General features: G+C 37.6%; 95 protein-coding genes, 1 tRNA gene and 1 pseudogene (2 of these 97 only partly in view). 57 read left to right on the top strand and 40 right to left on the bottom strand.

Features of this window, described 5'->3' with window-relative positions; all coding sequences use genetic code 11:
- The 3 genes from LT090_RS15500 to galK all read left to right on the top strand — a co-directional run.
- On the top strand, positions 1-1,542 hold the 3' portion of the coding sequence (locus LT090_RS15500; RefSeq protein ID WP_068544447.1) for a TonB-dependent receptor. The gene continues 1,254 nt to the left of window position 1, outside the view; the window shows 1,542 of its 2,796 coding nt (coding positions 1,255-2,796); its start codon lies beyond the left edge, outside the window; it ends in the stop codon at positions 1,540-1,542.
- A 75-nt stretch (positions 1,543-1,617) separates the two neighbouring features.
- Positions 1,618-3,510, top strand: coding sequence for a CocE/NonD family hydrolase (locus LT090_RS15495; protein ID WP_068544446.1), 1,893 nt, complete (start codon positions 1,618-1,620; stop codon positions 3,508-3,510).
- Between the two features lie 234 nt (positions 3,511-3,744).
- Positions 3,745-4,890 carry a galactokinase gene (gene galK / locus LT090_RS15490; protein WP_068544564.1) on the top strand — a complete coding sequence of 382 codons (1,146 nt, stop codon included), beginning with the start codon at positions 3,745-3,747 and terminating at the stop codon, positions 4,888-4,890.
- Positions 4,891-4,959: 69 nt separating this feature from the next.
- On the opposite strand, the gene gcvA is transcribed toward galK, so the two are convergent.
- On the bottom strand, positions 4,960-5,895 hold the full coding sequence (gene gcvA / locus LT090_RS15485) for a transcriptional regulator GcvA (protein ID WP_068544445.1): 936 nt from the start codon (positions 5,893-5,895) through the stop codon (positions 4,960-4,962).
- A 123-nt stretch (positions 5,896-6,018) separates the two neighbouring features.
- Between gcvA and LT090_RS15480 the strand changes: the two genes are divergently transcribed.
- The 10 genes and pseudogenes from LT090_RS15480 to LT090_RS15435 all read left to right on the top strand — a co-directional run bounded on the left by LT090_RS15480 (position 6,019) and on the right by LT090_RS15435 (position 18,881).
- Complete coding sequence (locus LT090_RS15480) at positions 6,019-8,010, top strand: tetratricopeptide repeat-containing sulfotransferase family protein (protein WP_068544444.1); 1,992 nt, start codon at positions 6,019-6,021, stop codon at positions 8,008-8,010.
- A gap of 305 nt (positions 8,011-8,315) precedes the next feature.
- Entirely contained in the window at positions 8,316-10,745 is a 2,430-nt protein-coding gene (locus LT090_RS15475; RefSeq protein ID WP_068544443.1) for a TonB-dependent receptor, read from the top strand.
- Between the two features lie 82 nt (positions 10,746-10,827).
- On the top strand, positions 10,828-11,625 hold the full coding sequence (locus tag LT090_RS15470) for an SDR family oxidoreductase (protein WP_068544442.1): 798 nt from the start codon (positions 10,828-10,830) through the stop codon (positions 11,623-11,625).
- Between the two features lie 77 nt (positions 11,626-11,702).
- On the top strand, positions 11,703-12,692 hold the full coding sequence (locus tag LT090_RS15465) for an NADPH:quinone reductase (RefSeq protein WP_068544441.1): 990 nt from the start codon (positions 11,703-11,705) through the stop codon (positions 12,690-12,692).
- Positions 12,693-12,976: 284 nt separating this feature from the next.
- Positions 12,977-14,512 carry a BCCT family transporter gene (locus tag LT090_RS15460; RefSeq protein ID WP_068544440.1) on the top strand — a complete coding sequence of 512 codons (1,536 nt, stop codon included), beginning with the start codon at positions 12,977-12,979 and terminating at the stop codon, positions 14,510-14,512.
- A gap of 13 nt (positions 14,513-14,525) precedes the next feature.
- Positions 14,526-15,230 carry a CoA transferase subunit A gene (locus tag LT090_RS15455; protein WP_068544439.1) on the top strand — a complete coding sequence of 235 codons (705 nt, stop codon included), beginning with the start codon at positions 14,526-14,528 and terminating at the stop codon, positions 15,228-15,230.
- A gap of 10 nt (positions 15,231-15,240) precedes the next feature.
- Positions 15,241-15,897: a 3-oxoacid CoA-transferase subunit B gene (locus LT090_RS15450; RefSeq protein WP_068544438.1), complete on the top strand. Its 657-nt coding sequence runs from the start codon at positions 15,241-15,243 to the stop codon at positions 15,895-15,897.
- A gap of 82 nt (positions 15,898-15,979) precedes the next feature.
- Positions 15,980-16,660: pseudogene (gene galT / locus LT090_RS15445) on the top strand (galactose-1-phosphate uridylyltransferase); the annotation flags it as partial.
- 216 nt (positions 16,661-16,876) lie between these two features.
- Entirely contained in the window at positions 16,877-17,896 is a 1,020-nt protein-coding gene (galE, locus tag LT090_RS15440) for a UDP-glucose 4-epimerase GalE (RefSeq protein ID WP_068544437.1), read from the top strand.
- Position 17,897: 1 nt separating this feature from the next.
- Positions 17,898-18,881 (top strand): aldose epimerase family protein, encoded by a 984-nt coding sequence (locus LT090_RS15435; protein ID WP_157726576.1) that lies wholly within the window; start codon positions 17,898-17,900, stop codon positions 18,879-18,881.
- A gap of 15 nt (positions 18,882-18,896) precedes the next feature.
- Here LT090_RS15435 and LT090_RS15430 read toward each other — a convergent pair.
- Positions 18,897-18,973, bottom strand: a tRNA-Arg gene (locus LT090_RS15430).
- Positions 18,974-19,183: 210 nt separating this feature from the next.
- Here LT090_RS15430 and prsK point away from each other — a divergent pair.
- Together prsK and prsR are read left to right on the top strand one after the other, a co-directional pair.
- Positions 19,184-21,211 (top strand): XrtA/PEP-CTERM system histidine kinase PrsK, encoded by a 2,028-nt coding sequence (gene prsK, locus LT090_RS15425; RefSeq protein WP_068544436.1) that lies wholly within the window; start codon positions 19,184-19,186, stop codon positions 21,209-21,211.
- A 20-nt stretch (positions 21,212-21,231) separates the two neighbouring features.
- Entirely contained in the window at positions 21,232-22,578 is a 1,347-nt protein-coding gene (gene prsR, locus LT090_RS15420; protein WP_068544435.1) for a PEP-CTERM-box response regulator transcription factor, read from the top strand.
- 28 nt (positions 22,579-22,606) lie between these two features.
- On the opposite strand, the gene LT090_RS15415 is transcribed toward prsR, so the two are convergent.
- Genes LT090_RS15415 through LT090_RS15395 form a run of 5 tightly spaced genes read right to left on the bottom strand, consistent with a single transcriptional unit; the run spans position 22,607 to position 28,520 of the window.
- On the bottom strand, positions 22,607-23,671 hold the full coding sequence (locus LT090_RS15415; protein WP_068544434.1) for an XrtA/PEP-CTERM system-associated ATPase: 1,065 nt from the start codon (positions 23,669-23,671) through the stop codon (positions 22,607-22,609).
- Between the two features lies 1 nt (position 23,672).
- A complete protein-coding gene (locus LT090_RS15410) occupies positions 23,673-25,286 on the bottom strand; it encodes a TIGR03016 family PEP-CTERM system-associated outer membrane protein (protein WP_068544433.1) in 1,614 nt (537 codons plus the stop codon).
- Positions 25,246-26,259 carry an XrtA-associated tyrosine autokinase gene (locus tag LT090_RS15405; protein WP_068544432.1) on the bottom strand — a complete coding sequence of 338 codons (1,014 nt, stop codon included), beginning with the start codon at positions 26,257-26,259 and terminating at the stop codon, positions 25,246-25,248. Before LT090_RS15405 ends, LT090_RS15410 begins: the two co-directional genes overlap by 41 nt.
- 1 nt (position 26,260) lies before the next feature.
- Positions 26,261-27,847 carry an XrtA system polysaccharide chain length determinant gene (locus LT090_RS15400; RefSeq protein WP_068544431.1) on the bottom strand — a complete coding sequence of 529 codons (1,587 nt, stop codon included), beginning with the start codon at positions 27,845-27,847 and terminating at the stop codon, positions 26,261-26,263.
- Between the two features lie 55 nt (positions 27,848-27,902).
- Positions 27,903-28,520, bottom strand: a complete 618-nt coding sequence (locus LT090_RS15395; RefSeq protein WP_226996495.1) for an XrtA/PEP-CTERM system exopolysaccharide export protein — start codon at positions 28,518-28,520, stop codon at positions 27,903-27,905.
- Positions 28,521-28,838: 318 nt separating this feature from the next.
- Between LT090_RS15395 and LT090_RS15390 the strand changes: the two genes are divergently transcribed.
- Positions 28,839-30,188 carry a TIGR03013 family XrtA/PEP-CTERM system glycosyltransferase gene (locus tag LT090_RS15390; RefSeq protein ID WP_068544560.1) on the top strand — a complete coding sequence of 450 codons (1,350 nt, stop codon included), beginning with the start codon at positions 28,839-28,841 and terminating at the stop codon, positions 30,186-30,188.
- On the opposite strand, the gene LT090_RS15385 is transcribed toward LT090_RS15390, so the two are convergent.
- From LT090_RS15385 to LT090_RS15365, 5 genes are read right to left on the bottom strand one after another with little or no spacing between them, the layout of a single operon-like run.
- Positions 30,168-31,190, bottom strand: a complete 1,023-nt coding sequence (locus LT090_RS15385) for a polysaccharide deacetylase family protein (RefSeq protein WP_068544429.1) — start codon at positions 31,188-31,190, stop codon at positions 30,168-30,170. The genes LT090_RS15390 and LT090_RS15385 overlap by 21 nt on opposite strands.
- A 4-nt stretch (positions 31,191-31,194) precedes the next feature.
- On the bottom strand, positions 31,195-32,382 hold the full coding sequence (locus LT090_RS15380; protein ID WP_193408708.1) for a hypothetical protein: 1,188 nt from the start codon (positions 32,380-32,382) through the stop codon (positions 31,195-31,197).
- The gene (locus LT090_RS15375; RefSeq protein ID WP_068544428.1) at positions 32,379-33,539 is read right to left on the bottom strand and encodes a glycosyltransferase family 2 protein; all 1,161 of its coding nucleotides are present in this window, start codon (positions 33,537-33,539) and stop codon (positions 32,379-32,381) included. Before LT090_RS15375 ends, LT090_RS15380 begins: the two co-directional genes overlap by 4 nt.
- Before the next feature lies 1 nt (position 33,540).
- Positions 33,541-34,071 (bottom strand): serine O-acetyltransferase, encoded by a 531-nt coding sequence (locus tag LT090_RS15370; protein ID WP_068544427.1) that lies wholly within the window; start codon positions 34,069-34,071, stop codon positions 33,541-33,543.
- The gene (locus LT090_RS15365) at positions 34,052-35,245 is read right to left on the bottom strand and encodes a glycosyltransferase family 4 protein (protein ID WP_068544426.1); all 1,194 of its coding nucleotides are present in this window, start codon (positions 35,243-35,245) and stop codon (positions 34,052-34,054) included. Before LT090_RS15365 ends, LT090_RS15370 begins: the two co-directional genes overlap by 20 nt.
- A gap of 258 nt (positions 35,246-35,503) precedes the next feature.
- Here LT090_RS15365 and LT090_RS15360 point away from each other — a divergent pair, with 258 nt between their 5' ends.
- From LT090_RS15360 to LT090_RS15345, 4 genes are read left to right on the top strand one after another with little or no spacing between them, the layout of a single operon-like run.
- Positions 35,504-36,649 (top strand): GNAT family N-acetyltransferase, encoded by a 1,146-nt coding sequence (locus tag LT090_RS15360; protein WP_068544425.1) that lies wholly within the window; start codon positions 35,504-35,506, stop codon positions 36,647-36,649.
- A gap of 1 nt (position 36,650) precedes the next feature.
- Positions 36,651-38,084, top strand: a complete 1,434-nt coding sequence (locus tag LT090_RS15355) for a lipopolysaccharide biosynthesis protein (RefSeq protein WP_068544424.1) — start codon at positions 36,651-36,653, stop codon at positions 38,082-38,084.
- Positions 38,085-38,094: 10 nt separating this feature from the next.
- Positions 38,095-39,426 (top strand): O-antigen ligase family protein, encoded by a 1,332-nt coding sequence (locus tag LT090_RS15350; protein WP_068544423.1) that lies wholly within the window; start codon positions 38,095-38,097, stop codon positions 39,424-39,426.
- 14 nt (positions 39,427-39,440) lie between these two features.
- Entirely contained in the window at positions 39,441-40,505 is a 1,065-nt protein-coding gene (locus LT090_RS15345) for an acyltransferase family protein (protein WP_068544422.1), read from the top strand.
- A 16-nt stretch (positions 40,506-40,521) separates the two neighbouring features.
- Here the strand turns inward: LT090_RS15345 and LT090_RS15340 are convergent, their stop codons facing one another.
- The 7 genes from LT090_RS15340 to LT090_RS15310 form a co-directional block, all read right to left on the bottom strand.
- Positions 40,522-41,718 carry a polysaccharide pyruvyl transferase family protein gene (locus tag LT090_RS15340; RefSeq protein ID WP_068544421.1) on the bottom strand — a complete coding sequence of 399 codons (1,197 nt, stop codon included), beginning with the start codon at positions 41,716-41,718 and terminating at the stop codon, positions 40,522-40,524.
- A gap of 44 nt (positions 41,719-41,762) precedes the next feature.
- On the bottom strand, positions 41,763-42,689 hold the full coding sequence (locus LT090_RS15335) for a glycosyltransferase family 2 protein (protein WP_068544420.1): 927 nt from the start codon (positions 42,687-42,689) through the stop codon (positions 41,763-41,765).
- Between the two features lie 402 nt (positions 42,690-43,091).
- Positions 43,092-43,709, bottom strand: coding sequence for a polysaccharide deacetylase family protein (locus LT090_RS15330; protein ID WP_068544419.1), 618 nt, complete (start codon positions 43,707-43,709; stop codon positions 43,092-43,094).
- Positions 43,709-44,845, bottom strand: coding sequence for a glycosyltransferase family 4 protein (locus LT090_RS15325; RefSeq protein ID WP_068544418.1), 1,137 nt, complete (start codon positions 44,843-44,845; stop codon positions 43,709-43,711). Before LT090_RS15325 ends, LT090_RS15330 begins: the two co-directional genes overlap by 1 nt.
- An 11-nt stretch (positions 44,846-44,856) precedes the next feature.
- Positions 44,857-45,627 (bottom strand): endonuclease/exonuclease/phosphatase family protein, encoded by a 771-nt coding sequence (locus tag LT090_RS15320; RefSeq protein WP_157726575.1) that lies wholly within the window; start codon positions 45,625-45,627, stop codon positions 44,857-44,859.
- Positions 45,628-45,838: 211 nt separating this feature from the next.
- Entirely contained in the window at positions 45,839-47,194 is a 1,356-nt protein-coding gene (locus LT090_RS15315; protein WP_089152973.1) for a phenylacetate--CoA ligase family protein, read from the bottom strand.
- A 313-nt stretch (positions 47,195-47,507) separates the two neighbouring features.
- Positions 47,508-48,605, bottom strand: coding sequence for a GNAT family N-acetyltransferase (locus LT090_RS15310; RefSeq protein WP_070796010.1), 1,098 nt, complete (start codon positions 48,603-48,605; stop codon positions 47,508-47,510).
- A gap of 121 nt (positions 48,606-48,726) precedes the next feature.
- Between LT090_RS15310 and LT090_RS15305 the strand changes: the two genes are divergently transcribed.
- Positions 48,727-50,199, top strand: coding sequence for a hypothetical protein (locus LT090_RS15305; protein WP_068544415.1), 1,473 nt, complete (start codon positions 48,727-48,729; stop codon positions 50,197-50,199).
- Here the strand turns inward: LT090_RS15305 and LT090_RS15300 are convergent.
- Entirely contained in the window at positions 50,187-51,257 is a 1,071-nt protein-coding gene (locus LT090_RS15300) for a glycosyltransferase family 4 protein (protein WP_068544414.1), read from the bottom strand. The genes LT090_RS15305 and LT090_RS15300 overlap by 13 nt on opposite strands.
- Positions 51,258-51,352: 95 nt before the next feature.
- On the opposite strand from LT090_RS15300, the gene LT090_RS15295 reads away from it, so the two are divergent.
- Genes LT090_RS15295 through LT090_RS15285 form a run of 3 tightly spaced genes read left to right on the top strand, consistent with a single transcriptional unit; the run spans position 51,353 to position 54,277 of the window.
- On the top strand, positions 51,353-52,456 hold the full coding sequence (locus tag LT090_RS15295; RefSeq protein ID WP_068544413.1) for a glycosyltransferase family 4 protein: 1,104 nt from the start codon (positions 51,353-51,355) through the stop codon (positions 52,454-52,456).
- Entirely contained in the window at positions 52,435-53,445 is a 1,011-nt protein-coding gene (locus tag LT090_RS15290) for a glycosyltransferase family 2 protein (RefSeq protein WP_068544412.1), read from the top strand. The genes LT090_RS15295 and LT090_RS15290 overlap by 22 nt, the downstream gene beginning before the upstream one ends.
- A gap of 1 nt (position 53,446) precedes the next feature.
- Positions 53,447-54,277: a glycosyltransferase family 2 protein gene (locus LT090_RS15285; RefSeq protein ID WP_068544411.1), complete on the top strand. Its 831-nt coding sequence runs from the start codon at positions 53,447-53,449 to the stop codon at positions 54,275-54,277.
- A 17-nt stretch (positions 54,278-54,294) separates the two neighbouring features.
- Here LT090_RS15285 and xrt read toward each other — a convergent pair whose 3' ends face one another.
- Positions 54,295-55,632: an exosortase gene (gene xrt / locus LT090_RS15280; RefSeq protein ID WP_068544410.1), complete on the bottom strand. Its 1,338-nt coding sequence runs from the start codon at positions 55,630-55,632 to the stop codon at positions 54,295-54,297.
- Positions 55,633-55,954: 322 nt separating this feature from the next.
- Here xrt and prsT point away from each other — a divergent pair, with 322 nt between their 5' ends.
- From prsT to LT090_RS15265, 3 genes are all read left to right on the top strand, one after another.
- The gene (gene prsT, locus LT090_RS15275; RefSeq protein WP_068544409.1) at positions 55,955-58,696 is read left to right on the top strand and encodes an XrtA/PEP-CTERM system TPR-repeat protein PrsT; all 2,742 of its coding nucleotides are present in this window, start codon (positions 55,955-55,957) and stop codon (positions 58,694-58,696) included.
- Positions 58,689-59,489, top strand: a complete 801-nt coding sequence (locus LT090_RS15270; protein WP_068544408.1) for a S1 family peptidase — start codon at positions 58,689-58,691, stop codon at positions 59,487-59,489. Before prsT ends, LT090_RS15270 begins: the two co-directional genes overlap by 8 nt.
- 138 nt (positions 59,490-59,627) lie before the next feature.
- A complete protein-coding gene (locus tag LT090_RS15265; RefSeq protein WP_068544407.1) occupies positions 59,628-60,290 on the top strand; it encodes a PEP-CTERM sorting domain-containing protein in 663 nt (220 codons plus the stop codon).
- Positions 60,291-60,605: 315 nt separating this feature from the next.
- Here LT090_RS15265 and LT090_RS15260 read toward each other — a convergent pair whose 3' ends face one another.
- Positions 60,606-61,391 (bottom strand): divergent polysaccharide deacetylase family protein, encoded by a 786-nt coding sequence (locus LT090_RS15260; protein ID WP_068544406.1) that lies wholly within the window; start codon positions 61,389-61,391, stop codon positions 60,606-60,608.
- A gap of 250 nt (positions 61,392-61,641) precedes the next feature.
- On the opposite strand from LT090_RS15260, the gene LT090_RS15255 reads away from it, so the two are divergent.
- Complete coding sequence (locus LT090_RS15255; protein WP_068544405.1) at positions 61,642-62,205, top strand: RDD family protein; 564 nt, start codon at positions 61,642-61,644, stop codon at positions 62,203-62,205.
- 139 nt (positions 62,206-62,344) lie between these two features.
- Here the strand turns inward: LT090_RS15255 and LT090_RS15250 are convergent, their stop codons facing one another.
- A complete protein-coding gene (locus tag LT090_RS15250) occupies positions 62,345-63,475 on the bottom strand; it encodes a murein hydrolase activator EnvC family protein (RefSeq protein WP_068544404.1) in 1,131 nt (376 codons plus the stop codon).
- A gap of 40 nt (positions 63,476-63,515) precedes the next feature.
- Positions 63,516-65,060 carry a 2,3-bisphosphoglycerate-independent phosphoglycerate mutase gene (gpmI, locus tag LT090_RS15245; protein WP_068544403.1) on the bottom strand — a complete coding sequence of 515 codons (1,545 nt, stop codon included), beginning with the start codon at positions 65,058-65,060 and terminating at the stop codon, positions 63,516-63,518.
- A 263-nt stretch (positions 65,061-65,323) separates the two neighbouring features.
- Here gpmI and LT090_RS15240 point away from each other — a divergent pair, with 263 nt between their 5' ends.
- The 4 genes from LT090_RS15240 to gpsA are packed head-to-tail and all read left to right on the top strand — an operon-like array spanning position 65,324 to position 67,587.
- Positions 65,324-65,749, top strand: a complete 426-nt coding sequence (locus LT090_RS15240) for a rhodanese-like domain-containing protein (RefSeq protein WP_068544402.1) — start codon at positions 65,324-65,326, stop codon at positions 65,747-65,749.
- Between the two features lie 24 nt (positions 65,750-65,773).
- Positions 65,774-66,031: a glutaredoxin 3 gene (gene grxC / locus LT090_RS15235; RefSeq protein ID WP_068544401.1), complete on the top strand. Its 258-nt coding sequence runs from the start codon at positions 65,774-65,776 to the stop codon at positions 66,029-66,031.
- 53 nt (positions 66,032-66,084) lie between these two features.
- The gene (gene secB / locus LT090_RS15230; RefSeq protein WP_068544400.1) at positions 66,085-66,579 is read left to right on the top strand and encodes a protein-export chaperone SecB; all 495 of its coding nucleotides are present in this window, start codon (positions 66,085-66,087) and stop codon (positions 66,577-66,579) included.
- Between the two features lie 3 nt (positions 66,580-66,582).
- Complete coding sequence (gene gpsA / locus LT090_RS15225; protein WP_068544399.1) at positions 66,583-67,587, top strand: NAD(P)H-dependent glycerol-3-phosphate dehydrogenase; 1,005 nt, start codon at positions 66,583-66,585, stop codon at positions 67,585-67,587.
- 106 nt (positions 67,588-67,693) lie between these two features.
- On the opposite strand, the gene trmL is transcribed toward gpsA, so the two are convergent.
- Complete coding sequence (trmL, locus tag LT090_RS15220; protein WP_068544398.1) at positions 67,694-68,158, bottom strand: tRNA (uridine(34)/cytosine(34)/5-carboxymethylaminomethyluridine(34)-2'-O)-methyltransferase TrmL; 465 nt, start codon at positions 68,156-68,158, stop codon at positions 67,694-67,696.
- 148 nt (positions 68,159-68,306) lie between these two features.
- Here trmL and LT090_RS15215 point away from each other — a divergent pair, with 148 nt between their 5' ends.
- Positions 68,307-69,221: a cation diffusion facilitator family transporter gene (locus tag LT090_RS15215; protein WP_082897009.1), complete on the top strand. Its 915-nt coding sequence runs from the start codon at positions 68,307-68,309 to the stop codon at positions 69,219-69,221.
- A 2-nt stretch (positions 69,222-69,223) separates the two neighbouring features.
- Here LT090_RS15215 and LT090_RS15210 read toward each other — a convergent pair whose 3' ends face one another.
- From LT090_RS15210 to LT090_RS15200, 3 genes are all read right to left on the bottom strand, one after another.
- The gene (locus tag LT090_RS15210) at positions 69,224-70,225 is read right to left on the bottom strand and encodes an alpha/beta fold hydrolase (protein ID WP_068544397.1); all 1,002 of its coding nucleotides are present in this window, start codon (positions 70,223-70,225) and stop codon (positions 69,224-69,226) included.
- Positions 70,226-70,351: 126 nt separating this feature from the next.
- Complete coding sequence (locus LT090_RS15205) at positions 70,352-71,758, bottom strand: ATP-binding protein (RefSeq protein ID WP_068544396.1); 1,407 nt, start codon at positions 71,756-71,758, stop codon at positions 70,352-70,354.
- Positions 71,758-72,450 (bottom strand): response regulator transcription factor, encoded by a 693-nt coding sequence (locus LT090_RS15200; protein WP_068544395.1) that lies wholly within the window; start codon positions 72,448-72,450, stop codon positions 71,758-71,760. Before LT090_RS15200 ends, LT090_RS15205 begins: the two co-directional genes overlap by 1 nt.
- A 166-nt stretch (positions 72,451-72,616) precedes the next feature.
- Between LT090_RS15200 and LT090_RS15195 the strand changes: the two genes are divergently transcribed.
- Positions 72,617-73,084, top strand: a complete 468-nt coding sequence (locus LT090_RS15195; RefSeq protein ID WP_068544394.1) for a Spy/CpxP family protein refolding chaperone — start codon at positions 72,617-72,619, stop codon at positions 73,082-73,084.
- 92 nt (positions 73,085-73,176) lie between these two features.
- On the opposite strand, the gene queG is transcribed toward LT090_RS15195, so the two are convergent.
- Positions 73,177-74,325, bottom strand: coding sequence for a tRNA epoxyqueuosine(34) reductase QueG (gene queG, locus LT090_RS15190; RefSeq protein ID WP_068544393.1), 1,149 nt, complete (start codon positions 74,323-74,325; stop codon positions 73,177-73,179).
- Positions 74,326-74,431: 106 nt separating this feature from the next.
- Here queG and LT090_RS15185 point away from each other — a divergent pair, with 106 nt between their 5' ends.
- The 11 genes from LT090_RS15185 to LT090_RS15135 all read left to right on the top strand — a co-directional run bounded on the left by LT090_RS15185 (position 74,432) and on the right by LT090_RS15135 (position 86,387).
- Positions 74,432-75,964 (top strand): NAD(P)H-hydrate dehydratase, encoded by a 1,533-nt coding sequence (locus tag LT090_RS15185; protein WP_162272308.1) that lies wholly within the window; start codon positions 74,432-74,434, stop codon positions 75,962-75,964.
- Entirely contained in the window at positions 75,965-76,432 is a 468-nt protein-coding gene (gene tsaE, locus LT090_RS15180; RefSeq protein WP_068544391.1) for a tRNA (adenosine(37)-N6)-threonylcarbamoyltransferase complex ATPase subunit type 1 TsaE, read from the top strand. It begins immediately after the preceding gene.
- Positions 76,433-76,476: 44 nt separating this feature from the next.
- Positions 76,477-77,778: an N-acetylmuramoyl-L-alanine amidase gene (locus LT090_RS15175; RefSeq protein WP_068544390.1), complete on the top strand. Its 1,302-nt coding sequence runs from the start codon at positions 76,477-76,479 to the stop codon at positions 77,776-77,778.
- Positions 77,779-77,805: 27 nt separating this feature from the next.
- Positions 77,806-79,713: a DNA mismatch repair endonuclease MutL gene (gene mutL, locus LT090_RS15170; RefSeq protein WP_068544389.1), complete on the top strand. Its 1,908-nt coding sequence runs from the start codon at positions 77,806-77,808 to the stop codon at positions 79,711-79,713.
- Between the two features lie 9 nt (positions 79,714-79,722).
- A complete protein-coding gene (gene miaA, locus LT090_RS15165; protein WP_068544388.1) occupies positions 79,723-80,667 on the top strand; it encodes a tRNA (adenosine(37)-N6)-dimethylallyltransferase MiaA in 945 nt (314 codons plus the stop codon).
- 271 nt (positions 80,668-80,938) lie between these two features.
- Positions 80,939-81,181 (top strand): RNA chaperone Hfq, encoded by a 243-nt coding sequence (gene hfq, locus LT090_RS15160; RefSeq protein ID WP_068544387.1) that lies wholly within the window; start codon positions 80,939-80,941, stop codon positions 81,179-81,181.
- Between the two features lie 31 nt (positions 81,182-81,212).
- Complete coding sequence (gene hflX, locus LT090_RS15155) at positions 81,213-82,499, top strand: ribosome rescue GTPase HflX (protein ID WP_068544386.1); 1,287 nt, start codon at positions 81,213-81,215, stop codon at positions 82,497-82,499.
- A gap of 65 nt (positions 82,500-82,564) precedes the next feature.
- Positions 82,565-83,719: an FtsH protease activity modulator HflK gene (gene hflK / locus LT090_RS15150; protein ID WP_068544385.1), complete on the top strand. Its 1,155-nt coding sequence runs from the start codon at positions 82,565-82,567 to the stop codon at positions 83,717-83,719.
- 2 nt (positions 83,720-83,721) lie between these two features.
- A complete protein-coding gene (hflC, locus tag LT090_RS15145; RefSeq protein WP_068544384.1) occupies positions 83,722-84,603 on the top strand; it encodes a protease modulator HflC in 882 nt (293 codons plus the stop codon).
- Positions 84,604-84,678: 75 nt separating this feature from the next.
- Entirely contained in the window at positions 84,679-84,867 is a 189-nt protein-coding gene (locus LT090_RS15140; protein WP_068544383.1) for a DUF2065 domain-containing protein, read from the top strand.
- A 221-nt stretch (positions 84,868-85,088) separates the two neighbouring features.
- Positions 85,089-86,387: an adenylosuccinate synthase gene (locus LT090_RS15135; RefSeq protein WP_068544382.1), complete on the top strand. Its 1,299-nt coding sequence runs from the start codon at positions 85,089-85,091 to the stop codon at positions 86,385-86,387.
- 208 nt (positions 86,388-86,595) lie between these two features.
- Here LT090_RS15135 and LT090_RS15130 read toward each other — a convergent pair whose 3' ends face one another.
- Positions 86,596-87,471, bottom strand: coding sequence for a LysR family transcriptional regulator (locus LT090_RS15130; protein ID WP_068544381.1), 876 nt, complete (start codon positions 87,469-87,471; stop codon positions 86,596-86,598).
- A 109-nt stretch (positions 87,472-87,580) separates the two neighbouring features.
- Between LT090_RS15130 and LT090_RS15125 the strand changes: the two genes are divergently transcribed.
- Positions 87,581-88,654, top strand: a complete 1,074-nt coding sequence (locus tag LT090_RS15125) for a DUF1254 domain-containing protein (RefSeq protein WP_068544380.1) — start codon at positions 87,581-87,583, stop codon at positions 88,652-88,654.
- Positions 88,655-88,714: 60 nt separating this feature from the next.
- On the opposite strand, the gene LT090_RS15120 is transcribed toward LT090_RS15125, so the two are convergent.
- Positions 88,715-89,125, bottom strand: coding sequence for a hypothetical protein (locus LT090_RS15120; protein WP_068544379.1), 411 nt, complete (start codon positions 89,123-89,125; stop codon positions 88,715-88,717).
- 40 nt (positions 89,126-89,165) lie between these two features.
- Positions 89,166-89,492 carry a met regulon transcriptional regulator MetJ gene (gene metJ, locus LT090_RS15115; protein WP_068544378.1) on the bottom strand — a complete coding sequence of 109 codons (327 nt, stop codon included), beginning with the start codon at positions 89,490-89,492 and terminating at the stop codon, positions 89,166-89,168.
- Between the two features lie 205 nt (positions 89,493-89,697).
- Between metJ and metB the strand changes: the two genes are divergently transcribed.
- From metB to metF, 3 genes are read left to right on the top strand one after another with little or no spacing between them, the layout of a single operon-like run.
- Complete coding sequence (gene metB / locus LT090_RS15110) at positions 89,698-90,861, top strand: cystathionine gamma-synthase (protein ID WP_068544377.1); 1,164 nt, start codon at positions 89,698-89,700, stop codon at positions 90,859-90,861.
- Positions 90,862-90,875: 14 nt separating this feature from the next.
- Positions 90,876-93,290, top strand: a complete 2,415-nt coding sequence (gene metL, locus LT090_RS15105) for a bifunctional aspartate kinase/homoserine dehydrogenase II (protein ID WP_068544376.1) — start codon at positions 90,876-90,878, stop codon at positions 93,288-93,290.
- Positions 93,290-94,171, top strand: a complete 882-nt coding sequence (metF, locus tag LT090_RS15100; RefSeq protein WP_068544375.1) for a methylenetetrahydrofolate reductase — start codon at positions 93,290-93,292, stop codon at positions 94,169-94,171. The genes metL and metF overlap by 1 nt, the downstream gene beginning before the upstream one ends.
- 90 nt (positions 94,172-94,261) lie before the next feature.
- On the opposite strand, the gene LT090_RS15095 is transcribed toward metF, so the two are convergent.
- Together LT090_RS15095 and argE are read right to left on the bottom strand one after the other, a co-directional pair.
- Complete coding sequence (locus LT090_RS15095) at positions 94,262-94,891, bottom strand: glutathione S-transferase family protein (RefSeq protein WP_068544374.1); 630 nt, start codon at positions 94,889-94,891, stop codon at positions 94,262-94,264.
- A gap of 87 nt (positions 94,892-94,978) precedes the next feature.
- Positions 94,979-96,124, bottom strand: coding sequence for an acetylornithine deacetylase (gene argE / locus LT090_RS15090; protein ID WP_068544373.1), 1,146 nt, complete (start codon positions 96,122-96,124; stop codon positions 94,979-94,981).
- A gap of 231 nt (positions 96,125-96,355) precedes the next feature.
- Between argE and argC the strand changes: the two genes are divergently transcribed.
- The 5 genes from argC (at position 96,356) to argH (ending at position 102,348) form a co-directional block, all read left to right on the top strand.
- Positions 96,356-97,393, top strand: coding sequence for an N-acetyl-gamma-glutamyl-phosphate reductase (argC, locus tag LT090_RS15085; protein WP_068544372.1), 1,038 nt, complete (start codon positions 96,356-96,358; stop codon positions 97,391-97,393).
- A complete protein-coding gene (gene argB, locus LT090_RS15080) occupies positions 97,362-98,201 on the top strand; it encodes an acetylglutamate kinase (protein WP_226996492.1) in 840 nt (279 codons plus the stop codon). Before argC ends, argB begins: the two co-directional genes overlap by 32 nt.
- A 51-nt stretch (positions 98,202-98,252) precedes the next feature.
- On the top strand, positions 98,253-99,170 hold the full coding sequence (locus LT090_RS15075) for an ornithine carbamoyltransferase (protein ID WP_068544370.1): 918 nt from the start codon (positions 98,253-98,255) through the stop codon (positions 99,168-99,170).
- A 63-nt stretch (positions 99,171-99,233) separates the two neighbouring features.
- Complete coding sequence (locus LT090_RS15070) at positions 99,234-100,457, top strand: argininosuccinate synthase (RefSeq protein WP_068544369.1); 1,224 nt, start codon at positions 99,234-99,236, stop codon at positions 100,455-100,457.
- A gap of 1 nt (position 100,458) precedes the next feature.
- The gene (gene argH, locus LT090_RS15065) at positions 100,459-102,348 is read left to right on the top strand and encodes an argininosuccinate lyase (protein WP_068544368.1); all 1,890 of its coding nucleotides are present in this window, start codon (positions 100,459-100,461) and stop codon (positions 102,346-102,348) included.
- Between the two features lie 107 nt (positions 102,349-102,455).
- Here the strand turns inward: argH and lexA are convergent, their stop codons facing one another.
- From lexA to LT090_RS15040, 5 genes are all read right to left on the bottom strand, one after another.
- Complete coding sequence (gene lexA, locus LT090_RS15060; RefSeq protein ID WP_068544367.1) at positions 102,456-103,070, bottom strand: transcriptional repressor LexA; 615 nt, start codon at positions 103,068-103,070, stop codon at positions 102,456-102,458.
- Positions 103,071-103,178: 108 nt separating this feature from the next.
- Entirely contained in the window at positions 103,179-104,162 is a 984-nt protein-coding gene (locus LT090_RS15055) for a helix-turn-helix domain-containing protein (RefSeq protein WP_068544366.1), read from the bottom strand.
- A gap of 171 nt (positions 104,163-104,333) precedes the next feature.
- The gene (locus LT090_RS15050; protein ID WP_068544365.1) at positions 104,334-106,367 is read right to left on the bottom strand and encodes a beta-propeller domain-containing protein; all 2,034 of its coding nucleotides are present in this window, start codon (positions 106,365-106,367) and stop codon (positions 104,334-104,336) included.
- A gap of 86 nt (positions 106,368-106,453) precedes the next feature.
- A complete protein-coding gene (locus LT090_RS15045; protein ID WP_068544364.1) occupies positions 106,454-106,948 on the bottom strand; it encodes a GFA family protein in 495 nt (164 codons plus the stop codon).
- Positions 106,949-107,000: 52 nt separating this feature from the next.
- A complete protein-coding gene (locus LT090_RS15040; RefSeq protein WP_068544363.1) occupies positions 107,001-108,323 on the bottom strand; it encodes an amidohydrolase in 1,323 nt (440 codons plus the stop codon).
- Between the two features lie 232 nt (positions 108,324-108,555).
- Here LT090_RS15040 and plsB point away from each other — a divergent pair, with 232 nt between their 5' ends.
- On the top strand, positions 108,556-110,982 hold the full coding sequence (gene plsB, locus LT090_RS15035; protein WP_068544362.1) for a glycerol-3-phosphate 1-O-acyltransferase PlsB: 2,427 nt from the start codon (positions 108,556-108,558) through the stop codon (positions 110,980-110,982).
- A 1,014-nt stretch (positions 110,983-111,996) separates the two neighbouring features.
- Here the strand turns inward: plsB and LT090_RS15030 are convergent.
- Positions 111,997-113,184 carry a DUF3471 domain-containing protein gene (locus LT090_RS15030; RefSeq protein ID WP_112424268.1) on the bottom strand — a complete coding sequence of 396 codons (1,188 nt, stop codon included), beginning with the start codon at positions 113,182-113,184 and terminating at the stop codon, positions 111,997-111,999.
- A gap of 728 nt (positions 113,185-113,912) precedes the next feature.
- On the opposite strand from LT090_RS15030, the gene LT090_RS15025 reads away from it, so the two are divergent.
- Positions 113,913-114,986, top strand: a complete 1,074-nt coding sequence (locus tag LT090_RS15025; RefSeq protein WP_082897008.1) for a helix-turn-helix domain-containing protein — start codon at positions 113,913-113,915, stop codon at positions 114,984-114,986.
- A gap of 108 nt (positions 114,987-115,094) precedes the next feature.
- Positions 115,095-115,343: the start of a tetratricopeptide repeat protein gene (locus tag LT090_RS15020; protein WP_068544360.1), read on the top strand. Its footprint extends 1,515 nt past the window's final position; only the first 249 of its 1,764 coding nucleotides appear in the window; its start codon is at positions 115,095-115,097; the stop codon falls past the right edge of the window.

Below are 115,343 nucleotides of genomic sequence, written 5' to 3'. Positions count from 1 at the left end.
GTGCTTGATGAAGAAACTGGGCTATATACAGGTGAATATCAATCAAACCCGGCAGCATTAACTGACCCAACGTTATTGGCTAATCATTTTATGGTAGTTGAAGGTGATGATAATGAAGACACTATTAAAGATTTAAAACTTGATTGGACCAAGTCACTCGATTTTGGCGTAATATCTAGTGTAAAAGTTGGCGCTTTTTATCACGAGCGAGAATTTCAACGTACGAGATTAAGAAGTGCTGATGAAGTCAATAATGGCACATCAACAGGCTTTGGTGATGATATCCCTGACAATATAGGTATCTTAGTTAACCCAAGTGACTTTTTATCTGGTGCCAATGGCTCATTTCCCACCGCTTGGTTAGAAACCGATAATGATGCTTTACGTGCATACTATGAGTCTGACGACTTTATTAAAAATGGCGAATATTATAATCAACGAGTGGACGATAATGGCGATCCAATCCCTAATCTTGACTATACTCCACAAGTTGAATTAGCCAACAGCCCTGGGGTAAAAGAAGAAAATATCGGACTTTACGTTCAGCTTGGTTTAGAGGGAGAAATCGCTTCCATGCCTTGGTCTGGTAATATTGGTGTAAGAGTTGTTGAAACTGAGCAAACTTCAACTGGCTGGGGGGAAGAAATAATAAGTATTACACCTAACCCAGATGATCCAACGGTAAGCATATTAGAAACTACAGAAGCTAAACCTCTAGAAGTCGTTAATGAATACGAAGAAGTATTACCGTCGATGAATTTAAAGCTAGAAGTTAGAGAAGATGTTGATGTGCGATTGTCGTTATCAAAAACCATTACTCGTCCAGAGTTAAATAAAATTGGTGTTGACGTAGGATATAATACTAGACCAACCCAAGGAGGTTTCTTTGGTGCATCTGGTGGTAATCCATACTTAGAGCCTTATACAGCCACCAACTTCGATATCGCAGCCAACTGGTATGTCAATGAGTCATCTTATTTAGGTATCACTTACATGCACAAAGATATCGAAGACTTTATTGTTACCGCAGAGAAAGAAACTGTTATTTCAGGTTATGACTTTCTTGAAACGAGGCCATTTAACCTAGATGATGCTTCAATTTCGTCTGTCGAGGTAGCCACTAATATAGTATTCGACTTTCTCCCCGGCGCTTTTAGTGGTTTAGGTGTGCAGATGAATTACACCTTTGTTGATGATGATGATGCGTTTGTTGAGACAGATTCATATAGTTTTGGTATTGACGGATTGTCAGATACAGGTAACTTCATTCTCTTTTATGAATACCAAGCTGTACAAGTTCGTGCCTCATATAATTGGCGTGAAAAATACCTTTGGGGATTTGAGTATGAAGAATATACAACGGACTACGGCCAATGGGATGCCAGTGCAAGCTATGACATCAATGATAACTTTACAATTTTTGCCGAAGGGGTCAACTTAACGGAAGAGTCAGTCAGTAATTATCAGGGCTCAGAAAATCGAATCATTGATTATACTTATTATGGCAGAAGATTCTCGCTTGGTGTAAGAGCTTCATTCTAATAGAACATTGATGTAAAGCGCACCATTTTATTAATGGCGCGCTTTTTGTTTTTATAAAAGTGATAATTAATCAATATGTTATATAGTAATAAAGGTCTAGCTTTAAAGGTTGATTTACGAGTGCCATTGGTTTCAAGTTGTTTAATATTTCTGCCTATTTTTGCTCTGTTAGTTATTTTATTTCCATTGCCATCTCAGGCTGAGAGATTAAGTAGCCAAATGGTAAAAATGCGAGACGGTATTCATTTATCTACTGATATTTATTTCACGGGCCAGTTAAATAAGCCCCGTCCAACGATCTTAATTCGTACTGTATATAATAAAAACAATACTTTTAGCTGGAACCCAGTTTGGCAACAATTAGTCGATCAAGATTACGCAGTAGTTATTCAAGATATTCGAGGGCGTTATGAATCTGAAGGTAACTATAATATCGGAAGGGGAAGGAGGGAGGATGGTATTGACACCCTAGATTGGATCACTAAACAGCCTTGGTCAAATGGTAAAGTAGGGTTAAGTGGATGTTCATATTTAGGGGAAGCTCAAGTTGTACTTGAAGCGACTAATCATCCTGCGTTAGTCGTTGGTCAACCACAATCTGCTGCTTCTGGTTATTACCGTCCAGGAAGAGCATGGCAGTCATTCAGTGGCGGAGCTTTTGAACTGGGTCAAACAGCAGGGTGGTTTGCTAGCAATGGTTCGAAAGTATTTCATGGACCAAATCTAACAGGAGAAGAACGTAGTCAATGGTTCAATTCTCGTCAATCTAAAAAATTTGACATGTTGCCAGAATTTGATTTTAAACAATATCTAAAAAATTTAATGACGCTTCCAACGATTAACATACTTGAACGCAGTGGTGCATATCCAAGTGATTATAAAAAATGGATAAGTGCAAACCCAGATGACAACTATTTTCAAACAATGGATTTGGTTAAAAGCAATGACTCAGTCTCTGTCCCCAATCTATTTTTTGATACTTGGTATGATTATGGTGCTCGAGAAACCCTAATGATGGCTGAACAATTTAGAAAATATGGAAAAACTGAACTTGCTAAAGCGCATCAATATGTTGTTATAGGTCCAGGTACTCATTGTAATTTTCCAACACAAGATGAAGAGTTAAGCGCAGGACAGCGTCCTCTTAAAAATACCACTCAATCATTTGAAAAAATTCAAATTGACTGGTTTAACTACTGGCTTAAAGGCGAAAACAATAGCGCAATTAAACGACCGTTTCTGACTTATTATGTTTTAGGTGAAAATAGGTGGCGATCAGCGGAACAATGGCCCTTGCCTAATACTAATTACCAAAAGTGGTATCTATCAAAAATAAGTAAAGCCAATTCTCGACTAGGTGGCGGACAGTTAAGTAGATCTAAACCTAGTGCTGCTGTTTTATCAGATAGTTTTATATATGATCCTGCTAACCCTATACCTTCATTAGGTGGTCATACATGCTGTACTGGCTCTGATAAAGAAGCTGGTGCTTATGATCAATCTACTATCGAGTTAAGGAATGATGTTCTTGTTTATACATCAGCCGCACTTAAGCAAGGGATTGAAGTTACTGGATTAATTAAGGCTCATTTGTTTGTCAGTTCGTCTGCAAAAGATACAGATTTTACCGTTAAGTTAGTTGATGTTTATCCTGATGGTAAAGCATATAACGTACAGGAAGGTGTATTACGTATGCGCTATCGAGATTCATTAGAAAGTCCTACCTTAATGAAACCTGATAAAGTCTATGAGATTGAGGTAGACCTTAATGCAACGAGTAATTATTTTTCCAAGGGACATCAAATAAGAGTGGAGATAAGCAGCTCAAATTTCCCAAGAATAGAGCGTAATCTAAATACCGGCGAATCAAATCATCTAGGTACTTATTTTATTGAAGCTAAGAACACAGTGTGGCTTAGTGATGAAAAAGCATCATATATTGAATTGCCTGTAATTATTCGAGATTAGAATAGTTACTAATTTTTAAACAGTATTAATGTTAAAACTGTCAATTATTATGTACTTTTAATAAGTGATATTTATTCAAATAGAGTTGAGAAATGATCACTGTAATTTTATTGTGAGATTTTTTAAAGTATAGATATATCAATCAAATTCAGCATGTTTAAAGGTTGTGAAATGCAATTATCCGAGTCATTTAAAAACTTCAATATCGAAAGCATAAAGAATGTAGAGAGTAATATGCATACAACCAAGGTGGTAAATGCTTTTAAAAGCTATTTTGGTGACAAGCCAGATCATTTAGTCAAAGCTCCTGGAAGGGTAAATTTAATTGGTGAACATACCGATTATAATAATGGCTTTGTTTTTCCATGTGCAATTGAGTTTTATACCTATGTAGGAATTAGCCGAAGGGAAGATCTCTGTGTGGAAATAATTGCGCTAGATTTGAATGATCAGGATACCTTTAGCTTAGAAGAACATTTAACGCCTCACCCAACAAAAACATGGGTTAATTATATTAAAGGGGTCATTAATGAATTAACTAAGTTAGGGAAAAATTTATCAGGCTTTAATCTTGTTATTTGTGGTGATATCCCTCAAGGGGCAGGTTTAAGTTCGTCAGCTTCTTTAGAAGTTGCAGTTGCGAAGGCAATATCGAAACTTCACAGTTATAAGCTTAATAGAATAAAGTTAGCTCAAATTGCTCAGGCAGCAGAAAATAATTTTGTCGGTTGCAATTGTGGAATAATGGATCAACTGATATCTGCCTGTGGTATTAGAGATAATGCAATTGCTATTGATTGTAATAGCTATACATTAACTAAAGTTACGTTCCCGAAAGACCTTGCAATTATGATTGTAGATTCTTCTGTGAAAAGAGGCCTAGTTGAAAGCGAATATAATCTCAGACGTGAACAGTGTGAACAAGTTGCAGATTACTTTAGTGTTAAAAGCTTAAGACAAGTGCCTCTTGATGTATTTAATTCTGAAAAAGCTCGTATAAACCCTACATTAGTTAAAAGAGCACAGCATGTATTAGAGGAGAATCAGCGAGTACTTGCCATGATAGGCGCACTAAATATTCATGATCTTCCATCTATAAGTCGTTTGATGGCTGAAAGTCATCAATCATTAAAAACTTTATTTGAAGTGACGGTCCCTGAAGTTGATTACTTAGTAAAAATTATTTCAGAAGAACTTGGTTCAGAATGTGGTGTACGAATGACTGGTGGGGGATTTGGTGGTTGCATTGTAGTTATACTTCCACAATCGAGAGTTGATGCGCTAATTCCAATAATCAAAGATAAATATAAGCAAGAAATGGGATTAGATGCCTCAATTTACCTAAGTACACCTGCCCAAGGTGTAAAAGCTCTTTTTTAATGTTGCGATAGTCAAAAACACTTAAGGTTTAAGCCTTAGGCGATAAATGCCTAATTTGACTATGTTGAATTAGCCGGTTTCTTCGATATTTACTCGCGATTTAGCAAGCTCTGAGTCTGATTTTATTTGTTCAATTAGCCAACTTTCGAACAGTTGAATTTTTTTCTGTTCAAATTTTTCTTGCCTATAGACAAAGTACCATTCGTTGTGATGCTTAACTCTCATATTTGGGAATGGTTCGATAAGCATACCTGAAGATAGTTCTTTTTCTACATAGGGTTGCATACCAAGCGCAATGCCCATCCCTTGCAAAGCCGTTGAGATGGAATGATCGTAACTGTCAAATTGTAACCCTGACTCAGGATCAACACTAGTGCATCCCATTTCGTCTAACCAAATATACCAATCTCTATCTGATGGGTAGACTTGTAAAATGGTAAAGTCGCTAAGTTGTTCAGGCTGCTCTAATCGCTCTTTGTCTTTAAGTAAGTTTGGGCTACATACTGGAAATACCTCACACGAAAATAAATAGGTGTAATGTAAACCATTGGCTGTTTTGTTGCCTATCATTACGCAAGCATCAACATCACTTTGGTCAAAATCAACATCAAGCTGAGATGTATTTAGTCTAACGCTGATGTGAGGATATTTATTTTGAAAATCAGGTAATCTAGGAATTAACCAACGTATTGCTAAGGTTGAATAGAGTTGTATGGTCAGTACGTCTGATCGGGTAGGCTTTAAAATAAGATCTGTACCATCCGCAATTTTATCAAATGCTTCCCTTAATATCGGATAATACTGTTTGCCAATTTTAGTGAGCTCAACTGCACGAGTCTTGCGTGTAAATAGTTCAATGTTTAGCGTGTGTTCAAGCTGTTTTATTTGATGACTAATAGCTGAAACCGATACACATAATTCATCTGCCGCATCCCTAAATGAACCATGTCTTGCAGCTGCTTCAAAGCTTCTTAATGAATTTAATGGTGGTATTTTTTTACGCAAATTATACTCCCTTTAGCTTTATACTTTATTGTTATTATTGAGAAATATTCAAGTATGCATAAGTAAAATTAGTTTGTCAGAGGACTTTGGGTATGTCAATGTAATGTTAAATATGGAGGGTGCATGGAACAAAATTTTCAAATGACTGACAATATAAGAATAGCGGTACAGCATGCCCATGAGATGTTGTTACACAAAGCTTTTGAACCTGCGGTACAGCAAGGATATGAGATCTTAAAGAGATACCCTAATGAAGCTAATGGACTATTTATAATAGCTTCTGCCTATAGAGGATTAGGTCAGTTAGATAAAGCTAAAGGTATATTACAAAAATTAGTAAATAAGACTGATAATTTTGCTTTGGCGCACCAAGAACTTGCTTTTACATTAGCTGAGCAGAAGCAAATTAAGCCAGCTATAGCCGCTTTAACTAGTGCTGTAAATATTGAATCAAACTTACCACTAAGTTGGAAGTTATTATCAGAGTTATTGCAATCATTAGGTGAAAATAAACAAGCTGAAAAAGCTTATAATAATTACTTACGTTTCTCAGCTAAATATCCTAAATTTGGTAATGCACTACAAGCATTTATAGAAAATAAATTAGCTGTCAGTGAGGGCTTTTGTAGAGAACACTTAAAACAGCACCCAACAGATGTAAATGCGATCAGGTTATTGGCAGAAATAGCGATAAAGCTTGGTATATTTGAAGATGCCGAACATTTATTAGTTCGTTGCCTAGAATTAGCCCCTGATTATCAATTAGCTCGCCTCAATTACGCTCATGTATTGAACAAACGAGAAAAAAGTCAGCAAGCGTTAGCTGAAATTGAAAAATTAGAGCAAAAAGAAAATGTTCCCCCTCAGCAAATATTAAAGGCCGCGATTTTAGTAAGATTAGGCAAGTTTGATGTTGCATTAGAGCTCTACAATAAATTAATTAAAATTTTACCTGAGCACGCAGGTCTTTTTACTAGCAGAGGACATGTTCTTAAAACTATTGGTAAACAAGAAGCCGCCATCTCATCTTACAGGCAAGCCATTGAATGTTCGCCAAGTCATGGTGAAGCTTATTGGAGTTTAGCTAACTTAAAAACTTTTCGTTTTGAGCAAATGGATATAGAACAAATGCAACAGGTATTGCTAAGTAAGCATTTATCACCGTTAGAACGTGTAAATATCTGTTTTGCTTTAGGAAAAGCATTTGAAGATAAAGGGGACTTTAGGCAATCGTTTAGTTGTTACCAGCAAGGCAACGCATTGAAGCAGAAAATTGAACGATATGATGCAGATGAAACGACTCATTTGATAGACAGGACTATTGCCACGTGTATTCCTGAAATGTTTTCAAATATAAATAACGAGGGATGTAAAAAACCAGATCCTATTTTTATTGTTGGGCTGCCACGTTCGGGGTCTACTCTATTGGAACAAATTTTGGCAAGTCACTCAATGGTAGATGGTACGAAAGAATTGCCTAATATAACGGCTATGGTAAGACGTTTAAGTGAAAGAAAAAAGCGTGATGATGTTTCTAAATATCCAGAAGTTATTGCAACATTATCACCTGAACAATTAGAGTGCTTAGGACAAGAATACATAAACAATACCCAAATACATCGAAGTGACGCTCCTTATTTTATCGATAAAATGCCTAATAATTTTGCTCATATAGGGTTAATCAAACGCATATTGCCGAATGCAAAAATTATAGATGCTAGACGTAACCCAATGTCTGCATGCTTTAGTGGCTACAAACAATTATTTTCATCAGGTCAAGCATTTAGTTATGGGTTAGAAAATATAGGTAGATATTATCTTGATTACATTAAGTTAATGGATCATTGGCAGAAAGTGTTGCCCGGTCAAATACACACGGTTTGTTACGAAGATGTAGTTAAGGATTTCGAAACGCAAGTCCGCTCTTTACTCGATTTTTGTGATTTACCTTTTGAGGAAAACTGTCTTGAATTTTATAAAAATGCGCGCGCTGTAAATACAGCCAGTTCAGAGCAAGTAAGACAACCTATTTATCAAAGTGGCTTAAACGCATGGACTAAATTTGACCCCTACTTAGATCCGTTAAAAAACGTGTTATCTCCCATGATTACGTGATAACTATTATTTCCATTGTTCTCTTAAAAATGTCATAGCCTGATTAGGCCAAAGTTTAATTTATTTAAACAGCTAAAGTCGTTATCTACCTGATAAGGCTGAGTTTAATTGCCGTAAAAGCGGCTCTATAGTTTAGATTTTTTCAACTGTTATTGCGAAATACTCGTTTGTTCAGTATTGATTTTCGTTGTTAATATAACCTTGTTGTTATGAAGAAGTTAACAATCAGATGTGATGTTGTAAATTATTTCTCTTAGTCAAAGAGCATTAGTTTACCTGCTATAAATATAATAAAGGAACACACAATGACTGGTAGAAATCTTAATACCGTAATCAGCTCTAAAGTAAAGCCTCTGATCGCCGCGATACGTAATTCGTTAAAAGAGCAAGGTCTACAGCGAATTGCCTTATCGACTGTGGTTATCGGTGGATTGTCGGTAATGACAAATGCAAGTGCAGAAGAGTCTGTTGATGCGAATGCAACTAATGTTGATAGTACAAATAATGGTATAGAAACGATAGTTGTTACTTCTCGTAAGCGCGTAGAAAACATTCAAGAAACACCTGTCAGTATAACTGCATTTGGCACTGAAAAACTTGAAGAACTTGGTATTGAAAATTTTGATGACTATGCATTAATGCTGCCGAGTTTATCCTACCAGTCATCAGGCCCTGGCTTGTCTCAGGTTTATATGCGTGGTGCTTCTGATGGTGGTGATGGGAACGCCTCTGGCTCACAACCGGGTGTTGCTATTTATTTAGACGAGCAGCCTGTAACTGCAATTGGGCGTAATCTCGATTTACATATTTATGATATTGAACGGGTTGAGGCGCTTGCTGGTCCACAAAGTACTCTATTTGGTGCTAGCTCTCAGTCAGGTACTTTAAGAATTATTACAAACAAGCCTGATGTTGATGCATTTGAAGGTGGTTTTGATGTTAGTTATGGAACAACTGAAGGTGGCGATACAAGTAATTCAGTCGAAGGGTTTGTAAACGTCCCTATTAATGATGATGCCGCCATTAGGTTAGTCGGATGGACTAAAAAAGATGGTGGTTATATCGATAACGTTGCAGGCACACGAACTTATGCCTTATTTACCGACGGTGGTAATTTATCAACAGTAGAAGAAACCAATGCTCACTTGGTTAAAGAAGACTTTAATGAATTAACTAATAGTGGTGCAAGAATGGCACTGAAAGTTAATTTAAACGAAAATTGGATTGCTACGGCAAGCCATTTATTCCAAAAACAAGAAACTGAAGGCGTTTGGTTTCATGATCCTGACAACCCTAGTGGGGAGATTGGTGATCTAGAAGTTCAACGCTTCTTTGCCGATAAAATGGATGATGAATTTAATCAATCTGCACTCACCATCGAAGGCGACCTTGGTAACATGAGTCTAGTTTATGCTGGATCATTTATGGATAGAGACGTTGAATATTTTAACGATTATTCCGATTATGCAGATTATTTTTCTACCAGTTGGATCCAATACTATGGCTGTGAATATTACGGCACTGCCGATGTCGATTGTTCAAGCATGGCTATTTATTATCAAGATGATAATAAATATAAACGCGATACCCATGAGCTTCGTTTGCAATCAACAGATGATGATCCATTGCAATTTATTGTCGGCTTATATTATGAAGATGCTAGTCATGATTACCGCCAAGAATGGCAGATGAATGGGATGGCACAAGGTGAAGACTTTAGACTATTTGGCGAACCTAACCTATGGTATTTAACCGATCAAAAAAGAACCGATGAGCAATCAGCCTTATTTGGTGAGGTAAGTTATGCCTTTACAGATCAATTTACTACTACTCTTGGGGCGCGAATATTTACAAATGATAGTACGTTAGAAGGTGTTTCCGGTTATGGCTTGATTGCTCCAGGGTTCCCTATTATCAATGTTGACAGTAAAACGGATGATAGTGATAGCATCTTTAAATTTAACGCTACGTATAAATTTAATGACGATAAAATGGCTTATTTTACTTGGTCTGAAGGCTACCGCCCTGGTGGTATTAACCGAGATGAAACCGATTTAGTAGCTCGTACCTATAAATCTGATTTTGTTACTAATACTGAGCTAGGTTGGAAAACAATGTGGTTAGAAGATAACCTGCGTTGGAATGGCGCAATTTACCACATGAGCTGGGATGATATGCAATTTACTCGTTATGATTCCTCTTATGGTTCTCCCGTAGGTTTAACTGTTAACGCGAGTGAAGCAAAAATTGTTGGTCTAGAATCAGACCTTACTTACTTACTTACGCAAGACTGGACTGTTAGTGCAGCATTTAATTTTAATAATGCTGAACTCAATGAAGATTTATTAGTGGGTAGTAATTTATCCCCTGATGGCACCGAACTTCCTAACGTACCAGAGTTTAAAGGGAATATTACTAGTAGATATAACTTTACTATTGCTGATTACGCAAGCTTCGCTCAAGTTGTCTATTCCTATGTGGGTGAGTCTTATAGTGATATTTATAAATATAACACCAGTGATTTAACCGATGATAGGCGAGATATTAATAAGAGCTATAGCATTGTTAATTTATCGGCAGGCTTAGATATGGATGGCTGGGGGGTTAGTTTGTATGTTAATAATTTGACCGATGAGCGTGCACAGTTATCAAGAGGGAGTGCTGACTGGGACACAAGTATTACAACAAATAGGCCACGTCATATTGGTATAAGGTATCACATGACTTTTGAGTAATTTAGTTTTAAAGCAGGTGAATCATAATTCACCTGCTCATTCTCGAATGAATAAAGTTTAGGTTAATAAATAAGGACAAACGATGACTGTTGATAATAACGGTTTAGGCCCTGACAAAGTTGTACTTGTTACTGCTGGAGCTAGTGGTATTGGACGCACAATAGCAGAAAAATTTCTTAGCTATGGATGTAAAGTTCATATATGTGATGTTGATAAAACTGTAATCTCAGAGTTTTTAGAAGCAAACCCAAGCGCAACAGCATCTGTTGCCGATGTTTCAAATGTTGATGAAGTAAAGCAAATGTTTAATGAACTAGTTGAATTATACACTCGCTTAGACTTTCTCGTTAATAATGCTGGAATTGCTGGACCAACAGCTCCTGTTGAAGATATTGAAATTAATGAATGGCAGCAAACAATTAATGTTGATTTAAATGGACAATTTTATTGTACTAAATATGCAGTTCCATTACTTAAAGCCAATGGTTCAGGAGGAATAATAAACATTTCTTCAAATGCTGCCTTTTTTGGTTTTCCTTTGCGCTCACCTTACACGGCGTCTAAATGGGCGCTTGTTGGGTTAACTAAAACGTGGGCAATGGAACTCGGGCCACATAATATTCGTGTTAACGCGCTTTGCCCTGGCAGTGTTAGTGGTGATCGTATTGAAGGTGTGATAAATCGCGATGCGCAACAACGAGGTGTATCACCACAGGAAATTAAAAATATTTATGCGGAGCAAAGTTCTATGCGTTTATTTGTTAGCCCTGAAGATGTTGCCAATATGGCAATATATTTAAGCTCAGCGCTTGGTTCGAGCCTTTCAGGGCAGGTGATTGGTATTGACGGCCACACAGAAAATTTATCTTGTAAATTTTAAAAAGTAATGACTATTTGCGCTTATCTTTTAGCGAATATAAGAATAATGAGGCCAAAACCTCAACAATGGAGAACACAATGAAAGCAGCTTGGTTTGAAAAATTTGGAAGTGCCGCCGAGACAATTATTATTGGTGAACAGCCTAAGCCTGAAGTTAACGATGGTGAAGTATTAATAAGGTTAAAGGCCACAGGTGTTAATCCTTCAGATGTAAAGAAAAGAATGGGAGCATTTCCAAACCTTTTAGATACGGGGCATGTTATTCCACATAGTGATGGGGCTGGGATTATTGAAGCTGTTGGTAAAGGAGTTTCTGAGAGTCGAATTGGTGAAAGAGTATGGGTGTACCAAGCACAATATGCACGTATGCTTGGTACTGCTGCAGAATATGTCAGCATTGATGCTTCTCGTGCAGCCACATTACCCGATAATACGTCATTCGAGATTGGTGCATGCTTAGGTATTCCAGCAATGACTGCACATCGAGTTGTTATGTCGGATGGTGACCTTACTGATCAAACTGTATTAATCACAGGCGGAGCTGGTCGAGTAGGATTCTATGCAATTCAGTGGGCAAAAATTGCTGGTGCTAAAGTAATCGCTACTGCGAGTAATCCTGCCGATGAATCAGCCTGCCTGGAAGCAGGGGCTGATCTAGTTGTTAATCATCGTGAAAGTAATTGGGGAGATTCCGTACAGGAGATTAATGATGGTGAAAAAGTCGACCGTGTTATTGATGTTGAGTTTGGCTTTAACTTACCTGAAGTTCTTAAATGTATTCGAATTGGAGGAGTGATTGCAACTTATGGTAACACTCAAGTTAAAGAACCTAAGTTACCATTTTTTCAAATGATGTTTATGGATTTAACTATCAAAATGACCATAGTATATGCTATGCCAGAGGCCGCTAAACAACACGCAATCAAAGATATTTATAATGCCTTGTCTGCAAACAAATTGAAACATCGTGTAACTCATTTACTTTCATTTGAACAAATGGCTACAAGCCATGAGTTAATTGAACAAAACAACGTTCGTGGTTGTGTAATTGTTAATATAGATAGTTAACAATGCAACTTTAAATTTGAGTTCATGAAAGGTAAAAATATACGTTTTAGCTCTTATATACGAGTAGCTTGTGTCGGTCATCTTGTTTGTTAACATGTAATTTCAAGATGGCCAGATGTAAGTTGATTGGTTCGTAGTAATCAAGATGAATAACGGAAGTTTTTAAATGCTTTGTATAACCACTTCAGCAAGTAATGTTTGGTACATCAAATGTACCTATAACTTATAACCTGTTAATGAATTTGCCATTCTAAAATAACAAAAAATAATAATGGAGTTATGCAGTGAAGCAACGTATAGATAAAATGGGATTTATAGCAACGATCGTAATTATCCTTTTAATGACAATACCTTTGATTATTGACCCTAAAGCTTCTGCTGATTATATGCAAATAGCATATGCTTATATAGCTAATAACTTTGGTTTTTTATACATTTTTATGGCTTCATCCATATTGATTTTATTATTGTGGCTTGCATTTAGTAAATATGGAAACATTAAACTAGGCGACAGTACTGATACACCTCAGTACAGTAATTTCTCGTGGAGTGGCATGCTATTTTGTGCTGGTGTGGGGGCTGGACTTTTATACTGGTGCACAATTGAATGGGCTTTTTATTACCAATCACCACCTTTTGGTGTCGAAGCTATGTCAACAGAAGCTGCAAAATGGGCGTCTTCCTACGGAATATTTCACTGGGGAGTTAGTGCTTGGGCTTTTTATTGTTTGCCAACATTGGCAATAGCATACCCGTACTATGTTAAAAAGGTTCCGATGCTTAAATTTAGTATAAGTTGTCATCATGTGCTTAAGGGGAAAGAAAATTCACCCTTGGGGAGATTCATTGACTTCTTATTTCGAGTCGCCCTTATTGGAGGTGCAGGTTCTTCTCTTGGTTTTTCAACCCCGCTTATTGCTGAAGGAATTTCACTATTACTAGGCATAGAATCCAGCTTTAAATTGGAGGTTTTTGTTGTTTTGGTTTGTGTAGGCATATTTGCTACGAGTGTTTATTTCGGCCTAGAAAAAGGTATGAAACGTTTAAGCCAAGCCAATGTTTGGTTATCGTTTTTGTTATTAGGTTTTATATTACTTGCGGGGCCCACGGTTTTTATATTAAAAACAGGCATCAATAGTATCGGCACCGTTATTCAAAACTTTGTTCAAATGAATACATGGACGGATCCATTTACAGAATCTAGCTTTGTGGAAAGTTGGACTGTTTTCTATTGGGCTTGGTGGGTGGCATTTGGACCATTCGTTGGTATTTTTGTAACCCGTATTTCGAAGGGAAGAACTATTAAAGAAGTTATACTTGGAATGTTAACTTTTGGCTCTATTGGAGGAGCTATTTTTTATATAGTTATTGGAAATTATTCTTTATATCAACAACTTACAAATGCTGTCGATGTGATAAGTTTAATGAACAGTTATGGCGCTCCTACAGCTATTATTACTGTATTTGAACAATTACCATTAGCTAAGCTAGTTATCGGAATTTTTTGTCTGGTTTGTATCATATTTGTAGCAACAACTTACGATGCTGCGTCTTATACCTTAGCTAGTAGCGCAACTGAACAGTTACCAGTTGGAGAAGATCCACACAGACTTCATCGTACATTTTGGGCTATTACATTGGCATTGTTGCCCATTTGTTTAATGTACGTAGGAGGTTTTAAGGTGGCTCAAACCGCTGTTTTAGTTGTTTCATTACCCCTTTTATTTATATATATGCTAATGACTTATTCTTTTATGGCTTCACTAAAATTTGATTCAAATCAGCCAAGCTCAAATGAAAAAACTTTAATAAATATTTAGAGGGAAAATTATAATGCCGGGTTTTAATAAGGTAGTTTCTTGCTATAGCGAAGCAATGGCAGGCTTGCAAGATGGAATGAGTATTGTTTCTGGTGGCTTTGGACTATGTGGCATTCCTGAGAACCTAATCAAACAAATTAAAAAAATGGCTACTAAGGACTTGACCATAATTTCAAATAATTGTGGAACTACCAACCATGGTTTGGGGATTTTACTGTTTGATCGACAAGTAAGAAAAATGATCGCATCGTATGTTGGTGAAAATGAGAATTTTGAAGCGCAAATGATGGCTGGAGAATTAGAGGTCGAACTAACACCTCAAGGTACTCTTGCCGAAAAAATACGCGCAGGTGGAGCCGGTATTCCTGCCTTTTATACTGCAACTGGCTATGGTACTCCGGTTGCCGAAGGTAAAGAGGTTAAAGAGTTTAATGGTAGACATTACATTCTTGAGCAGGCATTAACTGCAGATTTTGCCATCATAAAAGCTTGGAAGGCTGATACGATGGGTAACTTAGTTTACCGAAAAACTGCACGTAACTTTAATCCTATGGCAGCCACTGCAGGTAAAATAACAGTAGTAGAGGTTGAAGAAATAGTGCAAGCCGGCTCCCTAGATCCTGATGAAATACATACGCCTGGTATTTATGTTGATCGCTTAATTCAGGGGACGTTTGATAAAACAATTGAACAACGAACGATACTAACAGCATCATAAGGATTATAAAATGTCACTTACAAGGCAGCAATTAGCAAAGCGTGTAGCGCAAGAACTTAAAGATGGTTATTACGTAAATTTAGGCATCGGCATTCCAACATTAGTTGCAAATTACGTACCTGAAGGTATGGCAGTTATGCTTCAGTCTGAAAATGGCTTGCTAGGTATGGGACAATTTCCTACAGAAAACGAGCTAGATGCTGATTTAATTAATGCAGGTAAACAAACGGTTACTATGATAAAAGGCGCATCATTATTTGATAGTGCCGAGTCGTTTGCGATGATACGCGGTGGTCACGTTGACTTAACTGTTCTTGGAGCCTTTGAAGTAGACGTTAAAGGTAATATAGCGTCTTATATGATCCCTGGAAAGTTGATAAAAGGTATGGGGGGGGCAATGGATTTAGTTGCAGGTGCAGATAATATTATTGTTACCATGACCCATGCATCTAAACATGGTATTTCAAAGCTTCTAAATAACTGCACATTACCTTTGACGGGAAAAGGTTGTATTAAAAAAGTACTAACAGACTTAGCCTTTATTGAGATAAAAGATGGCAAATTCCATTTGTTAGAACGAGCTCCAGGAGTTTCAGTAGAAGAAATTATAAGATTAACAGAAGGCCAATTAGCGGTGCCTGAACATGTACCTGAAATGAGCTTTTAAGCTAAGGACTATTTATATATCTGTTGCTCAAGGGGTGCGTTTACCTTTGTTTATAGTTAAAATTATCATGAATAAGAATATTATGAATACTGCATTTGATCCAACTGAACATCCACATCGCAGATATAATCCATTAATAGATGAATGGATCTTAGTTTCGCCACATCGCGCTAAACGACCTTGGCAAGGTCAGGTTGAAAAACTTGATGAAGAAGAAAAACCCGCTTACGACAAAGACTGTTTCTTATGTGCTGGTAATACCCGTGTTAATGGTGAAATTAATGATGATTACAAAGAAACTTTTGTTTTTACTAATGATTTTTCAGCAATAAAACAAGATACACCAAACATTAGTATTGATGATCCTCTTTTTAAAATGGAGACCGAAAAAGGTGAAAGCCGTGTTATTTGTTTCTCTCCAGATCATAGTAAAACTTTGCCTCAGCTAAGCGAAAAGGAAATCACTAACATTGTTAATACTTGGCAGAGTCAATGTGAAGAGTTAGGTAAAAAACACCTCTGGGTGCAAATTTTTGAAAATAAAGGCAGTGTTATGGGCTGCTCTAATCCACATCCTCATGGTCAAATTTGGGCACAGCAAAAAGTACCCACTTTAGTGATGAAAAAACAAAAAGCCCAACAAGCCTACTTTGCTCAATACCATAGTAGCTTATTACAAGACTATGTCGCCAGAGAACTTGAGAAGAAAGAGCGCATTGTTGTATCCAATGAAGATTGGCTTGTTGTCGTGCCATATTGGGCAAAGCCAATACAACAGATATCAATAATAGCAGTGTTAGTTTAGAGCAAGTGAGTTTTGCTACGACTAAGTCCTTTAATGTTGCAGCAGTAGGTGTTGTACTGATTCTGTGTGCTTTATACACTGCATGGTGGTAAAGAGATGGCTGGGTAAAATCCTATAAAAATATAGACTAATAAAAGGCTAATAGAATGGCCTTTTAACTCTGTAAGGTAAGAAATGAAGGTATTAGTCACAGGCGGCGCAGGATATATTGGCTCACATACTGTATTAACTTTATTGGCTGAAAATCATTCTGTGGTCGTGTTTGATAATCTATGTAATTCAAGTATTGAAGCAATTAAGCGTGTTGAGCGTTTAAGCGGTAAATCTGTAACCTTTATTCAAGGTGATGTGTGTGATAAAGCGCAACTAAACGAGTTGTTTATTGGTCATGATATCGATGCTGTTATCCATTTTGCTGCGCTTAAGGCGGTTGGGCAATCAACCCAAATGCCACTCGAATATTATCAAAACAATGTTTATGGTTCATTGTGTTTACTTGAAGTAATGCAGCTGCATCAAGTAAACAATTTTGTATTTAGCTCTTCAGCGACGGTTTATGGTGAAGAGGCACAACCGCCTTACTTAGAAACAATTAAACTTGGTACAACAGCAAGTCCATATGGCGCGACCAAGGTAATGGTCGAACGCATTATTGAAGATTTTGTTAAAGCTAATAACGCGTTTAGAGCGGTATCATTGCGTTACTTTAATCCAATTGGCGCTCATGAAAGCGGTGAAATTGGCGAAGACCCGCTTGGCATACCAAATAATTTATTGCCTTATATTGCACAAGTGGCGGTAGGTAAACGTGACAAACTTAGTATTTTTGGCAACGACTACGACACAGAAGATGGCACTTGTAAACGTGATTATTTGCATGTGATGGATTTAGCACAAGGGCATGTGGCGGCGCTTGATTGGTTAGAGAATAATCCTAATTTTAATGGTGCTGAAGTATTTAATTTGGGCACAGGAAATGCCGTGTCAGTATTGGAAATTGTTGCCGCGTTCGAGCAAGCTTATGGCAAAACGTTAGCTTATGAATTTGCCCCACGTAGAAGCGGTGATTTACCAGCTTTTTGGGCGGATGCGAGTAAAGCTAATAGTCAACTTAACTGGCAAGCGAAAAGAAGCTTATTGCAAATGATGACTGACACCTGGCGCTGGCAGTCAAACAACCCAAATGGCTATTGATATGAGTATTAAGCAACAGATATTAACCAATAGTAATAGCATGCAAGTAACGGTAGCTAACTTTGGTGCCCGTATTGTATCGATTAAAATTCCCGTCGATGGCTCTTTAGAGGAAATGTTAGTAACTCATCAGGAAGCCGATAATTTTATTGATGATGAATACTACCTAGGGGCTACTTGTGGAAGAGTCAGTAACCGAATTAGTGGAGCCAAATTTTCATTAGATAACACTTGTTATCACCTACAAAAAAATGACGGAGATAATTGTTCACACAGTGGTTTTGATAGTATTTCTAATCGCTTTTGGCAAGTTGATAATGAAAATACTCAAAACAATGTGGTTAAGTACTCACTAACTTGTCCTGACATGAAAATAGGTTTTCCTGGCGATTTAAGCATCATTGTTGAGTACGTATTATTTGATGATAATCGCTTACAAATTAACTATCTAGCTACGACCACCAGGGCGACGCCAATTAACCTTACCAACCATGCTTATTTTAGTTTAGGTGCTCAAAGTGCACATGAATTAAATGTAAAAATTAATGCTGATAACTATTTACCTAAAACCTCAGATAATTTACCTACGGGTGAGATTAAATCGGTAAGTAATTCGGACTTTGATTTAAGAGAGCTACAAAATATTGGTACACTTGAAGCGAGTGCCAATGACGTTACTCTTGCTAACGGATTAGGTTACGACCATTGTTTTATCGTTAATGATAATACTAAACCTGTAGCGACCTTAATTAATCCTCAAAATAATATGAGTCTACAAGTATCATCCGACCAAGCCGCGATACAGCTCTATACTGGCAAGTATTTACAAGGCAGCTTTACCCCATTTCAAGGAGCATGCCTTGAGGCTCAGGGGTATGTGAATGCGATAAATCAAAGTAACTTTCCTAGCTCGGTATTAGAGCCGGGAGATACTTACAAGAAAACAATTGAATATTTGTTTTTTAACTTTAAAAAACAAATTTAAATGATTTCTGAGAAATGGCCCACCCGGCAGGAGTCGAACCTGCGGCCTCGCCCTCCGGAGGGGCGCGCTCTATCCAGCTGAGCTACGGGTGGTATATATTAGATAAGTTATAGGACATCGTCATTCTAACGAGCAGGTTGCCAGTGTCAACCAATCGATTATAGGTTGCCATTCGTTTGCTGAAATTATGTGCAGATCGAATGCTAATTTAATTTAGTTTTGCTTATGCAAAGTTTTGATTTTGAACTAAAATTAGGTATTGTTAATAAAAATAAAATAGATACTTAAGTATCAGGTTAAAAATGGAATTATTAGGGTTGGTAGGTTATGGCGTTGCCGCTATAGTCTGGGGTTTGTTTACGGTGTTACTAATTAGTGCGCGAAAGTATTCGTTTGCGCGTAACTTTTTGGTGGCTAGCATTGGTGTTACTTTCCTGTCTTTATTGCTGTCTGCAATTCAGGTTTATCAATCTTTTTCATTATTATATGTGTTTATTGTTGAGTTTTTTAAACTGTTAGTTTGGTCGTTATTTTTACTCAATTTAAGATACTCAATTCAATCGTTTTCTCAGTTTTGGCAAAGCCCTGAAATTCGAAAATTTTTAATTGTTGCAGTAATTGCTATCGCTGTGTCGGTGTATAGCATCCAAACTATCAATCAATTTAGTTGGTTCTTTACGGTTTTACTTGCGCTTACGTTGTACCCTTTAGTGCTAGTCGAGCAACTTTATCGCAATGGTTCAGAAACTCAAAGATGGGCTTTCTGGCCATTACTTATTGGCTTAGGTGCGATGCTGGTTTACGATTTTATTATGTATGCACAAGGCGCATTGCTTAATCGATTAGATTTTAATTTCTGGTATGCTCGCGGTTTTGTATTGACCTTTTCAATGCCATTTATTTTGCTCACCAGCAAGCGCATAAAAGATTGGTCGAATTCTTTGTTTGTATCTAGGGATGTGGTGTTTTATAGCACCATGTTAGTTATCGGCGGCAGCTATTTATTATTGTTGTCATTTGCCGGTTACATTATTCGTTTTATCGAGGGGCAATGGAGTGGCGCTCTTGCGGTAGGGTTTCTAGCTCTTGGCTTGATTGTTTTCGCACCAATTGTATTGATGCAAAGCTTTCGCAATAAAGTTAAAGTGTTTATTACTAAACACTTTTTTGCTAATAAATATGATTATCGCAATGAGTGGTTAAAATTGACTAATGCCATTGAAACTGCGAATGCAAACGATATTTATCAAGATGCATGCGTAGCGTTTAAGCAAGTTTTACCAATGAAGATTTGTGGCTACGTTAAAATTAATAATATGAATATTTGTGAGCCCAAGTTTGTTTCAGATTTCAACTTTACCGATGAAAGTTTGCTGCAAATGCGGAAAATTGCGGATTTTTGTCAACAAAAGTCTTGGATTATTGATGTGCGAGAATATCAACATAATCATGATAAATATAAAAGTTTAGATATTGATGAACAACCTCTATTAACACAGCACATTGATGTTTTAGCGCCAGTCGTCCATCAACAAAAACTATTAGGTTTTTTTGTGTTTTCGCATGTTCAAGACAAGCCAACGTTGAATTTTGAAGACCGAGATTTTATATTTGCGGTGAGTAATCAACTTGGTAATTATATTTTCTTACAGCAGGCTCAGCAACAAATTAGTCAGTCACAGCAGTTCAATGTTTTTAGTAGGATGTCTGCATTTGTACTACACGATCTTAAAAATATTCAAGCTCAGCTTTCTTTGATTAACGCTAATGCTGAACGTCATCGAGACAACCCTGAGTTTGTCGATGATGTCTTTGATACGGTTAATTCAGCTGCTAGTCGCTTAGAAAAAGTAGTAAAACAATTAGCAAATAAAAATATTGATAAAATGGTCGATCAGAAACAAGTCGATATTGCTAGTTTGTTAGAAGAAGTATTGGTTGTACGCAATCAACAAAAACCCTACGTAACTTTGGCGGTTGAAAATGATTGCTCGTTAAATATTGATAAAGATGGTTTACTATCAATCATTAGTCACCTCATTCAGAATGCCCAGGAGGCTTGCAGCGCTGATGGAGACGTAACTGTTAAGGCTAATGTACACACTGAAAGTCTGCAGATCGAAATTAGCGATACAGGCGAAGGCATGAGTAAGGAATTTATAAGGCAACAGCTGTTTAAGCCGTTTGAAACTACAAAAGGGAATTCGGGTATGGGCATTGGTGCCTATGAAGCTCGGCATTTTATAGAACAAAATGGTGGCGTTTTAAATGTAGTATCCGTACCAGAGCAAGGTAGTACGTTTACTATAAAACTGCCATTAAGCCACTAGAAAGTGGATGAGGGGATGACATGAGTAAATTATTAATAGTCGATGATGACAAAGGCATTCAAAAACAATTGAAATGGAGTTTGTCCGAATATGACGTGGTATTTGCCGATAATCGTGAACAGGCGATTAGCGCGGTTAGATTACATGAGCCGAAAGTGGTGTTACTTGATTTAGGGTTGCCACCAGATGAAGATAACGCCAGTGAAGGTTTAAAAGCTTTACAGCAAATATTGTCTATAGCACCGTTTACTAAAATCGTGGTGATCACAGGAAATGATGACCACCAAGTTGCACTAGATGCAATCGCTCAAGGCGCATACGATTTTTATCAAAAGCCACTAGATGCTGATGTTGTTAATATCATAGTGCAACGAGCGATGGCTGTGTCAGCGATCGAAAGCGAAAATCGCGATATTCGCGAACTAGGCGGTGTTGACTCCGGCATTATCGGCAATAGTGAGATCATGGATAGATTGCGCACCATGATCAAACGTATAGCGCCGACAGAAATTACTGCTTTATTGCTCGGTGAGAGTGGCACTGGTAAAGAAGTCGTTGCCAATGCGATACATCAACAGAGTAATAGAGCGCAAAAGCCATTTATTGCGATTAACTGTGCGTCAATCCCTGAAAATCTGCTTGAGAGTGAGTTATTTGGTTTCGAAAAAGGCGCTTTTACCGGGGCTCATAAAACGACTAAAGGTAAGATTGAAAATGCCGCTGGCGGCACGTTATTTCTTGATGAAATAGGTGATATGCCGTTTAACTTGCAAGCTAAGTTATTACGCTTTCTACAAGAGCGAGTCATCGAGCGTATCGGTGGACGTCAAGAAATAGCCGTTGACGTTCGTGTTGTTTGTGCGACAAACCAAAACCTCGAGCAAATGGTAGCGAACAAAGAATTTAGAGAAGATTTATATTACCGAATTAGTGAGATGGTGTTGTCAATACCCGCACTAAAAGATCGTGATTATGATGTCTTGATCCTAGCGCAATACTTCTTGTTGCAGTATTCAAAGGATTACAACATGAAAGTAAAAGGATTTTCCGATGAAGCGGCTAATGCGCTCAAGGCTCACCCATGGCCAGGTAATATCCGAGAATTACAAAACAAAATAAAATCGTCAGTAATCATGGCTAATGGTGCTCAAATAACCGATGTTGATTTGGGCTTTATCAACAATGCAAACGAACTGTCTGTGGACTTAAACTTAAGAACCGTGCGAGAGAAAGCGGAATCAAAAGCCGTTGAACAAGCATTTGTTTTAAGTGAAGGGAATATGAGTAAAACCGCAGAAATGCTCGGTGTTACACGCCCAACGCTTTATGGTTTAGTCGAAAAATATGGCTTGCAATTAAGCGTTTGAGTGGGGATAAGTTAAATGGACTTACGAACTAGTCCATTTCCCCCAAATCATGTTTGCTAATGGCAATGTTTTTTTGCTTAATGAGCTTGTCTAAATAGCGATTTAGCTTTACTTTAGCATCGATGTTTTCTTGCAAAAATTCAGCAACGTCGGCTAAGTTGCGGGCAACTTCTACAAAACCATGCTCTATACCAGAATATGACTGTGAACTATCAAGATTTGTTTCGGTTAGTGTTTCAGTTTGAGTTTCGAGGCCAACTTCAGATTGAGTTAACGATGCACTCATTTCGTCACTCATTTCGGAAACCACTGATTCTATGTCTGATTTGGAGAATTTCTGCAAGTCATTTAAGTAGCCGAACAGTAATACCCTATCCATCAGTTGATTTATCTTTCTAGGAATACCGCCAGTAATTGTATTAATTACTGCAAAGCAGTCAGCACTGAACATCTCTTTTTGTTCGCTGCCAGCCAGTGATAGGCGATGATTGATATATTGTTTTGTTTCTTGTTCATTAAAAGGCTTTAAGTGACAAGAAGCGATGATTCTTTGTCGAAACTGTTCCATTTTGGGGCTTTGGATTATCTCTTTAAGCTCTTCCTGTCCTAGTAAAAAACTTTGAATAAGTGGTTTGTCGTAGAGCTGGAAATTCGACAGCATACGCAATTCTTCAACGCTTTCTATTGGTAAATTTTGTGCTTCATCGACTAGCAACAACACTCTTTTGTCGTTATTAAATTGATAGATTAAGTGTTGTTCAATAGACCTCAACATTTCTGCTTTACTTGAATCTTTTGCACTAAGACCGAGTTTTTGCAAGATAACACCAAGTAAGTCGTCCGGACTTAAGTTACTGGTTACAATTTCTATGGCTTGAATATTAGACCCATCAATTGTTTGAACTAAGTTTTTAGCAATCGTCGTTTTGCCGCAGCCTATAGGGCCGGTGATAACAATAAAACCTTCACCTTGTTCAAGTCCATACTGTAAATAAGAAAGTGCTTGTTGGTGCTTGTTGGAGGCAAAGAAAAAACGTGGATCAGGACTTAACTGAAACGGTTTGTTTGATAAATGAAAATGTTCTTCGTACATACTAAAAATTTTTGACCAAGGATAATGAAAGGCGATTTTCTTCGTAATTATAATCTAATCTATTGGAATTTCGATTCAAGTGCAGCAATGAATAGGTAATGACTAAACTTCGATTCAAATTTTGTTCAAAACTAGCACCATAACTGTGGTAATAGTCAATTTGTGAAATTGATTGTGGATTACCATTGCCTAGGTTGTTTTTGTTTATCGCTGCGTAAATTGATAATTCGCTGACTTTACTTGTTTTACGACTAATATTAAACCGTGCCGATTCATACTCATCGTAACTTTCCAGATCTAGATTTTCACGCTTCTGTTTGCCAAAGGATATTGAGTAATCAGTTCTTTTTAGTGCCAATGTACTGGTAAAATTGAATTGTTTATTCAATACAAAATAATCCGCTTGCTCCGGTGTTAAAACTTCTACTTCGCCAACAAGTAAATAGTCATCTAAATTAGTGTTTTCGCCAGGTGCTAACAAACATTGGTCAATATTGGTTATATCATCAGCCAAACACCAAACCTCTTGTAGTTCAGAAGGTACTAATTCGAATCGATCGAACACGTCTAAAGATTCGTTGTATGTAGCTGTACTAGTAATTCGTTTACTACCATGAGTGGCATTGAGTTGATATGCCTCACCAAAAAAACGTTGGTAATAACGGGCATCTAAACTTGAACGAGAAGAGGGTTGCCATTTGACGCTCGCACTATAATAATCTTCTTGTTTGGCTGATACATCGCCAATCGCTTCTGACTCTTCATCAACGGCATTATAGGCTACCTCTAACTGTAAATGCTTTGATGCTAACCAGCGCACCCCAGCACCAATAGATGAAGTACCTTGTATATTTTGGGTTTGAAGATTACCACTGGTGTCTTCATCATAATAGCGAATAAAAGGGTTTATTTTATATGACGTAATCCAACCTACAATGGCTTCAGCAGTATAAAACCGACCTGTATTTTGGTCACTTTCATAATCGCTATAATTACCATTGATATCCCAAAATATTACGTCTGCGCTTCTACCGTTTTGACTCTTTAAGTTGGCGACATAGCCTTCACGGTTACCAATACCGTCATCAGCACTACTTTTACTGTAAGCGATTGTGGAATCAATAATAAATGCGCTTGAGCGGGTGTTGTATGCGAGTCCGGTATTCACCGACTTAAATTCTACGGTATCACCACTAACTATGTCTGCAATGGAGTTTCGAGCAGTGTTTCGACTGACATTTCTAATTGAACCCTGAGCAAAAATTGATAAACCTTTTGGCTTTAACTCCAAGCTTGATGACATGGCTAATTCATTAAAGTGATTATCTAAATCATGATCGTGGCTGTAATAAGCTTTACTGTATTCGTAATCGAGCTCAAGATTAGCTCTTGCACCGACAAATGTTAGGTTAATACCAGGCTTAACCATTGAAACTAGCGATGATTCTTTATCGTTTTCGGCTAAGGTAACATTGTCAGTGTGTATTGCTTCAATTCCAACACGTGGCGTTATTACTAACTCACTGGCGCTGCTTGACCAACAAGTGAGTATTAGTGCGCAACAAGCGAGACGACTACTCAGCTTTAATACCATAGCCGTAACCGTAATAACCATAAGTTTCTTTTTGTGAATTTAGCGACTTATTAAGCACTAAGCCTGTTGCTAATTCTTCGTGCAATAATGACGCCGCGGATTCTACATGCTGTAGAGATGTTTTATTTTCTTCAACGGCAATGAGTGCTTGTCCCATTAGGCGCGCTAAAACAGGGGTTTCGGTAACGCCAAGAATCGGTGGCGAGTCGAAAATGACTATACGATCAGGGTATCGGGTTGACAATTCCTTGGCGAGTGTTGCCATTCGCTCACTTGCTAATAGTTCATTTGATAAATGATGCGGTTTTCCGGCAGGAATAATTTTGAGTTTATCGATATTTGTTTGATAAATGATATCCCCGGCATTGTCTATTCCACCAAGTAAGTACTCAATTAAACCTGGCTTTGAAGTTAAGCCACACTCTCTAAGAATACTAGGCTTTAGGATGTCTGCATCAACCAATAAAACCGTTTTATCCTGCTCTAACGCAATACTCAGTGCTAAATTGATTGAAATAAATGTCTTTCCTTCATTTGGTAAAGCACTAGTGACCATGATTAAATTAGGAAAATCGAGGGTTTTTGATACCGGGCCAAACGCATTATTAATCAACTTTCGTTTGATTTGTCTAAATTCTTCATTCAATTTATTACGCTTGTTTGACACCTCAGGAACAATAAATTGTTTCCTTTCTAGTTCAGCAAGATCAATATCCAAGAACTTTTTATCATTGTTGGTCGAAGTATCTTCAGCCGTGTTTTCTACTTTTGTATTTTCTACTGTAGCACTCTCCGTCACAATATCGTCAGCTTTTCCTTCTGAATTTCTGTGTTCTGTGTAGATATCATCTGAATTATTGGCGTCGGACGCGTCAACGTCAGCAGGATCAGGTGAGGTGTCCACTGATTCCTCTATCTTTTTCTCTGGCTCAATGGCATCTACTTTCTTTTCACCAGCTCGTTTTTTTGCTAATGCCTGTTCTATAGTCGACATTTTAAAAAATCCTTTTCAGTGGCGCTTGAATTAAATCTGGCGCAATAAAATATGCAATCAGCATCATTAATAACAATAGTAAGGCGGTATTAGAAATAATAAACCAACGAGTGCTTTTCCTATTTTTTTGCTCTAGGCCAAGAGTTGGCGACGCACCTACTATTCCGAAAATAGGTATTTGTGTGGTTCTTGCAAGTTGACTTGCCGACAAGACAATAGGATTAATTTGAATGCTCAAGATGGCAGCGCCTATTCCTATGCCGATAGCCGCTATTAGTACCGCAAAGAAAAATAGAATACGTTTAGGTCCTGCTGGTGTAATTGGTGCTCGCGGCGGATCTATGACTCTAAATTGAATTTTATCTGAAGTTGCATCAGCTTGTTTTGCTAGTGATGCCGTTTCTCTGCGAGAAAGCAATTCTTCAAATTTCTGTTTGTTAATTTCATAATCGCGGTTTAAGCCTGATAATTCGGCTTCTACTTCTGGCAATACATGAATTTTATCATTTAGCAGGTTAACTTCCGTTTGATAATCGTTGACTCTCACCTGTAATGATGCGACTTCATTTTCTAGCTGATTTACTTGAATTCTCATTGCCTGATAAACAGGGTTTTGATTGGTTGAATTAGCGTTTTCCGAATCATTAGAATCAATGCTGTAATAATTATTCAGTTCTTCTCTACGCAGTTTTTTCAATTCTCCTAAACGACGAGTTAACTCTTTTACATCAGGGTGACGCTCGGTGTAACTAATCAATAGATCGTCAAGCTGTGCTTGCATTTTCAATATGCTTTCATCATAAGTTGTCGTAATAGAGTTTTCTTCGATGACATTATCAGACACTGATTTTCCGCTCGAGCCTTCTCTATTTAGCTGTGCTTTGGCAGAGGCAAGTCTCGTTTGAGTTTCCAATAATTGTAAATTCGTTGCTTTTAGCAAGCGCTTGGCATTATCTAAAGCCGCGTAGAAACTGTTTGAGTCGCTTGGCATAATACCAGAGTATTTTTGCTTGAACTGAGTCAGCCTTTGCTCAGCAAGTTGAAGCTTTGTTTCATAATCTTCAATTTGTTGCTTCAGAAATTTTTGTGCTGTATCTGTGTCATTTCTAGTTTCACCTAAAGTATTTTCAATAAATACTGTTAATGCCGCTTGCACGATATTTTTGGCAAGTTGCGGGCTCTTTTCTTGAATGGTTAAAGTAAAAATATTCTCTTTTCGAGCACTTGAGATCTTTATATCGTTTTTTAGGTCTTGTACCATATCGTCGAATTCATCTACATCTTTTGCCATCAGATCTAAATCGTTCATACGAGCGATACGTTCAAGATTAGGCCTCGACAATAAGGTTTTCACCATTAAACGAATTTGTGTATTTGGATCTGTTTCGACCATCAGACCTTTCATTAAAGGTCGAAGTAAAGATTGGGTATCGACATAAACTCTGGCTTCGGCTTCATATTGGTCAGGTAGTGAAGAAACGAAAAACCAACCTATCGGGCAAATTAACCAAGTAGAGATGATAATGAAATGCTTCTTGGCCCAGACACCAAGTAGCATTTCCTTTAATTTTTCAATTTGTTCATGCATAAAAGGACTTCTTTATTTTTATTCTTATTTACTTACTTATGAAATGATTGCTTGTTTAAAACCAAGCTTCTGGGATTACAATAATATCGCCTGGTAAAACATCAACGTTTGCTGAGATATCGCCGGCGTTTATAAGATCTTCAATTAATAATTGATATTGGCGTTGTTTGCCATTTTCGATTCGAACTAATACAGCATCGTTACCATCAGCAAATTCCGTTAAACCGCCAACAGCAATAATAACATCCAACAGCGTCATATTTTTACCGTAGGAAACCGCCATAGGCTGTGCAGCTTCACCAATAACCCGAATTTGTTCACTGTAAGGACCAACAAAATTATTTACTGTCACAGTTACAATAGGCTCTCTTAGGTAAGTCGATAATCTTTCCTCAATCGCTCTAGCCAATTGCGTCGGAGTTTTACCTGATGCAGGAATATCTTCCACCAATGATGTTGTGATTTTGCCATCCGGGCGCACAATGAAGCTGCCAGATACATCTTGATTGCGCCATACGAAGATGTTTACTGTGTCACCTGGACCGATTAAGTAGTTATATGAAGCTGCGGTATCTGTTTTTGCTGGATAAATAGTTGCAGAAGGAAGTGTATGGCCACTTGAACATGCAAATAACATACTGCTAAAAATACCGGTAACTAGACCTGCTTTCATCAATGAAAAACACTTGTGCATAGGGTAAAGCCTTAAATTACTTAATTATTATTACTTTTACTTAGATTAGTTCAATGAGCCTCAAAATCATAGAATTAAACTAAAAAATAAGCAAAAAATGTACAAAAATGCAGATATTATTTTTTTGCTCGACTATGATAAGAAGTGAATGGGTAAAAATAAGTATAAAAAATACTCATAAAAATAAAAAACTAGAGATAGTAAAACAAATAATAATAATACGACAGGATGTCGATATTTTAACTAATACATTAGGTGTGTTTTTTGCAAAATAATAACTCTAACTTCTCCTCTATTATGGTGAAGATGCTGTTATGTGTGGACGTTGCTATTTTTTTTAGCGCGTTTGCGTTAGCCGTATCATTAACCGTTTCTCGCGAATTGAATGTCAATTTTATTGGCAGTTCAGTTTTATATATATTTGTTTGTCAGCTTTCATTTCTTGGTGTCGGCTTGTACAAAAGCAAGCTCAGAACAAAGTTTTGGGGTATTTTCCGTCGCATATTGCTAGCTATCGCAATAAGTTTACTTGTTTTAAATGTATTGCTGCAATTTACAAATAACCAATTGCTCACCATGCAAATCATTTTTGATTCGTGTTTATACTCTTTTGTGTTGAGTATTGCGGTTCGACTCATATTAATCAAATTTAATGTTTTAGGTTTTGCTAAACGTAATGTGATTGTTTTAGGAGCAGGGCAGCGAGCACTTATTATCGAAAATAGAATGCGCCGTGAAATAGATCGTCAAGGTTTTAATTTACTCGGGTTTATAGAAATGCCAGGTGATCTAGATGCTGAAATTAAGTCGAGCCATAAAGTAAATATAAAAGGTTCACTAATTGATTACGTGATTAAAAATCAAGTTCATGAAATTGTTGTAGCAACTGATGAGCGCCGAGCCACCTTACCAGTCGAAGAGCTTTTTGCATGCAAACTTCGAGGTGTGCAAGTATCTGAAATATTAGATTTTTTTGAACGTGAAACTGGGCAGATAGCAGTAAACCTGATCTACCCGAGTTGGGTTATCTATTCTCAAGGTTTTTATTCCAATAATGATCTTAGAAATTCACTCGATTGGCTGTTTAATGCTGGTTTAGCAGTGTTGTTATTTATATTCACTTGGCCTTTGATGTTGTTAACTGTATTGGCAATAAAAATGGAAGATGGGTGGTCTGCGCCGTGTTTTTATTGGCAAGAAAGAGTTGGCCTTAATGGTAAAATATTTAATATCGTCAAGTTTCGTTCAATGGCAGTCGATGCTGAAAAAAATGGGCCCAAATGGGCAACAACTAACGACGATAGGGTGACTACAGTAGGCCGAATTATTCGTAAGTATCGTATTGATGAATTGCCACAAATTTATAACGTAATAACCTCTGATATGGGCTTTGTTGGCCCTAGACCAGAGCGACCAGAATTTGTAGACCGTTTAAATACTATAATCCCATATTATAGAGAGCGTCATAACGTTAAGTCTGGATTGACTGGATGGGCACAATTGAAATATCCATACGGCGCAACCGATGATGATGCGGTAGAAAAATTGAAATACGATTTATACTATATTAAACATCGTAGTTTTTTATTCGATTTACTTATTTTGATACAAACGACCGAAATCGTGTTATTTGGTAAAGGGCGATAAAGACTTAAGTCGCTCTAAAAATATATTTTTAGCAACTTGAGTTTGAATTTTTCGTTTGTCACAATTGCCATCAATAGAATACCTAGATAACGTATATTTTGAAGAACTAACTTTGGTATTGACTCCGGAGACAAAGGTGAATGCCATAGTGTAATCCGAGCTTTTTAATAGATCTAAAGTAATGTCGTTAAAACTATCTTCACTACCAACAGGATAGGCAAAGCAGCATATTGGCGATTGTAATTCTTGCTCTAATCTTTGTTTGGAGTTAAGTATTTCTGTTTTTTGCTGTGATTCTGTCAAATGAGATAAAACTTGATGACTGCATGTTTGTGAACCTATTGTAATGCCGCTTTCCTCTACCTCTCGTAGCATATCCCAAGACATAAATAGCGATCTTTTTCTTTTCTCTAAAACCGAACTATCTTTAACAAATTTATTGAGTTCAATGAGTTTTTGTTGCAGAGATAGGTCTGATTCTATTTTCAACTTTAACAATATTTGCCTAATTTGCTCAGTTTCGTTGGCACATAAGAACTCATTTGGTAATTGCCAAAAATCGACAAACTGTTGGTCAATATCAATATGCTTAATTATCCAAGCTGTCTCATCCCACCAAGGAAATACTTTTTGATCTATGAAGTCAGTAGCAATAAAAAACACTGCGGGCACGTTTTCTGCTTTTAATATTGGAAATGCGAGTTGATAATTATCTAAGTAACCATCATCAAATGTAATTAGGGCATAGCGTTTATTTATGCTTTGCTTACTGTCAATTATGGTTTTTAACTGTTCAATCGAAATTAAAGTGAAGTGTTGTTTGAAAAATTGAAGGTGTAGGTGAAATTCGTCCTTTGTACAACTAAATACATTCGGATCAAACTCAGCACAGTTAGAGTCACCTATTCGATGATAATTGAAACAATACAACCCATTTGGCCGCGTTCGCCAATTTATAGACTTCAACCCTGAATATGAAAATAGCTTTCCTTTAAAATCCATCAACTCAATCCTTGTTGCCCGAATAATAACTAGATTTATAGTTAGGTTTTGCTACTAAATAATTTCTATATTCATTAGGGGAACCTTGCTCATTGTTTTCTGCAGCTTTAACGATATTGTACATTTCTCTCGCTGAAACATAGTGTAGTACAAACTTTTCACCATCGTTGTAATGTTGCTGCAAATATTGGCACATATCTTCGAATGACTTACCAAGCAAAGCTTCTTGAGACTCTTCTTGTGTGCCATGGGTGTGAATTTTAATAAATCGCCATTCTGGTTTACCTTTAACATGGATTGCACTATCAACCCACAAATCAACTCGTTCAGGAGTTGCAGGCATACTGCCGCGAACATCTGCATTTTCTATTTGTGGAAATACGCCTTTCTTTCGATGTTTCCAATTAAGACCTAATGGGCCGGTTATTAGCATTAGATCGCCGCTTTCGGTTTTATTAACGGCTACAGGCGTACCTCTGTCATGTGACTTAGGTTGGCCAATGATATCAGTCGCATAATAAATCTCATTAGCTAGCGCTGGTTGAGTGTCACTTGGTGCGGATGGGAATGTCATATCAACAAAACAACCCGTATCCTTAAGAATGACCAATTCATTATTGACACCACACATTGTACCGTCTGGTCTTGAGTTATTTAAGCACCAATTGCCATGAATAAAAGCGTATTGTAGTTTTTTTCCTTCATCATCATAAGTAAAGGCGCCATGATCATTGTGCAAAGTTTGAGTAAAGCTCAACAGTGTCTGCGTTAAATTTTCTTCAGTATCGTTGTGATGATGCAAATGTACTTCAATTTCACCAAGTCCTTGGCAACATAAATCTGCAATTTTATCTAAATGTTCAAAACGATATTCTTCTTCAGGATAGAAAAAGCTATGTATTGGATGAACTCCATCAGCATCCTTGTATTTTGTTGCCACCTTCGGGTAATTAATATGCCAGTCATCGACGCGTTTCCGCTCTTGCTCAATACTGATATCTTTACCCCATTGCGGTTCAAAATGATCGACAAAACAAAACATTAAGTGAACTGGCTGCTGTGTAGTTTTTTTTACCAATAACTTACGTTTAAGATAATGTGGTAACCACAGATGTAGATTTTTTTTAACTATGATCGCTCCGATCAATATAATCGATACTAATATTAGCATCATGATAAACCAGCCAATCATCGTTCTGTCCTTTGCCAACTGCCAGTCGCTTTACCTTTGCAAAATTGAACGAAGCCTAACAATAAAGCCCAGTTCATTAATACAAAAAAGCTAACAAAATTAAATAAAGTATTTGACTTTTCTTGGACTCGGCCTAGAAAAGCAATGAAGTAAAACGCAACTTGTAAACAGAATATTATCTGATACGGTAATTGGTCGAGTAAAAATAGATTGCTAAACAAAGCTAAGCACATAAAATGTGGGGTAAGCCATCGGCATACCTTATGACTTATATAGCTAAAACAACGCCAACCTCTTAATGGGTTTAATAGCCATAAGTTTCGCCTTAACGCCTGGTAATTTCCCATACCAATACGAATGCGCCTATGTTTCTCATCATTGGCATTATTTGCAGTAGGTTCAAATGCACAAGCTTGCGGCTGATAGATTACTCGGGCTCCTTGTTTACTCACATTGACGGCAATTTGAAAATCGTCAGTAATGGTATTCCCCGCTGGTGGTATATATAAAGACCTACGAATTGCGTAAATCGCCCCATTGGCCCCTAGTAATGCATTAATTCTAGATTCATGAAATTTTAGCATTTGCTCATATCGCCAATAAATGCCGTCCTTATTATCGCTGTCTTGGGGATCGCTCAATCTTAATTCACCGCAAACGGCACCTATTTTTTCACTGTTAAAAGGCGTAACCAATTGTTGTATAACATCGGTTGAAAAGTGGCTATTAGCGTCACTAAAAACAATAATATCGGAACATGATTTTTCAACTAAGTCATTGAGTACGTTCGTTTTACCTCTATTTTCCGGAAACAGGTGAATATGTAGTTGGGGATGTTCGAATTTCTCTAAAATAGCATTGGTATCGTCGCTACTGCCATCTGAGCCAATGTATATATTTAGCAACTCTGCTGGATAGTCCATGGAAAGTAGGTTTTCTATGCGTTCAGCAACGCAGTCTTGTTCATTGTAAGCAGATATAATCACTGCGACTGATGGTTGCTCTTGAATACTTTGGCGTCGTCTTTGCTGCTTATTCAATAAAAAATAGCTGTCACTAATGGTTTGGTAAACAGCGCTAATAATAAATAATAAAAATGGATAAATTACATAGCTATAGATAATAACGGCAATACTTAATAGAAGGATAAAAGTCATTTTAATCCTGCTGCTTGGTATTTTGGGGAATAAATGGAGTGTTCTTTGCCGGAATTCCGAGGGCCTTACAATTATCATCAATAGACTTAGTGACTACCGCATTAGCACCAATCAGAACGTTATTACCAACAGATAGTTGACCAAATATTTTGGCTCCGCTGCCAATAAATATATTATTACCTAACGTTGGAGAGTGGCCTTTATTGTCACCGATGACTACCGAACTCTCTAACGTAATATTTGTGCCGCCGCATACCTTTGAGTTAATAACGATGCTACAAGGATGCATTATAACGAAGCCATCACCGAAAGATGTTTTAATACCTATAACACAGGCATTTAAGCACTTATTTAACCACTGAAATAAATACGCCAAAGGTGTTAATTTTGATTTATGGCACCAGCTCATCATACGATACAAAATCATCGCTGATGAACCATCACTTAGCAATATCCTCAATAAGCTAACATTCCAGCCATCTTGCAAGAATATTTCTTGTTTGCGCTTAAAGTCAGCCCGAATTCTTTTCATTATCTATTAGTCCAAGTAATTGCTGGGCGTTATGAATCCATTGTCTTTGTTCAATAATGTAGTTTTTAGCATTATCGCCTACGCGTTGGTGCTCGTCATGTTTTTCACTCAATGACAAAACTTTTTCAATACAAGCTTCTCTATCATTGGCACTAAATAGCCAACTGGTTAGATCATTGGTAACAACTTCAGCAATAGGCGCGAAATCGGGTGCTACCATTCCTTTCCCCATAGCCATAAATTCAAAAAGCTTCATCGGTGAGCCGTATAAATTTGAATCGGGTAAGATACCATAATCCATTAACGCTATATGAGCGGCTATCTGTTGATGATCTACTCTGCCAGTAAATATCACTTGATCGCTAACATTGGCAGCGTTAACCGCGTCTTTTACTTTTTCTAAGCACACGCCATCGCCCACCAAAAGCAAGCTTAAATTTGGATGTTGTTTTAATTTCGGAGAAATTAAATCCATAAACCAATCGATACCATGCCAATGAACAAATGCGCCGACATAGCCTAAAACAGTTTTGTTTTCTAATTGGTATTTGGATTTTAATTGAGCAACTTGCTGCTCATCCGTCACAAACAAATCTAAGTCAACAGAGTTCGGAGTGACAACTGAATTGCTAATATGTTGGTAATTCTGTTTGGCGATATTTTCAAAATAACTAGAAATAAACACTAAGCCGGTGGCGTTTTGAAATAGCCATGATTCTATTTTCTTAGAAAAGCTCTTAAAAAATAATGGTCTTACTCGCTCTACAAGCACCGAATCGTTAATTTCCAAAATGATTGGAATGTTTTTCTTCCTAGCAAGCCACACTGTGGCAAACATAAACAAAGAGTATCGCTCATAAATACAATCAACTTTATTATTTCTTACGTAGGAAGAAATCCGCAATAACGCAAAGATATTGTATAAAAACTCTATTATTTCAAAGGCAAACTCAGGTAGAAACTTTGTTAGCTCTGACAGCCACTTAAAAGCTGAGTTCTTTTTTGTTGGAGATTTAGTTGCTTCTGTTTTTTTCTGAGTATGTTCAGGATCGCTACCTGGAAAACTAAGAATACTAACGTTATGATTTAATTGACGAAGGCCTTTTACAACACCCCGAATATGAACACCTTCAGCTCCTTCACCTCTAGTCCTATGATGGTAAAGAATATTCACACGCGTTACTGCCTTTTAATTTATTATTTTATATACTAATTATTAGCAGTAGATAAAATAAATAGCAATAATATTAACTAAGTTCAGGCTGTATTTTAACGTTAAATCTAAGAAATGTAATTTGATGAATTACAAACTGCATATTAAAGTTGGAAAATTCAGTGTTTAATTAACTATATTAGGAAGTAAACGTTATGTTACTGTTAAGTTTACATATTAATTAGCCAATAATTTAAGAATTATTTTTACGAGAAAATAATGGATTTCAATAAATACCAATTCAGGGAGTTAAATAACAGAAGTGAGATAAATGGCTTCCTTAAGAAATGGGAAGAATCACTTTCAACTAAAGAACCTTTGAGAATACAGCAGCACCCAAGCCAAATTTCAAAACTGTCGAACTTAACATTGTTTACAATTTCCAAAAATGACGTAATACAATGTATAATCCCCTGTTTGGTAGAAAGCAGAGGTATCGGTGTTAAATTGGGTTTATTTAAAATTTTCTCGATTAAAGTAAATTCTTTGCGACTGATCGGAGATGACCTAATATTTGAGTGTCATTCTGGTATAAAAGATTGCATTGAAATATTTTTAAACCACTTATCTAACTCACCAGAATATGACTGTCTTGTTGTAGAGTCTATAAGAGAAACATCTGAACTATTCCAAATACTGAAAAAAACGCCCTCATACTTCGTTTCACATGCAGAGAACAATAATATAGTACGCCAATTGACACTCAATTCTAATCACGATGAATACCTTTCCAACATTAAACGTAAAGTAAGGTATAACCTTAAAAGAACAGTTAAATTGTTTACTGAAAATTTTGGAAATAATGTTGAATTAGTTGAATATACAACGCCAGATCAAGTAAACGATTTATTAAACCAAGTTGATATAATTTACAATAAGAGTTGGCAGAAAAACATTAAAGGCGAATTAGAGAGAAATTCAAATCGGTCAGTATTACAACGGCAGTCTCAAGCTAAGAATGCTTGGCTGCGATCCTATGTATTGTTTTGTGAAAACAAACCAATAGCTTTTGTATTAGGCACACAATTTAATGGTTTATATGATTATGAAGAAACTGGTTATGATCCTAAATATGCAAATTTTAGCCCAGGAACAGTAATGAACTATATGATTATTCAGAGGTTATTTGAGTTCAATAAGCCAGACATCATTGATTTTGGTTTTGGTGAAAATACATACAAAAAAGTATTTGGTAATCATGCCTATACGGCATTTAACATGACTGCAGCTAAAACTAAAGGAAAGCTGCATGCAGCCTTAATTATTCAGCAGTTATTAAATAAATGTTACCATTCTATTAGATCTTATCTAATAAAGTGGAAACTAGACACTAAAGTTCGTAATCTAATTAAGAGAAAAACCTAGAGTGACTATCAAAAATAAGGTTATTTATTCATTAAAGTGGGTAGTAATTGGTAAGGTTTTTATTCAATTAATCAGGTGGGGCGTCACTTTTTGGACGGTCAGAATGTTAACGCCTGAAGATTACGGGCTTGTTGGCTTATCAGATTTCTTTTTGAGCTTCTTGTGGATGTTTGCTGTATCGGGAAGTGGTGCAGCCATTATACAATCTCAGACAAACAGTAAGGAATCACTAAGAGGTTTTTTTACTGCTATTTTAATTATGAACAGTATTTTTTGCTTACTGTTATTAGCAAGCTCTGGCTTTATTGCTAGTATTTATCAAAAGCCTGAAATTGAAAGTATAATTAACATATCAGCGTTTGCGTTTTTAATTGTAACTTTTCAAATAATCCCATCTGCACTAATTTCGCAATCAATGGATTTTAAAAAATCTACTTTTGTCGAGGTTGGTTCGCAATTCCTGTCTTCAATCTCAATTTTATATATGGCTTATTCTGGCTTTGGCTTTTGGTCACTAGTCTACGGGGAACTTATATTATTAACAATATCTGCCATTGCCTTTAACATTATATCACCTATAAAAGTAATGCCAGGACTGTCTTTTAAAGAAGCAAAAAAATTGGTTGTTTTTGGTAGCAAAGTATCGATATCAAGCATTATTTCTCATTTTAATCATAAAGTAGATATTGCTATTGCTGGTTTGATATTAACAGCAACGGAATTAGGTCAGTATCAGATAGCCTTAATTATTGCAGCTATTCCTCTGCAGAAAATAATACCTTCTTTAAAAAGAGTTGCATTCCCAGCATTCGCCAAAATACAGGATGATAAAAAAAGTGCCATATATTATTTACTAAAGAGTCAAAAAATAGGTGCCTATATTGTTTTTCCTATATTTTTGGGGATATCTATAAGCGCAGAGCTTTTTGTGCCAGTTATTTTGGGTGAGAATTGGCTGCAATCAATAGTGCCTATAATGATAGTAAGTTTAGTAATGCCATTTAGGTTTTGCAGAGAAATGTTCTCTCCACTTATAAACGGTTTAGGTAATCCTGGACTACTATTAAATTGCTCAATAATAAGCCTTATCGTTACGGTTTTTGGAGTTTACGTAGGAATGCAGTTTGGTGTTATTGGGATCAGTTATGCAATATTATTCATAGGTATTTTAATTTTCTTTATATCGACGACACTATATTGTAGGTATATTGAATTACCCTACCAAATATATTTGTTTACTTTTAGGAGACCGCTCATACACAGCGCTATTATGCTGCTCACTGTTTCAATAACTAAACAAGTATCAAGTCAGTATAGTGACTCATATACACAACTGTTCTTTTGTCTTTTCGCTGGTTTGCTTTCTTATTTAACGACAATTTTTATTTTTGACAAAAATATTATTATAGAAATAAAAACACTTTTAAAAAAATAAATAACTAATTATGCATAACAAATTAAACACACTCGAACAAAACTCAATATTTGGCTTTTTCTTCCTTTACTTATATACATTGTCAGTATTAGTTAGACCCCATGAAATGTTTTTAATAAGTGAAGAATGGATAGTCATTCAAATATTCGCAATTCTAGGTTTTCTAGGAATGATAATAGGACAAAGGCCATTAAAACTAACTAACCAACACTACATGTTAATAGCTATGCTCCCACTCATAGTGTTCTCTGGATTAATTAATGGATCAGGTTTTTATGGTGTAGAACAGGCACAAAGGTTACTTATAAGCTCAATTTTACCGCTAATTTTATACACAAACTTGCTGTCGACAGCGAATAGACAACGCCATTTAATGTTTATATGTATACTAGCCTCAGTGCTTATGGTTCATAACGGCTATAGCCAACACGTAAACTATGATTATGATATTAAGATGGGCGAAGGTTGGGCTGGTTCATTTTCTGTTGGTCGCGAAGAAATGAGAATTACCTATTTAGGATTTTTCAATGATCCTAATGATCTAGGTATGTTTTTAGTGATGAACATTCCTTTTTTAGCTTACTTTTATTCTGAAAGTGGTGGACTAATAAAAAAGCTCATCGTAATAACAGCCTTTGCCTTTATTCTTTATGGGATATACATTACTGGTTCTAGGGGGACATTACTTGGTGCTTTAGGTGTAATCAGCCTTTATTTTTTCCTAAAACGTGCAGGCATTAAACTTGTTATATTTGCGATAGTTATGGCTCCTATAGCAGGCACTTTGATTATGAGTTTTGGTGGGCTTTCCTCTGCAGACTCCTCTGCAGATGGTCGTTTACAAGCATGGTATGACGGTATCTGGATGTTACTATATAACCCCGTTTTCGGTGTAGGCATGGGTAATTTCCTCGAAGAACATGGCTTAGTGGCTCATAATTCATATATACATGTTGCTAGTGAACTTGGGATTATAGGTTATTCTTTGTGGGGGGGGGCACTGACTTTAACAACCTTTACTGCTTATAACATAATGAAGTCCACAGAAAGCTTGATAGGTAATAGTGAGAGTAATAAAAGTTCACTTATTGGTGAATTGAAAATTCATAATACGCTTTTTTTCTCTCTAATTGGATATTTAGTAACAGCTTTTTTTCTTAGCCGTATGTTTACGCTTTTATTATTTATTTTTTTAGGCATGACAATCGCTTCGCATTTGCGTTTAATGAGAATATGCCCTGAATTAAAAGAGATATATAATATTAATATAACGATAAAGAGTATGATTTCTGCTTGGGTAATAATAGTACTTGTTTATATCGCACTTAAAATTGGGTTGTAATTGAGGTTATATTTATGAAGCTATTAGATGTAATAAATGAACGTTCAAATAACTTTAATTTAATCCGAATGTCAGCTGCTTTATTGGTAATCGTTGGCCATAGTTACGCACTTGCTTTAGGTAGCAGAGGCCTAGGGCCAGTCAAAGACCTATTGGGCATAAGTCTAGGTACCATTGCAGTGGATATATTTTTCATTACAAGCGGCTTATTGGTAACAAAAAGTTTACTACAAAGATCAAGTTTGAAGATCTTTATTATTTCTCGCGTGTTACGTATATTCCCTGCATTACTAATATCTGTGCTATTTTGCGTGGTAATAGGGGCAATATTTTCCACATTCCCCTTAAGAGAATACATTACTCACCCTGAGTTCTTAAGTTTCATCATTTATAACTCATCAATTGTAATAGCCGATTTTCAAGAGCTACCGGGAGTATTTTATAACGCACCTCTTGATAGGAGTGTTAACGGCTCTTTATGGACCCTACCATGGGAGTTACGTATGTATATTATTCTAATATTTGTTGGGATAACTTTAAGTGTTATAAAAAAATTAAAGTTATCATTTGATATCACAACTTATTTAATTATTTCTATAGCCATTTTATGTACTATTTTACATATTTATTTTTATTACTCGGAGGACTATCATTGGTTTTATAATAAATTTGTTAGGTTTACTTCTTCTTTCTTTATAGGGGCTTCGCTATATATTTTAAAGAGTCATATTGTCTTAAACACTAAAACAATATATTTGATTTCAGCTGCACTTATAGTTTCTTTATGGTTGGGTAAAAATGCCTTTTTTGTCTTTTATACATTAAGTATTCCATACTTGGTATTGTGTGCCGCTTATATGCCTAAAGGTAAAATACTTAATTATAATAATTTAGGTGATTTATCATATGGTACATATATATATGCGTGGCCTGTCCAGCAAGCTTTGGCAATTTCATTTGTCGGGATTACACCTAATCAGATGTCACTATTAACTATTTTAATTGTACTTTTTTTATCTATGTTTTCTTGGTACTTTATAGAAAGGCCAAGCCTAAATCTAAAGCGATTTTTTGTTTAAATTCGGACGCTACCTTTTAAGAAATGAACTCAGTTAATTTTTTGAAACTTTCCATGTAAGTTTTAGTTAGCTTTTGACTCAAAAGTTCTAAATCTTCGTTGGAAGTCGAAGTAGCAATTTTGACTGCAGAGACAAGTTCTTCAGGATTAATACCCTTAGGCATATGAGGTAAATCCCAAGTTTTCATATAATTAATTTGTTTTCTTAATTTAGGTAATAAAGCAACACGTGGAACAGCGAAAGACATAGAAGTGATTAAGCCATGTAAACTTGTTCCGCAATAGCATGATGAATTACGAATGATATTCATCAAATCAAAAATACTTCCATCTAAGTAACTGTCATAAATAACATTTGAATTTAGCATAGACATGATATTTTTGACGCCTGCTATATCATTATGACCGGCAGCTTTTCCTATAGCGACAAAAAGAACTGGCAACTGAAGCTCTTCATAAAGTTTTTCAATTTCTCTGGCAAATTTTTCGGTATTGCCTTTAACATGAGCTTGAGATATTTGAAAGACAATAAACCCATGTTTAAACTTATTAAGGATTGAATGTGTCGAACTAGATGTCTTTTCAGTTAGTTCTTCTACACTTATATAAGTCGACATCACAGTAGCTGAGTCTGGCGCAATTTCAACAGATGGTACGCTTATATTTTGTAGGTTTTTTTGAGAAAAATGATCCCTAACGGTCACATAATCAGCATTATTTATCATTTCACTTAAATAGGCTATATCTTTTGTATCTTTTAAGTTTGAAACACTAGTTGCTCCAACAGAATTATAGATGATTCTTCTATTTTCTCCGGCATCTTTTTTGTTTAAATTAAAAGGAAAACAAGAAGTTAATCCTACTTTTCTTGATACAAGATAGTCAGTTAACTTAGGCAAGCGCCAAGTCAATCGTTCATATAGTGGATGAATTGTTGTTGGTAGTAAATACCCGTATGCAGACTGCCAATTGCATGCAACTATATCACCACCAGCTAAAATGATTGCAGCATCTTTTTTTGCTCTTTTTAGTGCTTTATTTATTGATATAGTTTTTGGAGCTCCAAACTCAGATAAATCACTGTCTATTAAGCCCGAAACCTCGACTCGTTTTTCTGGGTATTCTCGATTAATAACTCTCTGCATTATTAATGGAAATAATAAATCGCCGTAATTATGACGATCAAATGCGCCATATAAAATAATATCATTCATAACATTCCAATATTTAGCTGTTAATAGTTTAAAAAGTAAGTAAGCTATTGATTACTACGTTTAATTTCTTGAAGCTTTTTCCAAATCAAGTTAGGGACCACTTTTAGCAACGCCCCTTTAAGCAAAGAGTTTACACTTTTCTTAGTTTTATGAGCACGTATAAATGTATTGCCTGCTAAGTTATATAACCCCGAAAAAATATAAGATTTAGCATAACGAATATGAAGTTGTTGTTTAATCAGCGACCAATCGGCATTTTGATTATGCTGCAACGCTATTTCTTCAATCTTATTTAAACACACTATTTCAGCCTCGTGCATTTTTTCATCATTTAACGAATAATTATCGCCATGAAATACATGAACAGCTAAATGTTCGGGTACAAAATCAAATTCGCATACTAATGCTAATTTTAACCACAAATGCCAGTCATCAACTCCCATTAAGACTATGTCATCATCAAAACCACCGACTTGTTCTATGACCGATTTTCTCACCATAGCAGTACAACAGGTAAACATATTTTGCTGCACAAGCTTATCGAAAACATTGCCTCTAAACTTATTATCAAAACTAGGACTTGAAAGTTTGTCATGCAAAACGTAATCCACAGTAGCGCCGGTGTAGACTAAACCAGTATTAGGATTAGAAAAAAGCGGAAGCTGTTTTGATAGTTTTGTCGGTAGCCATAAATCGTCTTGATCACAAAAAGCGATAAAGTCACCCTTTGCATTTTCAATTCCATAGTTACGGGCATTAGCAACACCGCCGTTTACTTTAGAGTACGGTTTTATTCTAGAGTCTTGCGTTGCGAGATTGGCGATTAAGGATTCAGAACTATCAGTAGAGCCGTCATCAATTAACAGTAATTCTAAATTGTAGTGATCTTGACTTAATATTGTCTCGACGGTCTTAGTTAAATACTTAGTACCATTGTATACAGGAACAACTACTGAAATTAACTGCGACACAAAAAATCCTTAATTTGTTACGTTGACTTACCATTTATTTCTAAACGTTTATTATCCTTACCTAGCAACAGGTAAAAATCAATAAAATCGATTAATAACCTATGGTCAATATTACTGACCTCTACACTTGGCGTCGGAAAGACTTTTATGTCACTTGAAATTGAACTATCAATAACACCGCTTATATTACCTGAAGTGCGTTTAACATATTATAAACTATACTAATTTTTAGCAGATAATAAAAAAATAGCAATATGAATATGATTAATGTAATCATATTTCTGGCCGACATAATGACACGGTTCGTGAGCTACAAGATAGCCCAGAACAGGAAACATAATTTCTTTTCTTGTTTAGACGGCGATAAACCGAATCAATTAAATCATGACACTACGTTATGATCTAACTTAGCGTTCTAAATTTAAAGTTGGCATCAAGCCATATCGGAATCATGACCTCCAGAATTTCTATAGAGAGGTTATGATCATCATGAAATAAAATTATCTCGCCATTTTTCAGCGGTTGATTTTTCAATCTATTTATTAGGGAGTTTATTGAAGACTTTTGATAATCATTTGAGTCTAAACTCCAATGAATGGCTCTTATTTTAGATATAAAGCAATAAAATAAAATAAAAATCGTCCATTTACCGCGAGGGACTCTAAATAGCTTTTTGTTAAAAGCTTTTAATGAATCTATAAGTTTATTAGTCTGTTCAACTTCGATTACTTGTTGCTTAAAAGATAATGATGGAAACTCTTTATGTGTAAGTGAGTGGTTACCAATCGAATGGCCATTATCTACGACTGATTTGGCTATTTCAGGGTGTTTTTCAATATTACTACCAATCATAAAAAATGTGGCTTTGATATTATACTTACTAAGTAATGAAAGCAGTTGTTCAGTGACAATTGGTGTTGGACCATCGTCAAAAGTTAAATAAATATCTTTACTCGCACGAGACTCTTTGAAGGCTAAAATTTTATTTGGGATAAAATATTTGATAACGGAACTTGTCATTACATTATCCCCTCTGTAAATAATTGATTTAATTCATGTTGGTTTGTCTGCCATGAATATTTTTCACTTAATTTTTGAATTGCTTTTTTATCCCATTGCTTTGAAAGTGCTTGTTCAATAGCCAGAGTTAAAGGTTCGATGGTTTTTGGTTGAACTAAAATACCATTTACACCGTCCTCGATTATCTCAGGGATCCCTCCCACATCAGTCGCGACAAAAGGAGTTCCAGCCGCCATCGCTTCTAATAATACATTCGGTACACCTTCATGGTAACTAGGCAATGCGAGCAAGCTTGCGCTAGCAATATATTTTGCTACTTCATCGTGAGGTAGAGAGCCGAGCAAGGTCACTTTTGGTTCATAATTATGTTGTTCGATAAGATTATTCATTTCTTTATCCATTGGGCCAGAACCAATGAATATTAATTGATAATTGCTATGCGCTTTATCTATTAATGTAAAAGCTTTTATTAACTCGATTACTCCTTTATCATTTTTTAAATTACCGACAAATAAAATGTAAGGTTTTTCTTGGGATGTTACCGGTAACGCACTGAATTTATTGTGGTCAACGCCATTATAGATAGTTCGAATTTTATCTTTGTTAATACCTAGAGCAACCATCTTATTGGTTAATGCTTTAGATACCGAAACAATTCCTTTTGCCTTTTTTGAAGATCTTATTATGGCGTTTGCTATCGGTAAATTCTGGCTACCTAAGTTGATATCACTGCCATGAACTTTAAAATAAAAAGAGCTATTTAATAATTTACTTAACCAGCTGGCTACCACTGAGTCTGGATATGCCCAGCTGGAAAAAATAATTTTGGGGTTAATTTTTTTTAGCCAAAAGTAAGAAGTGAATAACAGTGATAAAAACATGAATGCGGAATAAAATCTTCGGCCGACTTTAGGCGTGTAAAAGTAAGGGACGTATCGAAGTTTTTCGTTGTTTATTATTTGCTTTCTATTTTTAAACCAAGCGGTAAAAGCAACTGGGACAAGTATGTGTACGTCATACAGATCTTTTAATAAGCCAAACTGTTTAAAATTAAATGTTGCCCTATTAGGCTCCCAAGGCAATGGGTATAAGTTCGATATGATCACCATTGGATCTTTTGCTTTGTTATTCGTCATTAATGATGTCTTTACTCTGTTTTTATCGCCAATGTTGCTACAACAGGGTGATGATCACCACCTACGTCGTTAAGCACATCAGAAGAAACTGCGTCGTATATTTTGGTAAATAATATATGGTCAATTCGAATACCGTGCCATTTAGTAAATTTAGTATAATTGAATCCTGAACTTGATACATCAATGGCATTTTCAAGCGTGTTAAAGTTTTGATGATAAATATTTTCATCAATTGGCATATTAAAATCGCCAGCTAGAACAACATTATCATACTTATTTACCCAGGCTTTCACCACTCCAGCTTCAATTGTTCTATTGTCATCTACTTCCTTTATTATGCTGGTATCAAAATCAGCGTATAGTAAACCCGTTAATGCGCTGCGCGGGGTATCTAAATGAATGTTAGCAAAGTTTACTTTATTATCATTAATAATTATTGAATGCGACAGCAAAAACACTCCCCAGCCACCTAATGAATTTCTTTGTAAACTAGTGTCTTTTTCAAGAGGGTAGCGGCTTAGAGTACATAAATGCCCAGAACATGATACGTTCCAGTCATCTTCGAAAAAATCGGTTATTCGCTGCTTATTGGCTTCCTGTAGCGCTACTATATCAGGCTTTATTTTTATTAAATGGTTTTGTAATTCCTCTAGTTTACCTCCACCTCCTAAGTTCGCACTAAGTATAGTTAAGGATTGCTTTGAACTATGGTCGAGAATATTTATATTGGATAGATTGAACCCTAAAAAAGATAAGGAAAAAAGCGTAAATATGCCGCTCAAGACACGTTTCTTTCGCGACAACTGCTTCCAAAAAAACACTAAAAGTATAGGCAAAAATAGGCACCACCAACGTGGCGCAAAAATTATTGCATACTTAAATAAGATTAATGAAGAGTTGTTTTGCCAATATGGTAAAAAAATAATGACTATAAACATGCAGCAAAACAGGTTAAAAATAAAATTGCTGCACCTTAACTTATTTATCTTGAGACTAAATTTCACAAATAGTTACTCGATGTTTGCCACTTACAGTCAACGGAATACTATTGACAAAGTTAAAGTGAATTGTTAACTGGTTATCATCATATTTGTGGATTTCATTTTCGATGAAAGTTTTATCATTGTCATTAAATTTTGCTGAAACAACTAGATTGATAGTGATAGAGTCGATTGTTTTTTGAATCACTTGAAACTTGAGTATGCTCTTAACCTCTTTCAATAAGTGCGGAAACAATTCTCCAGGAATAATATTGCCCGATGGGCACTTGATGATATCGAGCTTTCTACCGGAAATTTTCTTTAAAACAGGAAGAGGGTTTGCACAAGCACAAGGTTTATCAGTTAAGCTTCCAGTATCTCCGGTCACATATCTAATTAAAGGCATGCCATAATTAGATAAGTCTGTGATCACAATGTCGCCAATGTCATTTTGGATCCTTTTACCATCATGGTTAATGGTTTCAACCAATAAATGGTCACTGTTGATGTGTAAACTATTATTCTCTTTACAGACTGCCGCAATGAGCATAAATTCTCGACAGCCGTAGGTATTATATACAGGTGCTTTAAATGCCTTTTCAATCGTTTCTTTTTGAAAGTCTAGTAGCGCTTCTGCACCTGTTAAAATTGATTTTGGCGAATGAACGGTAATCTTTTCACGAATAATATAGCGCGCAAGTTCATAGACTGGAGTTGTGTAGCAAACTAAAGCTTCAGGTTGGTATTGATTAATTTCATCAATATAACCCATCATGTTTTTATCACACATTGTAAACGTATTTAATATTTTTCGATTATAAAAACGATGATAAAGTTGTTCTTTCCATTTTCTTAATAGCGACTCTTCCCCAACGCCGGTGCCCCATAAAAACAATGCTTTGGCTCCTAAGCCCGCTCCAAGCCAATTGTAGCCTCGCCACATTATTGCCTGACGTTTTTCATTACTTAAATAGTCTAGTTCGAAATGAAATGGTTGTCCTGTAGAGCCACCCGTGGACTTTTTAATATTTGCTTTGTTTGATGTGTTGTAAACCAGTTGCGAAAAGTGGTTGGTTACGTCGTTTTTTGTTAGTACAGGTAATGCATTAAAGTCTTCCATTGATTTGATTTCATCAATATTAGTAATGCCATGCTTTAGCCATAAGTTTTTATAGTAGGGGATATTGTTCCAGCAATGCTTCAATAAACGAGTCAGTTGCTTCCATTGGTAATATTCTAACTCTTTTTTTGACCAAGTCAGCCTTTTTTCTGCACTTTGATATTCATCTAATAAAGGCGTACTTTTTACTACCTTACAGTAGAAAGGGAATAAAAAGCGGTTAAAAATAATACCGTATATATTTTTCATCAATATACCATTGAGGATGTGAAAGAATAAATTTTCGTGGTTCTAAAAAACAAAATAACACTAATTCCTGAAATTTAATTGTCGCTACAGACTTTTTTTGATACAGAAAAAGGCGACTCTATTGTTTTAATGAATCCAATCTGCTTAGAAGATACCTTATTATTAGTTCTCATTCGAGCTATCTTCAAAAATGTAGAATGAAACAGATTTCATATCTTGCTGTAACTAATCTCATAGGTTCCTCATAATCCTCGGTTCTTGAATTTATATAAAAGTCTTAGTTGGTACTTTGAATGTCTATATAATTAAGGGGCTATTTATAATGTTCTTTAAGCTTAATGACCAACAACTTCAGCGTGTAAAGCAAATTATAGGCGTTTTTTCTATGCAAAGTTGCGTTATACATAGACTCACTTTGGTTACAAAGTTGCTCTTTGTAGCTATCTTTTTGAGATCCTTTCATAAAGTCATAAAATGCAATATTACCCTTTTTGAATTGCTCAATTAGCAAAAAGTGCAATAATTTACCCGGAGAAATGTTAGGGGAAAATGTTTGATCAAAGCCGCCTTGATAAAAACTAACCGTTTGTTGGTTTCGAAAACCGTAAAATGCTGCAATCGGCTTTTCATCGATTATCATCACATAAAGCTCTAAATAATTTTTCTGTAGTGCTATTTTGCAAAATCTTTGATGAAATCTAATAAACTTTTCTTCGCAAAATACACCTGGCTTACCATTTTTTTGCCAACGAAGCTGATGTAATTCTATTAATGATTGCCAATGAAGTTCTAATTCTTCTAGTGATGCTGTTGGTTTAATTTGCCCATTTAATTGAATAAACTTTTTCTGATATCGCAACATTGTTTTACTATTTTTCATTGGTGTATTCAATGAGCGCAAATAGCGAGTTCCAGATACAACCTTTCGCTTCATAAATTTAAGAGTCACTTGATCACAAAATTTGGCGATTGTTGAACTTGCTAAAAAATTATAGAAATAACAATGTTGAATTGCAGTATTAGCATTTATATTCTCAGCGATAACTTTAGCGCATTCTTCACCGTCATTAATTGCGCAAATTATGTCAAGGTATTCACTAGCAACCTCTTCATGTTCAGGCTCACCAGTACCGATAAAATATAAACTGTCGTTTTTTAAATAAAATGGTGCAATGGCGATAAGCTGTTGTTGTTTGTAGCAACAAACTACATAAAGTTGGTCATCTGAGTTCGCATAGATTTCCCACCATAAACTGAGCCATTCCCAATATACGGAAAAGCTTAATTGTGGTGCGCTGACTACCAGTTGCTGCCATTGATGTTGCAGCGAAAAGAAGTCATCTAAATTTGTTATTATTTTTAAATTCAAGGTCTTATAATCAATTGATTGCTCTATTAATTCTATACACAAATTTCGTTTTCGTCAGATATATATATAAAAAAACTTAAAAATAATTATTTTGCTCTACAGTTAATAAACAGGTTCAAGGAAGGAGAGCGTTATTTCCTATTTAAAAGTAATTTTTTGGTTAATGTCGGTAGTACTATTTTCTCCGTATATTTTTTCTGCAGAAGAAGGCAAATATGTTGAGTTTAGTGCTAAAAGTGGTGGCTCATATAACACCGCTTTTGTTATCCCTTTTCCGCAACATACCCTGTCTAACAACGATACTCTAATGCTAACTCAAGGTGACAAAATTGTTGAGTTTAGCGCTGAAAGCGTTTTACTTTGGCCTGAATCTGACTCAATTCGAAGCTTGTTAATTAAAGTGCCTAAAGGCATTACTGCTAACGCTGAATATCGATTAGATTGGTCTTCACCTAAACAGCAAAGTATTAAAACGTTCAACGATGATGTAGTTCTTGTAATAGGGATTGAATTACCTAGAAACTGGCTGGCAAATATTCTTTATGCACCTCTATTGGTTGATGATAGAAAGATTGACAATTGGTTTGATAATGCTTACCTCAATTTTTCCAGTTTTGTTACTGATGAAGAGAAAATCAGTGCTAGCAAGCGAAAAATCCCTACTTTAGATACTCCATCGCCTTGGCTGTACGACCGTCCATTTACCTTATATCAGTTGTATTTAAAAACTGGTGATGAATCAATAAAAGTAGAAGCACAACGTGCTGCGCAGTTCTATTTAGGTAATATTAATAACGATGGTTATTTTACCTTGAAAAAGGGGGCAGATTTAAAATATCTAACCTCTCAAGGTTTACTCATGGATTATATATTTAACCCGCGCGCGAGCATACGAAATGTCATCGAAAAGTTTTATCAGAATTCATTAGTATGGCCGACTCAATACAAATTATCTACGAGGTTTTGGACTGAGCGTCATTTATCAATCGCCTTAGCGGCAGCGATTAATTATTGGGAATTGACTTCGTCGAAACAAGCAAAACAGAGAATTAATGATTTAATTTCTGGCACCATGTCGAGTTTATATATGTATAGCGACAAGCAATCCGGGTGTGTTGCTCATCATAGAGGTGCGCATGAAGGTGGAAAAGCTAAAGATTTGGTTTGTTCGCCATGGATGAATGCGCTATTAACGGCGCAACTTTGGCGTTATTATCAATTGACAGGCGATGTCAGCAGTAAGCAATTAATTAAAGCGTTTACTAATCAAGTTATAAATAATGGAACCTATATAGCAAAAGGAAATCATATTGCTGGGTTGACTATTCCTTATTATTTAAGCTTTTTTGAACCATCAATTTACCAAGATGATAATCCGTGGTCAGATATGCACCATGCATGTGATGTCGCGGGAATGGTGGCTACTGGCACATATTTGGCTAAAATAGATAATGAAAATATAGATAATAACTTTTTAATGCTAGATAAATTGCTAACTACCTGTAAAAGATCGATGGGCCTAAAGAAAAATTCGAGTGTATGGCTGATATATCCATTACGAAAATTTAACTGGTGGTTTAATGGCAATGGCAACCTTAACTGGTTGTTACAACAGTCGGGTTATTACTCCAAGTAAATCAGTTGATATTTTTGCGCGCAGTTTTGTAATGAAAATTGCTCTTCTATTTGTTGTTTGGCTTTAGCTGAAAAATCGGTTATCACTTGCGCTTGATTTAGAGAATCAGAAATTATTTGTGCTAAATGACGAATATCATTGTATTCAAATAGCCAGCCGTTAATGCCATCTTTAACCAATTTAGGGTTGCCACCCACATTACTGGCAAAAATTGCGCTGCCGCTGGCCATTGCTTCAATGATAGCGAGTGATAAACCTTCAGTTTCTGAAGTCACGACAAGGACATCTATTTTGCCATAGATATCTCGTCGGTCTTGCACCATACCGTGAAAAACGATATCCATGGTAGCTAGGTTATCAGCGACAAAGCTTTCAAGCTCTCCTTGTCGAGGGCCATCGCCAAAAAAGTTAATGATAAGGCGTTGTTGCTCTTCCATGGTGAGCAAGTTTACAGCTTGTAAAAGACTTATCTGATTTTTAAGATCGATCATACGGCCAACAGAGCCTAAACGTAATTTCCCCTTTGGTTGTGGTGCCTTATCAAATTGAGGTAATTTAATTGCATTATCAATCACCGTCTTGTTTATCTTCGACCAACCATGAATATTCGAAAATATTGCTTTACCTTCATCCGATACAAAAGTCATATGATCAATATACTTCATACACTGGCGATGTATTTTCACCCAGTGCTGTTCGTTAAGTAAAGCTGAGCCATGGCGAGTATAAATAATTTTTTTACGGCTAAGTATAGGAAGGACAGGCACTAGATACTTAAGTACATAGGGAGAATGTATATGTATCACGTCACAGCTGAGTATATAACTTAAGATTTGGAATAACGCAAAAGGCTTAAATTTGCTCACCGTTAATGTTTCAATATTTACTCGATTACACTCATCAATTAGCGCATCATCAGGATTACCAAATGACATTATTTTCGTCGTCAAACCATCATCACTTTGTTGTTGGCATAAATCGATTATAAATCTTTCGGCACCACCAATATTTAAACTGGATGGTAAATGTACAATTGTTAATGAAGGATTATTTGGCATATTAATTTTTTTAGTACTAATCTTGGTTTAAGTATTACAAATATTACTCAAGCTGCAAATAACATTTTGAAACTAAGGCATTCTTTATCAATATATTGGAAATCGTACAGAGCTTATATTTAGGTGGACGTTCTGTACGAATTAAACAAACAGTCAACGGTCTAAGGGCTAATGGTAACCATGTTGTTGTTGCCTCTTTAGCTGAACCTGATAAAAAATTCGATATCGAATCGCTTATTATATTGCCATGTGATGCGAAAATACCATGGCGGATAATTTTAAAATTGGTCAAACTGATAAAACAGCACGATATAGATGTCATCCACGCTCATTGTGAGAAAACACAATTAATCGCAGGTATTGCTGGCTGGTTAACCAAAACACCAATGGTAGCAACTGTTCATCGTTCGAATCTAACGAGATACTTGCCGTCTAGAATTAATAGTTTGGTTAAATTTGTAGCAACTCATTTTGTTGCAGTTTCAAGCGAGCGCTTAATGAGGTTGCATAACCAGCTTAATATTCCATTAGATTGTTTAACAACTATTCATGGTGGTGTTAATCCTAGAGCGTTACCTAATGAATCAATGGTTGCTGAATTAAAACAAAAACTTAATATTGTCGAGAATAAATGCATCTTGTTAAGCCTTGGTCACATGGGAGAAATCAAAGGACATAGTGATACGTTAGATGCGTTGAGCATGATTGATAAAAGCTCTTTCTATCTTTATATCGCCGGCACTGGCAGTACACAAGAGATCGGTTTTATTAAAGACAAAATCGATACCTTAGAATTAGAAGGTAATGTTGAGCTGGTTGGTCAACTTGCAGACGTTAACCCTTGGTTAGATTGCTGCGATATTTTTGTCCAACCATCAAGAGAAGAAGCATTTGGTTTAGTATTCATAGAAAGTGGTTTAGCAGGAAAACCCGTTGTAGCGACTAAAATAGGTGGTATTCAAGACATAGTAATAAATCAGAAAACAGGTATCTTAGTTGATATTCGTCAACCAGCACAATTGGCGGTGGCAATTAAGACATTAATTAATGATCAAAATAAACGTAAACAAATGGGCCTTTCAGGGGCTCATCATATCAACGAACATTTTTTAATTGATGATATGATTTCAGATTATGAGAATTTGTTTATACAAATTACAAAAAGAAAGGTATCTAGATGGAAGCAGTTGTTACAATAATTGTTACTCCTAGAGATCGCTACTCAGGAATTATAGATTGCATTGAAACAATCTATTTGCATACAGAACAAGCGTTCAGGTTAATCATTCTCGATCTTGCCTACCCAACAGCGATTCGCCAGCAAATTGATGCGTTTATAACGACCAAAGATAATGCAGAAGTGTTAACTCTTGGAAAAATTATCCCAATGAAAGCACTTGCCGCTGCTTGTCCTTATATTGAGACTGAAGCTGTAATGCTTTTGGACAACGACTCGCGACTTACTGCTAATTGGTTGCCACCATTATTGGCTTGTCTTGGAAAACATGACGTAGCGGTGGTAAATCCATTGACGCTAGAGACGGAAGGGGTAGATCAAGGAGCCCAATTAAGAAATCATTTATACACCAATGAAATAAGAATAGTCGCTGCTAATGCTGATTATTATCTAATCGAAGATAAACACTATAGACGAGCATTGCCAGATGAAATTCCCAAAGAAGTAAGATCGTCAGACATGTTTGAGCTCCACGGCGTTATGTTTAAAACTAGAGTATTAAAAAAACTAGACTTACCAGAAATGGTAGTACGAGAGCATATTGATATTGGCCTACAATTGAAGAGCATGGGTTATAAAGTGTTATCAGAACCTAAGTCAATAGTGATATTTGATAATTTAGCGACGCGAATGAACTGGTTCGATATGAAATATTTTTTCTATCGCTGGTCAAAGAAACGAGCTTGGTACTCATCTAGGTTATTCGAACAACGCTGGGGATATAAGTTTTACTCTGAACCGGGCGTATATTTATGGATATTTCGCCGAAGTGTTTTTTTATTTTGTCGGTGGTTGTATTTACCTATACCTATTGCTAACTTTATAACGTCGGGGCTAGCGAAGGTACGTAGGATATTCATACCTATATGGGATCCATTGACTGACCCAATTGAACAATCAGTCAATTTCTTTAGCTCTCGTCATTTCAATAAAAATAGTATAGAAGAATAAAATGGAAATTAGTGTCGTAATTCCTTTTTACAACGCCTATGAGTTTTTTGATTCGGCCTATCAGTCAATCAAAGAGCAATCTTATGCGGTGAAGGAGATCATTGTTGTAAATGATGGAAATGGTAAAAAAGCGGATGAATTTTTGGCTCAGTATGAAGATATCATCGTTATTACATTGAATTCCAATCAGGGATCTGCTGTCGCTCGCAATTACGGCATTGAAGCAGCTAATTATCCATGGGTAGCATTTTTGGATGCAGATGATGTTTGGCTTGCGGATAAAGTAGCAATGCAAGTTGAGTTTTTAGAAAAAAATCCTCACTTTGACTCTTGTCATACAGGTGTGCAAATATTCGATCATTCAGGCGTTATTAAAGAATTTGTTGATAAACCATTTGAACTTAAATACACCGATTTAATGCTTGATACTCATATTTTACCGACATCTTGGTTAATCAGTAAAAAAGCTTTGTTGGGGGTAAGCATGTTTGATCCTGACTTTAGAGCAAAGCAAGATCATGAATTATCATTAAGGTTAGCATTAGCTGGCGTTCGTATAGGGTTTATATCTCAACCTCTAATCAAATTACGCCGTATGCAGCACGGAAACACATCATCTAGTGGGCGTAAACTATTCAAAGCGAGTTTGCAATTATTGAGGAAGCATTGGGCTTTATATAAACAACACCCTGAGTTACGCAGAATATTTATCTACACAGCACTTATGACTTCTGGTGGAAAGTGCCCAGGTTTTGAAGGCAAGTTAATGTTTTTTAGCGCGTCTATCTTAAGAAAATTGTTGTGGTCCCAAACGCTAAAACATATTTCCTAGCGACTCCAAAGAACTAACTATTTACATTGCTTTGGACACTTTTGTAATTGCCAATGTAATTCAGGCTCTTGCCGTGAAAATGGAAACTGCTTAAGTCGCTGTAACTTAAAGGCACTCGCTTTACCTGTTCTATATTGATCTAACTGGTACCAAGCAGTTACTTTAGCGTATTGGTTTCGATTTCTTACAACTAGCTCTAGCTTATCATTGTATCTGTCTGTCGATACGATTCTCCAACCGTTTGGAACTAAATTATTTTCGTGAAAGGTTGGTTTACAATCGAGGTCACCACATTGATAACTGTAATGAATCGAAACTGTATCGCCGTCATTGTTCTTTTGTTTGCCAGAATAATTAAATATTTTAGGTTCATATAGAGATTCACTTGCCTCTACCATCTCCGCTTTGCCAAAAGAGAACCAAAAGCTTGCCGATAGAGTTAATACCATTGTTGCAATAATGGTAGACGGCAAATGCAGGCTTGCTTTACTATCATTATTTCCATCATTTACTTCATCGCAGCTCTCCTGATTTTGTGGCGTACTTAAACGGTTACCTAGAAAAAATAACACAATCAAGAAAGGTAGATAGAGGAACCAACCAAAATTATTATGATCGGTCATTAATGGTGATTGCATTTCAGTATACTGACCGATAAGAATTAACAAAATGATGCGAATCCAGTTTGTAATCAGTGCTCCAAGAATCGCAAAAATCAAGAAAGTAACACTGTTTTTGACCGACTTAATATAGAGAAACGTGTATAGGTAACTAATTGCTAGCGACACCAGTAAATATCTCAGTCCGCTGCAGCCGTTGGCTATTTCAAACTTACCTGCAGGTAGCGATATAAAAGCTCCTTCAACATAAATTGGAATACTTGTTAGGCTCAATACAAAACTACTCACCCAGGTTGAAAGCTGCTGCAACGGTGTGGTGAGACCGTTCCATATAGGGAATAGAAAAACTAAATAGCAACAAGCGGCAAAAACGATAAGGCGATTGTTAAAAATAAGTGTCGTTGATAAGGCAAGAACGCCTAAGGATAGCGTCCAGTATAATAGACTAATTTGTGCAGAATAGACCTGGATAAAACTTAAGGCACTGATAGCAAGTAAAACGAGAATAGGATAATTAATTTTTTCTGAAAATGTTAATTTACCTTCTTGCCACAAAACATAGAATAAGTAAGCAGTAATAATTGGAATTAAAAACGCATGTGAATATGTGCCATCATCAAAACTATAACGTACAAGTGTTTGCATGATCGGCCAATTTAACAATAGCCATAAGACATGTATTAGTGCCAACACAAACAAGGTGTTTAAACTCTTTTTATTATTAGTATCGTTCATTGTTAGCTGTAAATATCCATTTTATTTTTTATTAGCTGCTGTTGTGAGTATAGACATAACTTTGCTTTTTAGTAATCTATATTGACTCGCTATAATTCTCTTATTTATTTGAAAGTAGTTATACGGCCACAGTTTATATTCTGCTAAACAAGGTTGTAATGATCTTGTTAATATTAATATAAGTTTTAGCTTATATTCATTAAATTTTCATCTATACTTATTAATTGCTTAAATATATAACATTATACTAGTTAACAAATAAAATAATGATAAATCACAAATGGTTATGCGTTAATGAGCAACTAACCTCAAGGGATGTGAAATGAAAAATAAACTGATAATATCCACAGTATGTGCCTGTCTATTGGCATGTAGTCCAAAAAAGTCTGAACAAGAATATATTGCAAGTGCCGAGCAATTGATGAGTAAAGAGTCGTATAAAGAAGCGATTATTGAGCTTAAAAATGCGGTGAAGATTAATAAAGAGGTTGCTCATAGCCGCTTTCTTTTAGCGCAAAGTTATTTACGAACGGGCAATATTGCTGGAGCACAAAAGGAATTCAATCGCTCTCTTGAATTAGGTGGCGATGCAAATCATATATTACCAGAGCTAATTAGAGTGAATCTCTATATTGGAGATACAAACAGGGCGATTGAACTCATTGATTCTCAATCTGGCCTTGAACCAGATACTTTAACGACGATTAATTCACTAGTTGGAATTGGTGTATCACAAATTTCTAATTTTGACCAAGGAATGCAGCTACTAGCTAAAACCTTGGCTTTTGAGCAAACTGAAAATTTTTACCATAAGTTGGCGAAAGCTTGGGTTGCCGCAAACGAACAACAATTACAGTTGGCCATAGAATTAACAGAATCGCTTGCAGAAAATGACACTGAATTTGACGATGCAACACTATTACTGACTAATCTTTATGTGCTCGATGCAAATTATGAACAAGCACTATCTGGTTTTGAACGATACATTGACAAACACCCTCACAATCTTGTTGTTCAAATAAATCACATTAATGTACTTATTCAGGCTAATAACCTTGAACTTGCTGAACAGCATATCAATAGTTTACTAAAAGGTTTTCCAAGTTCTGCCATCGTGAATGAACTTAAAGCTGAAGTTCAATTACGAAATGGGAATTATAAAGAAGCAACGGAATATGCATCAATAGCATTAACTAACCAACCTGATTTATTTAAAGCGAATATGATCGCAGGTATTGCATTTTACAAAATAGATAGCGTTGAAATGGCATATCATCATTTAGCGCCTATTGAAAATAGTTTACCGAATAATCATTTCGCCAAACAAATACTTACGCAAGTAAAACTGCAATTAGGCTATACCGAAGATGCTATAGCTGTTATTGATTCTTTAGGTGATATTAGTGAAGCTGATTTTCAGTTGTTAGCTAGCGCGAGTGTGGCGTTGCTAAAATCTGGAGACAGTAAAAAAGCTAAAGAATACATCCAAAAAATGGACGACATTGATACGAACGATGCACAAATGTTAAGTAAGAGAGGCGTATTCAAGTTATCGGTAAATGATACTTCTGGAGTTGAAGACTTGAACCAAGCAATTGCAACCGATCCTGAGTTCCAGCAGCCCAGATTAGCATTGTTATATAATTTTATTCAAAACAAACAATATCAAGATGCAATGACTGTTGCTAACTCATGGGTGAATGATTTTCCCGATAAAGATGGTGGCTATTTAGCACAGGGTATCGTTTGGCAGAGTCAACTAAACCGGCAACTAGCAATACAAGCTTTTGAAAAAGCATTGACGGTAAACCCTGAAAGTATTGGCGCGCTGTTGAATATTGCTTCCTATGAATATAGCGAACGACGTTATAACCGTAGTTTTGAGCTAGTAAAAAAATTACTTGATATTAATCCAAACCATTCTGCAGGTATTGAATTATTGGTTAATCTTTCGGGTCGTATAGAAGATCAAAACGCTGCATTAGAATTTATTGAACAAAAAATCGAAAACATTGAAGAAAATTTGATTTATCGCATTGCTCGAGCAAAGACATTAGAGAACACTGGTAACCGAGAACAAGCTCTTGCTGATTTAAAAGTTGTAAAGCAACAAGCTAATAACGATGCTATTTATCTAACTACTTATGCTCAAATGGCATTTCGAGCCAAACAATATGTATTGTCGGAGCAGTTATTTAGGCAACTACAAAGTGTAAAACCAACATCGTTTGTTGCTCAAAATGGAATATTATTTGCTCTTGAAGCTCAGAAAAAACATCAACAAGCATTTACTGAAGTTAAGAAGGCACAAGAACGATTTCCTTCGAAGAAAAACCTTCTATTGTATGAAGTAAATTATCTGACATTGAGCAAATCTTATAACAGCGCTAAGCAGGTGCTCGATAAAGTTGATGCTGCTCAAGTGGATCAGCAGTTATTCTTAAGCGTGAATAGTCAATATTATATGGCAATCAAAGATAACCAATCTGCTTTGCGATTTGTTGAAGCGTCATATAAGCAAAAACCGACAGTACAGTCTCTTTATCGCTACACTCAAGTCTTACAGAATCTTGGTCGTAATAACGACGCGTTAGCAGTGGTCGAATCTGGGATCGAGAAGTTTGGCGAAAGGCCGGTATTATCTAATATTATGGCAGAATTAAACACCAAAGTAGAACCACAGAAGTCGTTAACCTATTATCAAAAATTAGTCGATGAAAAACCTGGAAATTTTGTTGCACTAAACAACCTTGCTTGGTCGGCTATTATGGTAGGAGAGTATGACCGAGCTTTAATTGCCGCGAAAGAAGCAATAGAACTTGCCCCAGAGCGTCCGCAGATACAAGATACTTTAGCGGTTGCCCATATGCGTAAAGGAAATTACCAGGAAGCGTTTAAATTGCTTTCCATTGTAGTGACTAAATTACCAAATGAAGAAGAAGTTTTATTGCATTATGCTGAGTCACTTATCCACATCGATAAATTGGTGGACGCTAAAACTGTGCTGGATGGAATACCTGATTCAGCAAATAAAAAGCGAGTAAGTGATTTATTAAATGAGTAACTACAATATCAATATTCGCTTTATTTGTGTGCTCATAATGGTGTTAATTAATGCACCTGCTATGGCGCATAACACTCTACAGAAAACTGTAAAGGCAGTTAAGCCGAGTATTGTTGGGGTGGGCATTTATGATCCAAACCTAAGCCCGCAAAATCAGCTTTATGGAAGTGGTTTTGTTATCGGCAATGGCCTCTATGTTGTCACTAATTACCACGTTGTAAAGCCGAAAGAGATACTAGCTGATAAAGCTCATCGGGTTATTTTTAGCGGAAGGGGCAAGAAAGGCGATATAAGAAGTGTCACAATTGAGGCATTTTCTGAACAACATGATTTGGCGCTATTAAAAATCCAAGGTTCAGCATTGCCGGCGTTAACTTTAGCAAAAAAATCATTCCGCAATGACGGCGAAGCAATTGCTTTTACCGGCTTTCCAATTGGATCTGTGCTTGGTTTATATCCGGCGACTCATCAAGGCATCATTGCCGCGACAACTCCTGTTGTAATACCCGCAAATGATGCAAAACAATTGACAGCAGCACAAATAAAAACATTGAAAAACCCGTTCATGATTTATCAGTTAGATGCCGTGGCGTACCCAGGAAACAGTGGTAGTCCACTATATCTGCAAGATAGCGGCGAAGTAATTGGAATAATTAATAAGGTTTTCGTAAAACGAACTAAGGAATCAGCAATCAGTGACCCAAGCGGTATCACTTATGCGATTCCTGTGCGTTATTTACAAGAAATGATTCAGAAAGAAAATATTAATATCGAATATAGGGCAAGTAAATAGTGTCAGAAAACTTTACATTTTTGTTTGAGAGAACAGATGTAAAAAACTTAGGTTGTTGTATTTGTAAGCTTTTTAAATGATGGCACCTTAATTGCTTGTACTACTATTGATAAGAAACGAAATTAATAGGAGAGCAAAATGAAAAAACTTTTAGTTATGTTTATATTTTGTATTTTCGGATTTGTTAGTACAGCTCAGGCAATTATATTAGATTTTGAAGCCATGGCTGATAGTGATGGTCCAGATACATTAGCGCAACCCAATGTAGGGGAAAGTATATGGGACTCTATTACACTTGATTTAGGTGGGGATTTATTTTTAACCATCACTGCAACTTATGGTGCAGGTCAAGATGAAGTAGATGCATTTGTTTATTTTGATTGGGATGACGCCGGACTGGGGGTTTGTAAAGCACCTGGGGTTGGCGTTACGATAAATGACGAAAATGATGGTAGTAAAGCGAATGAATGTCTAGACCGAAGTGATGATAACTTAGAAGAACTTGAAACGTTATACTTTGCATTCACTAATGCTGCGAACGAAAGTAAAGAAGTACAGTTCGATGCTTTTACTCGAGTGGGTCATGGTGATCCGGTTTCATCATATTTCGGGGGCGTAGTTCAAATTGGTACGATGTTTACTGTTGCACATGATGGTACCGATAGATATATCACTGGTGCATCTATAGAACCTGGTCGTCCAGGTACTAATGTTAATGTCCCAGAACCAGGAACCGTAGCTATATTTGCTTTAGGTTTGTTTGGTCTTGTAGCAAGCCGTAGAAAAAGCGCTCGCTTATAAAGTTTTATAGATTATTTTATATAATTGAGTAGCAAAATAGCCAGATTTTATCTGGCTATTTTTTTGTCTAAAAATCGGTTTGAAAGTCGAAATTTTATTTTTGTATTAATGATTAGCATTATTTATTTAAGTAAAAGGCGAAGGGGCGATACTGAGAAAGCGGTTTTCCCTAGTCAGCGCATCTCTTAATGCTAAGAGCTGATACAAACTAGGGCGACTTGTAAGCGGTTGTTATTCCGAAAGCGTTACTAGAGTTTTTAACTATCTATAGTTTGGTTTTTCTTTTGTTCTTTTTCTGTTTTCTGTTTTCTTTTTTTATTTGGGCGCAATTGCAGCGATGGCTTCATTGCTAGCACTTGAAGATTCAGTTGCGATTAAGCTGGCATTTTGAGCGGGCAATAACTCTGAAATACTCACCAACTCAATGTTGTTGCTCTTTAGCATAGGTAGCATTCGTTTTAACACATTAACTGTTTCTGGGTGTGGGTGAGCAATCGCAATGACCACATCTTCGCGCTTACTAATTTGGATAAGTTTTAAAAACTGTTTTTCGATATACTCTTCGTTGATTGTATTGTCGAGAAAAATTCTGCGATTCAATGCCGGAACACCAGTATCTTTTGCAACATATCCTGCTTGCGAGTATCGACTCGTTCTTGAATCCAAAAAGAACAAATCATTTTCTTTTAAAAACTGCATTGTCCAGCGCATTGGGCGCTCAAGTTGTGTTAGGCGACTACCCATATGATTATTTACGCCAATGACATGTGGAATATCTGCAACCGATGCCGCTAAGGTCTTTTTAACGGCTTCTTCATCCATTTCTGATGTAATCGCTCCAGGACCTAATAATAGATTGTTGATAGATTCCATAGGAACATGAAGCAATATGTCACGCTGCTGTAAATTACCTTTTTCAGCTAATTCACGGCCAAAAGGCGTATGAGGTAATACAGAAAAAGTAACTTGTTTAGGAAGGTTTAAAACGGATTTGTCAGTCGAGCGATAACCTATATCGTCAATAACAATGGCGATTTTGCTATTAGCGTTGGCTAAGGCTGAACACGATACAAAAATAATAAAGGAAAATAATATACGCACAGAAAATTCTTATTTTTATAATTTTTACTCTGAACAAACAGAGTTATTTGTAACTACGAGCATATCAATAAAGTTTAATAAGATCGAGCGCTTAGCAAAATATTTAAAAAATATTAATCACATAATAACTCAATATTTACAAAGCCTTATGTAGCAAGGGTTACAAAGCAATTAAACTTAGTTACAACTTGATTACACTCTTAATTAGCAGTATGGTTAGGGCATTAAAAGTGCTTGTGAGAGATCGGTTATGAAGAATTTAGTTTATGCAAATGTTTGGCAACGAATGATGGCTAACGTCATTGATGGCGTGATAATAGTAGTACCAAGTCTAATACTTTCGTCACTTGCGTTCATTAATATCGGTGTTGCACTTATTTCTGTAGTCTTTTCTCATTTTGCTTATAGCTATTATGGTTATTACTTTCACGGTAAATACGGTGCAACTTTCGGAAAGCATTTTCTCGGTATTATGGTGTTATCTACCAACTATGAGCGCATAGACTTTAATCGTTCATTCAAACGAAGTGCGATTGATATTGGTTTTTCTGTTATAGCGACAGGGATGGCTTTAGCGGCGCTCGTTAGCATGGATTTTGGTTTATTTGCAGAACAAAGTTTCTTCGCACGCGAAGCCTATTACGCAGAGTTTCTGCCAGCACAAGCTGCCCTTTGCGCAACACTATTTGGTTACTGGCTGATGAGTGAGTTGTTGGTTATGCTATTGAATAAAAAGTGCCAAGGAATACAAGATATGTTGGCAGGTACAATCGTAGTGGTGAAGCCAAATGCAGCGACACATGCCGTTGCTTAAGTTAAGAAGCTAATAGTATAAACTTTTATTAAGCGTCTAATTATAAAAACAAAAAAGCGACTAGAAAGTCGCTTTTTTGTTACCAGTAATTTGTCTGCAACCTATCTGATACTATCAACCTTGCCGCTATAGATAACAGCTATCTACAATAGAGTTTTGGATTAACCGGTTTGCCTTTATGGCGAATTTCAAAATACACTCCAGGTTGACGTTGGCCACCACTTTGTCCCGCCAAGGCGATTGATTCGCCGATTTCTACGCGGTCACCAACATTTTTCAACAACGCTTGGTTATGGCCATAAAGGCTCATGTATCCATCTCCATGATCGATTACAATAACTAGACCATAACCTTTCAACCAATCTGCAAAAAGAACCGTACCATTATGGATGCTCGTAACATCACTGCCAACACGAGCACTCATTAGCACCCCTTTCCAGCGCAAGTATCCTTGCTTTTTGGTGCCAAAACTGTTTTTAATCGAACCTTTAACAGGCCACTTCAGTTTACGTTTTAATTTACTTAAACCATTTAACTCTTTTTGTTTTCGTAATTGTGCTTGAATACGCGCTAATGTTTGAATAAGAGATTTTTCTTCATTTTCTAGCTTATTTAAACGTTGTTTGGACGTAAGTATTTTAGAGTTTAATGACTTAAGGGTACTTTGACGTTGTGCTTGTTGTTGCTCAATTTCTTTTTTCTGTTCGAGCTGCTTTGCCACAAGTTGTTCAAGTTTTTTAGCCTGTTGTTGTTGCTCTTGTTCGACTTGAGATAGTTCTTTAAGGATCACTTCAAACTCTTCGATGCTATTCATGCGAGCATCATTGAGATATTGATAATAAGTTAGAGTGCGTTGTACTTTATCAGGTTTTTGTTGATTCAAAAGCAGTTTCAAATAATCATGAGTACCACTTGAGTATGCACTACGTATTTGTTCGCCAAGTGCTGATTCTTGGCGGCGCTTTTTTGTTTCTAATACCGCTTGTTGTTTTTTCAACTCAGTAATTTTTGTTCTTGTCTGCTGCTGTGACTTTTTTGTTTTATTCATTTTGGCGGCAGTATCGGCGATTTTAAGGTCGTCCTCGCGTAACTTCGCCACAATCTCTTTTTGCTGCTTATTGTTTTCTTCGAGTTGACGTTTTTGTTGTTCTATCTTTGATTTAACTTGTGATAGGTCATTTTGGGCATCATCTTTGCTTGCCTTTGCGGTTGAAGTTAGCAAGATTGCGCTGGCAAAAAATGCACAGCTTAGCAAAGACAATGTAGACATTGTCTTTGCTAGTTTACTGGTGAAATAAGCAGACAGGTCTTTAATCACAAACTGTCATCAATGTTTGGCCTGTCATTTCTGTCGGCTGTTCCATCGCCATTAAGTGAAGTAACGTTGGTGCGATGTCACTTAATGCACCTTGAGTGGCTACTTTAGCATTACGACCTACGTAAATAAGTGGTACTGGCTCACAAGTATGGGCAGTGTGTGCTTGACCGGTTGAACTATTTACCATCATTTCAGCATTACCATGGTCGGCAGTTATTAAACATTCACCACCCGTTCTTTCTAATGCCGCCAATACTCGACCTATCGATGCATCAACTGCTTCACATGCTTTTACCGCAGCATCAAATTTACCGGTATGGCCAACCATATCGCCATTTGGGTAATTACAAATAATTAAATCATGCTCTTGACTATCGATCGCTTCGACTAAGTTGTCGGTAAGCAAAGTGGAGTTCATTTCAGGTTGAAGATCGTAAGTTGCCACTTGTGGTGAAGGGATTAAAATACGTTTCTCGCCATTAAATTCGTCTTCACGGCCGCCACTAAAAAAGAAAGTAACGTGCGCATATTTTTCGGTTTCTGAAATTCGCAACTGGGTTTTGTTGTGCTTCTCCATCCATTGACCAAGTACGTTATTTAAAGCTTCAGGTGGGTAGGCTGCCGGTGCATCAATATCTGCAGCGTATTCGGTCAACATAACAAAATCGGCAAGTTTAGGTTGTTTCTTTCTAACAAAGCCTGAGAAATCAGGTTCAGTAAAACAGCGGCTAAATTGACGAGCACGATCGGCGCGGAAATTCATGAAAATCATTGAATCACCGTCATTGATTTCAATGCAATTACCTTGTGCATCAGTTATTGCCGTTGCTGCGACAAATTCGTCATTCTCATCACGTTGATACGCTTGTTCAAGGCCTTCAACTGCCGACGCAGCGGTAAAATCTCCCTTACCGCTGACCATCAGGTCGTAAGCACTTTCAACTCGATCCCAACGTTGATCACGGTCCATTGCATAATACCTTCCTATAATAGAAGCAACCTGGCCATTACCAAGTTCAGCAAACTTTTGCTGTGCTTTTTCTAGGGATGATTTAGCGCTTCTCGGCGGCGTATCTCGACCATCTAAAAATGCGTGCAAGTATACTTTCTTAGCGCCTTTTGCTTTAGCCATATCAAGTAGTGCAAAAATATGTTCTTCGTGACTATGAACACCTCCTGGTGACATTAAACCAAATACATGTATGGCGCTGTCATTTGCCTTTGCTTTATCGATTGCTGAAACTAATGCTGGATTGCTGGTAAACTCACCGGTCTCAATCGCTTTAGTGATGCGGGTAAAGTCTTGGTAAACAATACGACCAGCGCCTAAATTAACATGACCAACCTCTGAATTACCCATTTGTCCATCCGGTAGACCAACGGCCATTCCTGATGTTTCGATTAACATATTTGGACGTTCTTGCATTAGCTTGTCTAAAACAGGTGTATTAGCATGAAAAATCGCGTTTGAGTCAGTAGTTTCGCGATATCCCCAACCATCGAGAATTAATAGCACCATAGGTTTTTTGTTGTTCATGTCGACCCTTTGTCATTTATTTAGTGACCCAGTTAACTGGATCTGCGTTCATCAACTTTTAATTAACATTGATTTTGCCAAAAATGATGCGCTACGGCTAGCATTGATATTGCAATACGGAAAAATAATTGCAACTGCTGTTTATTTTCCTTAAATCAACGTATATTCACTGGTAACTTTAACCGCAAAAGGTATACTTGTGTGTTTTTTAAGCCCACAGCATATCTAATGCAGATATCATAAATTAGAGTAATTTAAAAATTATGGAACAGCTTCTTACTTTCGCAGCCAACAATCAAATGTTAAGCATGATGTGGCTGGCAATCGTGTCTATGTTGGTATTTATCACTGTAAAAAGTAAACTTTCTAAGGTGAAAGAGGTAAATACTCAAGAATTAACCATGTTGGTCAACCGTGAAGACGGTGTCATCGTCGATATTCGTAAACAACAAGAATTTAATAAAGGCCATATTATTGGCTCGAAAAATATTTCTGCAGAAAAAATTGATAAAAATGACATCGCTACTCTTGAAAATGCTAAAAGCAAACCCATTATTGTTGTATGTACGGCTGGTCTTAGTGCGGTGAAAGCTGCAAATAAATTAACCAGCGCTGGTTTTGAAAAGGTATTTGTTTTAAAAGGCGGATTTTCTGCTTGGCAAAGTGCCAGTTTACCAGTAGCCAAATAAATTGGCATTTTATTGGGAGTTAACATGGCTAAAGTAGAAATTTATACCCGACGTACTTGTGGTTTTTGTGTCCGAGCAAAATCGTTATTGGATCAGAAACAAGTAAGTTATGAAGAAATTAGTATTGATCTTGAACCCGAACGTCGGGCTGAAATGATCAAACGCAGTAACGGTGGCATGACAGTGCCACAAATATTCATCAACGACAAACCAATAGGTGGTTGTGATGATTTAATGACACTTGCTTATCAGCAGCGTCTTGATGCGTTACTCGAAGAATAAACACCATATAAAACTTATATGGTCTACAATTTAACAAAATTAGGAAATTAAAAATGGCTGAAGAAAACCAAAACCCAGCAGCAGGTGCTGAAGAGCAAGCGCAACCAACATTCGCTATCCAACGTGTATACACAAAAGACGTTTCTTTCGAATCTCCACTAGGCGCAGCGGCTTTCCAACAAGAATGGACGCCTGAAATCAAATTGGACCTAGATACTAAGTCTACTAAATTAGCAGACGATACGTTTGAAGTTGTATTATCACTAACTGTAACTGCTAATCTTGGTGACAAAGTAGCGTTTTTATGTGAAGTACAACAAGCGGGTATCTTCTCAGTAGGTAACATGCCTGAAGCTCAACTTGCTCATACACTAGGTTCTTTCTGTCCGAACACATTATTTCCATATGCACGTGAAGTAGTAAGCAGCTTGGTTTCTCGTGGTACATTCCCACAATTAAACCTAGCGCCTGTTAACTTTGATGCATTATTTGCTAATTACGTACAACAACGTGCGGCGCAAGCAAATACAGACAAGGCAGACGCTTAATTTATGGCAAGTAAAGCTGAAATTAGTGTGATCGGAGCGGGCTCATACGGCACTGCTCTGGCTTTTTGTTTATCCAGAAACAAGCATCAAACTTTGTTATGGGGACGCAGTGATGCTCATGTCGAAGATATGAGTAAAACACGAAGTAATGAAAAGTATTTACCTGGTTTTAGCTTTCCAGATTCATTAGTCTTAGAATCTGACCTTGAGAAGGCGATTGCGGCAAGTAACAATCTATTAATTGTTGTGCCGAGTCATGCGTTTGTGCAAATGCTTGAACAAATTAAACCTTTGTTAACCACAGAGCATAAAATCGCTTGGGCAACAAAAGGTTTAGATCCTGAACAAGGTCGATTGCTGCAAGATGTCGCCAGTGAAATCTTAGGTAGCGATGTGAGTCTAGCGGTTCTTTCTGGGCCGACTTTCGCGAAAGAAATGGCGGCAGGACTACCTACTGCGATTTCGTTGGCATCAACGGATGCTGAGTTTGCTGAATCGATTGCCAGTTTATTGCATTGTGAGAAAACCTTCCGGGTTTATCACAACGATGACTTTACTGGCGTTCAGTTAGGTGGCGCAGTTAAAAACGTTATTGCCATTGGAGCGGGTATTGCCGATGGTATTGGATTTGGAGCGAATGCTAGAACGGCATTAATCACTCGAGGTCTGGCGGAAATGACTCGTCTTGGCGCCGCTGTTGGCGCAAAATCAGCTACCTTTATGGGCATGGCTGGTTTAGGTGACTTAGTGTTAACTTGTACTGATAATCAATCTCGAAACCGTCGTTTTGGATTGGCACTTGGTAGCGGCGAAACTGTTGAAAAAGCAATTGCTGATATCGGTCAAGTTGTTGAAGGATATCGTAATACCAAAGAAGTTTATATGTTGGCTAAACGCAATGGCGTTGAAATGCCAATTGTTGAACAGGTTTATCAGGTTTTATACCAAGATTTACCGGCCCGTCAAGCTGCATTAAACCTTCTAGGTCGTGATCAAACTAGCGAATAAATTGATGGTCTAATATCTATCAGATAAAGAAAAGCTCGGACAAAACATTGGTTTTATCTGAGCTTTTTTGTTTGTAACAAATTAGCTTAAATTAACCTCAATCCAACTATACCGCGCCATCAAAACCTAATTGTCGCCACGTTTCATAGACAATCACAGCAACCGAGTTCGATAAGTTCATACTGCGGGAATCGGCTAGCATTGGAATTCGAATTTTATGTTCATTAGGAATTAAGTCGCGAACTGAATCTGGTAAGCCTCTGGTTTCAGAACCAAAAATAATATAATCACCTAATTGAAAGTCAACTTGGCTATGAAATCGAGTTGCCTTGGTTGTTGATGCAAAAATTCGTTTAGGTTGTTCGGCTTCGATAAACGCTTGGTAATTTTTATGAACTTTCAAATTGGCAAATTCGTGGTAATCAAGACCAGCCCGACGCAATCTCTTATCATCAATTTCAAATGCTAGCGGCTCGATTAGGTGCAGTCGAAATCCGCTATTAGCACACAAACGGATAATATTACCGGTATTTGGCGGGATCTCTGGTTCGAATAACACAATATCTAACATGACTTTCCTAGGGTTGATGTAAATTAGTTTTTAATCTAAGTAAAATTCACCTAAATTTAAGTTGGTTGATTATACAATGACTTATCTACCGACTTAAATTATATTTTAGGTTAAAATAGGTTTTACTAAAATAAACATTACTATAACTATGAATGAACTCTCCACAAAAGTCGTGCAAGATAAAGATTATGAAAGCTTAGTTAAATTTGCCAGTAAAGCTGCAATTGTCGTGGCGGTGATTCTAGTTGCATCAAAAATATACGGCTGGTGGATTTCTAACTCTGCAGCAATGCTTGCGTCAACGACAGATTCATTGCTTGATGTGTTTGCTTCGTTAACCGGCTTTATGATTTTGAAGTATTCTTTAGCTCCCGCTGATGAAGAGCATAAATTTGGTCATGGTAAAGCAGAAAACTTAGCGGCGTTGATGCAATCATCTTTTGTCATTGGCTCGGCAATATTGTTGCTTATTCATGGTGTAGAACGAACCATAAATCCTGAAATCGTCGCTCATAGCAATATAGCCATTGCTATTAGTGTTTTGGCGATAGTCTTAACATTGGCTTTAGTGTTTGTGCAAAAGATAGTCATTAAAAAAACCAATTCAATCGCGATATCTGCTGATTCCTTGCATTATCAAAGTGATTTATTGCTTAATGTCGGCGTTATTATCGCATTGCTGATGAGTCAATTTAAATGGCATTATGCCGATGGTATCTTTACTGTTTTAGTTGGCTCATTTTTATTAGTGTCAGCAATAAAAATTATTTATAACAGTGTTCAAGACTTAATGGACAAAGAATTAAAGCAAGATGATTTAGATAAGATTACAGCCGTCATTAATAAGCATCCGCAAGCGTTAGGTTTTCATCAGCTTCGAACCAGACAAGCTGGTAAGATAAAGTTTGTGCAGTTTCATCTTGAGTTATCAGATGAAATAACTTTGTATGCAGCCCACCTTATTGCCAATGAAATCGAAAACCAATTGTTGTTGTCGTTTGAGCACATGGAGGTGTTTATTCATCAAGATCCAAGCTCAGTCGTAGGTCATAAAAATATATGATTTTATGTTTTGTGTTGATTAAACCAATCAAGGGTTTTGGTTAATGCTTGATTGCGATATTCGTCCTTTTCAAACAGTAATTCGTGCTTGGCACCTTTTATTATTGTCGTGGTGCCGTTAGGACATGAATTAGGATGTAAGGTGTTTAGTTGCTGACAAAATTTGTCTTGAATTTTATTACACACCACATTGTCATCGCCCGCCTGCATCACCGTAACTGGAGTTTTTAGTGTGGTTAGATTCTGCATAATAAAGTCTTCGCTCTGAATCGCGGCGTTTAGCCAAGCAAATGTAACGCCGCCTAACTGAATACGTTTATCATTCTTATATAAATCTCGAAAATAATTAAACCTAACTTCTGATTGCATTAAATCAGAACCTTTAAATACTTTATCTTTATATTGGCCTCGGCCAAAAAAGTATGCAGATTGTTTGTTGAACAATCTATCGAAAAAATAACCAACAGAAACGACCAAACGGCCTAGCCAATTTGGAAATATACCTGCGTCGATGGCAATCATTGGAGCCATTAATATTGCGGCCGCAATGTCTAGATTGGTTTGAGCTAGAAATCGGGCACTAATATTAGCACCCATCGAGTGCGCTAGTAGAAAAAGTTGCCCAGTACACTGGGGCTGAACAATTTCAGTGATAAAGTGGTTAAAGTCAGTAGTGTAATCATTAAAGTCTTTTACATAGCCTTTATGTGGTTCATCTAATTCGCGCTGTGATAGCCCTTGCCCACGATGATCTATGATTGCCACATTATAGCCATTGCCGATTAGATCAAAGACAACTTCTTTATACTTTAAATAGGATTCTGAGCGCCCAGGAGCAATAACAATCCAGTCATTTAATTCGGCCTTACTTATTAAGGCATAATGGATCTTTATTTGCTCAGGCGTGTTAAAAGACGAGAATACACCGGTTTGCCATAATTGTTCTATTTGTGGCATTCGCTGTTTTAAGAGATGTTCTTGTGTAAAACGTTGTTCGGTGACCATACTGCTGAAAAATCCTGGTTTTACGCAATGAATATAATACGGCGAATAGAAATATCTAACCTTTAGTGAAAGAGGTTAAGAATGTCGCCAAGTATGTTGTTATTTATGATTATAAAAAACACTTGTTTATGTATTTAGAATAGGCAATACAATGGTAACAATCAAACCAGGCTTTTCAGAATCTTCATTCGCCGGTTTTGCACTAATACGTCCGCCATGAGCGGTAACGGCTTTGCTTGCAATTGCTAATCCTAACCCAGTACCACCGCTAACCCGGTCTCGAGCTAAAGAAGTACGATAAAACGGTTTAAATATATCCTCTAAATGCTCACTACTAACACCATCTCCTTGGTCTGCAACGCTAATCGAAATTTCATCTTTCTCTCGGCTTAACTCAATGGTGATTTCACTCTCTTTAGGGCTGTAACGAATCGCATTAGTAACAAGGTTTTCAATTGCACTTCTTAATAACATGACATCAACATCAAGAGATATTTTAGTATTAGGCAAATAAGTTACTGAAAGCTTCTTTTGTTCGATGCTAATGGCGTTGTCACTAATTATATTTTCAATGAGAGTGCCAATATCAGTAACCGTAGCATTTAGTTGTTGCAAATCATTCTCTAACTTTGACAGCCTTAAAGCTTGAGCAATCATCTGTTCGAGTCGATCTAATTCTAGATCAAATCGTTGAAAGTATTTTTCTAATTCGGCTGGTTTGTTATCTACTTTTTGGGCGAGCGATAACGCTAATTGTAGCCGAGTTAATGGCGATCTTAATTCATGGGAAACATCACCTAATAATCGCTGCTGGGAGGTTAAGGTCGATTGAATTCGTTCAGCCATTTGGTTAAACGCCTTGGCTAGTTGACCAACTTCGTCATTTCGGTTTGCAATGCTAACGACTCGCGTGTGAAGCTGACCTTTACCAAAATGATTACTGGCTTGTGTAAGGCGATTTAGTGGCCTAGTGATATACCAAGATAATATCCAGGCGAGAATACCAGTGACAACAACGGCCGTTAATACACGAATTTCTAAAGGCATCCCTGTCCAAAGCCCTGCCATATCTTTATTCTTTATTTGCTTGCCAAAAAACATTTGATAATCACGATTGCGCAAATTCAATTTAAATGGGCCTGCTAATTCATAGCCGCGAATTCTTAGAATCACTGGGGTTTCAAAGGCATGTTCATTAACATGCTTAAAAATATCAGGTTTAGCAAAAGCAGAGTTGGTAAAGATCTCTTTGTTTTGCATCGATTTAATCCAAATTTCTTTCGGCAAACGTTTGTTTTTAGGATTGATCTGCTTACTCAGGGGTACTTTATTGTTGGCTGTCTGTTTGATTAGTCGATTTTTTGCTTTGATAAATGGTTGCTGCTTTTGAACGGGCAGGGCGCGAACCTTTTCCACGTCTCTAAATTGCGAAGAAATCCAACGTGTCGAGGTAATGGCAATAAGCGCCATTAACCAAAAACCAAAAAAGATTTTTAGGCTTAAACTCGATATTAGCTTTCTTGAATTAAACATTAGCTATCGCCACGCATAAAAATATAACCAACAGCACGAATTGTTTTAATTTTTTCTTCTTTGCCATTGTCACCTATTTTGCGGCGAATGTTAGATATATGCATATCAATACTGCGATCATAACTCGAAATTGGTCGATGTAGGACTTCTTCACTTAATTGCTCTTTGCTGACAACTTGATTTACGTTAGACATTAATAGATGCAAAATTTCAAACTCTGTACCAGTGAGAGAAACTGGTTTTTTATTGGACATCACTTGTCTAGTAGAACAATTTAATTCAATTTGGTTTATCAATAACTCTTCGGCATTAGATTTACTAGAGATAATATCAATTCGTCTAATAATTGCTTTTATTCTGGCAAGTAGTTCTTTTGGATTATATGGTTTAGAAAGATAATCGTCGGCTCCAAGTTCAAGACCAAGTATTTTATCGTAGTCATCATCTTTAGCAGTTAACATTAATACTGGTGTTGAAAAATTATCGCCTAATGCTTTCAATACTTCAAAACCGTTGAGTCCAGGCATCATTACATCAAGTAATATTAAGTCGTAACTTTGTTTTTTTGCTTGTTCTAAGCCAGACAACCCGTCTAAACAAGAGGTAACATCATAGCCTTCACTGCCTAAATATTCAGATAGAAGTTCTACTAATTCGTTATCATCATCAATTATTAAAAGTTGTTTATTCATCTGTTAGTCCCATACCGAGCAGTCGTTTTTGATTTCAATTACCAGTAATAATATGACGATAATAGCTTTAAAACTTTGCTTTTACGCAATCTTTACACAAGCATTGCACTTATTTGCATTGCCTTGATATATGCTTAATGTAACTAATTAACAAAGGAAAATCATTATGAAAAAGCTAATTTTAGTTATGTTTACTCTTGTTTGTGTATCGTTTTCGAGTGTTGCTAAAGATCAAAAGGGCAAACACCGTGGAAAAATGGACAACCCTGTTCGCATGATGTTTTCTAAGCTTGACTTAAGTGAAGAGCAAAAACAGCAAGTGAAGGACATCATGAAAGCGCAGAAAGAACAAATGAAAGCGCTGAATGATGGACAAGATCAAAGCAAAGAACAAATGAAAGCAATAATTCATGCTGATACATTCGATGAACTAGCGTTTAAAGCGTTGCAATCAAGACAAGCAGTTAAAATGCAAAAGCTTGGACTAATTAAAGCAAAAAGCATGCATGAAATGTATCAAGTGCTAACTGCTGAACAGAAGCAAAAGATGGCTGAAATGGCTGATGCACGCAAACAAAAAATGCAAAAAAAGAAAACAGAAAGAGCAAAGAAAAAAGAACAAACGGCAATTTAAATGATAATGCTAGCAACCTGTAGGACGGGAGTGAAGCTTTGATTTTTGGGGCCAAAAAGTTTTGGTCCCAAGCTGGCAATTAAGGTCAAAACCTAAGCATCTCTAGGCAAACCTTTTTCAATCGTTCTGATTAATCTTTGGGTAAGGCGTTCATTAGGTATGCTATCTAACTGCCGACGCCTATCATCCATTTGCGTTAATGCCCAATCTATATGTTCTTTAACCATACTAGACGCCGATGTAGCTTTTTCAGTTAGCGCGGCAACAATATCCTTATCATATGGCGCATTTCCTAATGCCACTGCGATATTTCGCTGCCAGCAATCAAAACCAATACGTCGAATCGGCGAGCCTTGGGTAAATTCAAGGAACTGTGGCTCAGTCCAAGAAAATAGTTCTAAAAGTGTGATATCGTTAAAGCGATTTCTCGCTTGAAAGTCTTGCTCTACAGATAATTCGGCATATCGATTCCAAGGGCAAATTAGCTGACAATCATCACAACCGTATATTCTATTACCGATGAGGGATCTAAACTCTTCAGGTATCGCGTCACGCAATTCGATTGTTAAATAAGAAATGCATCGTCTCGCATCAACCACATAGGGCTCGACAATGGCTTTAGTTGGGCAAATGGTAATGCAGGCAACACAACTACCGCACTCATTCTTTAATGGCTTATCCATTGGCAAGGGAATATCAACCAATAACTCCCCTAAAAAGAACCATGAACCAGCGCCTTTATTCAGTAATAACGTGTGTTTTCCAACCCAACCTAGACCTGCCTTTTCTGCTAGAGGACGCTCCAGTACTGGGGCTGAATCAACAAATGGTCGATAATTCAGAGAGTGGCAATATTGTTCTATTTTCTGTCCTAACTTTTGCAGTCGATTACGCATTAACTTGTGGTAGTCTCGACCTAAGGCATAACGGGAAATGAATGCATGTTTAGGCTGTTTTAATACTTTGGCAAAACAAGCATCTGTCGGCAAATAGTCGAGGCGTACTGAAATAACGCGCAGCGTACCTGGCAATAATTCATCTGGACGAGCGCGCATCATTTCATGTCGGGCCATATAATCCATTTCACCGTGATAGCCATTATCTATCCATGACTGTAATGCGGCTTCATGGTCTTTCAGGTCAACGTCACTAATTCCAACATCAGCAAAGCCAAATTCTGTTGCCCAAAGCTTGATTTTTTCGAGTAATTCCTGATAGTTAATAGAGTCGTTGTTATTCATTTTTCAATAAGTTAGCCAAAGATAAGGCCCCGAGATAAGGTTGTTAAAGATGATATCAGTAGAGTTAGGTAAAAGCATAGCACGAAACGCTTATCGGGCGGAATCAGTGGCAACAAATGAACGGGCAATTGCCAAATTAGCCGCCATTGAAATGTACCAATTGATGGAATTGGCAGGTGCTGCAGCATTTGCATTGCTAAGGCAGCGCTGGTCTAAAACAACATCAATAGTGGTGCTTTGTGGCAGTGGCAATAACGCTGGCGATGGTTTTGTTGTCGCTCGGTTAGCAATAGAGCATGGTTTCAAAGTGCAAGTACTGGCTCTAACTGATATTGAAAACTATCAAGGTAACGCCGATATTGCTTTGCAAAAATATGTTGAATGTGGCGGCCATTTTAGCCAGTTATCAACGCTCGAACTGGATCATGATTTAGTTATTGTCGATGCCTTATTAGGTACCGGTATCGTTGGTTCGGTAAGAGCTAATTATGGCGAAGTGATAGAGCAAATAAATGCTGTTGCTACAAGTCAAAAACTTCCGATTATATCGGTTGATCTACCATCTGGATTGGATGCTAATACCGGCAATCCATTAGGACATTGTATTAAAGCCGATGTAACGGTTACTTTCATCGCCATTAAACAAGGCATGCTCACAGGGCAAGCAAAGCAATATTGTGGTGATATCTTTTTAGCTGGCTTGAAAATTGACAAACTTTTCGCTGAAAATATTGCCGCTGATAGCTTAATTATTAATAACAACTCATGCCCTAAGCTAATCGCAAGAAATTCATGTTCACACAAAGGTTCAAGTGGTTTTGTCTATGCCATTGGCGGTGATAAATCGATGGCCGGTGCGATTCGTTTAAGCGCTGAAGCTGCCTTACGTGCCGGTGCTGGCTTAGTTGCGGTAACTTGTCATCAGGAAAATCAATTATTGGTGGCAGCCAATAGACCAGAATTAATGTTGCTCACTCTCGGTCAAGGTACAATAGCGCAGGAGTCGATTGAAACAAGTGCGCTCAATCAAAATACAAATATGATTAATCAAGATTTAGAGGCTAAAATTGCGAAAGTCGATGTCTTGGTTTTAGGACCTGGTCTTGGAACTGGGCGTTATGGTCAGCAACATTTTGATTTTGCTATTGCTCTCCATGAACAAAGAAACATTCCTATGGTTGTCGATGCCGACGGTTTAAATTTACTCGCTCAAACTGATCATAGATCTGATAATTGGATACTAACACCACATTCTGGTGAGGCAGCGAGGCTATTAAATGTTAGTGTCAAAGATATTGAATTTGACCGCTTTAGCGCGGTGAAAAAAATTGCCCTGCGTTATGGTGGTGTATGCGTTTTAAAGGGGCCGGGAACCATTGTTAGTAATGGTGTTCAAACTAATATAAATACCAGTGGCAATGAGGGGATGGCAGTCGGAGGTATGGGGGATGTTCTCTCTGGCATCCTTGGCGCTTTAATATTACAATTAAATAATAACTTTGATGCCGCCTGTTGTGCGGTATTTATCCATGGAAAAGCCGCAGATATTGCTGCTGAAAATGGCATCAAAGGCATGTTGGCCAGCGACTTATTTGGCCCTTTGAGATTTTTGGTAAATCAAATAGATGAAAAGAAGTAAATGAAAAAAATAACATTAACACTTGTCGACGAAGCTGCAACTATTGCAATGGGTAAACGTTTAGCAAGTATTACTAAAAATCAGCAGTTATCATCACTAATCGTATTTTTAAATGGCGACTTAGGTGCTGGTAAAACGACGCTAACACGTGGTTTTGTGCAAGGTATGGGACATGTTGGTAATGTTAAGAGCCCAACCTACACTCTAGTAGAGCCTTACGAGCTTGATGATTACAATGTTTACCATTTTGATTTGTATCGCTTGGCAGATCCAGAAGAACTCGAATTTATGGGGATCCGTGATTACTTTGCCAGCAAATGCTGTTGTTTTATTGAATGGCCAGAAAAAGGCATTGGAGTGTTGCCAAAACAAGATATTATCATTAATTTAACGTATAGTGATGAACAAAGGCTGATCGAATTAGTGGCGGTAACTGCTGTCGGTGAGCAAATAGTAAACCAATTATAATAAAATCAAGAGAATGATAAGCCTAGAAAGGCTGTTGTACATTTATGCGCATAAGAAGTTTAAACATAATTATCGTTGTTTGCCTGACCTTGCTATCTAAAGCATGGGCGGCGAATGTTATTGAAGGTGTTCGTATTTGGCCTGCACCAGAAAATACTCGTGTTGTTTTTGATTTGGCCGAAAAACCTGATTACAGTTACTTCTTCTTGTCAAACCCAAATCGCTTAGTTATCGATTTTAAAAACGCGAATAATGTTGCGCCGTTAGCGAATCTTGCCAAAAATGATACCCGTATCAATCGCATTCGCACCAGTACGGGTAAATATAAAAACTCCACTCGAATTGTACTTGATTTAAATTCAGCCTATACCGAAACAATATTTCCTCTAGCGCCTACTGGTCCATATGGTAACCGTTTAGTAGTCGACTTATTAGATAAAGCTAAGAAAGTTGTTGTTGTCCATAAGCCAAAAGATAATAAGCGCGATGTCATTATTGGCATTGATGCTGGACACGGTGGTGAAGATCCTGGTTCTATTTCAAAAAATGGTACCTATGAGAAAAAAATCACCTTAAGTATCGCGAAACGATTGGAAGCTATCGTTAACAAAGAGCCGGGTATGCGCGCGGTTATGGTTCGTGGTGGTGACTACTTTGTGAATCTAAATAAACGAACCCAAATTGCCCGTCAAAAACAGGTAGATTTTTTAGTGTCTATCCATGCTGATGCATTCCGTACCTCACAACCTCGAGGCGCTTCGGTTTGGATTGTAAATGACTCACGTGCTCAATCTGAATTATCAAAATGGATGCGTAGTCGAGAGCAAAATTCCGAATTACTTGGTGGCGGTGGTGAATTAATTAAAAAAACAAATGACGATAATCTTGCGGTCTTCTTAGCAGATTTAACCAAAGATAAATCGTTGGAAATTAGCGATCAGATGGCGCGCAATGTCATTTTAGAATTGAAAAAAGTAACTAAGATGCATAAGTCAACGCCACAGAATGCATCGCTAGCGGTATTGAAGTCTTCAGATATTCCGTCAATGTTAGTTGAGACTGGCTTTATTTCAAATTCTTATGACTTTAAGAATTTAATGAGCTCAACGCATCAGAAAAAACTAGCAAACGCGATATTCACGGGTATGAAAAATTACTTTGTTAAATACCCACCTGCTGGCAGTCTACTGGCCAGCTTAAAACCGAGTAAACATAAAATTTCTCGTGGCGAATCTTTGTCGCTGATCGCCCATAAATATAAAGTTTCGGTAAAACAGTTAAAGCTCGCAAATAACCTCAAAACTGATGTTGTTCGTGTAGGACAGACGTTAACAATTCCCAAATAATCGACCGTTTAATTAATTGGTAAATTCATGACAATTCAAGTATTGCCAGCACGTTTGGCAAACCAAATAGCCGCAGGCGAAGTGGTTGAACGACCAGCATCGGTAGTCAAAGAGTTGGTTGAAAATGCCATTGATGCTGGCGCTAACAATATTGTAATAGACATTGAGAAAGGCGGCGCTAAACGCATTAAAATAACCGATAATGGTCATGGTATTGTTAAAGATGAATTAACCTTAGCTTTATCTCGTCACGCTACCAGCAAAATCAAATCTCTCGATGATCTTGAATCTATTCATTCCCTAGGATTTCGCGGTGAAGCGCTCGCCAGTATTAGTTCTGTTGCACGATTATCATTGACCTCAAAACCAGTGGAACAAGACGCCGCGTGGCAAGCTGTTGCTATTGGTCGTGACATGACTGTAGACGTAAAACCTGCGGCACATCCTGATGGCACATCAATCGACGTCGAAGATCTGTTTTTTAATACTCCTGCACGTCGTAAATTTATGCGAACTGAAAAAACAGAGTTCAGTCATATTGATGAAGTGGTGCGCCGTATAGCGTTATCGAAACTCGATATCGGCTTCCAGTTAATTCACAATGGCAAAACCATTCGACAATATCGCCGAGCACAAACTGACAAGCAGATTGAAAAACGTATTGCGGCCGTTTGCGGTCAAAGTTTTATTAATAATGCACTGCCGTTAGAATTTAACCATGGTGAATTTCATTTGTGGGGCTGGATTGGCCAACCAAGCTTTGTGCGCAGCCAAAATGATTTAAGTTATAGCTACGTTAATGGCCGAATGATGCGTGACAAGTTAATTAATCACGCGATACGTCAAGCTTATAGCGATCGTATAGATCATAATGGTTATCCCGCATTTGTTCTGTTCTTCAACCTTGATTATCGAGAAGTGGATGTTAATGTGCATCCAGCAAAGCATGAAGTTCGTTTTCATCAAGCCCGCTTAGTCCACGATTTTATTTGTCGTGCGATTGAACAAACATTGGAAAATTGTCAGCAAAATATAGTTTCAGAGCCGCAAACGCCAATAGTTGATGAAGGACAAAACCAGCATGGTTATAACCAACCAGTGACTAATAGTGAGACCTATTCTCGGGAATATGTCAGTGAATTGCGTCCAAGCCAAAGTCCTGCATCAAACAATTATGGACAGAGCAATGCTGGCGCACGTAACTATAGTTCGAACAGCATTAACTCTTATAAGTCAGGGGCAAGTAAACCGTCTAATCAAGCTGTTGAAAATTATCAATCGTTACTTGAAACGGTCGAGATATTGCCTTCGGAAAATGACCACACTCCTGCTAGTGTACCGAGTAATGCTTATGTAGATAGAAATAAAGAACAGCCGTATCGTTTACTTAGCATGGTTTCTGATTGGGTCGCGCTTATTGATTTGAACCTAGGAGAGCAAAGCAGTATTTGTTGCCTGAATTTACAACAAGTTTTAGTCGAGGTTAATCAACAACAATTACAAAAGTCATTTTCCTGCGGAGTCGTATCTCAGCCATTGTTATTGCCGCAAAGCATCAGTTTAGATAGCACGCAGGTAGATTTTATTAATGCCCATATTAGTCAATTTAATCATGCCGGAATTTCGCTAGAGCTTACCAGTACAACCAGTTGTGTTATTCGCCAATATCCTGCGCAACTACGAGAGCAAAACTTAACTGAAAGCTTTTACTTACTTTTAACCTTGTTGATGAAAGCCAAAGAAGTTACTGAGCAGAACTGGATTGAAGCATTTGCGGTGATGAAATTGCCAAGCAAGCTAGAGTTGCATCAAGCCGCACAACTACTAATTAATGCCAATCAACTGAATAATTTTGATTTTTCTGAGTATCTACGCTTGAATTGTCTGCATGTGGACCTCACATCATGTATCAAGCAACTAGAAAACGGCAAATAAATTACATTAATGGGCAATACTAACCAGCAACCACCAGTGATTTGCATTATGGGGCCAACTGCCTCAGGTAAAACTGATCTGGCTTTTGGTTTAAGTGAACATTTGCCCTGTGACATTATTAGTGTTGATTCAGCGCTGATTTATAAAACCATGGATATTGGCTCAGCTAAGCCAACAAAAGCAGAGTTAAGCAAATATCCCCATGCGTTAGTTGATATAATCGATCCTGTTGAAAGCTATTCAGCTGCCGATTTTTGCCGTGATGCCATGGCTTTAATTAACGAAAGTCGCAAAAAAGGTCGAATTCCTGTGCTCGTTGGCGGAACCATGATGTACTTTAAGAGTCTCATCGAAGGTATTTCTCCTTTACCCGCGGCAGATGGTGATATACGTGCGGTGATTGAACAAGACGCAGAACAACATGGGTGGCATTATATTCACCAGTTGTTAGCCGACGTTGATCCAACTTCAGCTCAGCGTATTAATGAAAACGATTCTCAGCGATTAACTCGAGCATTAGAGGTATATCGAGTTAGTGGTAAAACGCTAACTGAGTTGCAAGCAATTAAAGGCGAACACTTAACTGGTGATATTTTGCAGTTTGCGATTACCACCAAAAAACGCAGCGAATTGCATGACCGTATTGAGTTACGTTACAACATAATGCTCGAACAAGGCTTTAAAAATGAGGTCGAGCAATTAATGCAACGTGACGATTTACATGAAAATTTACCATCGATTCGTTGCGTAGGTTATCGTCAAATGTGGCAACATTTAAGTGGCGAATTTGATTGGGATGAAATGGTATTTCGTGGCGTTTGTGCGACAAGGCAATTGGCGAAAAGGCAATTAACCTGGTTACGCAGTTGGCCAAACCTTAATTGGTTAACGACTGGCGATGACAGCAATTTGTCGAAAATTTTATCTCAAGTCGCTGAAATTGAGAAAAACTAAGATAAATACTTAAAATAAATCGATTTTATTTTGCTCAAATGCTTATTCATTAGCAAAGTTAAAATCATAGTGTATACTTAAAAAGCTCGTTGTTAATACCTCTGTAAAGTTAAGCTTAAGCATTTGGTATAACAAGCAAAATTTGAAATTACCAAATGTTAAGTCAGTTGGTACCTAGATTTGCTAAATCGAACTTCTTTGTTCCCCCTAAAAAGACAAAGATATGTCGATATGTAAATAGGATAAACAATAACAATAAGGAGCCTATCTAATGGCAAAAGGGCAATCTTTACAAGACCCATTTTTGAATGCGTTACGTCGTGATCGCATTCCTGTGGCAATATATCTTGTCAACGGTATAAAGTTACAAGGTCAAGTTGAATCATTTGATCAGTTCGTAATTTTACTTAAAAATACAGTGAGCCAGATGGTTTACAAGCACGCTATCTCAACGGTAGTGCCGTCTCGCGCAGTAAATACAACTCCGGCTGAATTTAATCAACCGATGGAATAAGCGTTAATGAAAATGAATTGGAGTTGCTCATTTGTTTGATAGACATCAAGCAGGTGAGCAAGCAGTACTTGTTCACATAGACTTTCCACAAGAAAACGCCCGCGAAGACCTACAAGAATTCGAAATGTTAGTTTCTTCTGCTGGCGTTAATTGTTTAACCGTAGTAACGGGTAAACGTGACACCCCGCATTCAAAATTCTTTGTTGGTAGTGGTAAAGCTGAAGAAATTGCAGACGCTGTTAAGTTATATGACGCTGATGTGATTTTGTTTAATCATATCTTGTCACCGTCACAAGAAAAAAATCTTGAAGCATTATGTGAATGTCGAGTACTCGATCGTACCACTCTAATTCTCGATATTTTTGCTCAAAGAGCTCGAACTCACGAAGGTAAAATGCAGGTTGAGCTTGCTCAATTAAAGCATATGAGCACCCGACTTATTCGAGGTTGGACTCACCTTGAACGTCAAAAAGGTGGTATCGGTCTGCGAGGTCCGGGTGAAACTCAGTTAGAAACAGATAGACGATTACTACGCGAACGTATGCATAGTATTCGTGGTCGTCTAGAGAAGGTTGAAAAACAACGTTTTCAAGGTCGACGTGCTCGTTCACGAGCAGAAATACCAACGGTTTCTTTAGTTGGTTATACTAATGCGGGTAAATCTACACTGTTTAACCGCATTACTAATGCCAGCGTTTACGCCGCGGATCAGTTGTTTGCGACACTCGACCCAACGCTAAGAAAAATTCATATTAAGGATGTTGGTCGAGTTATTTTAGCCGACACCGTAGGTTTTATTAGGCACTTGCCACATGATTTAGTTGCTGCGTTTAAGGCGACGTTAACTGAAACTCGAGAAGCTGATTTACAATTGCACGTTGTTGATATCGCCGACGAGCGTCGCAGTGAAAACATTGCGTCTGTTGATGCCGTATTAGAAGAAATTGAAGCGAACGATATACCACAACTGTTAGTCTGTAATAAAATTGATAGCTTGGCAGATGTTGCGCCGCGAATCGATCGTGATGAAAATGGTAAACCCATCAGAGTTTGGTTATCGGCGCGAGCGAATATTGGTATTGAATTATTGTCGCAAGCACTAACCGAGTTGCTGGCAACGGAAGTAGTAAAACATACATTAAAAATCCCTCCGATAGCTGGGAAATTGCGCGGTACGTTATACGAACTAAACTGTATTAATAGTGAGAGTTACGATGACGATGGTAATTGTTTACTTGATGTAACGTTACCATTGCGCGAATGGAATAAATTGTTGAAAGCTGGTAAAAGCGACATAGAAACCTTTATCCAGCATTAAGCTACTGATAGTATTAGTAGCAAGTAATCGAATTGTATTTAATATTCAAGTAAATGGAGAGCAGAATGGCTTGGAATGAACCGGGGAAAAACGATAATGATCCCTGGAAAAATAAAGGCGGTCGTGATCAAGGACCACCTGACTTAGATGAGTTTTTAAAAGATCTAGGCAATAAATTTGGCGGGATTTTCGGTGGTAAGAAATCTGGTAAATCTGGCGGCAGTAATTTTAGCAGCATAGGTGCAGGTATTATTGTCGTTATCGCAGTGGTTGTCTGGGCAGTAAGCGGTTTCTATACCATTAAAGAAGCACAACGTGGTGTCGTACTACAGTTTGGTGAATTTAATGGCATGGTAGAGCCGGGTATTCATTGGCAACCAACGTTTATCGAAAACGTGATTCCAGTTGATGTACAAACAACGCGAGATTTAGCGCGTCGTGGTGACATGTTAACGCAGGATGAGAACTTAGTTCTTGTCGAAATGCAGGTTCAATACCGTATCGTTAATGCACGTGAGTACTTGTTTAGTGTAACTAACGCTGATCAAAGTCTTGAGCAAGCATTCGATAGTGCAATTCGTTACGTTGTTGGTCATTCAAAAATGGATGAAGTGTTAACGTCAGGTCGTGAGCAAGTACGTCAATCTGTATGGGCAGAGCTTGAGAAAGTAATCGAGTCATACAAGTTGGGTATTATTATTGCTGATGTCAACTTTAAAGATGCTCGTCCTCCTGAGCAAGTTAAAGATGCATTCGATGATGCAATTGCTGCAAAAGAAGATGAAGAACGCTTTGTCTTAGAAGCGCAAGGTTATGCGTTATCTGAAGAACCAAAAGCGCGTGGTATCGCTAAAGCTATTGAACAAGAAGCAATTGCTTATAAAGAGCAAATTGTTTTAGATGCGGAAGGTCAAGTTGCTAAGTTTGAAAAACTGTTACCAGAATATCAAGCGGCACCAGAAGTAACGCGTCAGCGTTTATACCTAAGCACGATGGAAAACGTATATAGTAATACTTCTAAAGTTATGGTCGATGTAGATGGCGGCAATAACATGATGTACATCCCATTAGATAAAATTATGCAAAATCAATCGAAAGCTGTTCAGCAGAATTCAAGAGATTTAACTCCAGTAAAACAAAGCTCGACTGAAACGAGCCCTAATTCTACTGTGAATTCAACGACAGGCCGCACTGATAGATATGGTCGAGGGGGCAATTAATCATGAAAAACTTTTCAATTATTATTCTAGTCGTACTTGGTCTATTAACCATTTCATCGGTATTTGTGATTAACGAAGGTGAGCGCGGTATCGTGTTCCAATTCTCGAAAATCAAACGTGATTCTGACGGCGAAATGCGTATTTATGAACCAGGTCTGCACTTTAAAATTCCAATGATTGAGCGCATTAAGAAAATTGATGCACGTATTCAAACATTAGATGGTGCTGCTGCACGATTCGTAACTGCTGAGAAAAAAGACGTATTAGTTGATTCTTACGTTAAGTGGAAAATTGTTGATTTCTCTACTTTCTACGTTCGTACTGCCGGTGGTGATATTAACAACGCCCGTGCACTATTAACGCAAAAAGTAAACAACGGTCTTCGTACTGAATTTGGTCGTCGTACGATTCAACAAATCGTATCGGGTGATCGTGATTCATTGATGGAAGAAGCAATGATAAGTGCTCAATCAAGTAAAGCTGATTTAGGTATTGAAGTAGTTGACGTACGTGTTAAACGTATCAACTTACCAACAGAGGTAAGTGACTCAATATTTAAACGTATGCGTGCTGATCGTCATGCGGTTGCTAAAGAGCATCGTTCGCAAGGTATGGAAAAAGCACAGGTTATCGAAGCAACAGTAAATGCTAAGGTAACGGTAATGAAAGCAACAGCGAAGAAAAATGCATTTACCATTCGTGGTGAAGGTGACGCACTCGCTGCTAAGGTTTATGCCGATGCTTACAGTAAAGATGCTGAGTTCTTTGGCTTTGTTCGTTCGTTAGAAGCTTACGAAAATAGTTTTAATTCAAAAAGCGATGTATTGATTGTGAAACCAGATAGTGACTTTTTCCACTATCTGAAAGACGTCAAGTCTAAGTAGTCAAACATTGATTAGAAGCCCACCTATTGGTGGGTTTCTTGTTTCTACAGCTTTACTTTTTATCAAAGAGGGATTATGGACTTTACATTAATGATGAGCGCATTTGCGTTAATGCTAATTTTTGAAGGCATAGGACCGTTTTTATTTCCCAAACGCTGGCGCAGTTTTATCCTAAAACTTGCAGAAGAAAAACCGAATACCATTCGCCAAATAGGACTCTCATTGCTCGTCGTTGGTAGTCTTTTGCTAATTATCCTGAATTAGAGCGACCCTAAAATTTTATTTTAATGCGGCTTAAATAGGGTTTTGAGCTATAGTTAATTTGGCTTACTCATAGAGAAAATAGTGAGATGCAAACAGCCTATTAACACCTTAATTTAGCTGGTTAACAATTTAACTACAAAAAACTTAACAAAAGTGGTGATCACCTTGCCGTACTTTGGTAGAATCTCCGCCTAATTTTCTTTGGGAATTGAAACAATATCATGGGCAAAAACGTCGTCGTTCTAGGCACCCAATGGGGTGATGAAGGTAAGGGTAAAGTTGTAGACTTACTTACCGATAAAGCAAAATATGTTGTTCGCTATCAAGGCGGTCACAACGCAGGCCACACATTAGTAATTAACGGTGAGAAAACCGTATTACATTTAATACCATCTGGTGTTTTACGTGATAACGTAAAATGTTTGATTGGTAATGGCGTAGTTTTATGTCCTAAAGCACTAATGACCGAAATTGGCATGTTAGAAGCTAAAGGTGTTCCAGTACGTGAGCGCTTACTAATCTCTGATGCATGTCCTTTAATCTTGCCATACCACAATGCACTAGATGCAGCGCGTGAAGCCGCTCGTGGTAACAAGAAAATCGGTACTACCGGTCGTGGTATTGGTCCATCATACGAAGATAAAGTTGCTCGTCGTGGTTTACGTGTTAGCGATTTATTCGACAAAGAAGCATTCGCAGCGAAGTTAAAAGAGATTATGGAATACCATAACTTCACCTTAACTAACTACTACAAAGTTGACGCTGTAGATTACGATACTGTATTAGCAGACGCACTAGCTGTTGCTGATATCATTAAAGACATGACTGCTGATATCAGCGAAATGTTAGATGTTGCTCGCAAAGAAGGTGAGTCAATCATGTTTGAAGGTGCACAAGGTACACTTTTAGATATCGATCACGGTACTTACCCTTACGTAACGTCATCAAATACTACTGTAGGTGGTGTTGCAACTGGTTGTGGTTTCGGTCCTCGTTACTTAGATTACGTATTAGGTATTACTAAAGCATACACTACTCGTGTTGGTTCAGGCCCATTCCCGACCGAGCTTGACGATGAAATTGGTCATCACTTAGGTACAGTAGGTCACGAATTTGGCGCAACTACTGGTCGTGAACGTCGTTGTGGTTGGTTTGATGCCGTTGCTATGCACCGTGCTGTTCAAGTTAATAGTATCTCAGGTTTCTGTTTAACCAAGCTTGATGTATTAGATGGTTTAAAAGAACTTAAGATTTGTGTTGCTTACAAAACTGAATCTGGCGAAGAAATCACAGTACCACCAATGGCAGCTGAAGGTTACGAGAACATTACTCCGGTATACGAAACTATGCCTGGTTGGTCTGAAAACACAGTTGGTGCAACATCTGTTGATGCACTTCCAGCTAATGCGATTGCTTACATCAAACGCATCGAAGAAATTACTGGTGTGCCAGTAGATATCATTTCAACTGGTCCTGATCGTGTTGAAACTATGGTTTTAGTTAACCCATTCGACGAATAATCGTTGAAAACAAATTAACTACCGAAGCTTTACCTTCCATGGTGCTTCGGTTTGCCTCACCTCGGGTGAGGCAAATAAGCAGCCAATAGGCTGCTTTTTTATTGCATGAAATTTTCTAAAAGAATGTGGGGGCGATAGTGTCTTCAAGATACGGGTAAAACCATTTAGCCTCCGGGACGGAGGAAATTTGGCCTATCCCTATAAGCTGTTACTTAATAATTGACTTGACGATATCAACCAAACATTTTTGTAATGGCGCTTGTCTTTGCATTAAGCTAATACAGCAAGCGGTTTTAAGTGAGTATTGATATTCTTTTGATGGTAATACGTCTGTAACTTTATCGGTTTTATAGCTGCGGTGCATAAAGGTCGCCAGCTTACTAGTGGTCAATATTTTTTCACAAATTGATGCATCATCAACTGCGCCTTGAATATCTAACTCAATGCCTTTTGCTCTTAAAAATTCAAGAAAAGGATAACGCTCCTCGCTCCAACCAGCAGCCTTAACATGGAGAAAAGGCCATCGAATAAGCTCTTCCCAATTCGGCACTTCGTGTTGATGTCCGATCAGTGCGACCATAGGATCATCAGCGATGGGAATTTGATAAATAGTATTGGGCCGATCCTCATTATAAAAATGTACTCCAAGTTGAATATCCGTTTTTATAATGTCGTTGTTGGTTTCTGGTCCCCAAGTAACAAGTTCTATATATGCTTTAGGGAATTCTTTCGATAGTAAATCAAATAACCGACCGCCAAAGGTTTGCATATAGCTATTGAATAAGGCAATTCTTACTTTACCTGTATAGGTTTCTGCGTCAAAAGATAATGGTGGTATCGCTAAATTAAACTGTTCTATCGCGCCACGTATCATCTCGACTCTATGTTGAGCTGCAAAAGTAGGCTCCAACCCCTTGGCAGTTCTTATAAATAGCGCTTCACCTAATTGTTCAGATAGTTTAGTAATTTGCTTACTCGTTGCACTTTCAGAGATCCCAAGCTTCGCACCAGCACGCTTAAGGCTGCCAAGTTCATAAACTGCCAAAAAGGTTTTAAATAAATTGTAATCGACCTTTCTTTCCATTTGGTCAAGTCACTCTTAACTATGCTTGATAAAATATCAGTGTATACTTTACTTAACTTAAAAACTACTCCCACTTAACATTAAAGTAAAATTTAATAAGGAAACCAAAATGAAATTCACACATTCACTAATCGCTTTATCACTTGTTGCAGCAATATCAGCTACTCCTGCTTTAGCAAATAGCTCAGTAAATCAGGTAACAACATTAGACGGTTTTTTCTCCGATTCTGGCGTTACCGTAACAGCTGATTCATACCCAGTAGCTGAAACCTCTCACCAACTTCTTAAGAACCAAGACTTGGCGGGTATAAATACGCTTTTACACAAACGTCAATTAACTCCTACAGATAATCAGCCAGTGGTTCGTATGAACCGAGACACTTATTATTCAATGGCTGTAGTTGATGTTTCAAAAGGTGCGACAATCACTATGCCTGAAATCCCTGAAGGTAAATACATGTCTGTTCAACCAGTGACAGAAGACCATCGTATTCAAGCAATGAGCTATGGCTCTGGTACGTTTAACTTAACTACGCATACTGGCACACATGTTTATGTAGTTGTTCGCTTAGATTCAACTTTTACCGAAGCCGAAGCTAAAATGTATCAAGATCAAATGTTCATTTCAGCTAAATCAAATAAGAAGTTTTCAGCGAAACCTGTAAACCAAGAATCATTTCTTAAAGTAGAAAATGAGCTAAAAGCTAAAATGGGCGCTATCGCTAAGCGAGATGGTAGTGATGCATTAACAGGTATGTTTACCGATCCTCGAGACAACTCAAAAGAGCTATTTACAAAAGAGAAATACCAAGTAGGTACCGCTATTGGTTGGGGCGGTGCACAATATAAAGATAACGTTTATGAAGTGTCAGGAAACTACCCTATGGATAAGTGTCATCAAGCAACGTTTGCTGACCCTGAAAACCAAGCGTTTTGGTCTATCACTGTATATGACAAAAAAGGTTTCATGTTCAACGATGTTGCTCATGTAAGCTCAAATACAGCGACTTTAAACAAAGATGGCACGTACACTGTAAGTTTTGGTTGTGGAGATGATGCGCCAAACAACATTAAAACAAAGAATGACAGTGGCGTATTTAACTTAGGTATTCGTCATTACATGCCAACAGATAAAGTGACTAACCAAGGTTACCGTATATTACCTTTTGTTAAAGCTAAATAATTTAAGCTTTTAATCACCAAAACAAAAAAAGTGAAGTGTTTTAGTAACACTTCACTTTTTTTATTGCATGAAATTTTCTGCATCATTAGGTCTGTATTCTTTAGACTGCCAAAGACTGATTATATTGTGGATAAGATCTGGAATTGCCCAGGATAAGATATAAATACCGAGTATGATAATTCCTGTGGTTTGAAAAGTTTCTATGTCGCCTTTTAACTCGGCTGATTTAGCCGAAGATTTGGCGACAAGCATTTGTGCAATAAAGGTAGGGAATTTAATCATCAACAACGAAATGAGAACACCGAAGATCGACATTGCTGCATAAAAGGTCATGCCGTTACTGCCGCTTGAATTAAATTTTTTGTATTGAGATAAGGTTTCAAAGGCTATAGGAATATCTCTGATCAAGAATGCTAAAAGAAAAATTCCAAGTAATCTGATGCCTACACCTAACGCTTCGAGCTGATTCATACATTCCCTGTATGACTATTTATTATTATAGTTTTTGCTTTTATTCTTGGTCTTCGTATTCTGAAAAGTCAGTTATACCAAGGGTTTCTAGATGCTTACGCACACTCTCGGGAAGTTGCTGCTCATTATCTTTTGCTAAGTCGCCATCATCTGGTAATGGTTGACCGGTGAAAGCATGTAAGAATGCTTCACATAATAATTCGCTGTTTGTAGCGTGGCGCAAGTTGTTGACTTGTCTGCGTGTGCGTTCATCGGTAAGTACTTTTAATACTCGCAATGGAATTGATACAGTGATCTTTTTTACTTTTTCACTTTTCTGACCGTGTGGGGCGTAAGGGTTAATATATTCGCCATTCCATTCTGCCATGAATTCTCTCCGAAACTCTTTTTTATTCAATTGAGTAAATTGTACTAGGTATGACAATTGAGTCAACATCTATCAATAAAGATGTTTAGACGTCTAAAAGTTCTTGACCTTCGGCAATCAAACGTTTAGATTTATAGACGTCTATACATCTGTCGTCAATTGATTAGCGATTAAGCAAAAAATTAAACAAAGAAAAGAGTCCGTTATGAGTAAAGGTAAAGCAAACACTATCGCCGTACAGGCCGGTATCAATTCAGATAAACACTATGGCAGTGTTGTACCTGCAATGCACTTATCAAGTACTTATAGCTTAAAGGGCTTTAATGAAAAAAGAGAATATGATTATTCTCGTTCGGGTAACCCAACTCGAACTTCATTAGGTGATGTCATTGCTGAATTAGAGCATGGCAGCACTGGCATTATCACTGGTACTGGTATGTCAGCAATTCATTTAGTTTGCCAATTACTTTCGGCTGACGACACCTTACTTATTCCTCATGACTGTTATGGCGGCAGTTATCGTTTATTTACTCATTTAGCTGATCGTGGCTTATTCAAATTATTAGTTGTCGATCAAACCGACGCGAACGCACTGCAACAAGCGTTATCTGAAAAACCAAAAATTGTATTAATCGAAACACCAAGTAACCCATTACTGCGTGTTGTTGATATTGCCGCTATCTGTAAAGCGGCGAAAGACGTTGGTGCTTTAGTGGCAGTCGACAACACCTTTTTATCACCACTGTTGCAAAACCCACTCGATTTGGGCGCCGACATTGTTATCCATTCAACCACCAAATTTATCAATGGTCATTCTGATATTGTTGGCGGTGCGGTAGTGACTAAAGATGCCGAACTAGGCGAGACTTTAACATGGTGGGCGAATTGTATCGGTATTACGGGTTCGCCGTTTGATAGCTACTTAACCTTACGTGGTTTGAAAACTTTGCCGGTTCGCTTAAAGCAACATCAGCAAAACACTGATGACTTGATTGCGTTTTTACAAAATCATCCTGCCATTGAAAGAATTCATTATCCAGGCCTAACTGACCATCCAGGGCATGAACTTGCTAAAGCCCAACAAAAAGGCTTTGGCAGCATGCTGTCTTTTGAAATCAAAGGTGGCGTTGAACAGGTTAAAACGTTATTTGCCAAGGTTAAACTATTCACTTTGGCGCAATCATTAGGTGGTGTTGAAAGTCTTATTTCTCACCCGTCGACTATGACCCATGCCGGTATGGACCTTGAAGCACAAAAAGTAGCTGGGATAAGTCAAACCTTGATTAGAGTGTCTGTTGGTATTGAAGATAGCAAAGACATCATTGAAGATTTAGAACAGGCTTTAAATGCCACGTTAAGCGCAGAATAAACGAGTAGCTGTAAATGTTAAATTCAAAATTAAAACCACAAGCCAAAATTAATGTACATAAATTTGGCGGCAGTTCATTAGCAAATGCTGAATGCGTAAAACGTGTCGTTAGTATCATTAAGCAACACGCAAGTTTAGATGATCTTATTGTTGTGTCAGCAAATGGTAATACTACCGATTGTTTGTATGCATTATTTGCATGCACCGATAACGATTCGTTTGAACAAGCACTAAGTACATTGCGAAATACTCAGCAACAACTTATTAAAGAACTAATAGAGGGCGATAGCGCCGATCTATTAGTGAATTACCTCGACCAAAACTTGCAGTTTATTCGTCAACAATTTCAGCAGCAATCGTTAGAGCTAAATCGCAACGACGTCTTGGCTTTAGGTGAAGTTTGGTCGGCGAAATTACTTGCTGCATTATTAGAACAGCAGGTATGTCCGGCGAACGCGATTGATGCGCGAAATGTATTATTACTCGAAACCAATAATAACTTTGCAGTAGCCGAACAACAAAGTCGCACGCAGTTATTGCAAGAACGACGTCAGGGTGCTTTGAATATCTTAACGGGTTTCATTGCTACTGATACTGAAGGCAAGACACAAACCCTTGGACGTAATGGCAGTGACTATTCAGCTACGATTGCGGCGCATTTACTGAATGCAGAGAACGTCACTTTATGGACCGATGTTGATGGTGTTTATAGTGCTGATCCGCGCATTGTGACGACAGCCCGAAAACTTCACCGTATTGAAAGTGATGTTGCTAAAGAGCTTGGTCGATTAGGCAATCCGATTTTGCATGCCAATACATTAAAGCCGTTAGCATCAAATAGTATTCATCTTAAGGTAGCAAGTAGCTATCAACCGGATCAAAACGGTAGTGAAATCGGTCATTTTGGCGAGATTGCTAAAGGTGAAATATCGGTTACCCATAATAATGAATTAGTAAAAATTTCCTGTGAACAATTTAACGATGTTGAATTGCAGGTGATTAAAAATCGTTTTGCGCCTTTGTATATTTGCCAAGATAAAAGTTGTGTTGTGATCACTCCACAATTTACCGATATCGCAGAGCAATATTTACAGGGACAAAACCTGAAATATAAAACTGAACAAGTATCATTACTTGCCGTCGTTGGCCATAAAATTGCGGAGCGAGGTGATATTAAAGCGCGGTTTAATCGCGTATTAGACAAAGCACAACCGCTAGTGATCACACAAAGTGATGAAGGTCACAGTTTCTTAGCGTTCTTTGCACAACAGTGTTCAGTTGAGCTAGTGAACAAAGTGCATAGCCAGGTGACTCAAGATAGCAAAACTATCGGCTTAGTCATTGCCGGCCTTGGCAATATCGGCCAACGCTTTTTAGAAATGTTACCTACGCAACTTGCCCGAGTACTAGCATTAGAAAATGCTCACTTAGTTGGTTTAGCAACCTCAAAACGAGCGCTGATCGATACCGATGGCATCGTTGCAAGCAATGCATTAGATTTATTTACGGAGCAAAGCGTAGATTATGATAACCAACAACTTGTGAGCTGGTTATCGCATCATCCATATGATGAATTGGTGCTGGTAGATATTACTCCGAGTGAAGATTTCAGCGCTCTATATCAAGACTTATTTAAGCAAGGCATCCATGTTGTGAGTGCCAATAAATGTGCGGGATCAAGTTCTAGTGATAACTACCAACAGTTATTAGACTTACAGCGACAGTTCAGCTGTCGATGGTTAGTTAATACAACAGTCGGTGCAGGCTTGCCAATTAACTATGCAATAAATGATTTATTGCAAAGTGGTGATTCAATAAATGAAATTTCAGGGATATTTTCAGGTACACTATCTTGGTTATTTGCTAATTTTGACGGCAGCCAATCATTTTCAAAACTGTTAACTAGCGCATTAGAGCAAGGCTATACCGAGCCGGATCCTCGAGATGATTTGTCTGGTTTAGATGTTCAACGAAAACTGCTTATTCTCGCTCGCTTAGCGGGCTTTAAGCTAGAGCTTGAAGATATCGAATGCCAAAACTTAGTGCCTGAGCAATTAAGAAATGTCTCAAAGCAAGAGTTTTTGGTAAATGCAGCTTTACTTGATCAATATTTTGCGGATAAGTTAGAAGCGGCACAGCAACAAAGCAGTTGTTTACGATACGTAGCTCGTTTTAGTAAAGATGGTGATAAATATAAAGCAGTGGTTTCGTTAGAAACTTTATCGGAAACTCATCCGTTCGCTAATTTAACACCATGCGACAATATATTTTCAATTACCAGTGATTGGTATCAGGATAATCCGCTCATTATTAGAGGACCTGGTGCCGGCAGAGATGTTACCGCTGGTGGTTTACATTCAGATTTAGTTAACCTTTGTAAAGAGTTAGCAGTACAAAAAAAACAAGTAGAATTAAAGGGGATTAACTAATGAACGAAAAAGCTAGGCAATTAGATTTACTCAATCGAACGATGAGAGATTTAGACAGAGATTTAAATGTATCATTTGAATTTTTTCCGCCAAATTCTGAATCAATGGAAACCACACTATGGAATTCGATTGAGCGTTTAGCGCCACTTAAACCTAAATTTGTATCGGTAACTTATGGTGCCGGTTCAGGTACTCGTGACCGTACCCATGGCGTGATTAAACGCATCCAAAAAGATACTGGCTTAATTGCAGCGCCGCATCTTACTTGTATTGATGCGAGTCGTGACGAGTTAATCGATATAGCCAAAGACTATTGGCAAAGTGGCATACGTCATATCGTTGCCTTGCGTGGTGATTTACCGCAAAGTGGTAAAAAACCAGATATGTATGCTAACGATTTAGTGGAGTTATTAAAAGGCGTAGCCGATTTTGATATTTCAGTTGCAGCATACCCTGAAGCACACCCTGAATCGCCAAATGCTCAATCAGATTTGGTTAACTTGAAAAAGAAAATTGACGCTGGCGCCAACCGCGCTATCACCCAGTTTTTCTTCGATATTGATTCATACTTACGCTTTCGCGATCGTTGCGTTGGTGTTGGCATTGAAGTTGATATTATTCCAGGCATATTACCAGTATCAAATTTCGCCACATTAAAACGTTTTGCCGGCATGACTAATGTTCATGTACCAGAATGGATGGGTAAAATGTATGAAGGCTTAGATGATGATCCAACAACACGTAATCTGGTTGGTGCAAATATTGCGATGGAACAAGTGAAGATACTGCGCAGTGAAGGTGTAGATGATTTCCATTTCTATACGCTGAACCGAAGTGAATTAACCTATGCGATTTGCCATACCTTAGGCGTTCGCCCATAACCTCAGCACGTAAAATTAAATAAGTAGGGTCAGATCATACTTTTTATAAAAGTATGATCTGACCCTACTTATATGCGTAATCTTTTTTTACTATTTACTTTCGATTGCTAACGCTTGCGCAAATGCTGGGCGCTGACACATCTCTTTGCTGTATTGAACTAAGCTGTCATCAACGTCATATTCAAACTTTTTCGCCCACATAATGGTTTGTGATAACAAAATATCTGCCATGGTAAACTTATCGCCGGCAGCGTATTTACTTCCAGCCACTAATTTTAGTAATGCGGTTTGCGCCTTACCCCATTCAAATGGCGTAGTAGTGTCAATAATATCGGGCACGCGGTATGGCGCTGGTAAGGCAAATTTATGTTTACCTTTGGTCCATAGTGGCTGTTCTAACTCAGCTAATACAAAGAAACAAATTTCATCATATTTAGCGCGCTCTTTTACACCCGTTGGTAATAAGTCTTTATTGTTACCTTTCGCGGCGATGTAATTCACGATGGCCGCACTTTCCGTTAATACAAAATTATCGTCAGCATCATCAACTAATGTTGGCACTTTGCCTTGCCAATTTAAGTTTTTATAGTCATCGCTAAGCGTACCGTTTTCACCGTCACTGCCAAAATTAACATGGATAAATTTGACATCAACTCCAGCTTCACATGCGGCCCACGTGGCGCGAAATGATCGTGAATTTTTTAATCCAAATATTTTCATAAAACCTCTGATTGCGTAACTAAAAAATCAATTATAGTGCAAACGTATTAAAGTAGGATCTGACCCTACTTATTTTTGCCCGCTGCTTTACATACAATAATGTTGAATAAAGTCGAGTAGAATTTTCTCAGTTGGCTTGATTTGATCAAACGCGATATATTCATCGATTTGATGGGCTTGTTCAATGGAGCCTGGGCCAAGTACGATGGTCTGACAACCAAGTTGTTGAATAAACGGTGCTTCGGTTGCATAGTTTACTGCTTTACAGCAATGACCTGAGAATTTTTCGGCAAGCTTAACCAATTCACTATCTTCAGATTCGCCAAATGCTGGAGAGCTTGGGTGTAATTCGTTCATGGTTACTCGGCCAGGGTATTTTTCCGCGACATGTTTTAATGCTTCGCTTAACCAGTGAGTAAGCTCTTCATCACTTAATCCAGGTATAGAGCGTAAATCGATATCTAGGAAACAATCACCACAAATTCGATTGGCACTATCGCCACCTTTAATCGCACCAAAATTTAATGTTGGCTCACTGACACAAAAAGCTTCGTTTTGATAATTTGCAGCAAGATCTTGTTGCAGTTGCATTAAGCGTTGGATCACGTGATACATGATCTCGATAGCATTCACGCCTTTAGCCGGTAAACTTGAATGTCCTGATTTACCAACAACAGAAATACGATGCGACATGTGACCTTTATGCATAATCACCGGATTAAGGCTTGTTGGCTCACCGATGATAGCAACATCCGGTTTTGCCAATTGTTGCTCGACAAAAAAGCGAGCTCCAGACATTGTCGTTTCTTCGTCGGCAGTCGCCAATATATATAAAGGTTTCTTCAGTTGTTTCACATCGATGTGTTTACAGGCTTGTAATATGAATGCAAAAAAGCCTTTCATATCACAGGTACCCAAACCAAAAAACTTATCGTCTTTAGCGGTGATGATAAACGGATCAGAATTCCAACCTTGTTCATCAAAAGGTACAGTATCACTGTGGCCTGACAGTAATAAGCCACCATCACCACTACCTAGTTTAGCTAAAAGGTTAAATTTACCCCGACTATTTGGCACTGGATGAATATTAATGCTAAAACCTAAATCTTCAAACCAGCTTGCCAATAGGTTGATTACGTCTTTATTGCTGTGATCGAGAACTGTGTCGCATGCACTTATAGACGGGCTCGCGATAAGTTCTGTTAACGCCTGTTGAAAGTTTGGTAACAAGATGTGATTCCTTTAAAATAATTATGCTATTTTATTGCATAAATAGTTAACTGTTGTTATTGTGCTAAAACCAGTGTAATCAAGTCTAATAAATCAGGCTAGTATTAAATTAAAACACGATAAATTAATTGTTTATATATTATTTTAATGTGGTCTAACCATTGAATTGACCATCATTAAAAAGCAACAAACGTAAAGTAACAATATCGCATACAAATGCAGTAAGGAAAGTAAGTGAAAGTAGCAGTAATAGGGGCAAGTGGTTACGCCGGCGCTCAGTTGGTTGAGATACTAAACCGTCATAGCAAGGTCAGTGATCTGCAACTACTTGTGTCAGAAAATAGTGAATCAAGTGGTGCATTGTTTTCAGAACTATATCCGCGCTTGCAAGGTGTCTGTGATTTTCCGTTACAACCGTTTTCAAAAAATTGGTTGACCGCTAACAGCGATCTTGATGCGGTGTTTTTTGCCACTCCTCATGAATATTCTCAGCTTTGGGCTAATGCTTTTGTAGAGCAAGGTACCAAAGTATTTGATTTGTCCGGTGCATTTCGTTTACCGAATGCACAAGATTATCCTAAATATTACGGTTTCGAACATCATCATCAGTCATTACTTGATAACGCTATTTATGGTTTAGCTGAATACAACAGTAATGAAATTGCCGGTGCTGATCTGATAGCCGTGCCTGGTTGTTACCCAACAGCAAGTCTAATTGCTCTTAAACCTGTGACTGATGCCAACATGCATAAAGAAAATGGATTGATAGTTGTTAATGGCATTAGCGGCGTAAGCGGTGCCGGAAGAAAGGCAAGTTTAGCAACTAGTTTTAATGAGTTAAGCCTTAAGGCATACAATATTTTAGCGCACCGTCATCAGCCAGAAATTAGTCAACATTGTGGTAGCCAGGTTATTTTTAACCCGCACATCGCGCCATTCAAACAAGGCTTACTTTCGACGGTTACATTACAGCTCAATGATGATGTAACCGAAGAACAAGTGGTTAATGCCTACCAAAGCGCATACCAAGATAAGCCTTTAGTTCGTATTTCTAAAAGCTGGCCACAAATTGACGATGTAGCAAATACGCCATTCGCTAATGTATTTTTCAAGTACGACCAAGACACTCACACCTTAGTGGCGAGTTGTGCCATTGATAATTTATTAAAAGGTGCGGCAAGCCAAGCGGTGCAGTGTTTCAATATTACTTTGGGACTTGATAGCCAATATGCATTAATCAATGACAACAAAATTGGTGGCGCAAATGACTAATCAAGAGCATAACCAAGTGAGCAATCAGGGCATGTCACAAAGTCCTTTAGTAATAAAAATTGGCGGCGCAATCATGGAGTCTACCGATGCGCAAATAAGCCTATTTAATACGATTAAAAAATTACAAAAGCAAAACCGTAATGTCGTCATTGTTCATGGTGGCGGCTGTGTTGTTGACCAACAATTGGCGGCAGCCGGTTTTGTCAGTGACAAAATTGATGGATTAAGAGTAAGTAGTCCTGAGCACATGGATATTATTGTTGGCGCACTTTCGGGCTCGGTAAATAAAAACCTAGTTTCAATGGCCAGTAGTTGTGGTATTTCGTCGATTGGCTTGGCCTTGCATGATGGCAACATGATTAAATGTGTTGCTGCCGATGCCAAGTTAGGTTGTGTCGGTATTCCACAAACTAATGATCACACAACGTTAGAAGCGCTGATGCAAGCAGGAAACTTGGTATTTATCTCATCAATTGGCAGTTTAGCGAACGGTCAATTAGTCAATGTTAATGCAGATGATGCCGCAGTCGCGATAAGCGAGTTGATAGACGCTGAGTTAGTGTTACTTACTGATGTTGCCGGTGTGAAAGGCAAAGACGATGAATATTTAGCAGAATTAAATAATGAGCAGGCACAACAATTGATTGATGAAGGCATTATTAACGGCGGCATGATTGCTAAAGTAAGAGCGGCGTTTGCCGCAGCAACGCAATTGCGACGAAGTATCGCGGTGGCCAGTTGGAAAACTCCCGAGCAACTATTATTGTTGCAAAATGGGCAGGTTATCGGCACCCGCATTAACCCTTAATTCATATTTTACTTATATCAAATTAAACAAAAGAAATTATTAGGATACTTTATGTCGTTAAATCATTTTTTAGCTGATGACTTACTAAGCAAACAACAGTTATTGGCACTTATCGCACAAGGCTTAGAAATAAAAGCCAACCCAGCGAAGTACAGCAATGCCTTAGCCGGTAAATCTGTAGTGACCATTTTTGAAAAACCATCTCTGCGTACTCACATCAGTTTTGATATTGGTATCAATAAGCTAGGCGGTCATAGTCTATACATTGGTCAGCAAAACGGTCAACTTGGCGAACGTGAGCGAGTTAAAGATGTGGCGAAAAACTTAGCTTGTTGGGCTGATATCGTTGTTGCCCGTGTATTCAAACAAAGCGTCCTTGATGAAATGGCAGAGCACGGTGGCATTCCTGTGATCAATGCATTGAGTGATTTATACCATCCTTGTCAGGCACTTGCTGATTATATGGCATTAACTGAAACCTTTGGTTCGTTGGAAGGATTAAACCTTGCCTATATTGGCGATGGCAACAATGTATCTAATTCATTGATGCTTATGGGCAGTGTACTTGGTGTTAATGTCACTGTGATCACGCCTGAAGGTCATGAACCAACCGCCGATATGATTAGCAAAGCGCAACAGTTGGCAGCGCAAAGTGGCTCAACGTTGACAATAAGTACTGACATTAAGGATGCTGAAAACCAACAGGTTATCTATACTGATACTTGGATTTCAATGGGTGATGATACTAAAGTTGCTGACATCCTAGCTAAGTTTATGCCGTATCAAATAAACGATGAATTAATGGATAAAGCGGGCGCATCTGCTGTGATGCACTGCCAACCAGCACACCTTGAACAAGAAATTACCACTAGCGTTTTTGACTCAGATAAGTCACTCGCATTTTTACAAGCGGAAAATCGCATGTGGGCACAAAATTCTGTGTTATTGACCTTAGTTAACGGTAAGTAGTTAACCTAACAGTCAATACACAAAACAACTTAAATTTAAATATTGAAAGCATTAGAGAACGTTATGAGCATTAAGAAAACTGGAATTAAAAAAGTAGTATTAGCCTATTCTGGCGGATTGGACACATCGGCGATCATCCCATGGTTGAAAGAGAACTATGACGGTTGTGAAGTTGTTGCCTTCTGCGCCGATGTTGGTCAAGGCGAAGAAGAGCTTGATGGCATTGTAGAAAAAGCCATTGCTAGTGGTGCATCTGAATGTCATGTTGTTGACTTGAAAGAAGAGTTTGTTAAAGACTACATTTATCCAATCATTAAAACTGGTGCGGTATATGAAGGTCAGTACTTGTTAGGTACATCAATGGCTCGTCCAGTAATTGCTAAGGCGCACGTCGAAGTCGCTTTGAAAGTTGGTGCTGATGCGGTATGTCATGGCTGTACTGGTAAAGGTAATGACCAAGTGCGTTTTGAGTCTTGTTTTGCTGCCCTTGCTCCGCAACTAACTGTTATTGCGCCATGGCGTGAATGGGACATGGTTTCTCGTGAAGATTTACTTGATTACCTGGCAGAGCGTAACGTCCCTTGTAGTGCATCACTAACTAAAATATACAGTCGTGATGCAAACGCATGGCATATCTCACACGAAGGTGGTGAATTAGAAGACCCTTGGTGTGAGCCGTCTAAAGAAGTTTGGACGATGACTACCGATCCAGAAGATGCGCCAAATAAACCAGGTTCAGTCATGCTTAGTTTTGAAAAAGGTGAATTGGTTGCCGTAGATGGCAAAGCCATGTCACCTTATCAATGTTTAGTTGACCTTAATGAAAAAGCTGGCGCACATGGTGTTGGTCGTATTGATATCGTAGAAAACCGTTTAGTTGGTATGAAGTCTCGTGGTTGTTATGAAACCCCAGGTGGCACTGTATTAATGGCGGCATACAAAGGGCTAGAGTCATTAATTCTTGATAAAGAATCTTTAAAGTTTAGAGAGTCTGTTGGTCTAGAGTTTAGTCACGTAATTTACGATGGTCGCTGGTTTAACCCATTAGCTGCCGCGCAAATGGCAGCTTGTGCATCATTTGCAGAGCAAGTAACTGGTGATATCGTAGTGAAACTATACAAAGGCCAAGCAACGGTAACACAACGTCGCTCGCCAAACAGTTTATACTCAGAAGAGTTTGCAACGTTTGGTGAAGATGACGTTTATGACCAAAAGCATGCCGAAGGGTTTATTCGTTTATTCAGCTTGTCGTCACGTATTGCGGCACTGAAAGGACAGGAGAAGTAACATGGCGTTATGGGGTGGCCGTTTCAAAGGCGGAAGTAGTGATAAATTTAAAGCATTTAATGATTCACTGCCATTTGATCAAATTCTTGTACAACAAGATATTCAAGGTTCTATTGGCTGGTCAAAGGCCATTCATAAGGCTGGTGTGCTAACGCTAGATGAACAACAAAAGATGGAACAAGCTCTTGTTGATTTGAGTGCGAAGGTAGAAAGCGGTGAAATTGATTTCACCGATTCTGCTGCTGAAGATATTCACAGTTGGGTTGAGGGTGAACTAATCGAAGTGATTGGTGATATCGCACGCAAACTACATACTGGCAGAAGTCGTAATGACCAAGTTAGTACAGATTTACGCCTTTGGTCTCGTGAACAAGTTGACGTGATCATCGAAACCCTCAATGCGGTTGTAGTTGAGTTAATCAATCTTGCCGACAACAACAAGCAACACATATTACCGGGTTATACACATTTACAACGTGCTCAACCGATCCGTTTTGCTCATTGGTGTATGGCTTATGTTGAAATGCTTAAACGGGATATTTCAAGATTACAAGATGCTCGCGTTCGTCTGAATCAATCACCATTAGGTTGTGGCGCCCTTGCTGGTACTACGTATGAAATTAACCGTTATGACTTAGCCAATTCTCTAGGCTTTGATGGCCCATGTTTAAACTCGCTTGATGCGGTTAGTGATCGTGATTACGTACTGGAATTATTATTTGCAGCAAGTACTGGCATGATGCATTTATCACGTTTCGCTGAAGATTTAATTTTCTTCAACTCTGGTGAAGCTAACTTTATTACTTTAGGTGATGCGGTTACTAGTGGTAGTTCATTAATGCCGCAGAAAAAGAACCCTGATGCACTTGAGCTAATTCGCGGTAAATGTGGCCGTGTTTATGGTTCATTACAGGCATTGTTAGTAACATTAAAAGGCTTACCACTTGCCTATAACAAAGATATGCAAGAAGACAAACAAGGCTTATTCGATGCACTAGAGCAATGGGTATCATGTCTTGATATGGCTGGCGAAGTGATTAACTCGATTGAGTTGAATTCTGCCGAATGTGCTAAAGCGGCACGTGGTGGTTACGCCAATGCCACTGAGCTTGCCGATTATCTGGTTGGCAAAGGTGTTCCATTTAGAACTGCGCACGATATCACTGGTGCAGTAGTGTTATATGCGATTAGCCAAGGCGAACCGCTTGAGAGTCTGCGCTTAGATGAATTTAAACAGTTCAGTTCATTAATAGAGGCCGATGTTTACCCTGTACTTGAATTAGAATACTTAGTAGATAAACGAAACATCCTTGGTGGCACAGGTATTGAACCTGTTACTAAAGTTATCGAACAAAGCCGCTTGCAACTTGGTAGCGCAAATTATGTTGTTCGTGACGCTAAGCTTACCGATATTCGCGCGATTGTGAAGCTGGTAAATTACTGGTCATCAAGAGAAGAGAATTTACCACGCAGTGAAGACGATTTAATCAAATCAATTCGAGATTTCGCTGTAATCGAGGTAAACGGACAAGTGTGTGCATGTGCGGCATTGTATATCTACAGTACTGGACTTGCGGAAATTCGTTCATTAGGAGTAACGATAAATCACCAAGGTAAAGGTTATGGCCAAAAACTTTGTCAGTTCTTACTTGATAGAGCCAAAGCGTTATCATTGATCAAGGTATTCGTATTAACTCGTAAGCCTAAGTTCTTTGAAATGCTAGACTTCTTGCCAGGTGACAAAGACACCTTGCCTGAAAAAGTAATGAAAGATTGTGACTTATGTCCGAAACAAGATAATTGTGACGAAGAAGCGTTGATATACAATTTAAGTGATCATCATTCGATGCCACACTTACTTAATAGTATTGATGTCACAGTGGAGCAATAGCTAATAAAGGCCACTTTAGGCGTCGATAGAAATAAAAAAGGCAGTATTAATGAATATTAATACTGCCTTTTTCTTGTTCTTCTTAAAAGCTAAAAGCTGAAAGAACACTACATCCAATCGGCGTTACGAATAACACCAACGGCAATGCCTTCGATATTAAATGGTGTAGATGCTAAATCGACAACTATTGGTGAGAAATCTTCATTCTCAGCATGCAAGTAAACGACATTGCCTTCACGCTTATAACGTTTCACCGTAACATCATCTTCAACACGAGCAACAACAACCTGACCATTATTGATATCAGTCGTTTGATGAACCGCTAATAAATCACCATCTAAGATGCCGATATCTTTCATACTCTCGCCATTAACTCGTAACAAGTAATCGGCGGCAGGGTGGAATAAATTACCATCAATTTTGTAATTATCTTCAACATGCTCTTGCGCTAAAATAGGCTCACCAGCGGCAACACGGCCAATCAACGGTAAACCTTCTTCTTCAATATGCTCTTCAGCCAATCTAATACCGCGAGAAGTACCCGGTAACATTTCGATAAAGCCTTTTTTCGCGAGTGCTTTTAAATGTTCTTCAGCTGCGTTTGCTGATTTAAAACCAAAGAAATTAGCAATTTCAGCACGAGTAGGTGGCATACCTGTTTCGCCTAGCTTTTCTTTAATAAAGCCAAATATTTGTTCTTGTCTTGCAGTAAGGGCGCGCATATCATTAAGCCTGTTTATCTGTACAGTAACTGTTAGTATATACAGCTAGGTGATAAACGCAACCTATTATTTTGATTGGTAAATTAAAAACTAATTGTCGTCTAAAGCTTATTCCTCTTCATCCTTAGCAAACAATTCCATTAAGCCAATAAGTGCGGCGAAAAGTACTGCGCCAACTGGCCAGATAATCCAAGTGATACCCCAAGCCATTGTCCACAAACTCCAGCCAAGAAATATTGCGATTAATAGTGGCCAGTAAAATGCAGCAAGCTTTTCTGCACGTTTTGCACGTTTGCTTTTTACGCTGTTAAAGTCGCTATCCCTTAACACATTATTAAGGGCATCATATTTTGTCGATACTGGGATCACTAGATATAGTCCTGCCGATATGATCAATAGCAGTACAATTAACATCATTAAGATTAAATCGGTGCCAGCAGCAGACATTGCTGCGAACATCAAAGGTACAAAGCTGACAATAAATAGAAAGATGCCAATCGATAACCGTCTATTGTATGTCGGTCTGAACTTTTTCATCTTCTCGCTAAACACACCGTGTACACCGTATGCTAACTCAAAGCGTTCATCATCTATTACCGTGGTATCGTCGTCATATTGATTGGTTTTGAGAAAGAAGCTTACGGCTATCGAAACCATAATTAAGATAAATACAACGCCGATTGGTGCTGCAATATCACTTGTTAAGTTGAGTTTATTGCTATCGGCCATTGCCAGCAGAAACAGTAACGGTATTACTGAGCAGACGCACAATAGAACCCCTTTAACATTTAAAGCGGTCGCTTCCATCGTGCTATCAATGTATTTCGTTGCTTGTTCTAGGCTTACCTGAATTGTGTCGGAACTTTTGCTGCCTTGGCTCGATTCGAACACTTCATTTTCATCTTTCAATAAAAAATCAGTAGACACATCAAAAAGCTCAGCCAGCATAATGATGCGATTTAAATCAGGGATACTATTTGTACTTTCCCATTTTGATACTGACTGCCTGGAAACATTAAGTTTCTCTGCTAATTCTTCTTGCGACCAACCAAGTTGTTTTCTTAATTTAACGATCTTTTCTGCTAATATCATAAAGTTTGTTCCTTCACTCGTAATTGAGCGCCTAGCATAGAAAGTCGGTTGGTTGCAGACTAGCAAGCTAGGTTGTTATTTTGTCAACTCACGGTTGCACTATAGCTAAGTACATAAAATCATTGATGTTTTAATTTTGATTTTTACATGTTTTTTTAATTGTTTTTGTTGTTATTGTACTTTTACAGCATCGCTAGGATTTGACCAACTTGCTTGCCAAAGGTCATTTCCATCAACAAAATAGACATTATCACCATCAATAATACTGCGATGACCGTATCGGCTTTGCAGGTCTTCTTCATATTCGGGTTGCACCGCGCCGACTCTATCAAGCATCGAGTTATCAACTTCAAACAACTCTAACGACGACTTGTATTGATGACGATAATCCCATTGATTTGTCATCTCATCGAATGTTTCTATGTATTGATGAACATACAAAGGCACCGTAAATGACATTGAGCCATCAGAGTGATTTAAGCTAGTGAAAGCATGGAAATCATATTCTACTTCGGTTTGCGTCCCAGGGTATGTGTAGGTTATGAGTTCGCTTGGTGAGGTTGGATCGCTGATATCAAATAGAGATATTTTTGCGCCATGGGCCAAGGTTTCATCATTAATTAATGCTTGCGGAAATTGCCATTGTTCTTGCTCTTTATCGCCATCGGCTCTGGTATCGATAACTTCGGCAAAGCCCCAAAATAAACCATCGGTTTGTCGACCAATGCCGATAAGTAGATTTTCATCAACAGGATGCAAGTAAGCTGAATACCCCGGTATTTCCAATTGCCCTTCGATTGTCGGATTTGCAGGTTCGCTTAAATCAATTACATACAAGGGGTCGGTTCTTCTAAATGTTACAACGTAAGCTTTGTTGTCGCGATAACGCACAGCGTAAATATCTTCACCAGGTTTGCCGATGGTTTGCTCACTGCCATCTTCTGGTAAACGAGCAACTTCACTCATTTCGAAATTACTAGTATCGAGTACAAATAACTTGTGTTCTATAGTATTTTCTCGCCAATTACGCTCTGTTGTAATAACTCTTAAGTAATCATCTTGTTCACTAAAGCGATAACTTGCGTTGTTCCAGCCAACTGCCCCAGGTACTTGCCCCGACGATTGGTAGTTAAGGGTTGTTAAATTAAACTTATGCATTTGCGTGAATGATTGTTCGCTGTTGTCTGTATATTGATAAATATCGTTGAACAACACTAGCGAGTTGGTCGATGAATATATTTGCTGACTTTCTGCGCCGATACATACAGATTGTATTTGTTCGGGCTGTTCTAAGTTTATTTTGACAACATATATTAACGCTTGATACCCCAGTGACTCGTCATTATCAGCAATATCTTCAAGATAACAATTACTCGTTAATAACTGCGCCTCTTCATTGCCATATTGGTAGGTGGCTAATAAGTCTTGAGCGTCAATTTGCTCGACGGCGTCTTTGAGTTCTTCAGGCGTTTGCCCGTAATAAATATCATCATATTGAGTAAAGTTTGGCGAAAAGCGAGTAACAACGTAAAGCTCATTATCAACACGGCGACTATTTACTAGTGAACCGCTGATCTTAAATTGGTGTTTATCAAACTCTTGGTTTGAAACAACAGCGCTCTGATCGTCGATAATATCGATCATCACAATCGGCGGTTGATACTGGTATTGGCCAATGCCAGATTGTTGATCAGAAACCAATGGTTCGGAATAGTAATGGTTATAAGATTCGCCTATCGCTGTTAAAGTATTACCGAATAGGTATAAGCCTTGGTAATGGCTATTTTCTGATAACATTACGGTGTTTCTATAACTAAGCTTTGAAGCGGATTTTTCGAATGCTTTAATTGTCGGCTTAGATTTATACTGCGGTGATGTTAAGAGAAAAAGGTGTTCACCGTTAAATTCAACTCGGTCGGCTTCATCAACGCCGGATTCTTGTGTATTTGTTTCGGAGAACTGATTGCTATCAGTACCGTCACTCACCGCTTCGGCATCAGCAACAGGGTTATTAGCTATTTCATCATTTCGGTAGCTAAGTGAACGAACAATAGCATTTTTATAGATAGGAGATATTTCATCAACACCTTCAATATTTTTTAATTTTGCGTTGTCTTCAACAACATTAGAATCGCTACCGCCGCAGCCTTGTAGCATTAACGTATTAACGACAATGATAGTTGTGAGTAATGCGAACTTGTTCATTTTCATCCTTAAATTCCTACTTAGCTTTAACCTTTGCTTTTATATTAACTAATTTAATTTACTGATTTTTATCCAATGTCAGAAAATTACAATTTAGCTAATAGATCTTTTCGTTTGTTGTTATTTTCTAGAGACCAGACGACATTAAAATCATAAAATACATCAACCACTTGTTTTTCTTGTGATAAGTTTACCCAGGGTTGTTTCGTTGTAGTAAAAATATGCACATCAGGTGGCAATAACTCTGGATTATCTAATGTGCCAACGCGTATAAAGCGAATGCCTTGCTTTATTCCGCCCATAAAATAGTTGCTCCAAACCGCGACTTCGCATTTTGGGCAACGAGCGATAGTTTGCCCTTTACCACTTGGAGATTCCATTTCTATTTCATTGACGCTACCTGTTTCTACAATAACATCGTCGGCCCAAAACAATGCATTTACGGCAAATGCACTGCCGGTTTGCCGCTGACACAATAAGCAATGACAACAATGAACAACGCATGGCTGCGCGGTCAGTTTGTAGCGCACGTAACCACATGCACAGCCGCCTTTAGTATTTTCCGTTATTTGTTGTGTCATTGCTATCTCCTTTATATGCAAATGTTTAACTCAGATTTTGAAACAGTTTAGCTTACGTTTTTGGCATCAACTCCAAAAGCGAGTGAACCGTTGCTTCTACGCCAGATTTAACCGATGGTTCAGGCGTAATTTTAAATAATGGGCTGTGATGGCTTGGCACTTGCGGACCACCATTCTTTTCATTATCAAAATCTTCTTGCGGCGTACCACCGACTGAAAAGTATACGCTTGGAATATACGGGTCAGTAGTAAAGAAGCCAAAATCTTCAGCGCCCATGCCACTTTCAGCAGGTGGTACCATGCTGTCTTCGCCCATCTTATCAGCAATAACACCTTTTAATCGCTGCGCTAGTGCTTTGTCATTATAGGTCGGTGGAAATGAAAATTCGCTGACTGTTACGGTCGGCAGTTTATCTTCTGGCATTCCTGCAGTGCGAGCCGTACCGGTAGCGACACGTTCAATTGCCTCTAATAATTGTGTTCTCACTCTTGGATTCAGACTACGAACCGTGATTTGCAGATGTGCTTGATCAGAAATGATGTTGTGCTTTGTGCCAGAGTGGAACGCACCAACGGTTATCACGCCAGCATCTCTTGGTGCTAATTCACGGCTAATGATGGTTTGTAAGTTGGTAACGATTTGCGCACCAATCATGATCGGGTCTTTGCCTTGGTGTGGATATGCACCGTGAGCACCTATACCATGAACAATGATATCAACGGTGTCTGCTCCGGCATAAGGTGAGCCTTCGTCTATAGTGATCTTACCGGCAACAGCGCCAGCATCTACATGGAACGCTAAGGCAAAATCAGGCTGGCCAAATGTTTTCCAAATATTGTCGTCCATCATTGCTGATGCACCCGGGCCTCGTTCTTCCGCTGGTTGGCCAATTAACATTAATGTGCCAGACCATTGGTCCTTATTCGCCGCCATATAGCGCGCGGTACCGACTAAACTTGTGATATGTACATCGTGACCACAGGCATGCATTACTCCAACTTCATTACCATCCCAGTCGGTCATCTTAACTTTCGAGGCATTTTTAAGCCCTGATTGTTCAACAACAGGTAAGCCATCCATGTCAGCTCGTACCATTACCATTGGTCCTTTGCCGTTTTTCAATATTGCGACAATACCAGTACCACCAACACCTTCTGTTACTTCATAACCTTGTGAGCGGATTTCTTCTGCTAAACGTTTCGCCGTTTTCGTTTCCATTAATGATAATTCAGGATTTTGATGAAAATGATCCCATAATTTACCAAGATGTTGTTGGTAATCTTTGTTCACTTGTTGGCTAATATCGGCAGCAGTTGCTGACACTGTTATGCTGAGCAATGACAGCAGACAAAGCGTTTGCTTAAATAACTTCATGTGGATAACCCCTGTAGTGATGATTGGTTTTAGTATCTGTTGTTTGTTTTCTGTACTAATCTTATACTTGAATTGAGAAAAAGTCTTGTTTTCTCAATAGATTATCAAGATGTAAGGCAACATCATATTCACACTCGGTAACAACTTGGTAATATCAGGGCTATAGCACACAAGTGCTTAATAATGTTATTATTAAGCAAATTTTTATCATTCATTTTGAGTAATTTAAACAATGAGAGCTTTGTTCTATTTTTTACTATCTTGGCCAGTGAAGTTATTGGTGCGATGTAAGGTAATTCCAGAATCTATCGAATCACTTGATATAGGTGACGGTAAGTCTGTGTTTTACGTTGTTCGTCATCAATCGGCGAGTGATCTAATTGCTCTGCAAGTAGCCTGTAAAAAATTACAACTTCCTGATCCGCTCGAAATTGTCGAAATAAATGGTAAGTCGATGAATCGTTGTATTTGTCTTGCCAGACCAAGTTCTATTTTCCCATGGGTGACAAGTCAACCAACGAATGCCGTTCAACAAGGCTTAGATTTACTGCAACATCATCAAAAAAATCCACAAGCTGATGCCCAGTTAATTCCTGTGAATTTACTTTGGGGGCGCGCGCCAACCAAACAAAAAGCAGATGTTGGTGACGTACTCGCCGATGAAGTTTCACCTAACTTTATGCGTAAATTTTGGATCGTATTGTTCTTAGGGCGTGAAACATTAGCCAAGTTTAGTGATGCTGTATCCTTTAGACAAATGGCTGATGATCACGGAACGGACGAGAAAGCGGCACATAAATTAATTCGCATCACACGCTTTCATTTTCATCGTCAAACTATTGCCGCTAAAGGTCCACGTTTGATGGACCGCCAGCAAAAATTTACCGCGCTGTTTGCCACTCCTGCGATTAAACGACTTATCAAAGACGAAGCAAAATCAAAAGGCTTGTCTGAAGCTGAAGTTAGAAAACAAGCGCTCGGTATGATGAAAGAAATCGCCGCTGATTATCGTCAAACCACGATTCGCTTAGGTGAGCGAATTTTAGGTTGGTTATGGAATCGTTTATACGATGGTATTGAAGTTCGCAATGGTGAGCGCTTACGTAAACTTTCAGAAGAAGGTCATGAAATTATTTATGTGCCTTGTCATCGTTCGCACATGGACTATTTATTACTAACCTATGTTATTTATCATCAAGGTCTAGTGACGCCAAGGATCGCTGCAGGTATTAACTTAAACTTCTGGCCAGCAGGGCCAATTTTCAGAAAGGCAGGGGCATTCTTTATTCGCCGAAGTTTTGCTGGTAATCGCTTATATTCTACAATTTTTCGTGAATATTTAGGCTTGCTATTCAATCGTGGCTATTCAGTGAAATACTATACTGAAGGCGGCCGCAGCCGCACCGGACGTTTGCTGCAACCGAAAACCGGTATGTTAGCAATGACTATACAAAGCATGCTTAAAGGTATTGATCGCCCACTAACGCTTGTACCTGTTTATATTGGTTATGAGCATGTTATGGAAGTAGCCAGTTACCATAAAGAATTAAAAGGTAGCTCAAAACAAAAAGAGTCTGCCTTTGGCATTATTAAAGCCATTCGTAAACTGCGTAATTACGGTAAAGGTTTCGTTAACTTTGGTGAGCCGATTAACATCAATGAATTTCTAAATAAGCAAGTGCCTGATTGGAAAGATAGCATTGATCCAATTGACCCGCCTAAACCGCAATGGTTAACTCCAGCTGTTAATGTCATGGCCAATGAAGTGATGACCGAAATTAATAAAGCGGTAGCGTTAAACTCAGTGACGTTAACGGCATTAATTTTACTAGCGTCAGAAAACCAAGCATTAACTCGCAAAGAGTTAGAGCAACAATTAGATTTCTTTTTAGACTTGCAACGAAAAGCGCCATTTAGTGCAGACATCATCATTCCTGAAGAGTCAGGTAAAGAGTTGGTTGATGCTGTCATTAAGTTGAATAAGGTCGAGATTACCGACGACGAAATGGGACAAATTATTTCCCTTAGTAAGCAAGGCGCATTAGAGATGAGTTATTACAAAAATAACATCATCCATGCCTTTATGTTGCCGGCGCTTGTTTGTCGTCTATTAAAAAGCTACGACAAACTTAACTTTGATGAAATTAGCGACAAAGTGATTCAAATGGCGCGCTTGATGAGAGCGGAATTGTATCTATGGCAAAACAAAGATGTGATAGCTGAACAAGTTGCTGAAATATTGGATTTCTTAGCGTCTAAAGATATGATCAAACAAAGTAAAGCAGGTTACTGGTCGCGCAATAATGATTGCAATAAAACCTACTTACTAAACTTGCTATCATCGTGTATCAATGAGACTGTTCAGCGTTATAGCATTGTGATTAAAATCATTAATCAAGCGGCACCAATTAACCGTTCTGATTTAGAATCAAGTGCAACTACTCTTGCAAAACGCATGTCGACGTTACATAACATCAATGCACCTGAGTTTATTGATCGAAAAGCACAAGCGGCCATCGTCAATGCCTTACGTGAATGGGGTTATATTAAATCCGATGAACAGGGGTGTTTTGTTGCTAATGAACAACTGGCAGAATTGAATGATATCTTAGTGCATTTATTGGATGAAGATGTTTTACAGAGTATTTTGCATTCGTAAGTTTCAAAAAATATTCTAATGAAAAAGAGCTTACCTTATTAAAAGCGATAACTGATTCTCGTTTTATTATTCCAGAAAACAATAACTTTAAACTTGAATTCTATATAGAAGAAAGTGAAGTTAAAAGTATTAATAGATTGTTTAATACAGGAAGAATTATAAACATGGAAAGGCAACGTAATCATTAACCATTAAGTATACTCGACTATTAAAAATGAACTGAACTTATTGACCTCGAAACCTCATTAACAGTCAAAAAATTCCCTATAAAAGTTCGCAATTACGCAATAAACGTTGAAAACAATACTGTATATAACAAAGGAGGACCCCCATGAAAACTTATATAACATTGCTACTGGTAGCCACACTGTCATCCTTTAAAACAAATGCTAAAGAACTAAACCTTGAGTTATTCATCGAGGCATATAATGAAGCCTATCAACCATATCAAAAATGAAAGACATTCTTATTATTGGAGTTCGACGATAATGGATTAATTAAACACATACGTCGATATCATCAGTGATGATATACAAGTTCATGCAGGGTAAACTTTAATATGGGTACTTTTAGGCTATTTGTCGATATTAACATAGCGATCACTCTCAACTAGCTACGCCATATATTGACCACTATGCTATGAAGTGCCCCCGGTTTTAATGTAACTACGAACGGCAAGTTTGTGCCAAACTCGGCTATACGACTAGTTGGCTTTATTTTTAATTATAGCAAAAAGCAGACGTTGAACTAAGCGAACATAACTATAACAAAGATACGAAAGAAGAAGTTAGCCATAGATAAGTACCTAAGACTTTTGATGATAGCTTTTTGGCAGTAAGTCTTTCAGTATTAGTGTGAACAAAGCCACCACAGCAGTCATTGAGCCTTTAAAGCAAAGCAGCATATTTTCCGATTTAAAACATGAGAGTAATACACTGCGTTCACAACCATATGATTGATTAGATGCTTAATTTATTATTTAAATAAGCATCATCAGATAACTACTCTATCTGTTTAAAGCTTTTGGCGTATACCTGTAGCGATAATTGGAGCCCAATAACTCCCTTCAGGAATTTTTGGAGAAACGCCAATAACCTTTCCGTCAGAAGAAAAATGAAACTGCATATAAAAGGACTCTGTACTTGACTTCCAAACATAAAACTTGTTTTCAGACATGTAAGTTAATTTAAATAGAAATTTTCCTTTTTCCTTAATAAACAAATGTCCATTAACCAAATCCACCTTAAAAAGACTACCTTTATCACTTTGGTAAGTCCCTACGTAGGTCTTTAGGGCTGAATCACTAATAGAGTTAGATTCTGTAAACTCGGTTCCGATCAACTGCTTAATATTATATTGAATTAAACTAGGTTTCTCTTTATAAATTGGATAAATATTAACAGCACTTTGTAGATCCTTATCACTTATCATTTGTTCAAGAGTCATTCCCGCTTTGTGCTTTTTACCAACCAATTCCGAGAATGTACTTAACGTAGCGCTGGCTTGTTTTAAAGCATCACGTTTGCTAAATAATCGCTCTCCTTTATGTCCTGAAACAATTAATGTTTGGTCATTCGCTATTTCATAAGCTTGAGCGAAACCACTTAGCTGACCTTCTACACCGTGATAACCGGTATACACCAATTTGTCAGTACGAAAGGCATCTCCAAGCAACATCACATTACTGTTTTCTAAGTAAACAATTGTTTGGCCTTTCGAATGCGCTCGTGTGTAAGTTGCTGTTACTAATTCACTGCCAAATTGCATAGAAAATTTTCGATCAAACAAAATTTGAGTGCTTGCTTGGGTATATTGAAGTTCACTATGACTGATAAGTTCCGCGCCACGTTCTTTAAAATAATCATTTGCATGATAATGAAACGTATCAGAGGCCACATTCAAAACATGGGTTACAGGCTTACCAGTTAATTTCTTAATTTTTGCTTCTAAACTCGGAGCAACAGGCTCCATTTGTGCAGTAATTAACATGACTCCTTTGTCGCCAACAACAATTGCACTATTGATAAATGAAGTTTTACTCCAGGCTACTGATAGTACGAAAACTTGATCAGTAATTTTATTGGCCGTTATTTCATATTCTTTGCCTATTTCCTGTACTGAACTTGCCTGCACTATGCTTGCTTGCAACAGAAAATAGATAAATAGGAATATAATTTTTATTCTTACATTTAGGTTATACATATTTTAGGTTATACATATTAGGTTTCTATATTCATTAAGTGACTAGAATTCAGAAGAAGTTAACTCGTTTAGTACATCTTGGGCAACATTGTTGTCTTTATCTTTTGTTACAGAATATTTCATGTAGCTCAATTATGTTCAACCAAGTCGCTTTATTGATGATGAAAGTTTCCTCCTTCAACCTGTATTTGACACACTTCTAATGTCTGTTAAAGACTCACAGAGTGAATATCAGGTGTTGTAATATCAACGGCTGCAATGGAGCTTAAACCCGTCTACAGTCGAGTATAAAATCTTGGCTAATAGTTAACATTAGAGAAGCAAGTACGAACGTCAGCTTTAGGGAAAAAGTAATCCCAATCAGAAGATGCATGACCGTCTCTTGAACGCTCAAACCCGCCGTTGGCGATGTTTAAAAATTGTAAATACACAATACATGATGTTATTGTACAAAAACAAGGTTTTTGATGGTCGTGACCGACCGTTAAGAGCGATAAGCGGAAGTTAAAAGGTGAGTAATCTGACCGTCTGCTTCAAGTTCACTGCTGTCGCTCACCTTCAGCTGTATTAAGTTTGCTCATATTCTCATTCGCTAAGCGGCAACGAATGTATATTATTAATGTCAATGAGTAGAGGTTGTGCGCAAGAAAAATCAATAAGTTCACAACATACTTTAGCAATTAGATTATACTAAGCCTGTTTCTTTTTCTGATAGTGTTTACCCCTTTATGTTTCTACAAAATATAGAATTACTTCCAGTCAATATTTTGCAAATTGTTTTTGCATTCCAAATGAGCTTTATTGCATTACTTATATGGAATCAAGAACGTTATCGCAGCTTAGCGGTATTTTTTATTTTTCAAGCCATTCTCAGTGCAATGAATGCACTTGAAGGAACCAATACAAATAATCAACATTATCTAATCACACCTGCATTTACATTGGTCATTGGACCTATACTTTACTTTTTTATTCGTTCACTTGTGAATGATGTTACTCTCAAAAGACAAGAAAAAGCGATGCATTTTATTTTGTCTATTATTGCTCTCCCTTTTACTCAATACACTCAGCTTATTATTGCCTTCGGTACGTTAAGCCAAGTTATATATCTGTTGTTGTCATTTCGTCTTATTTCTCGCTACCATGCGACTTCGAAAGCTGTAAGTTCTGATGCAGACAGCTATAAATTGACGTGGTTGGTAAAAGCCTTAACTGTTTTTGCTGTAGCGACTGTTATCGATCTTGTCAGGATGAATCTGCAAACTATCACCTCTGACCATGTCAAGGGACTTTGGTATTTAGTAAATGAAGTTATCTTTTTTAGTCTTTATTGCTATCTAGCATTTAAAGTTATCCGGCAACCATTATTGTTTGATGGAATGACGTTTTATGAAAGCTTAAATGAGCATAAGATTACGGACGATAAACAAGCAGAGAAAGCTTTAGCAAAAAGCATATTTACCAATATTGAAAGTCTAATTTTACAAAATGAAATGTTTAAAAAACCAAGGTTAACTGTGACGGATATAGCACAAAGCACGGGTGTTAATGTGAAAGATATCTCTTGGGCAATCAACTTAGGCAGTAATCGAAATTTTTGTGACTATATAAATAGCTTGAGAATAGCAGAGGTAAAGAAAAAGCTCTTAGCAGGCAATAGTGACTCAGCATCTCTGTTAGAAATTGCTTTGGCCTCAGGTTTTAATTCAAAATCTACCTTTAATGCGGTATTTAAAAAAGAGCAAGGTAAAACCCCTTCTCAGTTTCTTCGTGAGAATTTAAAGCCCACGGTTGAGTCGTAAATTAGTACAAAAAGGCATTTTTAAGTCCGAAATCCTGATTTCGGACGACATTTTCTCATAAATTACTATTATTCTCATATATTTTAAAATTCCAAAAAAGGAAGTGTAATGCATTCCAATCGCTTTATTTATTGTTTCATCATCACCTTGTTCTTTACGTTTTCAACCCAAGCTTTTGAAACGAATAAAGCCAGCAAAATGACAAACAATGCTATCGGTCAACCTCCTACCATTAGTGAAGTAGAAGTTCCAGCCGTTTATTATGCAAATAGAGTTAGAGCACTTGAGCTGGTACGACAAGAAAACTGGCAAGCTGCCAAGCCAGTTATTGAATCTTTAACTAGCCAATATCCCGAT

Source organism: Thalassotalea crassostreae (assembly GCF_001831495.1).
GTDB lineage: Bacteria > Pseudomonadota > Gammaproteobacteria > Enterobacterales > Alteromonadaceae > Thalassotalea_A > Thalassotalea_A crassostreae.
This window is presented reverse-complemented; position numbering and strand designations above follow the sequence as displayed.

Excerpts from the sequence above, each read along its gene's own strand:
- LT090_RS15495 (WP_068544446.1), top strand. The coding sequence starts at position 1,618 with ATGTTATATAGTAATAAAGGTCTAGCTTTAAAGGTTGATTTACGAGTG.
- galK (WP_068544564.1), top strand. The coding sequence starts at position 3,745 with ATGCATACAACCAAGGTGGTAAATGCTTTTAAAAGCTATTTTGGTGAC.
- LT090_RS15480 (WP_068544444.1), top strand. The coding sequence starts at position 6,019 with ATGGAACAAAATTTTCAAATGACTGACAATATAAGAATAGCGGTACAG.
- LT090_RS15475 (WP_068544443.1), top strand. The coding sequence starts at position 8,316 with ATGACTGGTAGAAATCTTAATACCGTAATCAGCTCTAAAGTAAAGCCT.
- LT090_RS15470 (WP_068544442.1), top strand. The coding sequence starts at position 10,828 with ATGACTGTTGATAATAACGGTTTAGGCCCTGACAAAGTTGTACTTGTT.
- LT090_RS15465 (WP_068544441.1), top strand. The coding sequence starts at position 11,703 with ATGAAAGCAGCTTGGTTTGAAAAATTTGGAAGTGCCGCCGAGACAATT.
- LT090_RS15455 (WP_068544439.1), top strand. The coding sequence starts at position 14,526 with ATGCCGGGTTTTAATAAGGTAGTTTCTTGCTATAGCGAAGCAATGGCA.
- LT090_RS15450 (WP_068544438.1), top strand. The coding sequence starts at position 15,241 with ATGTCACTTACAAGGCAGCAATTAGCAAAGCGTGTAGCGCAAGAACTT.
- galE (WP_068544437.1), top strand. The coding sequence starts at position 16,877 with ATGAAGGTATTAGTCACAGGCGGCGCAGGATATATTGGCTCACATACT.
- LT090_RS15435 (WP_157726576.1), top strand. The coding sequence starts at position 17,898 with ATGAGTATTAAGCAACAGATATTAACCAATAGTAATAGCATGCAAGTA.
- prsK (WP_068544436.1), top strand. The coding sequence starts at position 19,184 with ATGGAATTATTAGGGTTGGTAGGTTATGGCGTTGCCGCTATAGTCTGG.
- prsR (WP_068544435.1), top strand. The coding sequence starts at position 21,232 with ATGAGTAAATTATTAATAGTCGATGATGACAAAGGCATTCAAAAACAA.
- LT090_RS15415 (WP_068544434.1), bottom strand. The coding sequence starts at position 23,671 with ATGTACGAAGAACATTTTCATTTATCAAACAAACCGTTTCAGTTAAGT.
- LT090_RS15410 (WP_068544433.1), bottom strand. The coding sequence starts at position 25,286 with ATGGTTATTACGGTTACGGCTATGGTATTAAAGCTGAGTAGTCGTCTC.
- LT090_RS15405 (WP_068544432.1), bottom strand. The coding sequence starts at position 26,259 with ATGTCGACTATAGAACAGGCATTAGCAAAAAAACGAGCTGGTGAAAAG.
- LT090_RS15400 (WP_068544431.1), bottom strand. The coding sequence starts at position 27,847 with ATGCATGAACAAATTGAAAAATTAAAGGAAATGCTACTTGGTGTCTGG.
- LT090_RS15395 (WP_226996495.1), bottom strand. The coding sequence starts at position 28,520 with ATGAAAGCAGGTCTAGTTACCGGTATTTTTAGCAGTATGTTATTTGCA.
- LT090_RS15390 (WP_068544560.1), top strand. The coding sequence starts at position 28,839 with ATGGTGAAGATGCTGTTATGTGTGGACGTTGCTATTTTTTTTAGCGCG.
- LT090_RS15385 (WP_068544429.1), bottom strand. The coding sequence starts at position 31,190 with ATGGATTTTAAAGGAAAGCTATTTTCATATTCAGGGTTGAAGTCTATA.
- LT090_RS15380 (WP_193408708.1), bottom strand. The coding sequence starts at position 32,382 with ATGATTGGCTGGTTTATCATGATGCTAATATTAGTATCGATTATATTG.
- LT090_RS15375 (WP_068544428.1), bottom strand. The coding sequence starts at position 33,539 with ATGACTTTTATCCTTCTATTAAGTATTGCCGTTATTATCTATAGCTAT.
- LT090_RS15370 (WP_068544427.1), bottom strand. The coding sequence starts at position 34,071 with ATGAAAAGAATTCGGGCTGACTTTAAGCGCAAACAAGAAATATTCTTG.
- LT090_RS15360 (WP_068544425.1), top strand. The coding sequence starts at position 35,504 with ATGGATTTCAATAAATACCAATTCAGGGAGTTAAATAACAGAAGTGAG.
- LT090_RS15350 (WP_068544423.1), top strand. The coding sequence starts at position 38,095 with ATGCATAACAAATTAAACACACTCGAACAAAACTCAATATTTGGCTTT.
- LT090_RS15345 (WP_068544422.1), top strand. The coding sequence starts at position 39,441 with ATGAAGCTATTAGATGTAATAAATGAACGTTCAAATAACTTTAATTTA.
- LT090_RS15340 (WP_068544421.1), bottom strand. The coding sequence starts at position 41,718 with ATGAATGATATTATTTTATATGGCGCATTTGATCGTCATAATTACGGC.
- LT090_RS15330 (WP_068544419.1), bottom strand. The coding sequence starts at position 43,709 with ATGACAAGTTCCGTTATCAAATATTTTATCCCAAATAAAATTTTAGCC.
- LT090_RS15325 (WP_068544418.1), bottom strand. The coding sequence starts at position 44,845 with ATGACGAATAACAAAGCAAAAGATCCAATGGTGATCATATCGAACTTA.
- LT090_RS15315 (WP_089152973.1), bottom strand. The coding sequence starts at position 47,194 with ATGAAAAATATATACGGTATTATTTTTAACCGCTTTTTATTCCCTTTC.
- LT090_RS15305 (WP_068544415.1), top strand. The coding sequence starts at position 48,727 with ATGTCGGTAGTACTATTTTCTCCGTATATTTTTTCTGCAGAAGAAGGC.
- LT090_RS15300 (WP_068544414.1), bottom strand. The coding sequence starts at position 51,257 with ATGCCAAATAATCCTTCATTAACAATTGTACATTTACCATCCAGTTTA.
- LT090_RS15290 (WP_068544412.1), top strand. The coding sequence starts at position 52,435 with ATGGAAGCAGTTGTTACAATAATTGTTACTCCTAGAGATCGCTACTCA.
- LT090_RS15285 (WP_068544411.1), top strand. The coding sequence starts at position 53,447 with ATGGAAATTAGTGTCGTAATTCCTTTTTACAACGCCTATGAGTTTTTT.
- xrt (WP_068544410.1), bottom strand. The coding sequence starts at position 55,632 with ATGAACGATACTAATAATAAAAAGAGTTTAAACACCTTGTTTGTGTTG.
- prsT (WP_068544409.1), top strand. The coding sequence starts at position 55,955 with ATGAAAAATAAACTGATAATATCCACAGTATGTGCCTGTCTATTGGCA.
- LT090_RS15270 (WP_068544408.1), top strand. The coding sequence starts at position 58,689 with ATGAGTAACTACAATATCAATATTCGCTTTATTTGTGTGCTCATAATG.
- LT090_RS15265 (WP_068544407.1), top strand. The coding sequence starts at position 59,628 with ATGAAAAAACTTTTAGTTATGTTTATATTTTGTATTTTCGGATTTGTT.
- LT090_RS15255 (WP_068544405.1), top strand. The coding sequence starts at position 61,642 with ATGAAGAATTTAGTTTATGCAAATGTTTGGCAACGAATGATGGCTAAC.
- LT090_RS15250 (WP_068544404.1), bottom strand. The coding sequence starts at position 63,475 with ATGTCTACATTGTCTTTGCTAAGCTGTGCATTTTTTGCCAGCGCAATC.
- gpmI (WP_068544403.1), bottom strand. The coding sequence starts at position 65,060 with ATGAACAACAAAAAACCTATGGTGCTATTAATTCTCGATGGTTGGGGA.
- LT090_RS15240 (WP_068544402.1), top strand. The coding sequence starts at position 65,324 with ATGGAACAGCTTCTTACTTTCGCAGCCAACAATCAAATGTTAAGCATG.
- grxC (WP_068544401.1), top strand. The coding sequence starts at position 65,774 with ATGGCTAAAGTAGAAATTTATACCCGACGTACTTGTGGTTTTTGTGTC.
- secB (WP_068544400.1), top strand. The coding sequence starts at position 66,085 with ATGGCTGAAGAAAACCAAAACCCAGCAGCAGGTGCTGAAGAGCAAGCG.
- gpsA (WP_068544399.1), top strand. The coding sequence starts at position 66,583 with ATGGCAAGTAAAGCTGAAATTAGTGTGATCGGAGCGGGCTCATACGGC.
- trmL (WP_068544398.1), bottom strand. The coding sequence starts at position 68,158 with ATGTTAGATATTGTGTTATTCGAACCAGAGATCCCGCCAAATACCGGT.
- LT090_RS15215 (WP_082897009.1), top strand. The coding sequence starts at position 68,307 with ATGAATGAACTCTCCACAAAAGTCGTGCAAGATAAAGATTATGAAAGC.
- LT090_RS15210 (WP_068544397.1), bottom strand. The coding sequence starts at position 70,225 with ATGGTCACCGAACAACGTTTTACACAAGAACATCTCTTAAAACAGCGA.
- LT090_RS15205 (WP_068544396.1), bottom strand. The coding sequence starts at position 71,758 with ATGTTTAATTCAAGAAAGCTAATATCGAGTTTAAGCCTAAAAATCTTT.
- LT090_RS15200 (WP_068544395.1), bottom strand. The coding sequence starts at position 72,450 with ATGAATAAACAACTTTTAATAATTGATGATGATAACGAATTAGTAGAA.
- LT090_RS15195 (WP_068544394.1), top strand. The coding sequence starts at position 72,617 with ATGAAAAAGCTAATTTTAGTTATGTTTACTCTTGTTTGTGTATCGTTT.
- queG (WP_068544393.1), bottom strand. The coding sequence starts at position 74,325 with ATGAATAACAACGACTCTATTAACTATCAGGAATTACTCGAAAAAATC.
- tsaE (WP_068544391.1), top strand. The coding sequence starts at position 75,965 with ATGAAAAAAATAACATTAACACTTGTCGACGAAGCTGCAACTATTGCA.
- LT090_RS15175 (WP_068544390.1), top strand. The coding sequence starts at position 76,477 with ATGCGCATAAGAAGTTTAAACATAATTATCGTTGTTTGCCTGACCTTG.
- mutL (WP_068544389.1), top strand. The coding sequence starts at position 77,806 with ATGACAATTCAAGTATTGCCAGCACGTTTGGCAAACCAAATAGCCGCA.
- miaA (WP_068544388.1), top strand. The coding sequence starts at position 79,723 with ATGGGCAATACTAACCAGCAACCACCAGTGATTTGCATTATGGGGCCA.
- hfq (WP_068544387.1), top strand. The coding sequence starts at position 80,939 with ATGGCAAAAGGGCAATCTTTACAAGACCCATTTTTGAATGCGTTACGT.
- hflK (WP_068544385.1), top strand. The coding sequence starts at position 82,565 with ATGGCTTGGAATGAACCGGGGAAAAACGATAATGATCCCTGGAAAAAT.
- hflC (WP_068544384.1), top strand. The coding sequence starts at position 83,722 with ATGAAAAACTTTTCAATTATTATTCTAGTCGTACTTGGTCTATTAACC.
- LT090_RS15140 (WP_068544383.1), top strand. The coding sequence starts at position 84,679 with ATGGACTTTACATTAATGATGAGCGCATTTGCGTTAATGCTAATTTTT.
- LT090_RS15135 (WP_068544382.1), top strand. The coding sequence starts at position 85,089 with ATGGGCAAAAACGTCGTCGTTCTAGGCACCCAATGGGGTGATGAAGGT.
- LT090_RS15130 (WP_068544381.1), bottom strand. The coding sequence starts at position 87,471 with ATGGAAAGAAAGGTCGATTACAATTTATTTAAAACCTTTTTGGCAGTT.
- LT090_RS15125 (WP_068544380.1), top strand. The coding sequence starts at position 87,581 with ATGAAATTCACACATTCACTAATCGCTTTATCACTTGTTGCAGCAATA.
- LT090_RS15120 (WP_068544379.1), bottom strand. The coding sequence starts at position 89,125 with ATGAATCAGCTCGAAGCGTTAGGTGTAGGCATCAGATTACTTGGAATT.
- metJ (WP_068544378.1), bottom strand. The coding sequence starts at position 89,492 with ATGGCAGAATGGAATGGCGAATATATTAACCCTTACGCCCCACACGGT.
- metB (WP_068544377.1), top strand. The coding sequence starts at position 89,698 with ATGAGTAAAGGTAAAGCAAACACTATCGCCGTACAGGCCGGTATCAAT.
- metL (WP_068544376.1), top strand. The coding sequence starts at position 90,876 with ATGTTAAATTCAAAATTAAAACCACAAGCCAAAATTAATGTACATAAA.
- metF (WP_068544375.1), top strand. The coding sequence starts at position 93,290 with ATGAACGAAAAAGCTAGGCAATTAGATTTACTCAATCGAACGATGAGA.
- LT090_RS15095 (WP_068544374.1), bottom strand. The coding sequence starts at position 94,891 with ATGAAAATATTTGGATTAAAAAATTCACGATCATTTCGCGCCACGTGG.
- argB (WP_226996492.1), top strand. The coding sequence starts at position 97,362 with ATGACAACAAAATTGGTGGCGCAAATGACTAATCAAGAGCATAACCAA.
- LT090_RS15075 (WP_068544370.1), top strand. The coding sequence starts at position 98,253 with ATGTCGTTAAATCATTTTTTAGCTGATGACTTACTAAGCAAACAACAG.
- LT090_RS15070 (WP_068544369.1), top strand. The coding sequence starts at position 99,234 with ATGAGCATTAAGAAAACTGGAATTAAAAAAGTAGTATTAGCCTATTCT.
- argH (WP_068544368.1), top strand. The coding sequence starts at position 100,459 with ATGGCGTTATGGGGTGGCCGTTTCAAAGGCGGAAGTAGTGATAAATTT.
- lexA (WP_068544367.1), bottom strand. The coding sequence starts at position 103,070 with ATGCGCGCCCTTACTGCAAGACAAGAACAAATATTTGGCTTTATTAAA.
- LT090_RS15055 (WP_068544366.1), bottom strand. The coding sequence starts at position 104,162 with ATGATATTAGCAGAAAAGATCGTTAAATTAAGAAAACAACTTGGTTGG.
- LT090_RS15050 (WP_068544365.1), bottom strand. The coding sequence starts at position 106,367 with ATGAACAAGTTCGCATTACTCACAACTATCATTGTCGTTAATACGTTA.
- LT090_RS15045 (WP_068544364.1), bottom strand. The coding sequence starts at position 106,948 with ATGACACAACAAATAACGGAAAATACTAAAGGCGGCTGTGCATGTGGT.
- LT090_RS15040 (WP_068544363.1), bottom strand. The coding sequence starts at position 108,323 with ATGAAGTTATTTAAGCAAACGCTTTGTCTGCTGTCATTGCTCAGCATA.
- plsB (WP_068544362.1), top strand. The coding sequence starts at position 108,556 with ATGAGAGCTTTGTTCTATTTTTTACTATCTTGGCCAGTGAAGTTATTG.
- LT090_RS15030 (WP_112424268.1), bottom strand. The coding sequence starts at position 113,184 with ATGTATAACCTAAATGTAAGAATAAAAATTATATTCCTATTTATCTAT.
- LT090_RS15025 (WP_082897008.1), top strand. The coding sequence starts at position 113,913 with ATGTTTCTACAAAATATAGAATTACTTCCAGTCAATATTTTGCAAATT.